The sequence below is a fragment of the Mesorhizobium sp. P160187 genome, from assembly GCF_057766425.1.
Map to the genome: position 1 here is coordinate 2,284,562 of NZ_JBYMDX010000003.1, position 112,825 is coordinate 2,397,386.

Sequence of the window (112,825 nt, forward strand, 5' to 3'; positions counted from 1 at the left end):
GCCTATTTCACCTTCTTTTTCGCCGCGGGCGTGCTCTATCTCATCTTGTCGCTGGTTTCCAACCTGCTCATCGGCCGCGTCGAGGCCTGGTCGCGGCGCGGTATGCCGTCGCTCAAGGATGCGCGCTGATGGCCGGAGAAGCGACCATCATCAACGCTGCCGCGCGGACGTCGCTGTGGCTGCAGCCGCATCGCATCGTGCTGATCCTGGTCGCAATCGCGCTGGTTTTCGGTGCCGCCTTTTTCATGCGCTGGGACTGGCTTCCGCAATATTATGAAATGGGACTGATCGGCATCTGGCGCTCGCTGTGGATCCTGGCCGTCACCTGCTTTCTCGGCTTCCTGCTCGCCGTGCCGCTCGGGCTCGCGCAGGCCGCCGGCTCTTTCTGGTTTTCCGCGCCCGCCAGGACATTCTGCACCGTCATCAGGGGCACGCCGCTGCTGATCCAGCTATGGCTGCTCTATTACGGGCTAGGCTCGCTGTTTCCGCAATTTCCCTGGATCCGCGAATCCTGGATGTGGCCGTATCTGAGGCAAGCCTGGCCTTATGGAGTGCTGGCACTGACCTTGTCCTTCGCCGGCTATGAGGGCGAAGTGATGCGCGGCGCCTTTGCCGGCGTGCCGAAGGGGCAGTTAGAGGCGGCCCGCGCTTTCGGCATGAGCCGCTGGAAGATTTTCCGCCGCATCTGGCTGCCGCAGGCCATCTACCGGGCGCTGCCGACGCTGACCGGCGAAACCGTGCTGCAGCTGAAGTCGACGCCGCTGGTGGCGACGATCAGCGTCATCGACATCTTCGCAGTCTCGTCCAAGGTCCGGCAGGACACCTACCTCACCTACGAACCCTTGCTGCTTTTGGCGCTGATCTACATGATCATCACCGGCCTCCTGGTGTTTGCATTCAGCAAGATCGAGGCGCGCATACCGAACAAGGTGGGCTAGGGAATAGTGAGTAGGCAGTAGTGAGTAGTCAGCATATGACCGGGAAACCGCTTGCTTTCGCTACTCCCTACTGACTACTCCCTACTCACTCACCACCAATCGGGTCCGCAACATGCAACTCTCTCTCGATCAGGCAACAGGGCTGTGCCGGATGGCGGCGCTCGGCGCCGGCGCCAATGAGGAGGCGGCGAGGTCGCTCACCGCCTCGATCATTGCCGCCGAGGCGGAAGGGCTTTCGACCGTCGGGCTGACCCATTTCATCGATTACCTCGAAGCGCTGGAAGCCGGCCGCATCGACGGCAATGCCGATCCCGTGATCACCAGGCCGGCGCTCGCCGTCTATCAATCCGATGCGCGTGGCGGCCTCGCCCATACCGGCTTCGACCGCACCATCGATGACCTTGCCAAGGCGGCAAAGCTGTTCGGCGTCGCCATCTTCTCGCAGAAGAACGCTTATACCTGCGGCGCACTAGGCTATTTCACCGGGCGTCTGGCGCAACTGGGATTGGTCTCCTTCGCCGCCACCAACGGGCCGGCGGTGCTGGCAGGCTCGGGCTCGGTCAAGCCGGTCTATTGCACCAACCCGATGTCGTTTGCGGCACCCGCCGCCGATGGCGCGCCGCTGGTCATCGACCAGTCGTCGAGCGCCACCGCCTTCGTCAACATCCGCAAGGCGGCCGAGGACGGCAAGAAGATCCCCGAAGGCTGGGCGCTGGACGCCAGCGGCAATCCGACCACCGATCCGGCCGCGGCCATGAAGGGCGCCATGCTGGCCTTCGGCGGCCAGCGTGGCGCCAACATCGCGCTGATGGTCGAAGTGCTGGCGGCTGGCTTGTCGGGCGCCAACTGGTCGCTCGACGCGCCCTGGTTCTCCGGCGGACCGGACAGCCCCGGAACCGGCCTGTTCGTGCTCGCCGTCGAGCCCAAGCTGCTCGACCCGGATTTCGAGCAGCGCATGAAGGACCAGCTCGACCGGCTGCGCCGGCGCTTTGGCGTGCACGTGCCGGGCCGGGCGCGGGCCGAAGCGGCCGAGAAGGCGCAGGCGCGCGGCATCAATGCCTCCAAAGCCGTGGTGCAGCGCATTTCCGAATTCGCCGAGCGCTATTCGGGCTGAAGCAGTCCTGCGACAACGAATTTTTACGCGACCTGGCTGAACCTTTCTACCGATCGCAACGACCAATAGCTGCCGGGTCGGGTTTGCCCGGTCGGTGTCTTCTGTCGGATGCGTTTAGGGCCCGGGCGGGCGTATGCCGTCTCAGGTTACCCGCCCCGTTGCGCTCTGTCTCGACCGTTGCGTCACGCGGAAAACGCCGCTTCGGCGGGGTTTTCTGCGTTCGTGCTCTGTGTGCTAAAACTTGATGGCGGAAGTTAACTTTTGTTAACTTGACTTGCCGGGAACCATCGGGCGTTTGCAAGGGATCGTCACAACAACAGGAGCTACGATGTCCGCAACCACCGACGCTTCCCGCGGCAAACTTATCGTTCCGGTGTTTGGCCGCCTGTATTCGTCGCTGCATGATGGCGCCGAAACCCTTCTGCGCGTCGTCGCCGGCGGGTTTCTCACCATTCACGGCTCGCAGAAGATCACCAACCCTTTCGGCGCCGCCGAGATGGTCGAAGGCCTCGGCTTCTATCCCGGCGCGTTCTGGTCGCTGCTTTTGTCCTGCACCGAATTCTTCGGCGGCATTCTGATCGCCATCGGCCTGTTGACTCGGCCCGCCGCCTTTGCCGGCATGATCGTGCTGCTGGTCACCGTCTGGTTCCACTGGATCACTGTCGGCCAGGGCTTTTCCGGCGCTGAAAAGTCGCTTCTATGGGCGGCGATCCTGCTGTTCTTCGTTATCCGCGGCGGCAACCGCCAGTCGGTCGACGCGCGCCTCGGCAAGGCGTTCTGAAGGGTCCATAAGAGGGTGGCAGCGACGACGCGTCACCCTTTGCCTTTGGCCCAAAACGGACTATGAAACGGCTTCAGCCAAGCTTTCGAGCGCCGGAGCCAGCCATGACCGAAATCCTGCAGATCCCCAAGCTCGTGGTCGTCTTCGGCGGCTCCGGCTTCGTCGGCCGCCACATCGTGCGAGCGCTGGCCAAGCGCGGCTACCGCATCAGGGTGGGGGTGCGCCGGCCCGATCTCGCGGGACATCTGCAGCCGCTCGGCAATGTCGGCCAGATCCAGCCGGTGCAGGCCAATGTGCGCGTGCGCTGGTCCGTCGACCGCGCCGTGCAGGGCGCCGACCATGTCATCAATCTGGTCGCCATCCGGCATGAAAGCGGCCGGCAGAAATTCAACACCGTGCACGAATTCGGCGCCCGCGCCGTCGCCGAAGCCGCGCGCTCGGTCGGCGCAGGACTGACCCATATTTCGGCGCTTGGCGCCGACCTCAACGCCGAGTCCGACTATGCCCGCACCAAGGCGCTCGGCGAAAAGGCCGTCCTGGAGACGATCCCGGACGCCGTCATCTTCCGACCGTCGATCAATTTCGGACCCGAGGACAGTTTCTTCAACCGCTTCGCCGACATGGCGCGCTATTCGCCGGTGCTGCCGCTGATCGGCGGCGGCCAGACCAAGTTCCAGCCGGTCTATGTCGGCGATGTCGCCGAAGCGGTGGCGCGTTCGGTCGAGGGCAAGATCAAGGGCGGCCAGATCTATGAACTCGGCGGGCCGCAAGTGCTCACCTTCAAGCAGTGCATGGAAGAGCTGCTCACCGTCATCGAGCGCAAGCGGCTCCTGGTGCCGGTGCCGTGGTGGATGGCCAATCTGCAGGCCTCGATCCTCGGCCTGCTGCCCAACCCGTTGCTGACCAAGGACCAGGTGCTGCTGCTGCGCCAGCCCAACATTGTGTCGGAGGAGGCCAACAAGGCCAACCGGAACCTTGCCGGCCTCGACATCCAGCCGCAGTCTATCGGCACAATCCTGCCCAGCTATCTCTGGCGCTTCCGCGCCGCAGGCCAGTTCCAGCGCAAGCCCGCCGGCATCGCGTAACAAGGCGTTGCGCCGTTAAACGCGCCGCGTCACCTGCATCGGCAGGCCGCCTTGCGGCTGTGTCGTCAGTTTCTGCACCGGCCACGGCTTGGTCTCGGCCGTCACGTCGAAGCGGAAGCGCGACAGCATGATGGCCAGCGCAATGATCGCCTCCTGCATGGCGAAGCTGGCGCCGATGCAGATGCGCGGACCGGCGCCGAACGGCAGATACTGGAAGCGGTCGATCTTCTCGCGGTTTCCCGGATGGAAGCGTTCGGGCATGAAGGCGTCGGGCATGTCCCACAGTTTTCTGTGGCGGTGTACGACCCAAGGCATCACCAGTACGGCCGCGCGCTTGGGGAGCACCAGATCGTTCCAGGTCTCCGTCTCGATCGGCTCGCGGTTGATGGACGGCGCCGGCGGATAAAGCCGCAGCGCCTCCTCGAAGGCGGCGCGGGTGAACGGCATTGCCTCGAGCCATTTCGTCGGGTCGGGTTCGCGCGCCAGCACGGCATCGATCTCGCGCTCGACCTTTTCGCGCTCCCACGGCGCTTCGGCGAGGCAGTAGATCGTCCAGCCCAGCGCCCGCGCGGTGGTCTCGTGGCCGGCGCCGATGAAGGTGATGATGTTGTCCTCGACTTCCGCCCGCGTCAGCCCGTCGGGGCCTTCGGCGCGCAGCAGAAGCGTCAGGAAATCCTGCGGCGCGGTGTCGGGGTCGCGCTTCAGCCGCTCCTCGCGCATCTTGACTGTATCGGTGACGATCTTGCGGAAATACGCCATGGTCTTGCGGCCGCGGATGCGGGTCAGCCGCGGCAGCCATTCGGGCGCGCGCAACAGGTCGAGCGGATCGACGCGGCCCATGGTTTCGAACAGGCGGTCGATTTCCTGCGCGAAACTGCCGGGCTCGCCCGCAATCTCGCCCGAAAACAGCGTTTCGGCCAGGATATCGTAGGTGAGCAGCGTCATGTCGTGGGCGACATCGGTCATCCCGCCCTCCTCGTAGCGGGCGACGAACTGCATCGTGCGGCGCAGCATCGGCTCGGCGAAGCCGAAGATATGCCGCGGCGTGAACACCGGCGCCATCGCCTTGCGCGACCGCTTCCACACCTCGCCTTCGGCGGTCAGCAGCCCGTCGCGCAGGATCGGCCGCAGGATCATCTGGCGCACCGTCGCCATCTTGTAGTTCTTGGCGTTGTCGATCAGCACGTGGCGGATAAGGCCGGGATCGTTGGCGACGATCAGATGCCCGCCGACGCCATTCGCCGAAATCCAGGGCTCGTTGTAGGTGTGCTCGCCCCACAGTTCGAGCGGATTGCGGTAGACGATCCGCATCATCTCCAGCGTCGAAGGCGGCGTCGTGCGCGGCCTGGGCGCCGGCGGCACGAAGGGGACGGGCTGCGTGTCCATGAGGTGCTCCGCTGATAGCTCAGATGTAGTGGCTGGCAATCCGGGCGTCCATGTGACCGAACGGCAAACTGAAACGCTGCAGCGCCCGGTGTGCCCGACAGACGGTGTGTTCATCGGATCGTGACCGCCGGTGAAACCGTTGCGGCTTGTCCGGTTGGACACTCTGCCATAGGTGACAGTTACCAACAGCTACTGCCAATCGCCCAGGAGAGCCCGCTTGAAGCATCAGCTGAACATCATCATCGGCAGCACGCGGCCGGGCCGCGCCGGGCCGGTCTTCGCCCACTGGCTGGAGGATTTTGCCCACGAGCACGGCAAATTCGAACCGGTGCTGACCGACATTGCCGCATTCCAGCTGCCGGTTCTGGACGAACCGCACCATCCGAAACTCGGCAAATACGAGAAGGACCATACGAAGGCCTGGTCGAAGGCAATCGACGCCGCCGACGCCTTTGTCTTCGTGGCGCCGGAATACAATTATTTCGTCGCTCCGGCGATCGTCAACGCGATCGATTATCTATCGCGCGAGTGGAAATACAAACCTGCCGCCATCTTCAGCTATGGCGGGGTTTCCGGAGGCCTGCGCGCCGCGCAGGCGCTGAAGCCGCTGCTGACCGCGGTGGGCGTCATGCCCATCTCGGAAGGCGTCGCGCTGCCGATGTATCAGAAACTGCTGGAGAGCGACGGCTCCTTCCAGGCTAGTGAGCAGGTAGAGGGTGGGACCAAGACCATGCTGGACGAGCTCTCGCGCTGGAGCGAGACGCTGAAGCCGATGCGGGCTGCGTAACGCAGCCGGCCCCGGCTTGCTCATGCCATAAAGAGGTGGAATGGTCGGCAGGTGACTGAGCCGGGGGCGGTTCGATTTGCGCCTGTTGTTTGCCTTGTTGTTGATGCTTGCGACCACCGCCACAGCGGTGGCGGAGCGGCGCGTGGCGTTGGTCATTGCCGAGGACGACTACCGGCTGGTGCGGAAGCTCTCCAATCCGGTCAATGACGGCGAGGCGATGGAAGCGGCGCTGAAGAAGCTCGGCTTCGAAGTCGTGCTTGAGACCAATCGTGATCTCAGGCGCATGCGCCGGGCTCTCGACGATTTTCGCGAGGACGCCATGGGCGCCGACGTGGCGCTGGTGTATTTCTCCGGCCATGGCGTCGAAATCTCCGGCGACAACCGTCTTCTGCCGGTCGATGCCGATGCCTCCTCGCTCGACCAGCTGGAGAAGACCAGCCTGCCGCTGGAGGAAGTGCGCGATGCGGTTGCCGCCACGGCGAAGGTCGGGCTGATCGTGCTCGACGCCTGCCGCAGCGATCCGTTCACAGGCGGCAACGGCGACGGGCGTGGCGCCACATCGCTGATCAAGGACCTGGTGGACAAGATCAAGCCGGGCCTCGGACGCGTCGGCAAGGCGGAAAACATCCTGTTCGCCTTTTCGGCGGCGCCCGGCGAGACGGCTGCCGACGGTACCGGTGCGAATTCGCCCTTTACAGCGGCGCTGATCAAATACCTCGGCACCGACGGGCTCGAAATCCGCTCGGTGCTGACGCTGGTGCAGCAGGAGGTCTACGACCTTTCGCGCGGAAAACAGCTGCCCTACGTCGAGAGCGGGCTGCCGAAGCTGTTCTTCGCCTCGGCGGCCAAGGAACAACTGCCGGAGCGCGAGCGGCTGTTGCTTGCCATGGCCGATGTGACGCCGGAAATGCGCGGCGCGGTCGAACGGGTCGCCAGCGATGCCGACATGCCGCTGGCGCCGCTCTATGGCGCGCTGATCAGTTCCGACACCAGCCATCTCTCCGGCGAAAGCCTGGACGCCAAGCTGCGCGAGGCGGCCGACGCCTTCGTTAAGGTGCGCGGCGAGATGAAGACGCTGGCCGCCGACGACCCGCAGGTGACCGAACTGCGCCGCCAGGCCGAGGAACAGTTGGCGCTCGGCGCTTTCGATGGTGCACGCGTGATCCTCGCCAAGGCCGCCGACGTGGACAATGTCTCGCGCCAGGCGTTGAAGGCCAATTTCGTCAGCCGCACCCTGTCCGAAGCCGCGACGCGATTTCTCTCGGGCGGCGCGGCGCGCGCCACCCTGGACTATGCCACCGCCATCAAGGACTATGAAACGGTGCTGGCGCTCTACGGCGAGGCCGGGCAGACCTCTCTCAGCCTGGAACAGGCCGACCGCCAAAGCCGCACGCTGGAAGAGCTCGGCATCCTCTACACGACGGTTGGCAACACCGACGCCGCCGGCCGCGCCTTTGCGGCGCTGGTCGCCAATCTTGAGCAGCGAGCGCGTCAAGAAACCGATCCGAGCGTCAAGCGCGACCTCGCCATCGGCCATATCAAGTTCGCCAACATCAAGATGGCGCAAGGCGATCTGCCGGCCTCCCTGCAAAACTATGAGGCGGCCAGGGACATGTTGCAGGGCCTGACCACAAACGTGCCGGACAAGAAGGACTGGCTCGGCGATCTCGCCATGGCGAATGACAAGATCGGCAACGTGCTGGCGACGCAGGGCGACGTGGGTGCGGCAGCCCAGGCCTACCAGCAAAGCCTGTCCATCAAGCAGCAATTGGCCCATGCCGAGCCGAACAGCGTCTATCTGCTGCGCGACCTGACCATTACCTACGACGAAATCGGCGGTCTTGCCCGTACCGCCGGCCAGCTGGATGGCGCCCAGACTGCATTCGAAGAGAGCCTGAGAATTCGGCTGGCGCTGGCGCAGAACAACCCCGACGACCCCAGGCATCAGCGCGCCGTCTCCGTGAGCTACACCAGGATCGGCGACGTCCTGCGCGAGCGTGGCGACGCTGCGGGCGCGCTCGACGCCTACAACAAGAGCCAAATAATCGCCGAAGCGCTGGTGCGCCGCGACTCAAACGACACCGATTTGAAGCGCGACCTGTCGGTCGGTTACGCCAAGATCGGCAATGCTTACGGCGACCAGAAGGACTGGCCACTCGCGTTGGAGGCCTACCAGCAAGCGCGGGCCACGGCGCGAGACCTTGCCGCCAGCGACCCAGGCAACACCGACTGGCAGCGCGACCTATCGGTCTGTTTGGAAAAAATTGCCGGCGTGTTTGATGCCCAGGGCAATATCGCCGGTGCTTTGCAGAACTATCAGGACAGTCTCGTCATTGCCAACCGATTGGCAAATCTCGACCCGGGCAATTCCGACTGGCAGCGCGACCTGTCGATCACGTTCGAGGAAATAGGCCTGCTGGAGACCAAGCAGCGCCACTATGATGGCTCGAAGAAGGCCTTCGAAGCCAGCCTGGCCATCCGCCAGCGGTTGGCCCTGTCCGATCCGGACAATGCGATCTGGCAATTCGATCTGGTACAGGCCTACATCAACTATGCCTATGTGGCGAAGAATCCGAAGGCTGTGTTGTCCCAGGCGCTAGACCTGACGCTGGAGCTTGACCGCACAGGCAAACTGGCGCCGAGGGACAAACCCACGATCAAATATCTGCGCCGTCTTCTGGCCAAATTGAAAGCCGCGAAAAAATAGCCGGCTGCCAGCTCGGGATTCAGCCCTGAAATGCCCGCAAACCTTGGAAAAACCGCCTTTTGCGCCTATATCTAGGACATCAAAGCGGCGTGATTCGAAGCCATTTTTTCGCGCTGAGCATGCGGCATCAATCAGACAGGTTTTCATGAGCGATCAAAGCGACAACGCCAACGGCGCTGAGGCCGAATACGGCGCCGATTCCATCAAGGTTTTGAAGGGGTTGGACGCTGTCCGCAAGCGGCCGGGCATGTATATCGGCGACACCGACGACGGCTCGGGCCTGCATCACATGGTCTATGAGGTGGTCGACAACGCCATCGACGAGGCGCTGGCCGGCCATGCCGATCTCGTCACGGTGACGCTCAATCCCGACGGTTCGGTCACCGTTATCGACAATGGCCGCGGGATTCCGACCGATATTCACACTGGCGAAGGCATTTCGGCGGCCGAAGTGATCATGACGCAGCTGCATGCCGGCGGCAAATTCGACCAGAATTCCTACAAGGTGTCTGGCGGCCTGCACGGCGTCGGCGTCTCGGTGGTCAACGCGTTGTCGGCCTGGCTGAAGCTGAAAATCCGCCGCAACGGCCAGATTTTCGAGATGAGCTTCACGCATGGCAATGCCGATGCGCCGCTCAAGGCGACCGGCAGCTATGAGCAGAACAAGCAGCCCGGCACCTATGAGGGCCGCAGCGGTTCCGAGATCACCTTCTTTCCGTCGTCCGAAACCTTCACCATGGTCGAGTTCGACTTCGGCACGCTGGAGCACCGGCTGCGCGAACTCGCCTTCCTGAATTCCGGCGTACGCATCATCTTGACCGATGCCCGCCATGCCGATCTCGTGCGCCACGAACTGCACTATGATGGCGGCCTGGAAGAGTTCGTCAAATATCTCGACCGGGTCAAGAAACCGCTGATCGACAAGCCGATCGCCATCAAGGCCGAGCGCGACGGCATTACCGTCGAAGTGGCGATGTGGTGGAACGACAGCTACCACGAGAACGTGCTGGCCTTCACCAACAACATCCCGCAGCGCGATGGCGGCACCCATCTGGCCGGCTTCCGCGGCGCGCTGACGCGCCAGATCACCGGCTATGGCGAGTCCTCGGGCCTGACCAAGAAGGAAAAGGTGGCGCTGATCGGCGACGATTGCCGCGAGGGCCTGACGGCGGTGCTGTCGGTCAAGGTTCCCGACCCGAAATTCTCCTCGCAGACCAAGGACAAGCTGGTCTCGTCCGAGGTGCGCCCGGTGGTCGAAGGCCTGGTCAACGAGGCGCTCGGCACCTGGCTGGAAGAACATCCCAGCGAAGGCAAGGTGGTCATCGACAAGGTGATCCAGGCGGCCGCGGCGCGGGAAGCCGCGCGCAAGGCGCGCGACATCACCCGCAAGAGCTCGCTCGGCGTCACCTCGCTGCCCGGCAAGCTCGCCGACTGCCAGGAACGCGACCCGGCGAAATCCGAAATCTTCATCGTCGAGGGTGATTCCGCCGGCGGCTCGGCCAAGGGTGGCCGTTCGCGCCAGAACCAGGCGATCCTGCCGCTGCGCGGCAAGATCCTCAATGTCGAGCGCGCCCGCTTCGACCGCATGCTCGGCTCCGAGATGATCGGCACGCTGATCACCGCGCTCGGCACCTCGATCGGCAAGGACGAGTTCAACGCCGACAAATTGCGCTACCACAAGATCATCCTGATGACCGACGCCGACGTCGACGGCGCCCATATCAGGACCTTGCTGTTGACCTTCTTCTTCCGGCAGATGCCGGAGTTGATCGAGCGCGGCCATCTCTACATCGCCCAGCCGCCGCTCTACAAAGTGACGCGCGGCAAGAGCTCGCAATACATCAAGGACGAGAGCGCCTTCGAGGAGTTCCTGATCGGCTCCGGGCTGGAAGAGGCGTCGCTGACGCTTGCCTCCGGCGAGGCGCGGGCCGGACAGGATCTGCGCGGCTCGATCGACGATGCACTGGCCGTGCGCCAGCTCATTAACGGGCTGCACACGCGCTACAACAGGGGCGTGGTCGAACAGGCGGCGATCGCCGGCGCGCTCAATGCCGACGTGTTGAACAACCTCGGCCGCGCCAACGCCATGGCCGAGCGCGTGGCCCAGCGCCTCGACATCATTGCCGAAGACACCGAGCGCGGCTGGACCGGCCGGCTGTCGACCTCCAATGAAGGCGTCGGCGGCTACGTGTTCGAACGCACGGTGCGCAGCGTCAAGGAATTCGCGCAGCTCGATGCCGGGCTGATAAATTCAGCCGACGCACGCCAGCTCGACCGCTATGCCCCGCGCCTCATGGAAGTCTATGGCGAGCCGCCGGTGCTGCGTCGCAAGGATGTCTCCGAAACCATTTCGGGGCCGCTGGCGCTGCTCAACGCGGTGTTTGCGACCGGCCGCAAGGGCCTGACCATGCAGCGCTACAAGGGTCTCGGCGAGATGAATGCCGAGCAGCTCTGGGAAACCACGCTCGACCCGAATGTGCGCTCGCTGCTGCAGGTCAAGGTCAATGACGCCACCGATGCGGATTCGCTGTTTTCGCGGCTGATGGGCGACGAGGTCGAACCGCGGCGCGAATTCATCCAGGACAACGCGCTGTCAGTTGCCAATCTGGACATTTGAGGGCTGGGGGCCTTGCCGCCGGAGCTCCACTCCGGGTCAGGCCTTTGGCTCCAGCTTCCGACCAAGGTCCACCGCGTCGCGCAGCACTTGCAGATGCGAGCGCGGCGCGGTGCCCGCCGGCAGGGCGATTTCGACGCCGTTTGCCGTCGATGACCAATAAAGCGTGTGGGTGAAGATACGGCCAAGTGAGCTGCGAAGCTCGATCTGGATGTTCTCCACACCGGGGCCGAAGTTTTCCGTCATCGGACCGGAAATCGGATCGCCTGTCGCCCAGCCATTGCCGCGGTCGTAGACGTTCGTCCAGCGCGTTGCCGCAAACACCGCGCCATGATGCACCGCGCGCTGCGCCTTGCCTTGGCTGTGTCCTTCCCGGTAAAGCACGGTGCCGCCGGGGCGCCCGTCATCGGCAATCGGCGGGCAAGCCGAGAACAGGCGCTCGGCAAGGCCACGCCTGAATTCGGCGAGATTGTAGGTCACCAGGAATTCGCTGTGGGAGAGCGGACTGCCAAGCGTGACGAAATCGCTGATCTTCCAGGGCAGCGGGTGGTCGGCGTCCTTGGCCCGAAGCTGCTGGTAGAGCGCCCATTGGCCGCGCCGGAACCCGGCGAGGTCTTCAAGGTTCTTTGGCCACGCTGACCCATCAGAGCCGAGCGTTGCCTTGTCGATGGCCTCGACCGCCGCCAGTTTGGCCTTGTCGCGGACCGCTTCCAGCCTTCGCGGCCGGAACTCGGCCCACAGGATCTGCAGCAAATCATAGGCGATGATCGACCCCAGGCTGTGCGAGACCAGCACGATGCGGTCGTAAGCATCGTCCTTCATCAGCGTCTTGAGCAACGTCAGGCCGCGGTCGCGGATCAGCGCACGCTTCTCGATCGTCGCCGCCTCGGCGCGCACATAAGCGGCGACGTCACCGAAATAGGGCAGGGCGAACTGATCCACCGCCCAGATGACAAAAGAAGCGAGGGTGGTGATCATCAGGCCGGTCGTCAAGGTAACGGCCTGTTGCCAGACCGATGTTGCCAGCACGAGTGCTGCGCCCAGAATGACGATAACGATCAGAAGTGTGGCGACGTAAAGCTTGCGGGCGTCGAGCGGAATGTCGGCGGGCTTGCGCCACAACAGGTTCGTAACCCAGGCGGCCAGCCGGCCGCGCGTCGTGCCTTGCGTGATGTCGGCCCAATAAAGCTCGTAGAAATCGGTACGGCGGCCATCGACGTCGTAGGGCGTGGTGATGCGGCGCAGCTCGTGTGACTTGGTCCGGCTGTCGGGCGTGATCCAGCTCTGGTTGATCGTGGCGCCGGAAACGGCCGGATCGGGAATCTGGGCGTAGGGTGGAGCACGGGTGGGATCGCTGCTCCAGACCGCCTGGACGAATCCCCTCAGCGTACCCATCGGCCGCTGCTCGCCCATGCCGTGCACGATCACCACCGCCTGGCCGGGCTGCGCCTTTTTGTAAGCCAGCGATGCGACAGTCTTGGGCATCAGCGTCTCCGTTGACGACATCCGACGGCGGGATCGCTCATGCTACCCCCGGCTCACCGAGCCAACAATACACGGCAGCCCATGTGGAACTCCGTGAACCAATCCACAGTTTCGCAGTCGTGCCTCGGGCCGCGCGGAAAATGGTTCCGTTCCCGGCAAGCAAATCATTTCATTGCCCTTCGGAACGGAAATCGCTCAGGAACATTGTGACGACATCGATCAATTTCTCGCAGGGAGGCTCTTTATGGGACGCGGTATTTTGCTCTGGTTGCTCGGTATTCCGATCCCGATCATCATTCTCATCATGCTGTTCGTACGGTAGGAGGCGTCGATGCAGTCCACCGTATCGGCTGTCGACGTATCCGCCTCAACAGAATCCTCCGCCCCGGCCGTCAGCTGGGGTCCGATCATCGCCGGCGCCTTCGCGGCCTCGACGCTGACCTTCATCCTCATGCTGCTCGGTTCGGGGCTGGGGCTGACCATGGTCTCGCCGTGGTCCGGCGCCAGTGCCTCGCTGACCACCTTCGCGGTGTCCGGCGCCATCTGGCTCATCATCGTGCAATGGCTGTCCTCCGGGGTCGGTGGCTATCTTGCCGGACGCCTGCGCACCAAATGGGTCGGCATCCACACCGACGAGGTCTATTTCCGTGACACCGCGCACGGCCTCCTCGCCTGGGCGCTGGCGACATTGCTGGTCGTCGGCATTCTCGGGTCGGCGCTGTCGGCAGTGCTTGGTTCAGGCGTGCAGGCGGCTTCTACTGTTGCCTCAGGCGCCGCCATGGGTGCTTCGGCCGGCGCGTCCGCCAATGCCGGCAGCGCACCGGCCGACAATGCAACGTCCTATCTTGTGGATACGCTGTTCCGTCCGGCTGATGCCGCCAGGCTCGCGGCGGCCAATCCGGACAGCGATGCGGCTGCGGCCGGGCAGGCTTCGCGCATCCTCATCGCCAGTGCGGCGGCAGGCGAAATTTCGGCTGACGACAAGACCTATCTGTCGCAGCTCGTCGCCGCCCGCACCGGGCTTTCCGAGGCTGACGCCAAGGCGCGTGTCGACGCCCTGGTGGCCAGGGTCGAGGACGCCAAGGTCAAGGCCAAGCAGGCCGCCGACGCCGCCCGGAAAGGCAGCGCCACCTTCGCACTGCTTGGCGCCCTGTCGCTGGTTATCGGCGCCTTCATCGCCAGCGCTGCGGCAGCACTGGGCGGCAGGCAGCGCGACGACGAGGAAGCGGTTTTCCTGACCAGCCGCTGAACCGGTCTTCAACATAGAAAAGCCCGGTCGAACCGGGCTTTTTTGTTTCCGATGATGGACCGACAACCTTCCAGTGGAAGGTTGCAGCGGGATCAGTGATCCATGGCCTTGACGATTTCCTCGGTCATCTTCTTGGCGTCGCCGAGCAGCATCATGGTGCCGTCCTTGTAGAACAGCGTGTTGTCGATGCCGGCATAGCCGGAGCCGAGCGAGCGCTTGACGAACAGGCAGGTGCGGGCCTTGTCGACGTCGAGGATCGGCATGCCGTAGATCGGCGACGACTTGTCGTCGCGGGCGGACGGATTGGTGACGTCGTTGGCGCCGATGACATAGGCGACATCGGCCTGCGCGAACTCGGAGTTGATGTCTTCCAGTTCGAACACTTCGTCATAGGGAACATTGGCTTCGGCGAGCAGCACGTTCATGTGGCCGGGCATGCGGCCGGCCACGGGGTGGATGGCGTATTTGACATCCACGCCATTGGCCTTGAGCTTGTCGGCCATTTCGCGCAGCGCGTGCTGGGCCTGAGCGACCGCCATGCCGTAGCCCGGCACGATGATGACCTTCTGTGCGTTCATCATCAGATAGGCAGCGTCGTCGGCCGAGCCCTGCTTGACCGTGCGTTCGATGCCGTCATCGGCAACCGCCGCGGTCTCGCCGCCGAAGCCGCCGAGGATGACCGAGATGAACGACCGGTTCATGCCCTTGCACATGATGTAGGACAGGATGGCGCCGGACGAGCCGACCAGCGCGCCGGTGATGATCAACGCCAGATTGCCAAGCGTGAAGCCGAGTGCCGCGGCGGCCCAGCCGGAATAAGAATTCAGCATCGAGACGACGACCGGCATGTCGGCGCCGCCGATCGGGATGATCAAGAGGACGCCGAGCGCCAGCGACGCCGCGACGATCAGCCAGAACACCAGCTTGGCCTCGGTGGTGACCAGAAGCACGATCAGCACGATCAGCGCGATGCCGAGGACCGCGTTGATGATGTGACGGCCGCCGATCATGATCGGCTTGCCCGACATGCGGCCATCGAGCTTGAGGAAGGCGATGACGGAGCCGGTGAAAGTGATGGCGCCGATGGCAACGCCAAGGCTCATCTCGATCAGCGCCTGGGCGTGGATGTCGCCATTGGTGCCGATGCCGAAACTTTCCGGCGCGTAGATGGCGGCTGCCGCTACCATGACGGCGGCAAGGCCGACCAGCGAGTGGAAGGCGGCGACCAGCTGCGGCATCGACGTCATGGCGATGCGGCGCGCTGTAACGGCGCCGACGCCGCCGCCGATGGCCAGACCAAGCACGATCAGGCCGAAGCGCCCGGCGGACGGAGTCGCCAGCGCCAGCGTGGTGGCAATGGCAATGCCCATGCCGATCATGCCGTAGAGATTGCCTTGGCGGCTGGTGGTCGGATGCGACAGGCCGCGCAGCGCCATGATGAACAGGACGCCGGAGACCAGGTAGAGGAAGGACGCGAAGTTGGCGTTCATGGCTCTCTACCGGTCCTTCTTCTTGTACATGGCCAGCATGCGCTGGGTGACCAGGAAGCCGCCAAAGATGTTGACTGAGACCAGCATCAGCGCGACGAAGCCGAAGCCGGTGGCAATGCCGGAGGCCGAGATGCCGACGGCCAGCAGCGCGCCGACGACGATGACCGAGGAGATGGCGTTGGTGACCGCCATCAGCGGCGTGTGCAGCGCCGGCGTCACCGACCAGACGACGTAGTATCCGACGAAGATCGCAAGTACGAAGATGGCGAAGCGGAAGACGAAGGGATCGATGGCGCCGCCGGACAGTGCGTGCGCGGCATCGCCCGCCGCATCGACGCCACCGGGCGCGTTGGCCAGGTTCTGCACAGCCAGCCGGACGGCGGCACTTGCCTGGTCGAGCTGATCGAGGGCTTTCTGCAAGGTCTGATCCATCACGCGATCCCCTTCGGCTTGGCGGCGGACTTGCCGGCAGTGGCTTTGTCGGACGCCTTTTTCGGTGCAGCCTTCTTCGGCGTGGCATCAGCCACCATGGTCTCGGCCGGAATGGCCGCCGGTTCGATATGGGGCTGTTCCGCCGCCTTGGCGAAGGCCGGATGCACCACGCGGCCAGCGTCGGTCAGCATCGTCGCCTTAACCAGATCGTCTTCGCGGTTGATGGCGAGCGTCTTGCTGGTCTTGTCGACCAGCGTCTCGAGGAAGGCGAACAGGTTCCTGGCGTAGAGCAGCGAGGCCGATGCGGCGACGCGGCCGGGCACGTTGAGGTGGCCGACGATCTTAACGTTGTTGGCCGTCGTCACCACCTGACCCGCAACCGCGCCTTCGACATTGCCGCCGCGCTCGACGGCGAGGTCGACGATCACCGAACCCGGCTTCATCGAGGCGACCATCGCCGCCGACACCAGCTTCGGCGCCGGCCGGCCGGGGATCAGCGCCGTGGTGATGACGATGTCCTGCTTGGCGATGTGCTCAGCGGTGAGCGCTGCCTGCTTCGCCTGGTACTCCTTCGACATTTCCTTGGCGTAGCCGCCGGCGGTCTCGGCCGCCTTGAACTCCTCGTCCTCGACGGCGAGGAACTTTGCGCCAAGCGACGCCACCTGTTCCTTGGCGGCGGGACGAACGTCCGTGGCGGTGACGACAGCGCCGAGACGGCGCGCCGTGGCGATCGCCTGCAGGCCGGCAACGCCGACGCCCATGATGAAGATCTTCGCCGCCGGCACGGTGCCGGCCGCAGTCATCATCATCGGCAGCGCGCGGTCATACTCCGATGCGCCGTCAATCACGGCCTGGTAGCCGGCGAGATTGGCCTGCGACGACAGCACATCCATCGACTGGGCGCGGGTGATGCGCGGCATGAATTCCATCGAGAAGGCGGTGACCCCAGCCTCGGCAAGCGCCGCGACCGCGGCATCATTGCCGTAGGGATCCATGATGGCGATGACCGCCGCACCCGATTTGTAGCCCTTCAGCTCGGCGTCGGTCGGCCGGCGCACCTTCAGCACCACATCCGCCCGGCTCGCATCCGAAGCCTTGCCGATCGCGGCACCCGCCTTGGCGAACTCCTCATCGGGAATGCGCGACCTGGTGCCGGCGCCCGTCTCGACGGTGACGTCGAAGCCCAGCGCCGCCAGCCGCTTCACGGTATCGGGCGAGGCCGCGACACGAGGCTCGCTGGCATCGAGCTCGCGAGGGATGAAAACCGTCTGTCCCACCGCATGATCCTTTCGGCTGGAACCTGTTTGCGCAAGAGTGCGGCCGGATATCCGGCTACGCCCTGGCAAGGGGTCTGTATAGACTATCGGAGAATGAAGGCGCCGAGGGCGAGGATCAGCACGAACAGGATGGTCGCGGAGAAGAAGCCGCCTGCGAAGAAGCCGAAAGCCATGGCCAGGAGCAGGGCGCCGCAGAACAGCGAGCCGTATTTGGCCAGCGCCAGAAAGCCATGATAGGTGCGGTCATGTTCGGCATAGTCCATCTTCGCGCCCAGTTCGACAGGACCGGTCGGCGTGTGATCAGCCATAGGAATACCCCTTCGAAGACATCTTTGAGGCACATAGCGAAAAGCCGGGCCAAGAGCAATGGCGCTATTGCCGCACGACCAGTGACAACAGCCTCAAAGGAATGTTGAAAGCCGGCGGTAGGGCTTGTCGCCGGCCTAACGTCGAACGTTGAGGGTTTTGCGTTTCAACCGGCCAGATGCGGAAACAGCCCGAGCAGCCCAATGACGATCAGATAGAGCGCGACGATGTAGTTGAGCAGCCGCGGCATCACCAGGATCAGCACGCCGGCAATCAGCGAGATCAGCGGGGTCAGTGCTAGCTCGGGAATATGCATGTCGGTTCCTTTCTATGGCCGCGTCGGGGTCGTGACGTCCAGAACGCCGAAGCGGCCGGAAAGCTCCTCGCACCGGGCGCTAAAGTGCGCCGGCTTTGCCGACATTACGCTGCTTCGCGAAAATATTTGGCGGTGGGCAGGATGGTCAGCGGCGCGAGCTCGCCGGCCGGCGCCTTGGCAAACAGCATACGCCGCTCCAGCGCCGTCGACTGGAAGAAGGGAAAGCGCTCCAGCGTCGGGGCCATGTTCTGCTCGCAGATCGATTCATAGAAGAAGATCGGCATGGTGAAGGGCGGGTAGAGGCGCGGCTCGCCGACCTGCACCGATCCGAAGATGCGATGGTAGAAGGCCGTGTGCTCCTCGCGGATCATCGAAATGCAGCTGGTGGCGTTGAAGAAGGTGTTGGCGATAACCGCGAGCCGCAGCGTGACATAGGGCAGGGCGCGGTTGGCCGACGACATTTGCGGATCGATCGCCAACCGGCTCGGGTCGATGAAGGTTTCACCGCGCGCCAGCCGCAGCAGCAGCCGGTCGCCGAAAACGGTCATGATCGGCGCTTCGGGGGTCTCACGGGTTAAATGGTGGAGCCTGACGGTGCTGACCAGCTCGCCATCCATGAAGACGCCGAAACAGTAGCAATTGCGCACTTCGTCAAGGTGATCGACGAGCTTCTGTTCGGTAATGGTATCAAGCAGGCCGTGTGTATGAAAGGCCTTGTAGCGCAGCCGGTAGACCGCTTCGAGATCCTCGCCGCTTTCGCAGCGCCGGTATTCGACACGCTCGAGGACGTCGAGGACGTTGCGGGCGAACAAGGAAGGCGGGCCAGATTTGACTGCCGCACCCGAAAGCACACCTGACTGATGCGTGTCCATTACTTCCCCTCGTACCGCCGCAGGAGAACAATACCGGACGACCGAAGGAACAAGAAGATGAAACTCTAATCGTCTATGTTTACCGATCATTAACCTTAACAATCAGTTAACGCCTAGACAATACCACGCTTTTTAGACGGGCTTTTCAAGCGCAATTTAATGACGGGTCAGGGCGTGGCGAGTTTTGCCGCCGGCCGCAGCTCGGCGGCGAAAGGCCAGGTCACGTTGGACATGGTCTCTATGCCCGAGGCACTGAGTGCTGCGCCAAACAGGAAGCCCTGGACGAGGTCCGGCTTGACCGAATGCACCAGGACCTTCAGCTGTTCGAAGGTTTCCACACCTTCGATGGTGACGGTCAGCCCGAGCACGCGAGTCAGGTCGACGATGCCCTTCAACAAGTCGAGCGAACGCTTGTTCTGGGTCACGTCTATCAGGAACGAACGGTCGATCTTGATCTTGTCGAGCGGCAGCTTGTGGAGGTAGCTCAGGCTTGAATAGCCGGTGCCGAAATCGTCGAGCGCAATGCGCACGCCAAGCTGCTTCAGTTCCTCGATATACTGGCGCGTTAGCGATTTGTCGTCGAGCAGCGCGGTTTCGGTGACTTCGATCTCGAGGCGGCCAGCGGCGAGCCCCGAAGTGGCAAGCGCGTCGCGAACCTTCTGGACAACGTCGCGGTTGCGGAAATCCTTGGCCGAAAGGTTGACCGAGACGCTGGTCTGGCCCGGCCATTTGGCGCATTCGGCGCAGGCAGCCGCGAGCACGAAGGTGCTGATCTCGGAGATGATGCCCATTTCTTCGGCCAGCGGAATGAAGATGCTGGGCGAAACCGGCCCGAGATCGGGATGATCCCAGCGGCACAGGGCCTCGCAGCTGGCGATGCGCATGGTGTTCATCGCCACGATTGGCTGATAGACCACCCGCAGCGCCTTGCCTTCGACCGCCGTGCGCAGGTCGGCCTTCATCAGCTGGCGGTTGCGGAACGCCGCATCCATCGCCGCCTCGAACAGCCGCCAGTTGTTCTTGCCGAGTTCCTTGGCCTTGTAGAGCGCCAGATCGGCCTTGACGATCATGGCGTCGACATCGGTGTCGTCGACCCTGGACAGCACGGCGCCCGCGCTTGCCTGGATGCGCAGACCGTGGCCTGCGACGTCGACCTCGCCCTGCAGATCGGCAAAGATCTGGTCGAGCAGGCCCGTCAGATGGCTTTCATCCTCGACGCGGTCGAAGAAGATCATGAACTCGTCGCCGCCGAAACGGCTGACATTGACGCCTTGCCCGGCGACGGCCGCCAGCCGCTCGGCAACGGCATAGATAAGTCCGTCGCCGACCGGATGGCCGAGGGTGTCGTTGACGCTCTTGAAATCGTCGAGATCGAGCACCGCCAGGGCGCACAGGCGGTCGCGGCTGCCCGACGCCATGGCTTCACCGACCAGCTCATGGAAATACGCGCGGTTCGGCAGGCCGGTAAGGCTGTCATAGCGCGCCATGAAGCGGATTTTTTCCTCAGCCTCGACGCGGGCGGTGACGTCCTCGAAGGTGATGACACCGAGATCCTGATTGCCTTCGCGGGCCGAGAACTCATAGTGCTGGCCATTGGAGAAGGAGACCAGCACCTTGCGGTCGCGGCCCTCGCGCAAGGCGCGCGTCAGCTGCGCTTCGACATAACGACAGTCTTTCGGCGCCAGCATGCCTCCGGCGACGCCGCGCAGGAGCAGCGAATGGATCGACCGCCCGAGCAGTTGGTCAGGCGAGCGCAGCGACATCAGATGCGCGGCTTCGGCATTGCCGACCACGACCTTGCCGTCGGGGCCGAGCATGACCAGGCCATGCGACATGGTGTTGAGCGCGCGGTTGAAGCGCTCGGCGAGCCTGGCGGCCGTCTTGCGCTCCGAAATGGCGTTGAACAGCACGGTGCGGACGTGGCTGGCCATCCGGGTGATGATGAAGATGAACGGCACTATGTAGAGGCCGAGGATGAAATCGCCGAGATGTCCCTTGAGCATCAGCCCGACCGCGATCGGCAGCACGACCGTGAAGGCCTGCACCGCAACCATGGTCTTGGAGCCGTAATTGCGGCCGACAATGGTCACCGTCGAGCCCATTATGACGGCGATGGCGGCACTTTCCCCGAAGACATCGGGAATGAGATAGATTGAGGTGAAGCAGAAAAGCCCCATGAAGAAAGCCTGGATGGTGCCGCCAACCAGGTAGTAGCGTTCCCACTTCTTGGCTTGTTCATAAGTTTCGAAACTGCCTATGCGCAGGCCTTTGCGGATGCCGTAATAACGGTAAAGGCCGGCCGCAAGCATAAGCGCGGCCAATGCAAGATAGGCCGGATGCCCCGAGGTAAAATAAACCAGAATGCCGATGAGGCCATGGCAAAATGCGCCAATCAGCAGGATCCCGGGATCGTTGAACAACGATCGCACGAACCCAGCATAGACGTCCTCACCTATCTCTGCGGCTTTGTTTTCTTGCATGGCCTGCGGTGTCGCACGAACCGCAGTCATGTCACATTCGCCTTAAGAAAGGTTTAGAGATGCCGTTCCGACGCCTGGCGTCAAGTCGGCTCCATCGGCGTAAACCGCGAAAATTCGTGTTCAGGTAAACAAGGCGTATCGATCACTCGGCGGCCTGAAGTTCAGGCCGCGCCGGCGTGTTGGCCAGCCGCTCGACAAGCCTTGTGCGCTCGCCCTCTGCCTTTTCGGCGCTGGCTTGCCTGACATGGCCGTAGCCGCGAATGAGCGCCGGCACCGAGACAAGGGCGATGGCGGCCTCGATCCTGCCTGGCGCAAGTGCTTTGGCGACAAGCTCCAGATCGGCCTCATAGCGGGCCAGAAGCTGCCGCTCCATGCGCCGCTCGGCGCTGTAGCCGAACACGTCGAAGGCCGTGCCGCGCAGGCTTTTCAGCGCCGCCAGCAGGCGAAAACCCTTCATCATCCACGGGCCGAAGCTCGATTTCCTCGGCTTGCCGTCATTGCTGCGCCTGCCCATGATCGGCGGCGCCAGATGAAATTCGAGCTTTTCGTAGCTCTGGAACTGTTTTGACAGCTCCATAGCGAAGGAGCCGTCAGTGTAGAGCCGCGCCACCTCATATTCGTCCTTGATCGCCATCAGCTTGAACAGATTGTTGGCGGCTGCCTCGGTCACCGCGGTCGAGCCGGGCACGGCCTTTGCCTCGGCGGCACGCAGGACCGCCAGCCGCTCGACATAGCGCCTGCCATAGGCGGCATTCTGATAGGCAGAGAGGAAAGCGACGCGGCGGGCGATGATATCGTCCAGCGTCTCGGCGATCTCAGTGGCCTTGCTCGGTTGCGCGATGAGGCCGCGCACAAACTCCGGCTGATGCGCGGCGCGCCGGCCCCAGCGGAAGGCGGCGATGTTCATCGCCACCGCCTCGCCATTCAATTCAATCGCTCTTTCAACGGCTTGCGCGGACAGCGGCAGCCCGCCATGCTGGAAAGCGAAGCCGAGCATGAACATGTTGGCACCGAGCGAATTGCCGAACAATTGGGTGGCGGTGCGCGTGGCGTCGAAGAAATGCGTCTTGTCTTCGCCTGCAGCAGCACGGATCGCCTTCTTCAGGCGCTCGATCGGCAGCGAGAAATCGGCCGAACGGGCGAATTCGCCGGGCATGATCTCGGCGGTGTTGGCGAGGAAGATGGTATGGCCTTCGCGCACCGCGCCAAGCACCTTCTTGGCGCCGGACACGACAAGGTCGCAGCCGAGTACCAGGTCGGCCTTGCCGGCCGAAACGCGGATCGCGTGGATGTCGTCCGGCGTGCGGGCGATGCGGACATGGGTGAACACCGAACCGCCCTTCTGGGCGAGGCCGGCCATGTCAATCATGCCGCAGCCCTTGTCCTCGAGATGGGCGGCCATACCGAGCACAGCACCTATGGTAACGACGCCGGTGCCGCCGACGCCGTCGATGATCGCCGCCCAACCCTCGCTACCGAGCGGGAATTCGGCTGGCACCGGCACGCCGTCAAGCGGGTCGGAGCGCCCGGCAATGCCTTCGGCCTTCCTGATCTTGGCGCCGTGCACGGTGACGAAGGACGGGCAGAAGCCGTTGACGCAGGAGAAGTCCTTGTTGCAGCTCGACTGGTCTATTCTGCGCTTGCGGCCGAACTCGGTTTCGACCGGCTGGATCGAGACGCAGTTCGATTGCACCCCGCAATCGCCGCAGCCCTCGCAGACCAGTTCGTTGATGAAGACCCGCTTGTCGGGATCCAGGAAGGTGCCGCGCTTGCGGCGGCGGCGCTTTTCGGCGGCGCAGGTCTGGTCGTAGAGCAGCACCGAGACGCCCTTGACGTCGCGCAGCTCGCGCTGGACGAGGTCGAGGTCGTCGCGGTGGTGGATGGTGGCGCCGGAGGGGAATTCGGCCTTCCCCGCATATTTGTCCGGCTCGTCGGTGACGATGGCGATGCGCTCGACGCCTTCGGCGCGCACCTGCCTGGCGATCATGTCGACAGTCAGGCCGCCCTCATGCGGCTGGCCGCCGGTCATGGCGACGGCGTCGTTGTAGAGGATCTTGTAGGTGATGTTGGCATCGGTCGACAGCGCGAAGCGGATCGCCAGCGTGCCGGAGTGATTGTAGGTCCCGTCGCCGAGATTCTGGAAAATGTGGCCGCGCTTGGAGAATGGCGCCTGGCCGACCCATTGTGCGCCCTCGCCGCCCATGGCGGTGAAGCCGACCGTGTTGCGGTCCATCCACAGCGCCATGAAATGGCAGCCGATACCGGCGGCGGCGATCGAGCCGTCCGGCACCTTGGTCGAGGAATTGTGCGGGCAGCCGGAGCAGAAGAACGGCGTGCGCGAACCGATATCGCTGGTGTCGGCAAGCATCGCCTGGAACTGGCGCAGCTTTGCCACCTTGGCAGTGATCTCTTCCGAAGGGCCGATTGTGCGCAGGATGCGCTCGCCCAGCGCAATGGCGATCTCGTTGGGGTCGAGCGCGCCCTTGGCCGGGAACAGCCAGTCGCCGCGCTCGTCCTTCTTGCCGACGATCGCCGGCTGGGTGGCGGTGCCGTAGAGGTTTTCGCGCAGCTGCACCTCGATCAGCGAGCGCTTCTCCTCGACGACGACAATGGTGTCGAGGCCACGGGCGAATTCGGCGATATGCTGCAGGTCGAGCGGCCAGGGGCAGCCGACCTTGAACAGGCGGATGCCGATGCGGTTGGCGGCGGCCTCGTCGATGCCGATGTCTTCCAGCGCCTGGCGGACATCGAGATAGCTCTTGCCGAGCGTGATGATACCGAGCTTCGGCGCGCGGCCGCCCGAATAGACGATGCGGTTCAGGCGGTTGGCATGGATGAAGGCGGACGCAGCGGCGCGCTTGTATTCATGCAGCCGCTCCTCCTGGCCGAGCATGTCGATCTCGTCGCGGATGTTGAGGCCGCCGGGCGGCATATCGAACTCCGGCACGACGATGTTCAGGCGCTCGAGCGCGGCATCGACGGAGGCCGTGGATTCGATGTTGTCCTTGACGCATTTGATAGCCGCCCAGGTGCCGGCGAAGCGCGACATGGCAAAGCCGTAGAGGCCGTAGTCGATGATCTCCTGAACGCCGGCCGGGTTGAGGATCGGCACCATGGTGTCGACGAACAGGAATTCGGTGGCGTGCGCATTGGTCGATGATTCGGCCATATGGTCGTCGCCCATCAGCGCAAGCACGCCGCCATACTTCGACGATCCCGCGAGGTTGGCGTGGCGGAAAACGTCGCCGGAGCGGTCGACGCCCGGTCCCTTGCCGTACCAGACCGAAAACACCCCGTCATGCTTGCCTTCGCCCATTAATTCCGTCTGCTGAGAGCCCCAGCAGGCGGTGGCGGCAAGCTCCTCGTTGAGGCCGGGCTGGAAGACGATGTCGGCCTGCGCCAGCTGCTTTTTCGCCCGCCACAGCTGCATATCGAGGCCGCCGAGCGGCGAGCCGCGATAACCGGACACGAAGCCGGCCGTGTTGAGGCCGGCCCGGCGGTCGCGCTCGCGTTGCATCAAAAGCATGCGGATGACCGCCTGTGCACCGGACAGGAAGATGCGCTCCTTACCAATATCGAACTTGTCGTCGAGCGCGACGTCGTGCAGCGTCATCAGGCATTTCCTCTGCGGAGACAGCACCGGGGGGCGCGCAGCCAACGTAGGAGTGAGATGGCGCAGTCTTTCTCCGCTTGCAAGGCAGGTCAAACGAAATCGAAAGTGCCAGGCAAAGCGCAACGAACGATCCGCTGCCGTCGCGTATCAGGCACGAAATCGGTCCGCGGCGGTTGTCCGGCGACCAAAAATTTCCACGCAATCGCGCCGGGCTAAGACGCGTCAGCCTTTCGAGCAATCCGGCTTCGGCTCACCCGGCAGCTTGCCGTCGGGATGGCCGGCAAGATCGGGATTGGCCGTATAGAGCTGGTCGACCACCAGCGGCCGGTCGGGAAGGATCGACTGGTCCTCGCTCGACATCAGCGTCGTGTCGATCTTCTGCAGGAACGTGCCGTCAGGACCCCTGATGCTGATCGAAATCGCATAGGGCTTGTCCTTGACGATACAGGTCAGCGCCGGGCTTTCCAGGCTGACCTTGTCGAGCTTCGGCCAGACCTTCTGCTCGATCACCAGGGGAGGACCGCCAGCCGGATTCTGGAAGCTGGCGACCGCAACCTGGCCTTCGCCCATCGGCTGCAGGGGCCGCAGCGTCACGACATAGGTCGCCCGGGCGAGGCGGTAATTGAAGACGACGACCTTGCCGGAAACCTCGAACAGCTTGCCGTCGCCGCCGGTGTCGCGGCAGGCGCCAAGCGCAACGGCTGCAATGAGCGCTGCGCCGACAAGGATCGAACGAAAAACAGCCCTAGGCATTGTTGACCCCATGGGCCACCGTGCGGCGGCGGCGATAGTGACGGCTTGCTTTCTGGCGGTTGCCGCACACAGCCATATCGCACCAAAGGCGGCTGGAATTGCGGCTCCTGTCGAGAAACAGCCAGCTGCAATTGGGACAGATCCTGAGCCTGGCGACCGCGTCGTCGCGCAGCAGCGACAAGGCCGAAACCGCCAGCGCCGCCTCGAACGCGATCGGCGTCGCCGGATCGCCGAACGGTCTGCCCGGGGCGCCGATTTCGGCCGGGCTCCGATCGAGGCCGTTGGCGCAGGCCTTGAGAAAAGCGGAGAGGTCGCCGGCGGCAAGCGCACCTTTCGACACCGCGCCGCGAAACAGGCAGTCGGTCGTCTCGCGGATCGCCAGCACCACCGGAACGATGCTGTCCGGCGAGGTCGCCTCCAGCGGTCTGCCGCCAAGCTCGGCACCGCGAAAGCCGGTTGCGGCGTTGGCGAAGCGCGCGATCTCGGCCGGATCGGCAAAACGGTCGAAAGTCTTTTCCGGATCGTTGCGCAACACCACGGTGTTGGCCGTATCGAGCGCAAGAATGCCGCCGGTGAAGCGATGCGGGGTCCAAGATACCGTCATATCAGAAATCTAACCGATAAACCGCATTTGACAAGTTAGATTCTACGATGCAAACATTGGCGCGGGCTCCAGCGCCCGGAAAGCTGTCTATGCTCTATTTCTTCCAGCAGGTGCTGAACGGGCTGCATTCCGGCGCGCTCTATGCGCTGCTTGCCTTCGGCTACGTGCTGACCAACGGCATCCTGCACCGGACCAATCTCGCCTATGGCGCGCTGTTCGCCTTTTGCGGCCAGACGATGATCCTGACCGTGGCCTTCGGCTATCAGGTATTGTGGCTGACCTTGCTGGCGGCAGTGGTGCTCGGCGTCGTCACGGCTTTCCTTTATGCCGCGCTGATCGGCCACGTGCTGTCGCGCAGCGTCTTCGAACCGCTGGCCGACCGCACGCCCAATGCCATTGTGGTGACGACGCTCGGCATCCTGCTGGTGCTGTCGGAAGCAAGCCGTATCGCCGCCGACACGCATGACTGGTGGCTGCCGCCTATGCTGGCGCAACCCATTGTCTTCGCTCAGGATGCCGGCTTCCAGGCGACGCTGACGCTGATCCAGCTCATCGATTGCGCGGTGGTTCTGGCGGCAATCATGCTCGCCGCATGGGCGTTCGCCAGCTCAGGCTTCGGCCGCCGCTGGCGAGCCGTCTCTGACGATCCCAAAGCGGCTGCCATGTGCGGCGTGGACGTGCGCGCAGTGTTCCGGCATGCGGTGTTGTTTGGCGGTTTCTGCGCCGCGCTGGCCGGAATCATGGCCGCCCTTTACTACGGCAATGTCAGCTTCGGCTCGGGCCTCGTTTACGGGCTGAAAATCCTGTTCGTGACGGCGGTGGGCGGCTATCTCTCGCCGCCTCGGGCCGCGCTCGGTGCGGCCGCCTTCGGCATGGCCGAATCGCTATGGGCCGGCTATTTCCCGATCGAATGGCGCGATGGCTGGATGTATCTGTTCCTGGTCGCGGCACTTGTGCTGATCGGTCCCGGCCGCGACCAGCAGAAGATCGCCTGATCGCCGCATCCGCTGTCAGACTTTGGTTGCATGACGCAGCAGCCGGTCGGCACTTATCCCCTGCCTCCCGTCACGACGGCGTTGATCGCGCCCATGCCATGTTGACCCGCCGAACCACGCACGGCATACCGTTGGGCCACAGCGGCGCGACGGAAAATAGGGGAGCCGGCGCGCCTTCGACCTCAGGGAGGAAATGCATGGCAGGGCTGCTCGCTCTATCCAGAACGATCGACCGTATGAACGAGTTCATCGGCCGGTGGATATCGTGGCTGATCCTGCTGGCAATCCTGGTCAGCGCCGCCAATGCCATCATCCGCAAGGTCTTCGACGTCTCGTCGAATGCCTGGCTGGAACTGCAGTGGTACCTGTTCGGCGCCGCCTTCATGCTGGCCGCCGCCTATACGCTGAAGCAGAATGACCATATCCGCATCGACATCGTCTACGGCATGTGGTCGCGCCGCGTGCAGCACTGGATCGACCTGCTCGGTCATGTCTTCTTCCTGATGCCGTTCGTGACGCTGATGGTGATCTATTTTGTCCCCTACGTGTCGCTGTCGTTCCGCAGCGGCGAAATGTCGAACAATTCCGGCGGCCTGATCATCTGGCCGGCCAAGGCAATCCTGCTCGTCGGCTTCTTCCTGCTGGCGCTGCAAGGCATCTCCGAGATCATCAAGAAGATCGCCATCATGCGCGGCGACATGGACGATCCCAATCCGTTCATCTCGGTGCACGAACAGGCCGAGCTCGAGGCTAAAGCCCTTGCTGAAGAGGCCAAGGCGCTCGCCCAGGAGGCGCGCCCATGATCGAGTTCATCGCCCAGAACATGGCGCCGATCATGTTCGCTTCGCTGATCATCTTCCTGCTGATCGGCTATCCCGTCGCTTTTTCACTCGCCGCAAACGGCCTGATGTTCTTCTTCATCGGCGTCGTGCTGTCGCCCTATTCGGGCGGCTCGATCAACCTGGCGTGGCCGCTGCTGCATGCGCTGCCCGACAATTTCTACGGCAGCCGGGTGATGTCGAACGACACGCTCTTGGCAATCCCGTTCTTCACCTTCATGGGCATCGTGCTGGAACGATCGGGCATGGCCGAGGACCTGCTCGACACGATCGGCCAGCTGTTCGGCCCGGTTCGCGGCGGCCTTGCCTATGCGGTGATCTTCGTCGGTGCGCTGCTTGCCGCGACCACGGGCGTGGTCGCGGCTTCGGTCATCGCCATGGGCCTGATCTCGCTGCCGATCATGCTGCGCTACGGCTATGACCGACGACTGGCGTCGGGCGTCATCGCGGCATCCGGCACACTCGCCCAGATCATCCCGCCGTCGCTGGTGCTGATCGTTCTGGCCGACCAGCTCGGCCGTTCGGTCGGCGACATGTATGCCGGCGCGCTGATCCCCGGCCTGGTGCTGACCGGCCTTTACACGCTCTACATCCTGATCATGTCGATCGTCCGGCCGAACTCGATGCCGGCGTTGCCGCTGGCGGCCCGCACGCTTGGCCACGGCGTGCTGTCGCTGCTCGCGGCACTGCTGGTGGCAGTCGCGGCTTCCTATGCGGCCTATCGCTACCTTGCGCCGGCGCATGGCGACAATGCCGATATCCTTGGCGCCAGCATCGGGGTGATCCTGATCTATATCGTGGCGATCGCCGACAAGGGCCTGAACATCAACATGATGTCCAGGTTGGCGCAGCAGGTGATCATCGTTTTGATCCCGCCTCTGGCGCTGATCTTCCTGGTGCTGGGCACCATCTTCCTCGGCATCGCCACCCCGACGGAGGGCGGCGCCATGGGCGCGGTTGGCGCCCTGGCGATGGCGGCAATGAAGGGGCGGTTGTCGCTGGATGTCATCAAACAGGCGCTCGCGTCGACCACGAGGCTTTCCTCCTTCGTGCTGTTCATCCTGATCGGCGCGCGGGTGTTCTCGCTGACCTTCTACGGCGTCAACGGCCACGTCTGGGTCGAGCATTTGTTGACGTCGCTGCCGGGCGGCGAAGTCGGCTTCCTGATCGGCGTCAACATCCTGGTCTTCGTGCTCGCCTTCTTCCTCGACTTCTTCGAGCTCGCCTTCATCATCGTACCGCTTTTGGCGCCGGCTGCCGATAAGCTCGGCATCGACCTGATCTGGTTCGGCGTGCTGCTCGGCGTCAACATGCAGACCTCCTTCATGCATCCGCCTTTCGGCTTTGCGCTGTTCTACCTGCGCTCAGTCGCCGCGCGCGTGCCCTATCTCGATCGCCTCACCGGCAAGCAGATCGCGCCGGTGACCACCGGCCAGATCTATTGGGGCGCCGTGCCCTTCGTCTGCATCCAGGTGATCATGATCGGGCTGACCATCGCCTTCCCGCAAATGGTCATGCGCTACAAGGGTGCGGCCGTCGATCCGGGTACGATCGAGATCAACTTGCCTGATATGCCAGGCCTTGCGCCTCTCGGCACACCACCACCAGCCAACGGTGGTCCATCACCTGCGGCGCCACCGTCGAACGATCTCTCGCAGCCGCCGAATTTCGGCGAGACGCCGCCCGCCAAGCCGGCGGCGCCGGCGACCGACCTGTCGCAGCCGCCGAACTTCAACTGATGTGTGAACACTGAGAACCTGAGTGAGGATGTTATGAGAGCCGTGCGCCTGGAAGCGGTGGGCAGCATTGCGCTACGGGAGGTCGACAAGCCTGTTGCGGGACCGCAGGACGTTCTGGTGCGCGTCGAAGCCTGCGGCGTTTGCGGCACCGACCGTCACCTCCTCCACGGCGAATTCCCTTCGAGCCCGCCGGTGACGCTTGGTCACGAATTCTGCGGCATTGTCGAGGCTGTCGGTGATGCGGTTTCCGGCATCGCCATCGGTGACCGTGTTACCGGCGATCCCAACATCTTCTGCGGACGCTGCAGTCATTGCCGAGCCGGCCGGGTCAATTTGTGCAGCAATCTCAGGGCCATCGGCATCCATCGCGACGGCGGCTTCGCCGACTACGTCGTGATGCCGCAGAGCCAGGCCTTTCTTCTGCCTGCGAACCTCAAGCCAACGCATGGCGCCTTCTGCGAGCCGCTGGCCTGCTGCCTGCACGCTGTCGACCTCGCCGGAATCAAACCCGGCGCTGCCGTGGTGGTGCTTGGTGGCGGCGTCATCGGCCTGCTTACCGTGCAATTGGCGAGGCTCGCAGGAGCGGCGACCATCATCCTGTCGACGCGGCAGGCCTCCCGCCGTGCGCTCGCCGAAGAGCTCGGTGCAACGGCGACGGTCGACCCAAGCGCGGTCGACCCGATCGAGGCGATCGCCGGCCCAACCGGCCTTGTGCCCGGCGGGGCCGACGTGGTGCTCGAATGCGCCGGTGTCCCCGATACCGTCGAACAATCGATGCGGCTGGCGAAGTCCGGCGGCACGGTGGTGATCGTCGGCGTGATGCCGCAAGGCGTGAAAGTGCCCTTCGAACCGTTCGACATCCTGTTTCGCGAACTGAAGGTTCTCGGCTCGTTCATCAACCCCTTTACCCACGGGCGAGCGGCGGACCTTGTCGCGTCCGGGGCAATCGAGATCGACAAGCTCATCTCCAGACAGGTCGGCCTGGACGGAGCCCCCTCGGTTATCTCCAACCCGGCAGCGCCCGGCGAGGTCAAGGTGTTGGTGGTGCCGGGCAGGGAATGAAGGGCAGCCTCAGTCCTGCGGTGTTGGCGATTGGCGAAACGGCGATGACCGCGCCCCTCTCCCCGTATAGTGACGGGGAGAAGGGACAAATCCCAGCCTACAGTTTGCCGTTGCGCTGCTGGACCATCATGAAGGTGTCGTAATTGTACTCGGCCACCTGCGCCCACAGATAGTGCTCCTTGCGGAAGCCCTTGATCGAGTCCCAGATCTTCTTGAACGGTGCGTTGGTGGCTTCCATTTCGGTGTAGACCTCATTGGCCTTCTCGAAACAGGCGGCCATGATGTCCTGGCTGAACGGGCGCAATTTCGCGCCGCCGGCCACCAGCCGCTTCACTGCTGCAGGATTGAGGTAGTCGTATTTCTGCAGCATGTTGGCGTCCGCCGCGTGCGCGGCCGTGTGCACCAGCGACTTGTAGGCCGGCGAAAGCTCCTCGTACTTGGCCTTGTTGAACAAGAGATGGACGGTCGGGCCGCCTTCCCACCAGCCGGGATAATAGTAGTAGGGCGCGACCTTGTAGAAGCCGAGCTTCTCGTCGTCATAGGGGCCGACCCATTCGGCGGCGTCGATCGTGCCTTTTTCCAGCGCCGGATAGATGTCGCCACCGGCGATCTGCTGCGGCACGACGCCGAGCTTCTGCACCACTTTGCCGGCAAAGCCGCCGATGCGCATCTTGAGGCCGGACAGGTCGGCGACGGTGTTGATCTCCTTGCGGAACCAGCCGCCCATCTGCACGCCGGTGTTGCCGCCGGGCAGGCCGAAAAGACCCTGCGTGGCAAGAAACTCGTTGAACAGGTCGATGCCGCCGCCATGATAGTGCCAGGCGTTCATGCCGCGCGCGTTGAGCGAGAACGGCACCGCCGCACCGAGCGCCCATGTCGGGTCCTTGCCCCAATAATAGTATGACACCGTGTGGCAGGCCTCGACGGTGCCGGCAGTGGTGGCGTCGGCGGCCTGCAGGCCGGGCACGAGTTCGCCGGAGGCGAAGACCTGGACCTGGAAATTGCCGTCCGTCGCCTCAGACAGCATCTTGGAGAAGACTTCGGCGCCGCCATAGATCGTATCGAGTGACTTGGGAAAGGATGACGCCAACCGCCACGTCACTTTCGGATTGGACTGGGCGATTGCCGGTGCGGCTAGCGTAGCGGCAGCCGCCGCTGCGCCCACGCCGGTGACCCCGGCCTTGCGGATGAATGAACGACGATCCATGCAGTTCCTCCCTATTGGACCAACAACCGATATCAGGGACATCTCCTCACGTCCGGTATCGATTTGCCCGAAACAATACACGGGCAAGGGGTCGAGTCCAGCATGGCAGCGGGATTTGACGGCGGCGCTGGCGACAAATCCGCCGGCCGGCCAGCCAGCCTGCAACTATAGTCTAACGGTCGCGCGTGGCCCATGCGAGATGGCGAAACTTGCCATGGAAAAGCGCCTTCGGATCGCCTATTTTGCAGGCACAATAGATTATTCGCTTCGCTCCAAATGGAATCCGGACCCAAAAATGCACCAGCCGCTCGTCGCCATATCGACCGACGTCCGTCAGTTCGACAACTACACCTGGCATGCCGTCCCGCAGCAATATATCGAGGCAGCACTTTCCGGCGCCGGCGTGTTCCCGCTTTTGGTGCCGTCCTTCGGCGACCGGCTCGATTTCGACGAGCTGTTGTCCTCGGTCGACGGTGTCATGGTCACCGGCTCGAAGTCCAACGTGCATCCATCGCTCTATGGCGGCGACGCCAGCGAAGCCAACGGCCCCTACGACCCGGCGCGCGATTCCACCACGCTGCCGCTGATCCGCAAGGCGATCGAGCGCGGCGTGCCGCTGCTTGCCATCTGCCGCGGCATCCAGGAGTTGAACGTTGCGCTGGGCGGCACGCTTGGCACCGAGATCCAGGAGCGCGAAGGCTCGCTCGACCATCGCGCGCCGGTGAGCGACAACCAGGACGAACGCTTCGCCATTCACCAGACCATTTCGATCAAGCCGGGCAGCTGCCTGGCCGGCGTGTTTGGCGCCGGCGACATCAAGGTCAACTCGCTGCACCGCCAAGGCATCGACCGGCTCGGCTCGAAGCTGCAGGTCGAGGCGGTTGCCGGCGACGGCACGGTGGAGGCAGTTTCGGTGAAGGACGCCCGCGCCTTCGCCGTCGGCGTGCAATGGCACCCCGAATACTGGGTCAAGTCGGACAACAACTCGGCCAAGATCTTCCGCGCCTTCGGCGATGCGGTGCGGCTGCATGCGACGGCGAAGGCCGGTGCACGGGCGGCGGCGGAATAAATCCCGGCGATCAATTGCCGGCGGATTGATCCCGTTCGCCGGTTGTCGCCAGCGACAGCAGTGGCGTGGCCGGAGCGTAGGATTCGTAGCCGTCGCCATCCGCAACCGAGAAGGTGACGATCGGGTCGGTGCCGTCGGCGCTGAACGCGATCGTGCCGTCCTCGCCCTCTCGCCAGAATTTTGCCCGCTCGATGCCGGGCAGCAGCCCGCGGCAATTCGGCGCCACGGTCAACAGCGACAGGCCATCGTCAATCGCGGCGCCGCGGCTAACCGCGCAGTCGCCTTCGTCGCCATTGGCGACCAGCCTGAAGGTGGTTGCCGGCCTTGCTTCATTGGCCGAACTTTCACTGCTGCCGCCGTGAAACAGCTGAAAGCCGGCGAAAAGTGCCGCTGCCGCAATCGATGCCGGAAGTTTCGTCATCTTGCACTCCGCGCCCCCCGGCGCAGATGCAGAATGATTTCAAAGCGTTAAGCCGACGTTAACGAGTGTGGCAGAGAGCCGCTCAGCTTCGTGGCTTGACTTGCGCCGTCTCCGGCACCGGGGTCAGTGGCCGGCGCTCGCTGAACCAGGATACCAGATTGTCGACGCACAGATCCGCCATGGCGCGGCGCGTGTGGTGCGAGGCCGAGCCGACATGGGGCAAAAACGAGGTGTTGGGCGCCTCCAGCAAAGCCTTGGGCACATTCGGTTCATCGGCGAAAACATCGAGCCCGGCGGCGGCAATGGTGCCGTTGGCAAGCGCTACGGCGAGGTCTGCCTCGTCGACCGTGCTGCCACGGCCGATGTTGACGAAAACGCCGTTGGCGCCAAGCGCCGCCAGGATTTCGGCATTGACCGCCTTCTCCGTGGAAGCGCCGCCCGGCACTACGGAAATCAGCGTATCGACCGCTTCGGCAAGGCCCTTCAGCGTCGGGTGGTGTTCATAAGCCAGACCTTCGACCCTGCGCCTGTTGTGGTAGGCCACCGGCAGCCCGAACGCTTCCAGCCGGCGCGCAATGGCAAGGCCGATGCGGCCCATGCCGAAAATGCCGACATGCCGACCGCGCAAGGTCAGCCGGCTCAGGGGATAGTTGCCCTTCTTCACCCAACTGCCGTCGCGCAGCCATTTCTCGGCCTTGTAAAGTTCACGCACGGTGTTGAGCAAAAGGCCGATCGTGGTGTCGGCGACCTCCTCGGTCAAAACATCGGGGGTGTTGGTGACCATGATGTTTTTCTTGGCCGCATGGCCGGCATCGACCGAATCATAGCCGACGCCGAAGGAGGCGATGAGTTCGAGGTTGGGCAATGCATCCATCAATGCCGCATTGACGCCGGCGAAGGACGCAATGGCGCGCACGTCATGGCGCATCTCGTCGGTGACCAGGGCGGGATCGGCGCGCTCTATCTTGATCCGCTTGAAGGTGCGGTCGATGCGCTCGACCGCATGGTCGTTGAAATGTCCTGGCACCAGAACGGCGACGGTCTGCAACGCATCAGTCTTGGTCATGCACGCTCCACCGGCTTGCCGGTCGACTGGCGCACATGCAGTTCCGGCTTGATCAGTTCCTGTGACGGCCGTACCGCCTGTCCGTTCAGCTTGTCGAGCAGCGCGCTGGCGGCACGGCGGCCGACCTCTCGCTGGCCATTCCAGACTGTGGTGAGCGCCGGTGTCGCGATTGCCGCCTCCTCGAGATCGTCATAGCCGGTCACCGAGATGTCGGCGCCCGGCACCAGGCCGGCGCGGGCAATGCCGTTCATCAGGCCGATGGCGACCAGATCATTCCAGCAGCAAGCGGCGGTTGGCTTGTCTTTAAGCGCCAGAAACTGTCCAGCCGCCTCGAATCCGCCCTGCTTGGTGCGCGGCCCGGCGATGCGCCAGGACGGCCTGACCTCAAGCCCGGCGGCCTCCATGGCGTTGAGATAGCCCTGGTAGCGGTCGCGCCCGGTCGAGGTCTGGTCGGTGCCGCCGATCATGGCGATGCGCTTGTGCCCGAGCGAGATCAGATGATTGGTGGCAAGTGCCGTGCCATAGGCATCGTCGCCGCGAAACACCGGCACGTCGGCGCCTTCCACGCTGCGTGCTATCAGCACCGCCGGCAGGCCGTTTTCCTCGGCCATGACGATGTCGGAGGCCGGCGTGCCGATGGCCGGGGACATGATGACGCCGTCGGCGCCGAGCTGCAGCAGCGTATCGATGAAGGTGCGTTGCTTTTCCAGCTGGTCGTAGTGATTGGACAGGATGAAGGTCTGCCGGCTGCGGTCGAGTTCGCTCTCGATCGAGCGCAGGATCTCGGCGAAGAACGGGTTCATGATGTCATGCACGACGACGCCGACAATGCCCGAGCGCGAGGTGCGCAGTGAGGCGGCGCGGCGATTGTAGATATAACCGATGGCCCGCGCGTGCTCCTTGATGCGGTCACGCGTGGCGCCTGCGACCAGCGGGCTGTCGCGCAAGGCGAGGGAGACGGTGGCCGTGGAGACGCCAAGCGCATCCGCGATCGTCGAAAGCTTGATCTTTTGTGCCAGCCCTTGGCTCCCCGAGTTTTTTAAATTTTTTAAATGCGGCGTTATGCCATCGGATTCGGAGCAAATCAAAGTTTTTTCGCCAGAGCCTCCGCCTCGACATCGACGGTCGTGCGATTGCGCAGCCGCAAACGGTGCTCGCGATGGATGATGTAAAGGCCGCTGGCGACGATGATGGCTGCACCCACCAGCGTCCAGCGGTCGGGGAACTGGTGGAAGATGATCCAGCCGGACAGGATCATCCAGACCATCTGCGAATAGGGGTACGGCGCCAGCGCCGTGGTGGTCGCCAGGCGGTAGGCCTGCACCAGCAGCCAGTGGCTGCCGGCGCCGAACACGCCCAGCATCACCAGTATGAACCAGTGCCAGCCATCCTGCGGCAGCCCATGCGAGAACGGCAGCATCGGCAGAAGCAGCACGGCCGGCGCCAGCGCCGAAAACAGGATCAGGCTTTCCGAGGTTTCGCTGGCTGACATCTGCCGCGTCATGATGACGTAAAAACTGTTCGACAGCATCGAGCCGAGCGCGAAAAGATGGCCGATGCCGAACACGCCGATGCCCGGCCTTGTAATGACGAGCACGCCGACAAAGCCCGACAGGATTGCCAGCCAGCGCCGCCAGCCGGCCCATTCACCAAGCAGCGGTCCGGCAAGGGCGGTGATCACCATCGGCCCGAAGAAGTAGATCGAGGTGGTCTCGGCCAGTTGAAGCGTTTTGAGCGCCATGACGTTGCACATCGTCGAGCCGAACAGCAGACCGCCGCGCAGGATGTGGGCCGGCAAATTGTTGGCGCGGAAGCGCGACGGCTCGCGCCAGCCGCGCAGGAAGACGCCGACAAGCAGGACATGGACGGTGAAGCGGGCCCAGGCGACGATCAGCGCCGAGACGCCGGCCAGCACCAGATATTTGCTCGATGTGTCGAGAAAGGTGAAAAAGACATAGGTCGAAAGCATGAACAGCATCGCCGCGGGCGGCGTTGCGCTTTCGTCTGATTTTGCGGGAACGTTCAATGTCAGGCCGGGCAGGGAGGAGCAACGCTTAACCTTTGCGGCAATCGCCTGCGCCCGGCAAGCCAAAAGCGACTGGCACAACAGGAGCCGCGCGCAGGCTCAGCGCGGGCCGATCCTATGCCGGCTAAAGCGCCTCGCCGGATGCCACTTGCGCCTGGAGATGAAGCCACAACGCCTGGGCGACGGGTCCGTGCGGTCGGTCGCGCCGGCGCACCGCCGCCAGGGTCTCCGTCCGGCCGGGCAGATGTGCACCAGCGATCGAGATCAGCCTCCTATCCCGCAGTTCGTCCTCGATCAGCCATGCCGGCAGATGGCCCCAGGCCAATCCGTGAAGGATCAGTTCCTTCTTCATCAGATGATCCGGCACCGAGCACTGATGCGCACCGTCGACGAGGAAATAGCTCTCCGGCGACGGCCGCCGCGCCGTGTCGCGGATCACGCACTGGGTGAAGGGCCGCATCTGCTCCGGCGCAATCTCGCGGCCAGGCGCGAACGGAAGGAACCCAGGCGCCACCACCGGCACGAGGGGCACCGCGCAGAGATGGATCCGCTCGAGATGCGGATCGGAAGGATCCGCGCGATGGAAGATGAGGTCAGCCTCGCCTTCCATCAACCGTTCGAGCGGACCGCCGACCGCCTCGTACTCCAGGTGCAGGCGTGTCCCGGTGCGTTCGGCAAAGAAGCCGCTGAGCATAGGCAGGATTTGCGGTCGCGGGCAGAGATCACCCACGACCACACGCAGGACCGTCTCCTCGCCACTCGCCAACTGGCCCGCGTAGGTTCGCAGATGGTCGAGCTCGCGCAATGTCAGCTGCGCTCGCGCGTGAAACTCGCGGCCCGCCTCCGTCAGCCCCACCCGATATCCGCTGCGGTCGAGAAGTGTGAGCCTGAGCAACTGCTCGAGGCGTGCGACAGCGGCGAAGACGGATGGATGCGATCGGTTCAAGGCAAGGGCGGCCGCCTGGAAGCTGCCCTCGCTTGCCACGGCGTCAAAGCACCGTAGGTCGTGGAGTTTCAGACCATTCATTATCGCCAAAACCTACTGAGATTGTCCAATCATAGTAATTTTCCTGGATAATTACGAGGCCTAGGGTGGCTCATTCAAAGGGCGGCGGGAGCATCGAACTCCTTTCGCCAGGGTGAGATGAGGACCAGATGACTGACACGCTTTATTTTACGACGGGCGACGGCTGCCGGATCGCCTATCAGCTGGCGGGGGCCGGCCCTGTACTTGTGCTCTCGAATTCCATTGCGACGAACCTGCATATGTGGGACCGGCAGCTTGCGGAATTTGCCGGATCTTTCCGGGTGCTGCGCTATGATCTGCGCGGCCACGGCAGTTCCGATGCTCCGGCCGGAGCCTATTCGCTCGATCGGCTGGGCCGCGACGTCCTTGAGCTGCTGGATGCGCTTCAGATCGCCCGCGTGCATTTCTGCGGGCTGTCGCTGGGCGGCTTCGTAGGGCAGTGGCTGGGTATCCATGCCCCGGACCGCATCGAGCGTCTCAGCCTTTCCAACACCTCGCCACATCTCGGGCCGGCTTCTTACTTTGACGGGCAGATCCGTACTGTCCTTGCTGCGAGCAACATGTCGGCCGCCGCGGACATGTTCATGCACAACTGGTTTCCCGCCTCGATGCTTGCCGGCCCAAACGAAACCGTCGACGCGTTCCGCGCGATGGTCCTGGCGACGCCGCCCCAAGGTCTCGCGGGATGCTTCGCCGCCGTACGCGATTGCGATCTGCGCCGGACTGTCTCCCTCATTACCGCCCCCACCCTGGTGATCGGTGGAGAAGACGACAAGGTAACGCTGGCAAGCCACAGCGAGGCGATCGCAGCCAGCATCCCCGGCGCCACGCTTACACTGCTTCCGGGCGTCCATATGCTGAACGTCGAGCGGCCGACTGAATTCATGAGCGCCGTTACACGCTTCCTGCTGAATTAGGCGTGCATGCGGGCGCCCTTGGTGATCTTGTCGACGAGTTTCTTGTCGGCACGCAGCGCGATGCCGACGATCTTGGCGTCCTCAGGGCCGAACTCGGCGAAGACGGCGCGGTTGGCCGCATCGAAGCCGGTGGCAAACATCTCCTCGACATAGGCTGACGCCGTCACGCCCCGCTCCAGCGCCTTCCGGTGGATGGAGTTGAGCGTCGGCCCATCGGCCGAAAGCACGATGACCGGCTGGATCGACAGAGGATTGTAAAGGTTGCCGGCGCGGTCGCGGTAGGGTTCGCCGATAATGTCGGGGAATTGCGCGACGACGCCGCTGGTCAGGAAGGCCGTGACGTTGAGCTTTTGCCAGACGGCGAGATCGTCCCGCAGCACGATTGCAAATTTCGTATCGAACACCAAAATGAGGACTCCGGAGCACGCCCATGAAGGGGCAGGGATAGGTGATGACGCACGATCTAGACGGTGAGGCGACGCAGGGTCTTGAACGTTCGTGCGCGGATGAGGACCGGATCGTGTCGGCGCCTGTTACCGCTGGCATCGAGCGCATCGAGGCGCATTTCCATGGCAACGCCTTCGACCTGCACCGTCATGATACACTTGCCGTCGGCGTGACGCTTTCCGGTGTGCAGCGCTTCCACTACAGGGGCACTGTCAACCACAGCCTGCCCGGCCAGGTTATCGTGCTGCATCCCGACGAAGTGCACGATGGCGGCGCCGGGACCGAGGATGGTCTGCGCTACCGGATCCTCTATCTGGAACCGTCTCTGCTGCTCGACTGCCTCGACGGCGCGCCGCTGCCTTTCGTCAGGGATGCTGTGGTCAGCGATCCCGCCTTGCGTGGCACGCTGCTTTCGGCCCTGTCGCCGCTCGATGAGGAACTGAACGAGCTGTTCGTCGCCGATTTCGTTGCGGAGCTGGCGCGGCATCTGGGGCGTCATGCGGGACAGAAGGCAAAGCCGATGGGGAAGTCGGCCTGGCGTGCGGCAGCGCTGGCGCGCGGCTATCTCGAGGAGAATGCCGAGCGGTCCGTTCGTTCCGATGAGCTGGAAGCCGTCACCGGGCTCGACCGCTATGCGCTGTCACGCCATTTTCGCGCGACCTATTCCACCAGCCCGCATCGTTTCCTGCTGATGCGCCGGCTGCAAAAGGCAAGACGGATGATCGAGATCGGCGAACCGCTGGCCGAGATTGCCGTCGGCGCCGGCTTCAGCGACCAGAGCCATTTCAACAGACATTTCAAGAAAGCATTCGGCCTGACGCCCGGCCGCTGGTCGGCGCTGGTGCGCGGCCCTTCGGTGGCGGCCTAGCTCAAGACACGCGGCCGCCGTGCCGGTCAGTCGTCGATGTCGGCGTCGTCGTCGACGAGCACCAGCTCCTCGTTCGACAAATTGGCCTCGATGCGGGCGAGCAGCTTGAACAGCGTCTTCTGTTCTTTCTTGTCGAGGCCCTTCAACGCCTGCTTCTCGGTCTTCTTAACCGACTTCTCGATGGCGTGGATGATCTCGCGGCCGGTGTCGGTGAGAAAGATATGCGCCTGGCGTGCATCCGCGGAAGAGGCGCGCTTTTCCAAAAAGCCCTGGGCCTGCAGCCGGTTTATGGTCTTGGTGATGGTCGGCGGGCGCACGCCGAGGCGGCCGGCGAGATTGCCGGGCGTCTGGCCGTCCTCGCGGTCGAGCGTCAGCATGATCTGGTCCTGGCCGGCATAGAAGCCATGCGCCAGAAGCCGCGCCGCCAGCGCGGTCCTTGCCAGCCTTGCCGCCGAATGCAGCCGGCTCATCGTTGCAGTCTTGTCCGCCTTGGCCATGGTGATCCCTCTTCGGCCGTACCGGTGCGTGCAGCATAGACGCAGCCGGCCGGTTGGCAATCGACGATCCAAAAGATTCCGGCTTTCGAAACAGCTTTGCCGGCAAGCATTTGTGGTGCTCGAAATGGTGATGCCAGATGTTTATTTCAGTTAGATGACAAACGAGTTTCCGCCAAGGCGATTGCAACGGTTTGACGCGGCGCGGCTCAGCACAGGTCAACGAAGAGGCGTTTCCGGCGACACGTTGATGGTCGGCATCCCTCGCACTCGGCCTCTCGGTCTACCCACCCGCTTCGTCAACCTGGGTCAAACACCCAGGCGGTTTGCCTCGTGCAAAAGGCCGGCACACATCCTATATCAGGCCAACAATCCCTTCTTGCGGCCCGCAATTCCGTGGCCCAGCCATTTCGAGGCAAGATATGAGCGAAGCACAGACGCAAATCCCCGTGACCGTTCTCACCGGCTATCTCGGCGCCGGCAAGACGACGCTGCTCAACCGCATCCTGTCGGAAAACCATGGCAAGCGTTATGCCGTCATCGTCAATGAATTCGGCGAGATCGGCATCGACAATGATTTGATCGTGGAATCCGACGAGGAAATCTACGAAATGAACAATGGCTGCGTCTGTTGCACGGTGCGCGGCGACCTGATCCGCGTCGTCGAAGGCCTGATGCGCCGCCCGGGCCGCTTCGACGCCATCGTCGTCGAGACCACCGGCCTTGCCGATCCGGTGCCGGTGGCGCAGACCTTCTTCATGGACGACGACGTGCGCTCCAAGACCAGGCTCGACGCTGTCGTGGCCCTGGTCGACGCCAAGCACCTGCCGCTCCGGTTGAAGGATTCCAAGGAAGCCGAGGACCAGATCGCCTTCGCCGATGTCGTCGTGCTCAACAAGACCGACCTGGTGACGCCCGAAGAGCTGGCCAAGGTCGAGGCCACCATCCGCGCCATCAACCCGGCGGCCAGGATCCACCGCACCACGCGCGCCGGCGTGGCGCTGTCCGAAGTGCTCGACCGCGGCGCCTTCGACCTGTCGCGCGCATTGGAGAACGACCCACATTTCCTCGAGGCGCACGATCATGATCACGACCACCATGACCATGACGGGCACGATCACCACGACCATGATCACGACCATCATCATCACGATCACGCGCATCCCTCCGACATCCATGACGTGACCGTGCAGTCGGTGTCGCTGCGCGGCGGCGAGATGGACCCGAAGAAATTCTTCCCGTGGATCGAGAAGATCACTCAGATGGAAGGTCCCAACATCCTGCGGCTGAAAGGCATCATCGCGCTCAAGGGCGACGACGAGCGCTATGTCATCCAGGGCGTGCACATGATCATCGAAGGCGACCACCAGCGCGCCTGGAAAGACGGCGAAAAGCATGAGAGCCGGCTGGTGTTCATCGGCCGCGAGCTTGACGCCGAACGGCTGAAGAAGAGCTTTGACGCCTGCCAGGCGGCTTGATTTCCGGACTCTATGGCGCTAGCGCTGCCCGCTCTTCCTTCTCCCCTTGTGGGAGAAGGTGGCCTCGCGAAGCGAGGTCGGATGAGGGGTGCTCCAGCTCGGCACCGACGGCGATCCGTTCAACACCCCTCATCCGTCTCGGCGCTGCGCGCCGATCCACCTTCTCCCACAAGGGGAGAAGGTTGACGCCAGGCCTGGCCGCCTCAGTGGCTTCCCGGGAGTGGTGACAGCTTCATTGGAATGGTCCTGATGCCCACAGTTGCCCCCCTCGACCTGGAAGGTCACTGCCTTGCCGCCGTCTTCCTCGACAACGTGCCGCATTTTGCGCTGGCCGATGGGACAGTTCATAGGCTCGACAACGGCCACAAGGCAATTCAGGCCAATGACGGCCTGCTCTCCACGTTCCATGACGCCGCCAACGACCGCCTGATCACCGGCGGCGAGGACGGCAAGATTTTTGCCGTTGCCGCCGGCGGCAATGTCAGCGAACTCGCCAGCGCCGGCAAGAAGTGGATCACCAGCGTTGCCGCCGGGCCGCAAGGCGCTATCGCCTATGCCACAGGCAAGACTGCGTTCGTGCGCTTTGCCGACGGCAAGACCAAAGAGTTTGCCCATCCACGTTCGGTCGAGGGGCTGGCCTTCTCCCCCAAGGGCATGCGCTTCGGCGTCGCCCGCTACAATGGCGCGACGCTGCATTTCCCGGCCGCCGAGGGCAGACCGGTGGAGCTGGAATGGGCCGGTGCCCATACCGGCGTCACCTTCTCGCCGGATGGCGCCTTCCTCGTCACCACCATGCAGGAAAACGCGCTGCATGGCTGGAAGCTCGCCGACGGCAAGCACATGCGCATGACCGGCTATCCCGGCAAGGTCAAAAGCCTGTCGTGGAGCGTGAAGGGCAAATGGCTGGCGAGTTCCGGCGCGCCGGCGGCGATCGTCTGGCCGTTTTCGGGCAAGGACGGCCCGATGGGCAAGGCGCCGCTGGAGCTCGGCACGCGCGGCAACGCCATGGTGACATCGGTTGCCTGCCATCCGAGCCAGGATGTCGTCGCCGTCGGCTATGATGACGGCATGGTCATGGCGGTGCGCTTTACCGATGCCAAAGAGGTGCTGTTGCGCCGCCCGGGCAAGGGCGCCATCACCGCGATGATGTGGGATAAGGAAGAGCGCCGGGTCGCCTTCGGCAGTGCCGCCGGCGACTGCGGCGTCATCGATATCTCGGCGTGACCTATTCGGCTCCGCACGACACCTTGCCGGTCAATTCTTTCGGCTTGCCGTCCTGTTCCGTGTCGGCGGCGTTGTCGTAGACGGCAAGCGTGTACCGGCCGTCATAGACGCCCTCGTCACTGGTCTTGGTCAGGATCGTCAGTTCGACAGAGTTGAATTTATCTCCGAGCTGATGCTCGTGGTAGACGTTCAGCCGCAACTCCTTGTCGTCCAGCCAGTACTGGGTGAGGTCGGAATCCTCGAAGACGGTCTTGCGCAGACTGTCGCCTTCCGGCCGGCCAAGTATCTCGAGATCGCCGCGAAAATTGAAGGTCGGGCCGCCCATACCTCTGGTGACCCCGGCGCCGACCTCGAATTGCACCGCTTTGTCATCGACGGAACACCAGACGCCGCCCGATGCGGAAGCCGCAGCGGCCGACAAGAGTAGCGCAATAGCGCAGATGATCGTCCGCATTTTTCTCCCCAAACCACAGACCCGATCGCATTGGCGCCCGACTGCGCCGGAAGGTCAAGTCTGCCGAACTTGCTGCTGACCCAATGCAGCGCACCAACACGGCCAATTGCGGTTGCCGTCGCCAATTGGGTAGTGTGCCGGCCGAGAGGGATTTCATGCACAGCACGAACAGTTATTCAAAGGCGTCCATCGGCGGTATCAGCCGTGACCGCATCGCTGCATTGCGGACAAGCGAGGCGAACACCTTCCGCAAGGCGCGGCCGAAATCGCAGGCCAAGGTCGGTAACGGCCTGCCAGGCTTCTTCGGCGGTGTGCCGATGCACTGGATGAACGACTGGCCGACGCCATTCCCGATCCTGGTCGAAAGCGCCAAGGGCGCCGCCATCACGGATATCGACGGCAACAGGCTGGACGATTTCTGCCTCGGTGACACCGGCTCGATGTTCGGCCATTCGCCGCCGCCGGTGGCGCGCGCCATCCGCCGCCAGGCCGGGCGCGGCCTGACCTATATGCTGCCTTCGGAAGATGCGCTGGCCATCGGGCCGCTGCTCACACAGCGTTTCGGTCTGCCGTTCTGGCAGATCGCCACCACCGCCACCGACGCCAACCGCTTCGCGCTGCGCGTCGCCCGCGCCGTCACCGGCCGCGAAAAGATACTGGTCTTCAACGGCTGCTATCACGGCTCGGTCGACGAGACGATGGTCCGGATGGTCGACGGCAAGCCCGTGAATCGGCCGGGGCTGGCGGGTGAGTTTCGCGACCTGACCAAGACGGCGAAGGTCATTGAATTCAACGATGTCGCCGCGCTGCAAGCAGCGCTCAAGGACAAGGATGTCGCCTGCGTCATTGCTGAGCCGGTGCTGACCAATTCCTGCATGGTGCTGCCCGATCCGGGTTTTCACGACGCCTTGCGCAAACTGACGCGCGCGGCCGGAACGCTGCTTCTGATAGACGAGACGCACACGATTTCGACTGGACCCGGCGGCTACACCAGGAAATTCGGGCTGCAGCCCGACCTGTTCGTGCTGGGCAAGCCGATCGCCGGCGGCGTGCCGGCAAGCGTGTGGGGCATGAGCGACGAGGTCGCCTCGCGCTATGCCGACTACAATCGAACCAAGGAGCCGGGCTATTCCGGCATGGGCACGACGCTGTCGGCGAACCCGCTGCAGTTCGCAGCCATGCGCGCAACGCTCGAAGAGGTGATGACGCAGGAGAATTATGCCCGGATGGATCGCCTCGCCCTGCGGCTCGATGCCGGGCTGACCGGCGTCATCGATCGCTACAATCTGCCCTGGCATGTCGCCCGCGTCGGCGCCCGCGTCGAGTTCATCTGCGCCCCTGGCCCGCTCAGGAACGGCGCCGAAGCCGAGACTGCCCATGCGCCGGAGCTTGAGGCGGCTATCCATGTCGCGCTGGTCAACCAGGGCGTGCTGATCGCGCCCTTTCACAACATGATGCTGATCTCACCGGCCACCACCGGCGCCCAGGTCAACCGGCTGATCACCGCCTTCGCCACGGTTGCGGCAAGGCTGACGCCATGAGACAAGCTGCCAAGCCAAACTCGAGTACACTAATCATGACTTCACCTTCGGGCTCGACGCCCGCCGAGGCGCAAGCCTTTCTCGACGCCCATCCCGAAATCGAAGCCTTCGATATCGTCTTGACCGACGCCAACGGGGTCGGCCGCGGCAAGATCGTGCGCCGGCATGAGCTGAAAAGCATCTTCGAGGGCGGCCGCCACATGCCGATCTCGATCCTCGGCCTCGACATCACCGGCGAGGATGTGCACGAAACCGGGCTGATCTGGACGACTGGAGACGGCGATCTCAGGGCATGGCCGATCCCCGGCACGCTGGTGCCGCTTTACGGCACGAACCCGCCGCGCGGCCAGTTGCTGATGGCGATGTACCATCTCGAGGGACAGCCTATGTCGTCGGACCCACGGCTGGCGCTGGCCAGGCAGGTCGACATCTTGGCGGCCAAGGGCCTCTATCCCGCCGGCGCCTTCGAACTCGAATTTTTCCTGCTTGCCAATGAGCGTGACGCCGACGGCAAGGTAAAACCGGCGGACGCCGTGCTCGACGGCCGCCGCTCGGCCAAGACGGAAGTCTATTCCGTCGACCATCTGCACGGCATGGAGCCGTTGTTTTCCGACATCTATGCCGCGGCTAAGGCGCAAGGCATTCCGGCCGAAACGGTGATTTCGGAATACGCGCCCGGCCAGTACGAGCTGACGCTGAATTACCGCAAGGATGTCATGCGGGCGGCCGACGACCTCGTCATGTTGAAGCGGCTGGTGCGGGCGCAGGCGCGCCGCCATGGTGTTACCGCCTGCTTCATGGCCAAGCCGATCGAAAAATATGCCGGCTCCGGCATGCATTTCCATGTTTCGCTGCAGGACAAGAACGGCCGCAACGTTTTTGCCGAAGCCGGCGGCGAAAGCTGGTCGCTGCCGCTGCTGCAGGGGCTCGGCGGGCTGATCCAGACCATGGCCGAATCGATGCTGGTGTTTGCGCCGCACGCCAATTCCTGGCGGCGCTTCGTCTCGCAGTCCTATGCGCCGGTGGCGCCGACCTGGGGCGTCAACAACCGTTCGGTGGCGCTGCGCGTGCCGGCCGGCGACGCCAAGAACCGGCGCATCGAGCACCGGCCGTCGGGCGTCGACGCCAATCCCTACCTGATCGCGGCAACGGTGCTGGCCGGCATCATCAAGGGTCTGGACGAAGGCCTCGACCCCGGCCCTGAAACCACTGGGAATGGCTATGAAGCCGCTGTCACGCGCACGACCATGCCGGTCGACTGGCGCGCCGCGATCGAGGCGGCGCGGGCCTCGAGCTTCCTGAAAGAGGCGCTTGGCGAGGATCTGCATCGCACCTTCGTGGCGATCAAGCAGTCGGAGTATCTGCGCGTCGCGCGTACGGTGAGCGAGCTGGACTACCACCTCTACCTGCACGAGGTCTGAGAGACCGTTTCGAAATTCTACTCCGGCGGCCATCGATGGTGGTTTCTGCGCTTCCGATGCTCACGGACCAAATGTCCGCTGCGCTTCGGTTCTCGAAACCACCACCATATGACTCGCCAGAGCGAATTTCGAAACGGTCTCTGATTGCCCTGACGGCGGGCGGCGATCACTTTTTCGCCGCCTGCATCAAATGAGGTGGCGCTGCAGCCTTCAAGAACATATCATGAACAGATGAGCGCGCCCACCGTCCGTGAAAAGCTGGCAATCCTGTCTGACGCCGCCAAATACGACGCCTCCTGTGCTTCGTCCGGCTCGGCGAAGAAGGATTCGCTCCAATCCGGCGGTATCGGCTCCACAGAAGGCATGGGCATCTGCCATTCCTACGCGCCGGATGGCCGCTGCATTTCGCTCCTGAAAATCCTGCTCACCAATTTCTGCATTTACGATTGCAGCTACTGCATCAACCGCTCGTCATCGAATGTGCGCCGCGCCCGCTTTAGCATCGACGAGGTTGTGAAGCTGACCATGGACTTTTATCGGCGCAACTACATCGAAGGCCTGTTCCTGTCCTCCGGCGTCATCCGTTCGCCCGACGAGACCATGGCCGAAATGGTGGAAGTGGCGCGGCGGCTGCGGCTGGACGAAAAATTCTCCGGCTATATTCATCTGAAGACCATTCCGGAAAGCTCGGCCGAACTGGTCGAGCAGGCCGGGCTCTACGCCGACCGGCTGTCTATCAATGTCGAACTGCCGACCGATGAGGGCGTGAAGAAACTAGCGCCGGAGAAGAAGCCGCAAACGATCCGGCTTTCCATGGCGAACCTGCGCCGGAAGATGGAGGAAAAGGCCGAGCCGACGTTGCGGACCAAGAAGCGCGAACGCTTTGCGCCCGGAGGTCAGTCGACGCAGATGATCGTCGGCGCCGACAAGACATCCGACGACGGTATCTTGCACTCCAGTGCGCGGCTCTATGGCAGCTACCATCTGCGGCGCGTCTATTACTCCGCCTTCAGCCCGATCCCGGATTAGTCATCGTCGCTGCCGCTCCAGAAACCGCCGCTGATGCGCGAGCACCGGCTCTATCAGGCCGACTGGCTGATGCGCTTCTACGGCTTTTCGCAGCCGGAAATCCTCGCCGGCAGCAGCGACGGCATGCTCGATCTCGCCATTGACCCCAAGCTCGCCTGGGCTTTGCGCAATCGGGCGAGGTTTCCCGTCGACATCAACCGCGCCGATCGGGAAGCGCTGCTGCGGGTTCCGGGTCTGGGCACCAAGGTGGTGGCGAAGATCCTTGAAACCCGCCGCCACCGACGCATGCGGCTGGAAGATGTCGGACGGATCTGCCATTCGATCGCCAAGCTGAGGCCCTTCATCATCGCCGAAGGCTGGTCGCCGGGCGGACTCACCGACAAGACAGGCCTGCGCGATACGATCGTAAAGTCCTGCGAACAACTGTCGCTGTTTTGACCATGCAGCCGGCCCAGCTCGACCTTGCCCGATACACTGTCCGGCTAGCGAGCCAGACCGATTTCGCCGGTTGGCGCGATGCGGCACGGCGTCTGACGCTGAATGAGGTCCGGCCTGAGGATATTAGTTGGGGTGTCGGGTCCGACGCCAATGATCCTCGAGATGCCTTGCCGGCGGTGCCAGAGGGCGCGCAGCTTACCGTCCCGCGCGAGTTCATCGCCCATGCCGAAACCGCCTTCTGCCACTCCGACCCCGGCCGGTTTGCCTTTCTCTACTGGATGCTTTGGCGCCTGCGCACCGAGCCGAAACTGCTGGCGATCGCATCCGATCCCGACACCAGGCGGCTCGAAGCCATGGAAAAGGCGGTGCGGCGCGACGGCCATAAGATGCATGCCTTCGTACGCTTCCGGAAGATCGGCTACGGCGAGGACGAGCGCTACGTCGCCTGGTTCGAGCCGGAGCATTTCATTGTCGAGCGCAACGCGGATTTCTTCGTCCGGCGGTTCACCGGCATGCGCTGGACCGTCCTGACGCCCTATGCCTCCGCCGACTGGAATGGCGAAAGGCTGGCGATCGGCCCGGGTGCGGCCAAGGGCGATGCACCCGATCAGGACGACACCGAGGCGTTGTGGCTGACCTATTTCCAGAACATCTTCAACCCGGCGCGGCTCAAGGTGAAGGCGATGCAGAAGGAGATGCCGAAGAAATATTGGCGGAACCTTCCCGAGGCCTCGCTCATTCCAGATCTGATCGCAGGAGCGGACGAGGCCGCTATAGCCATGATTGCCAGACAACCGACGACGCCGGCGCCGCACCACGCCAAGCTGCAGGCAAGACATTGGCCGAAGCCCGAGCCGGCCGAGGCGCCGGATGAAGACGATGCCAAGACGATTTCCGATTTGCGCGAGGCTGCAAAGGGTTGTCGTCGCTGCCCGCTCTGGCGCGACGCGACACAGACCGTGTTCGGCGAGGGGCCGGATGACGCCAAGGTGGTCTTCGTCGGCGAACAACCTGGCGATCAGGAAGATCTCGCCGGCAAACCTTTTGTCGGGCCAGCGGGCAAAGTGTTCGATGCAATTCTCGATGACGCAGGCGTCGACCGGCAAAAAGTCTACGTCACCAACGCCGTCAAGCACTTCAAGTTCGAGCCGCGCGGCAAGCGCCGCATCCACTCGAAGCCAAATACCGGCGAAGTCCAGGCCTGCCGCTGGTGGATCGGCCGGGAGCTTGAGCTGATCAAGCCGGACCTCGCCGTGGCGCTTGGGGCAACGGCGGCGTTGTCGCTGCTGGGCAAGGCCATTGCCGTGACGAAAATGCGCGGCCAGTTGATCGAACGCGAGGATGGCTTGCGCGTGTTCATCACCATCCACCCGTCCTTTATCCTGCGCATTCACGAGCCGACGGACAAGGAGGCTGAGCGCGAGCGGTTCCTAAAGGATATGAAAGAGGTGAAGCGGCTGATGGGGTCGTGAGATGAGCGAAAGCCTCAGCGACATCGTCATCCGCGGGCGGAACAAGGAGCTTCGCTCCTGCTTCGCCCAGGGATGACGAAGCTGAGTGGCTTCACGGTCGTGAATCCAACGTTGGAAACTTCGGCCGCCACGGCCGAATTAACTGATCAGGATTGCCCTCAGATCATTCACATTCGTACCCGTCGGCCCCGGCACGAACAGATCGCCGATCGCGTTGAACGCCGTCCAGGCATTGTTGCCGGCCAGCATCGCCTTGGCGCCGACGCCGGCGGCACGCATGCGCGAGACGGTCGAGCCATCGGCAAAGGCGCCGGCATTGTCTTCCGAGCCATCGATGCCGTCGGTATCGGCGGCCAGTGCATGAATACCTTCCGCGCCGCTGATGCCGATGGCAAAGGCGAGCAGGAATTCGGAGTTGCGGCCGCCCTTGCCCCTTTTTCCGTCAACAGGGGCCCGCAAGGTCACGGTCGTCTCGCCGCCGGACAGGATCAGCACCGGCTTTTTGAACGGCCGGTTGCGCGTCGCCACTTCGCGCGCAATGGCTGCATGCACGCCACCGACCTCGCGCGCCTCGCCCTCGATGGAATCGGAGAGGATGACGGCTTCGATGCCCTGCCGTTTTGCCTCAGCGGCTGCCGCTTCCAGCGACACGCCAGCCGAGGCGATCAGGTGCACTTCATTGCGTGAAAAGCGCTGGTCATCCGGATCTGGCGCATCGGCCTCTGGCGAGTTGATGTGCGCCATGACGGCGTCGGGCAGTTTCATGCCGTAGGCCGCTATCGAGGCCAGCGCATCGGCGCGGTTGCCGGAGTCGGGCACGGTCGGGCCGGAGGCCACCAGCGCCGGGTTGTCTCCGGGAATATCAGAGACAACCAGTGATACCAGTTTGGCCGGCCAGGCGGCAGCTGCCAGCCGGCCGCCCTTGATGGTCGAGAGATGCTTGCGGATTGTGTTCATCGCCGCAATCGGCGCGCCGGAGGCAAGCAGCGCCTCGTTGACGGCGATTTCGTCGGCGAGCGTCAGGCCGGGGGCAGGCGACGGCAGCAGCGCCGATCCTCCTCCCGATATCAGCGCCACTACCAGGTCGTCCGCAGTCAGCCCTTGCACCTTTTCGAGCAGGCGCCGCGACGCCTCAAGACCGGCAGCGTCCGGTACCGGATGGGCCGCCTCGATGATTTCGATGCGCTCGCATCTGGTGCCATAGCCGTAGCGGGTGACGACCAGCCCTTCGATCGGCCCGTCCCACACCTTCTCGAATGCCGCCGCCATCTGCGCCGATCCCTTGCCGGCGCCGATGACGATGGTGCGGCCACTGGGCCTCGCCGGCAGATGATTCCGGATGGTCCGTTCAGGATCGGCAGCGGCAACAGCGGCATTGAAGATCGAGATGAGAAAGGATTTTGGGTCGAGCACGGTTATCCTTGGCCGTAACTGGCGGTTTTCAAACTGAGCAAACGTTGGCGCTGCCCCTCTCCCTTATCCTTTCCCCGTGAAAGACGGGGAGAGCGGGCTTGTCCCTTCTCCCCGTCACTATAGGGGGAGAAGGTGCCGGCAGGCGGATGAGGGGCAGCGGTAGCGTCACGATTTATCTTCCGGCGGCAGCGCCAATTGTGTCCGATCGAGGCCGAGATGATCGCACAGTGCATCGACGACGACGCCGTGGTCCTGGCGTTCCGGCAGGCCGGAGACGGCGATGACGCCGATCACGCCAGCCCCCTTTACAGTCACCGGAAACCCGCCGCCGGCCAGTACGTAATCAGCAATATCCAGCCCCTCGCCGACCTTGAAGGTGCGGTCCGGTCGCTGCTGCTCCAGCACCAGGCGATAGGTGCTCCTGAGGTAGCGCTTGACCACATTGATCTTGCGTCGCGCCCAGTCGGGGTTGGAGGCGTTCGAACCCGGCAGCGCGGCATAGAACAGCGGCCGATCCCACAGCCTAATATCGACAATGATGGGCAGCTTTTCGGCCAGCGCCCGCTCTCGGATCGCCGCGCCGATCTTGAACGCGACGGCCTCGTCGAAGGCCGGGAAGACCAGTGTCTCTTCCTGTTTCTGGATCAGAGCGATGTCGTCGGCAGCGGCCATTTTGTTCTCCGAAATCGTCACAAATCGTGTGTACGACAAGCTCCGCCCGGTCAAGGTCTCGTCGCGGTGGTGGTCTTGCCCCGCCAGGGTCGCCCCCCACTCCGTCGAGCTTCTCTCGACACCTCTCCCCCGATCGACGGGGTAGAGGAAGGGCGCCATCCGCGCGGTGATGGGTCCTAGCCGGCGATTATATCACTCTTGGCCGGCCGCCCCGCGACATAGACCTCGCGCACCGCGCGGTCGTCGCCCAATGTCTGCAGCAGGAACAGCTCCTCCGCCAGCGTCTCCACAGTCTCCATCCTCAGCCGCATCGCCGGCGTGGCGCGGGCGTCGAGCACGGTGATATCGGCATCGGTGCCTTCATCCAGCGTGCCGACCTTGTCCGCCATAGACAGCGCCTCGGCATTGCCACGTGTTAATTGCCAGAAGGACTGGAACGGGTTCAGCTTTTCGCCAGTCAGCGCGATCACCTTGTAGCCCTCGTCCATGGTGCGCAGCATCGAATAGTTGGTGCCGCCGCCGACATCGCTGGCCGCGGCGATGCGCAGCGGCTTGTCGCGGCGCCGAAAGCGCTGGTAATCGAACAGGCCGGAGCCGAGGAACAGGTTCGAGGTCGGGCAGAACACCGCCACCGAGCCGCTGTCCGACAGCGCATCGGCCTCGCGTTCCAAGAGATGGATGCAGTGGCCGAACAGGCTCTTTGGCCCCAGCAGGCCATACTGCTCGTAGACATCGGTGTAGTCGCGCGCCTGCGGATAGAGTTTTTGCGTGAAGGCGATTTCGGCGTGGTTTTCCGACAGATGCGTCTGCATATGCAGATCGGGATGCTCGCGGCAGAGCGCGCCCGACATCTCCAACTGTTCGGGCGAAGAGGTGATGGCGAAGCGCGGCGTGATCGCATAAAGCTGGCGGCCCTTGCCGTGCCATTCCGCAATCAGTGCCTTCGTATCGTCATAGCCGGATTGCGGCGTGTCGAGCACGCCTGCCGGCGCGTTTCGATCCATCATCACCTTGCCGGCAATGTTGAGCATGCCGCGCGCATGCGATTCGGCAAAGAACGCTTCGGCAGACGCCTTGTGCACCGAGCAGTAGGCGGCGACCGTCGTCGTGCCGTGGCGCACCATCTCGTCCAGGAACAGCCGGGCGATGCGGCGGCCATGCTGAGCGTTGGCGAATTTGGTCTCTTCGGGAAAGGTGTAGGTGTTCAGCCAGTCGAGCAGTTCGGCGCCGTAGGAGGCAATGACCTGCATCTGCGGAAAATGCGCATGCGCATCGATGAAGCCGGGCAGCAGCAGATGCGGCCGATGATCGATCTTTTTCGCACCGTCGCCCGCTTGCTTTTCGACTTCCGTGTAGCTGCCTACGGCAACGATCCGGCCGTCGCGGATCAGCAGGCCGCCATCCTCCTCATAGCGCCAGGCGGCATGGTCGTCGATGGCTTCGGGCCAGCGCAAAAAACTTAGGGTGCGGCCGCGCAGAAGTGTGGAGGTCATCCCTATTTCCCTGCGCCTTCGAACCAGGCGACCAGCAGCGCCCGTTCCTTGTCGCTGATCTGGGTGACGTTGGCGGGCGGCATGGCGTGGCTGCGCCCGGCCTGCAAATAGATTTCACGCGCATGCTCGGCAATGCCGGCGTCGGTGTCGAGCATCACGCCCTTCGGCGCATGGTAGATGCCTTCATAGACCGGCTCGGCCGTATGGCACATCGAGCAGCGGCCAAGCACGGTGTCGCGCACCGCCGGGAAATGCGACGAGGCGATATAGACTTCGGCCGCGGCGGATGCCTTGAGCTCGCCGGTCAGTATTTTCGGCGCTGTCGACAGCCACATGATGATGACGAACAGCACCGCAGCCGCCATCCAGGTCCAGTGCGGGTTGCCGGCACGCTTATGCACGGTGTTGAAATAGTGCCGGATCAAGACGCCGATGATGAACACCAGCGAGGCGATGACCCAGTTGAACTCCGTCGCAAACGCCAGCGGATAGTGGTTCGACAGCATCAGGAACAGCACGGGCAGCGTCAGGTAATTGTTGTGCAGCGAGCGCTGCTTGGCGATCTTGCCGTATTTCGGGTCGGGCTTGCGGCCGGCAATCAGGTCGGCGACGACGATCTTCTGGTTTGGAATAATCACCATGAAGACATTGGCCGACATGATCGTGGCGGTGATGGCGCCCAGATGCAGGAAAGCGGCGCGGCCGGTGAACAGATGCGTCAGACCCCAGGCGATGAACACCAGCACGCCATAGAGCACCAGCATCAGTCCGGTGTCACTTTTGCCGAGCGGCGACCGGCAGAGCAGATCGTAGACTACCCAGCCGACGCCGATGGTGGCCATCGACAAAAGGATGCCGACCGGCACCGACATCGGCAGCACATTGGGGTCGATCAGGAACAAATCGGCGCCGGCATAGTAGACCACGCACAGCATGGCGAAGCCGGACAGCCAGGTGGCGTAGGATTCCCACTTGAACCAGGTCAGGTGTTCCGGCATTTCGGCCGGCGCCACCAGATATTTCTGGACGTGGTAGAAGCCGCCGCCATGCACCTGCCATTCCTCGCCGAATGCGCCGGCCGGCATGCCGGGGCGCTGGCGCAGCCCAAGGTCGAGCGCGACGAAATAGAAGGACGAGCCGATCCAGGCGATGCCGGTGACGACGTGCAGCCAGCGCACGGCGAAACTCAGCCAGTCCCAGAAAATCGCGAAATCCATCATGTGAAATCGTCCCTGCCGATCGGCTGACTTTACGGTGTGGGGCGCAAACGAAAAGAGGCGAGGTGTACGATGACTTTCAAAAAAAAATGGAAAATACTAGGCTGACCACGTACGCCGCCAAATAAAGAGCCACGAATGGCCTATCTCGACAACATCGCCGTCTTCGTCCGCGTCGTCGAGCTTGGCAATCTCTCGGCGGCGGGCCGCGACATGCGCATTTCGCCGGCGGTCGCCTCCAACCGCATCAAGGAGCTGGAAAAACACCTCGGCGTGCGGCTGTTCAACCGCACCACACGGCAATTGATGCCGACGGAGCATGGCACGGTGTTCTACTCCGGCGCCAAGCAGGTGCTGGAGGCGATCACCGAGGCGGAAGCCGCGGTCTCGGCTCTTTCCGGCCAGCCGCGCGGCACCATCAAGGTGACCGCACCGCTCGGCCTTGGACGGCGGCTCGTGGCGTCGGGCATTCCGGATTTCCACGACAAATACCCCGATATCGAGGTGCGGCTGAGGCTCTCCGACCACAATATCGACATCATGAAGGAAGGCATCGACGTCGCCTTCAAGCTCGGCATCATCGAGGATTCCAGCCTGCGGATGCGCGGCATCATGGAATGTGAACGCGTGCTGGTGGCGGCACCGAAATATCTCGAAGCGCGCGGCGAGCCGGTGGAGCCACAGGAACTGATCGGCAAGAAGCACGACTGCCTGATGCTGCGCTATTCCGGGGCGCGCGAATATGTCTGGACGCTGCAGACGCCGTCCGGCCCGCAGAAATTCGAGGTGCACGGCCCCTACGACACCGACGATGGCGATGTGCTGACCGGCTGGGCGCTGTCGGGCCGCGGCATCATCAACAAGCCGCGCTTCGAGGTCGAACCCTTCATCCGCGACCGGCGGCTGCAGGTCATCCTGGCCAGCACGCCGCCAACGCCGGTGCAGTTCGCCGCCGTCTATCCGCACAAGAAGCTGCAGGATCCAAAGGTGCGGCTGTTGCTCGACTTCATGGCCGAGCGTTGCCAGCGGCTGATCAAGGATTTGCTGGCCGGCAAGTGAGGGGCTGTTGGCCCAGTCGCCAGGGTTGTCTTACAAGCAGGTGACCTTAGGTTCGCATACGCCGCCCTATGATCGATGGTCCCATGCCGACTGACCAGCAAGCCACAATGCATCTTGCCGTTTCGCTCAACATTACTTCCGGGCAGCCGCTCGGGTTCAGCGACCTGGCCGGTTTTGCCAAGCAAGCGGAAGCGGCGGGGCTGGACATGATTGTCCTCGATGATTCCGCGCCGAACAGCGCCGGGTCGAGTTCTTTCGAAGCGACGACCTTGCTGGCGGCGCTGGCGACGGTGACAAGTCGGATCGGCCTTGTCGCTGCAGCCTCGACGGTGGCTCACCAGCCGTACAATCTGGCGCGCCGTTTTGCTTCGCTCGACATCATCAGCCATGGCCGCGCCGGCTGGCACGCGACCATGGCGCAGGCGCCACGGGAAGCCGCCAATTTCAGCCGGCCGGATGGATTTTCCGACGATGTGTTCCGCCGCCGCACGCAGGAATACATCGGCATCGTTCAGCGCCTGTGGCAGGGCTGGGATGCCGACGCGCTGCTGTTCGACAAGATCGGCGGCCGCTTCCACGATCCCGAAAAAATGCACCTGCTCGACCACAAGGGCGAATTTTTCTCCGTGCGCGGGCCGCTGAACGTCGCGCGCTCGCCGCAGGATACGCCGGTGCTGGTGCTGTCCGGCCTGTCCGAGGCCGACCTGGATATGGCCGCCCGCACCGCCGATGTCGTCCTGCTGGACAGACCCACAAAGGACCCCAAGGCGCGCCATGACGATCTCAAGCGCCGCGTTGTGGCCTGCGGACGCGATCCGGGTGCGGTCAAGCTGCTGCTGAACGTTGGCGCAGATGTCGCTGCCAACGCGCTCGAAACATGGTTCAGCTCGCAAAGCTGCGACGGGTTCAACATCGCAATACCGCCTGCGGCGATTGACGGTTTCATCGGCCGCGTGCTGCCGGAATTGCAGCGCCGCAGCCTCGTCCGCCCGGATTATCCCGGCACCACCTTGCGCTCTCATCTCAGACTTGCCGGAGGAGCGCAATGACCCGCCAGATGAAGCTTGGCGCCTTCCTGTGGGCGACGGGCCACCACATCGCCGCCTGGCGTCACCCCAAGGCGCATGTTACTGCAGGCATCGACATCGATCATTACATCCAGCTGGCGCGCACGGCGGAAGCGGCGAAGTTCGACATGGTGTTCTGCGAGGACGCCGCCGGTCTGCGCGAAGCCAATGTCGGCATCGCCAGCCAGACCTCACGCTCGATCGGCTTCGAGCCGATCAGCCTGCTGTCCGCGCTCGCCGTGCAGACCAGCCGCATCGGCCTCGTTTCGACGGCGTCGACCAGCTACAACGAGCCCTACGGCCTGGCGCGCACCTTTCTGTCGCTCGATCATCTGAGTGGTGGCCGGGCTGGCTGGAACCTGGTGACGTCGGCCAGCCCCATCGAAGCCGCCAATTTCGGCGCGACGGGCCTGAAACCGCATGCCGACCGCTACGAGCGGGCGCGCGAATTCGCCGAGGTGGTATCAGGACTTTGGCAAGGCAGTGGCTTTCACGGTCACAACGGGCAGAGCTTTTCGGTGCGCGACCCGCTCGACCTGCCGCGCTCGCCGCAGGGCGCGCCGGTGATGGTGCAGGCCGGCGCCTCGGATGTCGGCCGCGACCTTGCCGCCCGCACCGCCGACGTCGTGTTCACGGCGGCGCAGACCCTCGAGGAAGCCAAGGGCTTTTACGACAACCTCAAGGGCCGTATGGCTGCCTATGGGCGGGAACCCGACGACATCAAGATCATGCCCGGCGTCTCCCCGGTGGTGGCAGACACCGAGGCCGAAGCGCGGGAGAAACAGGAGGAATTGCAGGCGCTGATCCCCGACGATGTCGGCGTGGCGCTACTGTCCAGCTATCTCAGCATCTCCGATCTCGGGAGCTATCCGATCGACGGACCGATGCCCGAGCTGCCGGAGACCGAGGGAATGAAAAGCCGCCAGGCGCTGGTCATCGAACAATCGCGCCGCGACGGCCTGTCGATCCGCCAGCTTGCGCGCCATTTCGCCGGCGCACGTGGCCATTGGCGTATCGTCGGCACGCCGGCGCAGATCGCTGACGAATTGCAGGCGCGGTTCGAGGGCGGCGGCGCGGACGGCTTCAACGTCATGCCGTCATACTTCCCCGGCGAGCTCGATGCCTTTGCCACGCTGGCGGTGCCGGAACTGCAGCGGCGCGGACTGTTCCGTCGGGAATACGAAGGCAGCACCTTGCGAGATCATCTCGGCCTGAAGCGGCCTGCTTAGCCGCGCCGAAGCTTAGCCGGCCATCATCTTATGCTGGACTTGATGGTCGGCATTCGGCGCGGTGTTGTGAACGACCAGTGCCGTCATGATCTCGGCTGCCGCGAGCGCCGCGATCACCGGCGGGCGCTTGTCCCTGACGGCGTCGCCGCCGATCGGGGAGACGAGGCGGGCCAACTCAGCCTCCGTGCCATCCGCCGATTTCAGGAACCAGTTCCTGAACGTCGCTCTCTTGGTTTTCGAGCCGATCATGCCGACATAGGCCGCGTCGTCGCGCTTCAGCGCCTCGGCGACGATGAGGAAATCCAGCGCATGGTCGTGGGTGAGGATGGCGAAGGCGGTGCCGGCGGGGGCGTTTCGCACCTCGGCCTCGGGCATCGGCGTCAGCAGCGTCTCGACGGTTTCCGACATGCCTTCCAGCGCTTCGGCCCGCGTCTCGATGACGACACCACGCACGGGAAGAAGTGCAACGGTCGAGGCCAGCGCCTGGCCGACATGGCCGCCGCCGAAGATATAGACATGCGGCAGGTGGGCTTCCTCGGCTTCTGCGGCCGCGATCAGCTCGGCAGCAAGCGCGGCATCGACGATACGGATCAAGACTTCGACGCGCCCGCCGCAGCACTGGCCGATCTCGGGACCTAGCGGCACGTCAAGCGTGGCGCGGACTTCATCGACCGCGATGCGGGCTTCTTTACCCTCCCCCTTGTGGGGAGGGTCGGTGAGCGGACGCCGCGTGGCGGCGTCCGCGAAACGGGGTAGCTTGGCACGATCGTCCGCACCCCCACCCCGGCCGGCTTCGCCGGCCGACCCTCCCCACAAGGGGGAGGGTGAAGACCCCACCATCTGCCTCGCCTTGTCGATCGCCATGTACTCGAGCTGACCGCCGCCGATCGTGCCAAAAATCGCCGCCTGCGATACGAGCATGAAGGCGCCCTTCTCGCGCGGAGTCGAGCCTTTGGTGCCGGCCACTTCGACCAGAGCAAGCCGGCCGGCGCTGGCGAGAAAAGCTCTGAGGCTTTGCACTTTCGACTTCATATTTCGCATTCCCGTACGGGAAATATAGGGTTTTTCAGTCTGAATTGCACGTTTTGCCAGAATCCAGGTCAGAGTCAGGCGCTATTCTTGGCTTCACCCTTCAGCCGTTCGATCGCCATCAGCACCCGTTCTGGTGTTGCAGGAGCGTCGAGACGCGGACAGACCTTATGATCGGCCACACTTGCCACCGCGTCCGACAGCGCATGCAGCACAGACATGCCGAGCGGGAAGGGCGGTTCGCCGACCGCCTTGGAACGGTGCACCGTCGGCTCGTTGGCCTCCGGCCAGTCGGCCAGCGTGACGTTGAATATCTTCGGCCGGTCGGACGCGAGCGGGATCTTATAGGTCGACGGCGCATGCGTGCGCAGCCGGCCCTTGTCGTCCCACCACAGCTCCTCCGTCGTCAGCCAGCCCATGCCCTGGATGAAGCCGCCCTCGATCTGGCCGAGATCGATGGCGCGGTTCAGCGAGCGGCCGGTTTCATGCAATATGTCGGTGCGCTCGACGACATATTCGCCGGTCAGCGTGTCGACCGAGACTTCCGAGCACGAGGCGCCATAGGCGAAATAATAGAACGGACGGCCCTCGCCCTTGTCACGGTTCCAGTGGATTTTCGGCGTCTTGTAAAAACCCGCCGCCGACAGTTGGATGCGGGCCATATAGGCCTGCTTGACAAGGTCGGTGAAGGCGATCTCCTGGTTGCCGATGCGCACCCGGTTGGGCAGGAAAAGCACCTGCTCGCGCGGCACCTGGTATTTTTCGGCGGCGAAGTCGGTCAGCCGTTCCTTGATCTGGCGGGCGCCGTTCTGCGCCGCCATGCCGTTGAGGTCGGTGCCGGACGACGCCGCGGTGGCCGAAGTGTTGGGCACCTTGCCGGTGGTCGTCGCGGTGATCTTGACCTGGTCGAGGTCGATCTGGAACTCTTCCGCCACCACCTGCGCCACCTTGACGTAGAGGCCTTGCCCCATCTCGGTGCCGCCGTGATTCAGATGCACCGAACCGTCGGTGTAGACATGCACCAGCGCGCCGGCCTGGTTGTAGTGGGTGGCTGTGAAAGAGATGCCGAATTTGACCGGCGTCAGCGCCAGGCCGCGCTTGATGAAGCGGCTGTTGGCGTTGAAGGCCTGGATGATGCGGCGGCGCCCCGCATAGTCGGCGCTCGCCTCCAGCTCGGCGACGATGCGGTGGATGATGTTGTCCTCGACCGTCTGGTGATAAGGGGTGACGTTGCGGCCCCCGTCTTTATCACCACTGGTGCCATAAAAATTCTGCTTGCGGATTTCGAGCGGGTCCTTGCCGACGGCAAAGGCAACCTCGTCGATGACGCGTTCGGCGCCGACCATGCCCTGCGGGCCGCCGAAGCCGCGAAACGCCGTGTTCGACACGGTGTTGGTGTAAAGCGGCGCCGATTGCGCATGCACCGCCGGCCAGAAATAGGTGTTGTCGCAATGGAACAGCGCGCGGTCGGTGACCGGGCCGGACAGGTCCGAGGAAAAGCCGCAACGCGCCGCGAACATGAAGTCGACGCCAAGAATGTTGCCGGCGTCGTCGAAACCTACTTCGTAGTCGACGAGGAAGTCATGGCGCTTGCCGGTGGCAATCATGTCGTCGTCACGGTCGGGCCGGATCTTGACCGCGCGATGGTGTTTCTTGGCGGCGATCGCAGCCAATGCCGCAAACTGGTTGCCTTGCGTCTCCTTCCCGCCGAAGCCGCCACCCATGCGGCGGATTTCCACTGTGATGGCGTTGCTCGGCACGCCCAGCGCATGGCTGACCATATGCTGGACTTCGCTCGGATGCTGGGTCGAGGAATAGATGGTGACGTCCTGGTCCTCGCCAGGAATGGCCACTGCGATATGGCCTTCGAGATAGAAATGCTCTTGGCCGCCGATGCGCATCTTGCCCTTCAGCCGGCGGGGCGCCGCCTTGATCGCGGCAGCGGCATCGCCACGCTTCAGCGTGAGCGGCGGCGTGACCAGCTTGTCCTTGCGGGGGTCGAGATCGCCAATGTCGGTGACGAAAGGCAATGGACTGTATTCGACCTTGGCCAGCCGGGTGGCGCGGCGCGCCTGTTCGCGCGTCTTGGCAATAACGCAGAAGATCGGCTGACCATAAAACTGCACCTTGTCGTCGGCCAGCACCGGCTCGTCGTGTCGACCGGTCGGCGAAATGTCATTTTCGCCCGGAACGTCCTTGGCCGTCAGCACATCGACGACGCCCGGCGCCGCGCGCACCGCCGACAGATCCATTTTGCTGATCGTCGCATGCGTCGCCGTGGACAGGCCGAGGCAGCCATGCAGCATGCCCGCCGGTTCCGGCATATCGTCGATATAGACCGCGCTGCCGCTGACATGCTTGTGCGCGGAATCGTGGCGCTGGTCGGCGGCGACGCCACCGGAAATCTTCTGCGCCTTGAGATCTGGAGAGGCGTGCTTGTTCATCAGGCCGCCTCGTTGCGTGACACCTGGAACGGCGCCTTGCTGCCGCTGGTTTCGGCAAAAAAGCGCAGCAGCAGGTTCCTGGCCGCCAGCGCCCGGTACTCGGCCGATGCCCGCATATCGGTCAGCGGGGTGAAATCGCCGGCATATTCAGCCATGGCCGCTTCCACCGTTGTCTCCGTCCACGGCTTGCCGAGCAGCGCTTTTTCGACACCGAAAGCCCGCTTCGGGGTGGCCGCCATGCCGCCATAGGCGATGCATATATCGGCCACGGTTCCGTCCTTGGCCAAGTCGAGGAAAAAGGCGCCAAGGGCTGCGGTGATGTCCTCGTCGCGGCGCTTGGTGATCTTGTAGACGGCAAACTTCGTGCCCTTGGCCGGCACGGGAACGTGCACGGCCTCGACGAATTCGCCTGGCTGCCGGTCCTGCTTGCCATAGGCGATGAAGAAATCCTCGAGCGCGATGGTGCGCCGCTTCTTGCCGCGGCGCAGCGTCAGTTGCGCACCAAGCGCGATCAGGGGCGGCGGCGTGTCGCCGATCGGCGAGCCATTGGCGATGTTGCCGCCAATGGTGCCCATGTTTCGTACCTGTTCGCCGCCGATGCGGTCGAACAATGGCCCGAGCGCGGGGATGCGCTTGGCCAGTGTCGCGAAGGCGTCGGTGTAGGTAACGCCGGCGCCGATGGTGATGACGTCATTGTCTTCGGAGATCGCGCACAGCCCCTCGAGATTGCCGATGAAGACTACCGGTGAGATGTCGCGCATGTGCTTGGTGACCCACAGGCCGACGTCGGTCGAGCCGGCGACAACAGTGGCGTCGGGTTCCTTATCCAGTACAGCGGCGAAATCATCGGCGTTGGCCGGGACGATCAACCTCAGCTTGCCGGCGCCGATTTCGACGCGGGCACCGTCATGCATAGCCTCGAGCCTGGCGGTGATCGCCTTGCGCTCGGCCGCCAGCGGATCCTTCGCCGCCTTGCCGTAGCTGGAGATGGCACGCGCGGCGCGCATGATTGCCTCATAGCCGGTGCAGCGGCAAAGATTGCCTTGCAAGGCCTTCTCGATCGCCGCATTCGACGGGTCCGGCGACTTCATCCACAAGCCGTAGAGCGACATGACGAAGCCCGGCGTGCAGAAGCCGCATTGCGAAGCGTGGAAATCAACCATCGCCTGCTGCACCGGATGCAATTGGCCAGGCGCGCCGCGCAGATGCTCGACGGTGACGACATGGGTGCCGTCGAGCGAACCGAGGAAACGGATGCAGGCGTTGACGCTTTCATAAACCAGCTTGCCGGCGGACAATTTTCCGACCAGGACCGTGCAGGCGCCGCAATCGCCCTCGGCGCAGCCTTCCTTGGTGCCGCGCAGCGAGCGGTCGAGCCGCAGCCAGTCGAGCAAGGTCGCGTCGGGCGCCACCGACGACAGCGCGACATCCCTGCCATTGAGGATGAAGCGGATCTCGTTGCGTATGGTGATCTTGGCCATGCGTCAGCTCCCCCTGTAGGTCGAGTAGCCATAAGGAGAGATAAGCAACGGCACGTGATAATGCACGGATTCCGCCATGCCGAAGCGGATCGGCACACTGTCGAGGAAGGCCGGTTCCGGCAGTTTGGTGCCCTGGCCGCGTAGATAGTCACCGGCGGCGAACACCAGTTCGTATTCTCCAAGGCGGAATTCCGCTCCTGCCAGCAGCGGCGCATCGCAGCGGCCGTCGGCATTTGTGACGACGGTCTTCAAATGTATCCGCGCGTCGCTCTCAAGATGATAAAGCGCGATCGACAGGCCCGCCGCCGGCTTGCCGGTCGCGGTGTCGAGCACATGCGTCGTCAGACGTCCGCCATCGGCTTTCGACGTTTCTGCCACTGGCGCCTCCCATTTCCGATACAGCCGAACAAAGCAGTGAATTGTGCGCCAATTAAAGGCGATGCATAAGTCCCGGTCGAGCGGAGTGGCACAAAAACACTTTCAAAAATTTCGGGGGAATGCGCGAGCAACCCTTTCGACTATCCTGATCATAACTTCCGGCAGCGTCCGGCGGGGAGGGGCAATGCGTTACTCTAGAGACATGCGCGGCTACGGAGCCAATCCGCCGGATCCGAAATGGCCGGGCGGTGCGCATGTGGCCGTCCAATTCGTCGTCAACTACGAGGAAGGCGGCGAGAACTGCGTGCTGCACGGCGACAAGGCCTCGGAAGCCTTTCTGTCGGAAATCGTCGGCGCCGCGCCCTGGGTCGGCCAGCGCCACTGGAACATGGAATCGATCTACGAATATGGCGCGCGGGCAGGCTTCTGGCGGCTGCTGCGCCTGTTCAGCGAGGCGCAAGTGCCGGTGACCTGCTACGGGGTCGCCTCAGCATTAGCCCGGTCGCCCGACCAGGTGGCGGCGATGCAGGAGGCCGGCTGGGAAATGGCCTCGCACGGGCTGAAATGGATCGACTACCGCGACCACAGCGCCGAGGACGAGCGCCGCGACCTCGAAGCGGCGATCAAGCTGCACTACGAGGTGACAGGCCAACGGCCGACCGGCTGGTACACCGGCCGCACCTCGGTCAATACGGTGCGGTTGGTGGCCGAAGAGGGCGGCTTCGACTATGTGTCGGACACTTATGACGACGAACTGCCCTACTGGTTCGAGCACGGCGGCGGCGCGCAACTCGTCATCCCCTACACGCTCGATGCCAACGACATGCGTTTCGCCACGCCGCAGGGATTCAATTCCGGCGACCAGTTCTTCGCCTATTTGAAGGACAGTTTCGACACGCTCTATGCCGAGGGCAAAGCGGGCCGGCCGCGGATGATGAATATCGGCCTGCATTGCCGCCTCGTCGGACGTCCCGGGCGGGTGGCGGCGCTGAAGCGCTTCGTCGACTATGTCAGATCGCACGACAAGGTCTGGCTGGCACGGCGCATCGATATCGCCAGGCACTGGCAGGAGAACCACCCCTACCAGCCGGCGGCGCTCAAGCCGTCGAAGATGGCGTTCGAGACCTTCGTCGACACTTTCGGCGGCGTGTTCGAACATTCGCCCTGGATCGCCGAACGTGCCTATGAGCTGGAGCTTGGGCCGGCGCATGACAGCGCCGGCGGCCTGCACAATGCGCTCTGCCGCGTCTTCCGCGCCGCCAGCGAAACCGAGCGGATCGGTGTCCTCAACGCCCATCCCGATCTCGCTGGCAAACTGGCCGAAGCGAGACGCCTCACTGCGGAATCCACACGCGAGCAGGCCTCCGCCGGCCTCGACGCGCTGACCGACAAGGAGCGCGAGCTGTTTTCCAAGCTCAACGCCGCTTACGTCACCACCTTCGGCTTTCCCTTCATCATCGCGGTGCGGGGCAAGACCAAGGAGGAGATCCTCGCCGAGTTCGAGGCGCGCATCGGCAACAGCCGTGGCGTAGAACTCGATACCGCCTGCAAACAGGTCGAGCGCATCGCGCTGCTCCGCCTGAAAGACATGCTCCCGCTCTAATGAAATGACTGAGGGGTCAGGACCCAATGGATATGATCAAGACTGACCAGAAAACCTATTATGCACCGCATGGCGGCCATCCCGGCCAAAATGAGCTTTTGACCGGCCGCGCCGTCTTCACCGAAGCGTATGCCGTCATCCCCAAGGGGGTGATGCAGGACATCGTCACAAGCCCCCTGCCGTTCTGGGACGAGACCAGGGCCTGGATCATCGCCAGGCCGCTGTCGGGTTTCGCCGAGACATTTTCGCAGTACATCGTCGAGGTCCTGCCCGGCGGCGGCAGCGACCGGCCCGAGCCGGACGCCGGCGCCGAGGGCGTGCTGTTCGTGGTCGAGGGCGAGTTGACCGTTTCGCTGGCCGGCAAGAAGCACGTGCTGCAAGCCGGCGGTTTTGCCTTCCTGCCGCCGGACAGCGGCTGGACGGTGCGCAACGAAGGTCGCGACGCCGTACGCTTCCACTGGATCAGGAAGGCCTATGAGGCCGTCCACGGCATCGACGCGCCGGAAGTCCTGTTCAGCAGTGACCAGCAAACGGCGCCGACGCCGATGCCCGGCACCGAGGGTCGCTGGGCGACGACCCGTTTCGTCGATCCGGCCGACATGCGCCACGACATGCATGTCACCATCGTCACGCTCGAGCCCGGCGCCGTCATCCCGTTTGCCGAGACGCATGTCATGGAGCACGGGCTCTATGTCTTGGAAGGCAAGGCGGTCTACCGCCTCAACCAGGACTGGGTCGAGGTCGAGGCCGGCGACTTCATGTGGCTGCGCGCCTTCTGCCCGCAGGCCTGCTACGCGGGCGGCCCAGGCAAATTCCGCTATCTCCTTTACAAGGACGTCAACCGGCACGCCAAGCTCGGCGGGGCGGGCATTGGCGGTCGCGCGCGGTGACCCGCATCACAGCGCGGCCGCTGACCCGCGAAAGCTTTGCCGGCTTCGGCGATGTCATCGACATGGGCGGCGGCAATCACTACCCGATCAATGGCGGCAAGACCGAGCGCTACCACAATCTCGCCACCGCTGAAGCCGCGGGACCGAATGCCTGCGTGCTGATCTCGATGGCGCGCGGCACGCCTTACGACCTGCCGCTGAAGCTGACCATGGTCGAGCGCCATCCCTTAGGCAGCCAGGCGTTCATCCCGCTGTCACCGCGGCCTTTCCTGGTCGTCGTCTGCCATGACGGCAAGGACGGTCCGGGCGAGCCGCACGCCTTCATCACCGCACCCGGGCAAGGCGTCAACTATCCGCGCAATCTCTGGCACGGCGTGCTGACGCCGCTCGGCGAAGCGCAGGATTTCGTCATCGTCGACCGCGGCGGTGACGGCTCCAACCTCGAAGAGTTCCATTTCTCGCACACCTACGAAATCCATCTCCCCAACGAGACCTGAGAAATGACCGACATATCGCTGATCGACCGCCTGCTCGATGTCATCGAGCACGACATCGTGCCGAAAACGGCAGAGGGCGTGGCCCATGGGAACAAGCTGTTCGGCGCCGCCATCCTGCGGAAGGGCGACCGCTCGCTGGTGCTGGCCGAAACCAACAACGAGATGGAAAATCCGCTCTGGCATGGCGAGGTGCACTGCCTGAAGCGTTTCTATGAAATGCCGAAAGCCGAGCGCGTCGACACCAAGGACGCCATCTTCATCGCCACGCATGAGCCCTGCTCGCTCTGCCTGTCGGCGATCACCTGGACCGGCTTCGACAATTTCTACTACCTCTTCAGCCACGAGGATTCACGCGACAGCTTTGCGATCCCGCACGATCTGAAAATCCTGAAAGAGGTCTTCACTCTTGATCCCGGCGGCTACAATGCCGAGAACACTTATTGGAAGAGTTTTTCCATTCGCAGGCTGGTGCGGGCGCTGCCCGAGGCCGAGCGCGGCCGGCTTGAGGCAAGGATCGGCAATATTTCCGCCCGCTACGACGAACTGTCCGGCGCTTATCAGGCGCGCAAGGCCGAAAACGACATTCCGCTGAACTGACGCGGATTGCCTAGCCTACCTTCGCGTTTTTCAGCACCTCGTTGATCCTGGCCTGCCAGCCCTTGCCGGTCGCCTTGAATTTACTGATGACATCCTGATCCAGACGGATGGACACGACTTGCTTAGGCTTCTCCACGGCTGGCCGGCCACGAGCACGCCTTATGCTCTCGAAAAGTTCTGGAAACACTTCCGCGAAAGGCCTGGCTTGCGCCAACTGTTCGTCTGTCGTCTCCGCATCGTCGGGATCATCAACAATTTGTCTTTGAATTTCCACTTCCTCCGCATCGGTAAGCGGTCGAACACGCGATTTAGGATTGTTCATATACTGACCTTTCCTTTCGGCTGGCACGGCGCATCGAGATCACCGAAATCGCCTCCGAACCAAGCGGCTTGAAAATCACGGCCAGGATGATCTCTCCGAATTCGCCAATCGCCTTGAACCGGTCGGCCTTGGCTGGAAGGACGGTTGAAGTCGCAAAAAACTCAATATCGAGTTCGGCAAAATCGAGACCCCGGCTGTCCAGGTTCGTCACGCGCTTTGGCTCATCCCAAACGATTTTCAGGCGAAACCATCCTCATCACGTTGGGTTCAGTTAATAGATGTAATACATTAATTATAATCCTGCAACATCAGGGCAAAACAATCGGGCTACATATCGTGGCGTCGTCGCGGCGACACCGGCCGTCGCCCGTTTGACTTCATGACATGCCCGCTTCATGCGTCACTGACATCCTGGAGCATCGCATGAAAACCATCACCGAATTTCCCCGCAAGGTCGTCGAATTCCCCGATATGGGCATCGTCATGCCGGATGGTTGCCGGCTGTCGGCGCGGGTTTGGATGCCGGAGGACGCCAGCAGCGATCCGGTGCCGGCGATCCTCGAGCACCTGCCCTACCGCAAGCGCGACGGCACCATCTTTCGCGATCAGCTGACGCATCCCTATTTCGCCGGCCACGGCTACGCCTCGATCCGCGTCGACATGCGCGGCAATGGCGATTCCGAAGGGCTGATGGACGACGAATATTCCGAACAGGAATTGCAGGACGCCTGTGATGTGATTGCCTGGGCGGCAGCACAGCCCTGGTGCAATGGCAGCGTCGGCATGATGGGCATTTCCTGGGGCGGCTTCAACTGCCTGCAGGTAGCGGCCAAGCAGCCGCCGGCGCTGAAGGCGGTGATCAGCCTGTGCTCGACCGTCGACCGCTACGCCGACGACATCCACTACAAGGGCGGCTGCCTTTTGACGGAAAATTTCGGCTGGGCCTCGACTATGTTGTCCTATTCGTCGCGACCGCCGGATCCGCTGATTGCGGGCGACAATCGCTGGCGCGACCTCTGGCTGACGCGGCTGGAGAACCAGTCTTTCCTTCTGCCGCTCTGGCTCAGCCATCAGCATCGCGACGCCTATTGGAAACGCGGTTCGATCTGCGAGGATTTCTCCGCGGTCAAAGCCGCCGTGCTGTCGATCGGCGGCTGGCATGACGGCTACCGCAACACGATCTCGCATCTGGTCACCAACATCCAGGCGCCGGTGAAGGGCATTGTCGGGCCATGGATCCACAAATACCCGCATTATGCCGAACCCAAACCCGCCATCGGCTTCCTGCAGGAGGCGTTGCGCTGGTGGGACAACTGGTTGAAGGGCGTCGACACCGGCGTCGAGGCCGACCCGGACTACCGCGCCTATGTCATGGACAGTGTGCGGCCGGCGCGCTGGCACACGGAGCGGCCGGGCCGTTGGGTGGCCGAACAGGAATGGCCGTCTCCCAACATCAAGGTCGGGGCGATCGAACTCATTGCTGACGGCGTCAGGCCGGCGATCGTGGCGACCCCGCAAAGCTGCGGGCTCGCCGGCGGCGAATATTTTCCCTTCACCTTTGGCCCGGAACTGCCCGGCGACCAGCGCCCGGACGATGCGCTGTCCGTCTGCTTCGATCAGCCTGTGCTTGCCGAGGCACTCGACATCGTCGGCGCGCCGGAGCTTCTCATCCGGGTGTCGTCCGATCGCCCGCAGGCGAACATCGCGGTGCGGCTGTGCGACGTGCACCCCGACGGCGCCTCGGAACTGATCTCCTACGGCGTGCTCAACCTGACGCATCGCGCTTCGCACGAACAGCCGCAAGCGCTGGTGCCGGGCGAAACGGTTTCGGCGCGCGTTATTCTCGACCAGTGCGCCTACCGCGTGCCGGCCGGACACCGCCTGCGCATCGCTGTTTCCAACGCTTACTGGCCGATGATCTGGCCGTCGCCGGAGCCGGTGCGGCTCGACCTTTCAGCGGCGACGCTGAGGCTGCCGCTGCGCCCGCTCGCAAAAAGCGACGAGACTTCATTCCAGTCTCCCGAAGGCGCAACACCCTGGGCAACCGAGACAGTTCGTACAGCGAATTCCGAGCGTCACGTCGATCGCGATGAGAAGACCGGCATCGTCACGCTGTCGATCACGGATGATTTCGGAGAAGTGCGCGATCTCGCGCATGGACTGGCCAATGGCAGCATTGCCCGCGAGAGCTGGACGATCCACCCCGACGACCCGCTGTCTGCCTCGGGCCGCACGCACTGGACGCAGACCTTGTCGCGAAACGGATGGTCGGTGCGCACCGAGACGTCGGCTGAAATCCGCTGCGATGCGCAAAACTTCATCGTCAGCGCCAGAATCGCAGCCTATGAGGGCGAAACGCTGGTTTTCGAACGCGATTTCGAAGAGACGATCCCGCGCGACCTGCTCTGAGCGTCCACCCGACTGGTCCAGTTGCGACGCACGATTTACGCCACGGCATGTCGCATTCCGTCTTGCTTACGGCTTTGCCTTCCGGTCAATATCCCTTTGGTAACAACAAGCAAAAAACGACCATAAGGTCGAACCAACAGAGTGAGGAACTCAAATGTCCAACGAACTCGAATATCTGAGCCGGCGCGTTGCGTCCGGCAAGCTGAGCCGTCGTGATTTCCTCGGCCGCGCCGCCGCACTCGGCGTCACAGCGCCCTTCGCCAATATGCTGCTTTCCAGTGCGGCTCGTGCGGAAGGCCCGGTCAAGGGCGGCACGCTGAAGGCCGGCCTCGTCGGCGGCGAATCCACGAACAGCCTGGACCCGGCTTTGTTCATGACGCAAGTGCCGTTCGCTTTTGGCAAGATGTGGGGCGAACTGATCGTCGAGCTGTCCCCGGAAGGCAAGCTCGAGAACCGCATCGCCGAAGAGATCGGCTCGTCGGACGACGCCAAGGTGTGGACGCTGAAAATCCGCGACGGCGTCGAATTCCACAACGGCAAGACGGTGACCGCTGAGGATGTGGCGGCAACGCTCGAGCGCCATTCCGATGAAAAGTCGAAGTCCGGCGCGCTGGGCTACATGAAGGGCATCGACAGCATCAAAGCCAGTGGCAAGGAAGTCGTCCTGACGCTGAAGGAGGCCAACGCCGACCTTCCGTATCTCCTCAGCGACTACCACCTCATCGTCCAGCCCAACGGCGGCAAGGACAAGGCGGATGCCGGCATCTCGGCAGGACCCTACAAGGTCACCACCAACGAGCCCGGCGTGCGCCATGGCGGCGAGCGCTTCGCCAATTACTGGCAGGCCGACAAGATGGGCCATGCCGACCAGATCGAGATCATCGTCATCAACGACGCGACCGCGCGCACGGCGGCCCTGCAGGGCGGCCAGGTCAACATGATCAACCGCGTCGAGCCGAAGATCGTCGACCTGATCAAGCGCGTACCGGGCGTCACCATCCGCAACCATGCCGGCCCCGGCCACTATGTCTTCATCATGCATTGCAACACCGCGCCCTTCGACAACAGCGACCTGCGCATGGCGCTGAAGCTCGCGATCGACCGTGAGGAGATGCTGAACAAGGTGCTGCGCGGCTACGGCTCGCTCGGCAACGACTTCCCGATCAATTCGTCCTATCCGCTGTTTTCCGAGATCGAGCAGCGCAAATATGATCCCGACAAGGCCAAGTTCCACTACAAGAAGTCGGGCCATGACGGCACCGTGCTGCTGCGCACCTCCGACGTCGCCTTCCCGGGCGCGGTCGACGCCTCGCAGCTCTTCCAGCAGAGCGCGGCCAAGGCCGGCATCAAGATCGAGCTCAAGCGCGAGCCCGGCGACGGCTACTGGAACGAGGTCTGGAACAAGCAGCCCTTCTGCGCCTCCTATTGGGGCGGCCGCTCGACCCAGGACCAGATGTACTCGACCGCCTATCTGTCGACCGCCGACTGGAACGACACCCGTTTCAAGCGTCCGGACTTCGACAAGCTGGTGCTGGCTGCACGCGCCGAACTCGACGAGACCAAGCGCAAGCAGATGTACCACGACATGGCCGTGCTGGTGCGCGACGAGGGCGGCCTGATCCTGCCGATGTTCAATCAGTTCATCGATGCGACAGGCGCCAAGGTCGGCGGCTGGGTCGACGATCCGCATCAGGAGCTGATGAACGGCTACGCGCTGGCGAAGTGCTGGCTCGAAGCCTGAGCCCGGCTTTGCGGATATGTCCTCACCCGTCGTGAAACTTGTGGCCCAGCGCGTTGCGCTGGGCATCGTCCTCTTGCTGGCCGTTTCGGTCCTGATCTTCGCCGGCACCCAGATCCTGCCCGGCGACGTCGCGCAAGCCATTCTCGGACAGTCGGCGACGCCGGAATCGCTCGCCAATCTGCGCGAGCAGCTCGGCCTGAATCAGCCGGCTTACATCAGGTATTTCCATTGGCTAGGCGGTGTGCTCACCGGCGATCTCGGCACGGCGATGTCGAGCGGCCAGGATATTGCCACGTCGATCAAGGGGCGGCTGTGGAACACGCTGTTCCTCGCCTTCTGGGCTGCGATCGTGGCCGTGCCGCTGGCCATCATCCTCGGCCTGATCGCCGTGCGTTACCGCAATGGCTGGGTCGACAAGCTGATCTCCGGCCTGGCGCTCGCCTCGACATCTTTCCCGGAATTCTTCATCGGCTATGTGCTCGTCTATTTCTTTGCCGTGAAGTATCAATGGTTCCCGGCCATTTCCACGGTCTATGACGGCATGCCGTTCGGTGAGCGCATGCAGGCGATCGCGCTGCCGGCCACCGCGCTGACGCTGGTTGTGCTGGCGCATATGATGCGCATGACCCGCGCGGCCATCCTCAACGTCATGCAGTCGGCCTATGTCGAGACGGCGGAACTGAAAGGCCTGTCGGCCTTCAACGTCATCCGCAAGCATGCTTTCCCCAATGCCATAGCGCCGATCATCAACGTGGTCATGCTCAACCTCGCCTACCTCATCGTCGGCGTCGTCGTGGTCGAGGTGATCTTCGTCTATCCCGGCATGGGACAATATCTGGTCGACCACGTCACCAAGCGCGACGTGCCGGTGGTGCAGGCGGTCGGCCTGGTCTTCGCCGCCGTCTATATCAGCCTCAACATCATTGCGGACATCGGGGCGATTGTCGCCAATCCGCGCCTCAGACATCCGAAATAGGCGGCGGGCATGCTCGACATCAAACGCATCCCCATCCCCGCACTGATCGGCATCGTGCTGACAGCTATGTTCGTGCTGGCGGCAGTTTTCGCACCGTTGATCGCACCGTACGGCAATGCCGAAATCGTCGGCGATGTCTGGGAACCGATGACGGCGGCACATTTGCTGGGCACCGACAATCTCGGTCGCGATCTTCTGTCGCGCATGATCTACGGCGCTCGCATCACGCTGTTCATTGCGGTGCTGGCCACCGCGCTGTCATTCTCGCTCGGCGCCATCCTCGGCTTTTCGGCGGCGGTGTTCGGCGGCTGGTTCGACACGCTGCTGTCGCGCCTTGTCGATCTGCTGATGTCGATCCCGACCTTGATCATGGCGCTCGTCGTGCTTTCGGTGCTGCCGACCAACCTGGTGACGCTGATCCTGGTGATGGGCGTCCTCGACTCGACCCGCGTCTACCGGCTGTCGCGCGCGGTGGCCGTCGACATCAACGTCATGGATTATGTCGAGGCCGCCAAGCTGCGGGGCGAAGGCAGCGGCTGGATCATCTTCCGCGAGATCCTGCCCAACGCGCTTTCGCCGCTGGTCTCGGAACTTGGTCTGCGCTTCATCTACGCGGTGCTGTTCTTGTCGACGCTCTCCTTTCTCGGGCTTGGCGTGCAACCGCCGGATGCCGACTGGGGCGGCATGGTCAAGGAGAACAAGGACGGCATCGTCTTCGGTATCGGGGCGGCACTCATTCCCGCCGCGGCGATCGCAGCACTGGCGATTTCGGTCAATCTGGTCGCCGACTGGGTGCTCAACCGCACGACAAGCCTGAAGGGAGGACGCGGGTGATGGCTGACACAAAAGCAAAGCCCGGCCTGCTGCTCGATATCCGCAATCTGCGCATCGAAGCGACAGTGTTTCCGCCCGGCGAGGCGCCGAAGAACATCGTTTTGGTCCACGATGTCTCGCTGACGCTGGAAAAGGGCAAGGTGCTCGGCCTGATCGGCGAGTCCGGCGCCGGCAAGTCGACCATCGGCCTGTCGTCGATGGGCTATGGCCGTGGCGGCGTGCGCATCACCGGCGGAGAGGTGCTGCTCAACGGCCGCGATATTCTCAAGGGCGGCAAGGAAGGTTTCCGCAAATTGCGCGGCCGCGAGGTCTGCTATGTCGCGCAGTCGGCGGCCGCGGCCTTCAATCCGGCGCACAAGCTGATGGACCAGGTGGTGGAAGCAACGCTGCTGCACGGCACGGCGACACGCGCCGAGGCAGAGAAACGTGCCGTGGCGTTGTTCAAGAAGCTCAGCCTGCCGAACCCCGAAACCATCGGCGAACGCTTCCCGCACCAGGTCTCCGGCGGCCAGTTGCAGCGCGTGATGACGGCGATGGCGCTGTGTTCGGAACCCGACCTGATCGTCTTCGACGAGCCGACCACGGCGCTCGACGTGACGACGCAGATCGACGTGCTGGCGGCGATCAAGGACGCCATCCGCGACACCCATGTCGCGGCGCTCTACATCACCCACGATCTTGCCGTCGTCGCCCAGGTCTCGGACGAGATCATGGTGCTGCGCCATGGCAGGTTGGTCGAATGGGGCGGCACCCGCCAGATCATCAAGGAGCCGCGCCAGGAATACACCAATGCGCTGGTCTCGGTGCATGAGATCGAGCATGCCGAGCAGAAGCCCGGCGCCGCGCCGTTCCTGTCGGTCAAGAACGTCACCGCCGCTTACGGCGGCAGCCACGTCAAGGTGCTGAAGAACGTCTCGGTCGACATCTATCCGGGACAGACGCTGGCCGTCGTCGGTGAATCCGGCTCCGGCAAGTCGACGCTGGCGCGCGCCATCACCGGGCTGTTGCCGCCGGAAGAAGGCACCGTCACCTTCGACGGCAGGCCGCTCGCCAACAGGCTTGCCGACCGGCCGAAGGAGGATCTGCGGCAATTGCAGATGATCTACCAGATGGCCGACGTGGCGATGAACCCGCGCCAGACCGTCGGCACCATTATCGGCCGGCCGCTGGAGTTCTATTTCGGCATTCGCGGCCGCGAGCGCGACAAACGTGTCGCCGAACTGCTCGATGAGATAGAGATGGGCAAGGGCTTTCTCGACCGCTATCCGGCCGAACTCTCCGGCGGCCAGAAACAGCGCGTCTGTATCGCCCGCTCGCTCGCCGCCAAGCCCAAGCTGATCATCTGCGACGAGGTGACATCGGCGCTCGACCCGCTGGTGGCCAACGGCATTCTCAAGCTGCTGCTCAACCTGCAGCAGCACGAGAAGGTCGCCTACCTCTTCATCACCCACGATCTGGCGACGGTGAAGTCGATCGCCGATTCGATCGCGGTGATGTATCGCGGCGAGGTGGTGCGCTACGGCGCCAAGAGCAAGGTGCTGACGCCGCCCTTCGACGCCTATACCGACCTGCTGCTGTCGTCCGTTCCCGAGATGGAGATCGGCTGGCTGGAAAAGGCGATCAAGGGACGGCGCATGGCGAGCGCGGGGAACTAGTAGGGAATTCGCGGCCTTTGTCGCGAAAACTTCCTTCAACGGCAAAAGCTTTCCGGAGCCGCCCATGGCGCTCAAGACCAAACTGCTGCTCATCATTCTCGACGGCGTGCCCTACCGGAACTGGCGCCGGCTGATGGGCAATCTCGAGGGCTGGGTGCAGTCGGGCGAGGCGCAGGTGTGGAAGATGCGCTCGGTGCTGCCGTCGACCTCGGCCTGCTGCTATGCCTCGATCCACACCGGGGTTTCGCCGCAGGAGCACGGCATCCTATCCAACGAGAACCGTTTTCTCGTCAACAAGCCGGATATTTTCTCCGAGGTCAGCAAGGCCGGCGGCAAGACCGGCGCAGTGACGCATTCCTACTGGTCGGAATTCTTTCGTTCCTATCCGTTCGATCTGGTCGAGGACATGGAGTATGACGAGCCCAGCGGACCGATCGCGCATGGCCGCTTCCACACCATGACCGGCTACAATTTGCGCAACCAGATGACGCCGAGCGATGTCGATTTGTTTGCCACACTGACCCAGCTGACCCGGCGCCACGCCATCGACTACGGGATCCTGCACACCTGCACGCTGGATTCGATGGGCCATCGCTTCGGCCATGACTGCCACGAAATGGACCATGCCTGCTATGCGATGGACGGCATGCTGGCAGCCTTTCTGCCGGGATGGCGGCAGGCCGGTTACGAGGTGATCGTCACCGCCGACCACGGCCAGACAGACCGCGGCCATCATGGCGGCCATGACGACGAAATGCAGGATTTCGCGCTGTATTATTTTGGGGAAGGCAATGGGCCGGATCCGGACACGCTGCTCGATCAGCTGCAGCTGGCGCCGACGGTGCTGAAGCGGCTGGGTGTGCCGGTGCCGGAGACCATGAAGGCTAAGCCGTTTTTGGGGTGACGGAGGTCGTCGCTGAGCCGCCGTTCGCTACCCCCTCTCCCCGTCACTATACGGGGAGAGGGTAAGGGTGAGGGGCAGCGCTAACATCAAAATAAATACCCCAACGCCGGCGCCGCCCCTCATCCGCCTGCCGGCACCTTCTCCCGTATAGTGACGGGGAGAAGGGAGACGTGTCCGAACCGGATAGATAGGTAACAGAATGGACCGATAGCATGGGTGACAGTTTTCTTGTCCGCCGGAGGACCGGCGATGGTTTGGCGAGAGACTGGCATCATGGACGAGCGGCTACGGTTTGTTGTGGAGTGTCTTTCTGGGGATGAGACGATGGTTGCGCTTTGTGCGGCCTACGGGATCTCACGCAAGAACGGCTACAAATGGCTAGGACGCTATCGGACGTTTGGGCCTGAGGGTTTGCACGACCTGCCGCGAGCCCCGCTCAATCATGGCCGGGCGACAGCTCAGGATCTGGTTGAGCGGATTGTGGCGGCCAAGGAGCTGCATCCGCTTTGGGGTCCAAAGAAGATCGTGGCACGGCTCAGGCGCACGGCTCGCGAGTTCATGTGGCCTTCAGCCTCGACGGTCGGCGCGATCCTTGCGCGGCATGGGCTTGTCCGCGCCCGCAAGCGACCCCGCCTGCGGGCCTGCGGCAATGGACCCTGGCCACAGCCGCTGGAGCCGAACGCGGTGTGGACTGGCGATCACAAGGGCTGGTTCCGGACCCGCGACGGCTGGCGTTGCGAACCCTTGACGGTGATGGATGCGTCGAGCCGCTATCTTCTGGCGCTCGAAGCGACGGGGTCGACGGCCGATAGCGAAGCCTGGCCGGTGTTTGAGCGGCTGTTTGAAGAGCATGGCCTGCCGGATCGCTTCAGAAGCGACAATGGCCCGCCCTTCGCATCGGCCGGCGTCACCGGGCTGACGCCGCTTGTCGTGCGCTTCATCAAGCTCGGCATCACCTTGGAGCGGATCGCACCCGGCAGGCCACAGCAGAACGGACGTCACGAGCGCTTTCACCTGACCATGCTGCCGATGGCCGAGGCACCGGAAGCCGACCGAACGGCACAGGGCCAGGCCTTCGAGACCTTCCGCCACAGCTACAATGAGGAACGTCCCCATGAGGCGCTGGGCATGGATACGCCCGCCCAGCACTACCGGTCCTCACAGCGCGCCATGCCCAGGACACCACCCGAGCCCGTCTATCCGGCCGAGGCCTCGGTCCGCCGCGTGCGCCACAATGGCGAGATCCGATGGAATGGCGGCTTCATATATGTCTCGCAAGCGCTGGCGGGCGAACCGGTCGCTGCGTTGGAGACCGAAGACGGACAATGGACACTCTCATTCCATGCCCACCCGCTCGGCATCATCGACACACGGCACATGAAGCTTGTCCGCCGCAGCGCCGCGCCAACCAATCCGCTTGGCGCTGCGGCGGACGCATAGGGGGAGAGAAGTGTCACCTACGTATCCGGTTCAAAGTGTTACCCATCTATCGGCTGGACAGACGCTCTGGCAACACTCCCTCTCTTCGGTTAGCTTCGCCAAAATTCCTTGGCGGAAGGATGAACCTTTTTGAACCTATCGGCGACAGAGCAGACAGGAGCCAGGCGGCTCGACCGGCCATGACGGCAGCGACCGAGACTGATCGCGCGCTTGTCGACCGGGTCGCGAAGGGCGACCGTGCCGCTGTTCGGCTGCTGTTCATGCGTCACCACGCGCGGGTCTACCGCTTCGTGGTGCGCCAGACGGGATCGGAAATGATGGCCGACGATATCGCAAACGAGGTCTTTCTCGAGCTGTGGCGCCAGGCGCCCGGTTTCGAAGGGCGCTCGGAAGTCTCGACATGGCTGCTCGGCATCGCCCGGTTCAAGGCGCTGTCGATGCTGCGCAAGAAAAAAGAAGACTGGATCGATGACGATGATGCGGCGCAGGTTCCCGATGGCGCCGACACGCCGGAAGTCGCCACCATGAAGGAAGACAAGGGCGCCGCCTTGCGGCGCTTCGTCGATGCCTTGCCGGAGGAACACCGCTCGGTGATCGACCTTGCCTATTACCATGGACAGTCGGTGACGGAGATCGGCGAGGTACTCGGCATCCCGGTCGCCACTGTCAAGACCCGAATGTTCTACGCCCGCAAGAAACTCGGCGAAGCCCTCAAGGCCGCCGGTTACGACAGGGGGTGGCCATGAGCAATCCTGAAGACATGAGCGCCGCTGAAAAAATGTCGCGCCGTGACGAAATGGAAACGCTGCTGCCGTTCTACCTGAACGGCTCGCTGGAAGGCTCGGACCTCGAAGCCGTCGAGGAATGGCTGGCGTCCGATCCGGCGGCGATGGCGGCGCTTGGCGAGGCTGAGGCGGAATTCTCCGGCGCCACCGCCGCCAACGAGGCGATCCGGCCACCGGCCGATGCGCTCAGCCGCTTTGCCAGGGCGCTCGACGCCGAAGCCGGACCGGTCCGCGCTCCCGCGGGCCGTTCCTGGCTGGCGCAGGCACTCGGCCGTTTCATGGCGGTGCCGGTCGGTGTCGCCTGGGCGGCAGCGGCGGTGCTGCTGGCGTTGGTCGTGGTGCAGTCCTACGTGCAGACCGGCGGCAAGAGCCATGATTTCGAGATTGCCGGCGCCGAGGATGATCTGGCCAAACTGCCGTTCGCGCTGGTCAAGTTCAAGCCGGATGCGAAGATGTCCGACATCGCTGTTTTCCTCGACCAGAACGCGCTGAAGATCGCCGGCGGGCCGGCCGCCTCGGGCGTCTTCCGCATTGCCATCCCGGTCAAGACCGGAGCAGACTACACCAGGCTCGTCGGCCTTATTGCCGCCCAGCCGTTCGCGGAGACTGTGATCGAGGGAAGGAAACCGGTTGATGGCAGCTAGGGCGGTCATTCGATTTGCGGCGATCCTGGCGGCGACGACAATCGTCGCCGTGCCGGCGTCGGCGCAGACCAATGATCCCAATGCCGGCCGGGCCGACTGCACCGACGCGGCCGGAGCGGCGGCTGCCGACTGCCCGAAAGACGGCAATGAGGCCAACGTCGGCGGCGAACCAGGCGCAGTTACCCTTCCGGCCCTGATCGTCGACCTGTTTCCCAACCCACCGGCTCCCGTAGCGCCCGTGCCGACGCCGCGGCCGTCAGCGCCGCCTGCCGACACGCAGGCCGGGCCACCCGCCGGCGGGGCGATCGTTTCGCCGACCGATCTTGTCGCGACCGCGCCGCGCCGTGCCATCGCCGGCGAGTTCGTGCCCGACGAGGTGCTGGTGACCGTCGACGGCGATGCCGGCGCCGTCCAGCAGATCGCCGCCTCCTTCGGCCTTGAAGTGCGCTCGCAGCGCCAGTCGCGGCTGCTCGGCACCACGCTGGTGCGCTTCGGCATTCCCGACGGCCGCCCGGTCGGCGCCGTGCTGGCGCAGCTGGCCGCCGATGGCCGCACCCTGCGGCGCGAGCCAAACCATATCTATTCGCTGCAGCAGGCGGCCGGCATCGTCAACTATGCCTTCGAGCGCATTCAGCTCGACAACAAGCAAGCCAGTGGCGAAAACGTGCGCATCGCCGTCATCGACACCGGCATAGACGACACCAATCCGGCGCTGACCGGCGTCATTGCCGACCAGTTCGACGCCATGCCCAACGTGCCGGTCGAAAAGCGTGACCACGGTACCTCGGTCGACGGGCTGATCGCCGGCGTCGGCGCGCTCGAAGGCATGGCGCCCGGCGCCAGGATCTATCACGCCCGCGCCTTCGAGGACGGCAGGTCGACCATGGATGTCATCCTGTCGGCGCTCGACTGGGCGGCGGACCAGAATGTCAGCATCATCAATATGAGTTTCGTCGGCCCCAAGAACGATCTGCTCGCCACCGCCTGCCGCAATGCGCGCGGGCTCGGCATCATCCTGGTCGCTGCTGCCGGCAACAACGGGCCGAAAGCGCCCTATGGCTACCCCGCCGCCTATGACGGCGTGATCGCGGTCACCGCCACCGACGCCAAGGACGGGCTGATGCAGCAGGCCAATCGCGGCGCTTATGTCTTCATCTCGGCGCCCGGCGTCGAGATGGTGGCGCCGAGCGGCGCCGGCTCTGACGTCGTCACCGGCACCTCGTTTGCCGCCGCGATCGTGTCCGGCGCTATCGCCAATTTGATCCACGCTTCACCCGAGCGCTCCGCCGACGACATCGAAAAGGCGCTGGCCGCCACCGCCAGGGATCTCGGTCCGAAGGGACGGGACAATGATTTCGGTTATGGGCTGCTGGATACGAAGGCGGCGGCGAACAAGTAAACCGGGCGAAATTCGCGCCACCAATTCAGAGCGCCGGGCCCAGCCGGACAGGGCTGCCATCATGGAAGCGTGACAGCCGGAAGCGGCTGAGGTCGTGCCCCGTCTGGTTTCCCTGGATCAGGTCGGCAACGACACGGCCTATGCCAGGCCCGATACCGAAGCCGTGACCACTCATTCCCGTCGCGACGAACAGACCGCCGACGGCCTCAACCCGATCCACGACGGGGACGACGTCGGGCATGGCGTCGATCATGCCGCCCCAGCCGGCTTTGAGGCGAATCGTCCCGAACTGCGGAAAAAGCTGTTTGAAATTGCGTTCTATCGACCGCAATTTGGCGGGTTCAGGCGCCGGGTTGAGCACCCGCATTCTCTCGAACGGGCTCTTCCAATCCGGCGCCCAATCGCGCGGCGTCGACCAGGCATCGGGGTAACCTGACGGCGCGAACGGAAAGTAGCGTGTCCCCAGCGGATTGTCCCTCAGCGCAGGAAGATATTTGGTGGCGTGCCGGAAGGCGTCAGGTCCCAGGTAATGCAGATGGCTGCCGCCCGCGGCGAGCGTATACCCGCCATCCTGCCGGCGCCTGAAAGCGATGTGTTCGTCAGTCGCCGCACCTGCATAGATTTCAGCCAAGGGGTCCGTTGCGGCTGCGGTTACCCTGACGCTGAGCTGGGGGATGGAGACGCCGTGTCTTCTCAGGAACAAGGATGACCAGGCACCTCCCGCGACCAGCACGCTGGAGGCCTCGATATACCCCGTCTCGGTCCACACGCCCTTGACCTTGCCGCCTGAGATTTCGAGGGTTCGCGCCGCACAATTCTCGACGATTTTGACGCCTTTTCGCGCGGCGAGCCGGGCAAGTGCGGGCACCGCCAGCCAAGGCTCCGCCCGCATGTCGGAGGGCGTCGTCATCGCGCCCTTGAATTTGCGCGACATGCCTTTGATGAGTGCCGCGGTTTCGTCTGCATCCAGGAGACGGGTGTCGAGCGCATGCGTCGCAGCGATCTTCATGAATGCTTCGAAGCCGGCCATGTCCTTGTCGGTGTTCGCCAGGTAGGTCACACCTGTCTGGGTCAGGCCGATGTCCTCGCCGCATTCCTCAGCCAGTTGCCGCCACAGGCGAATAGCCTCGATGACGATGGGCAACTCGTCGGCGTCGCGTCCCTGCTTTCGAATCCAGCCCCAGTTTCGGGACGACTGTTCGGCCGCAATGCGTCCCTTTTCCAGCAGCGTCACCGGGATATTCCGCTCTGCCAGGAAAAGCGCTGTCGTTACGCCGATGATGCCGCCACCGGCAATGACCACCTCCGACGTTTTCGGCGGCGGGCCAGGATGCCGGATTGGATCCGTTTCGGAGAACGGGAATATGGGCAAGTGGCGCACCCTGAGGACTGGTTGATGGCTCTGGCTTACTGGTTGCCACCCACTCGAAGCCAAATCAAGGACAGGTCCAGGCAGACCGTTGTCCCAACGAAGTCAATCTATCTGCGGGCAACATCCACATGGGTGAACTTGCCCAGCGGAGCAATTGGATTAATCCCTAAACCGGCGCGCCGGCGACCGAGCCTCTCACCACCAGGTCGACAGGCCAGACCTCGCCCCGCGCCCCTTCTTCCAAGCCGGAAATGCGCGCTGCCAGGCGTTCGGCGATGCGGGCGCCGGCGAGGCGGATCGACGAGCGCGTCGTCGACAGCGGCACGGAAAAATTCTCCGGCTTCAGCCATGGAAAGACGTCGTCATGGGCAATCAACGACAGGTCGCCGGGAATGGTCAGGCCAAGGTCGCGCACCGCGCGCACGACGCCGAGCGACATGATCAGGCTGGAGCAGGCGATCGCCGTCGGCCGCTCGCTCTGTTCGAGCAGGCGCCTGGCGGCGCGGTAGCCGTTCTCCTCGGTCATGGTGAGTGAACAGACATGGCGCTCGCCGAGCGTCAGGCCGCTCGCGGCCAGCGCCCTGCGCATGCCGCGCTCGCGGTGGATGGCGAAGGTCTCGCGGTCGTCGCCATTGATCAGCGCCAGCCGGCGGTGGCCGAGCTGAACCAGCAGCCGGGCGGCGTCGTGGAAGCCGCCCTCATTGTCGATGTCGGTGAAGGGGTAGTCGAAATCGGAGCCTTCGCTGCGGCCATGGACGATGAAGGGAATGCCGAGCGTGTTGACCAGCGCCACCCGCCGGTCGGCCGGGCGCGGCGAGGAGATGTAGACGGCGTCGACCTGGCGGTTGGCGACGATGCGGCGATAGGTGGTTTCCTGGTCGTCGGCATCGGCCGGCGACAGCACCAGGTCGAGCTCGTGCGAGCGGGCATAGTCGCCGAGGCCGGAGAGGAATTCGACGAAATGCGGGTCGATGTCGACGGAGGCGCCCGTCGGCTGGACATAGCCGATCATGCCCGTCTTGCCGGTCGCCAATCGGCGCGCGCTCGGATTGGGCCGGTAGCCGTGGCGCTTGGCGGCATCCACCACGCGCCGGCGGGTTTCCTCGTTGACCTCCGGATAGCCGTTGAGCGCACGGCTTACCGTTGTCTGCGACAGGGCCAGCATATGAGAGAGCTGCTTCAGGTTCACTGGGAGGCCTCCAAGCCTCAAAGCGCTTTTAATTTTGAAGCCACGCGGCGCCACAACGGGCGCGGCCGAGCTGGTCGACCATACGCACTGGTCCGGCCAGTTTGAAGCTTAATACGCTGCTGCACCGCCGTAAAACTATGCTGCAGTGCACTTTGCCAAGTCTTCCAGCTCGAAATTAAATCGATTAGCCCACCGCCCTCTTGACTTCCAGCCGATTCAATGGCGAGATCAAAAAGACCAAAGCGCTTTGGAAGACTCTTCGAAAGGTTGCGGTTCCTTTCTGAACGAGTCACAGTCCTGCAGCGTCGGCGGGCGGAATGGAGGTTCCGTCCGGGTGTATGTGTCCACACTGGGAGGAATACCGATGAAGAAGATGCTTCTGCTTGGCGCAGCGTTTGCCACGCTCGCCTTGTCCCTGCCGGCGCAAGCCGAACTGAAGTTCAAGCCCGGGGAAGACAAGCGCTTCAACTGGGCCAATTACGAAGAGCTGAAGAAGGTCGATCTCAAGGGCGAGACGCTGACCATCTTCGGGCCCTGGCGCGGCGAGGACGAAGGCCTCATCCGCACTGTTCTCGAATATTTTCAGGAAGCCACCGGCGCCGAGATCAAGTACTCCTCGTCGGAAAATTACGAACAGCAGATCGTCATCGATACCCAGGCCGGCAGCCCGCCCAATATCGCCGTACTGCCGCAGCCGGGCCTGATCCAGGATCTGGCGTCCAAGGGCCTTTTGACGCCGCTGGGCGACGACACCGCCAAATGGATCAAGGACAATTACGGCGCCGGCCAGTCATGGGTCGATCTCGGCACCTTCAAGGACAAGGACGGCAAGCCGGGCTTCTTCGCCTTCCCCTACAAGGCCGACGTGAAATCGCTGGTCTGGTATTCGCCCGACAATTTCGAGGAAGCCGGCTACAAGGTTCCCAAGACCCAGGAAGAGCTCGCCGACCTCGAGAAGAAGATCATCGCCGACGGCGGCACGCCGTGGTGCATCGGCCTCGGCTCAGGCGGCGCTACCGGCTGGCCGGCGACCGACTGGGTCGAAGACATCATGCTGCGCACCCAGACGCCCGACGTGTATGACAAGTGGGTAAAGAACGAGATCCCGTTCAACGATCCGGCGGTGGTCAACGCCATCGACATTTTCGGCAAGATCGCGACCGACGACAAGATGGTCGACGGTGGGGCCAAGGCGGTTGCCGCGACCGACTTCCGCGACAGCCCGAAGGGCCTCTTCTCGGTGCCGCCGAAATGCTACCTGCACCATCAGGCATCGTTCATCCCGACCTTCTTCCCGGAAGGCACAAAGGTTGGACAGGACGCCGACTTCTTCTACTTCCCGCCCTATGCATCCAAGCCCGAGCTCGGCACGCCTGTGCTCGGCGCCGGCACGCTGGCCATGATCACCAAGGACTCGAAGGGTGCACGCGCGTTCATCGAATTCCTGAAAATGCCGCTGGCGCATGAAATCTGGATGGCCCAGGGCGGCTTCGTCACGCCGCTCAAGTCGGTCAACAAGGATGCCTATGCCAGCGACGCGCTGAAGAAGCAGGGCGATATCCTCGCCAATGCCTCGACCTTCCGCTTCGACGGTTCGGACCTGATGCCGGGCAAGATCGGCGCCGGCGCCTTCTGGACCGGCATGATCGATCTGGTCGGCGGCAAGTCGGCGCAGGATGTCGCCACCGACATCCAGAAGAGCTGGGACGCTATCAAGTAGTCAGCTGGCAAGCAGTCAGCTGGCAAGTAACCACTGCCAAATAATCAGCCGCTTTGGCGGCAAATTCAGGACTTCCTCCACAGACTGGATCCGGGCCGCTATGGCCCGGATCCGACCGGCGCCTTACGCCGGACCGATTTGCGTTCGTTCGTTTCAGAATAACTTAAATCGGCGCAGAGCCACATCGCCAGGGCTGTTCAAGGCCCGGCCGATCATGCGCAGGGAAGAGGGACCCATGGCTGCTCAGATCTTATCGGCCATTTTTGTCATCATCATCGGCGTCGGCGGCTGCGTCGCCTATTTCTGGGGCGCCAACAAGCTGGTCGACCTGATATTCCCGTCGCGCGGCGTGGCCGGGGCTGCGGCCATCGACAATCTGCGCCGGCAAGGACTGGTCCGTCCGTGGCTGTTCGTCGGCCCGGCGATGATCATCCTCACCGTCTACCTGATCTATCCGGTGGTGGCGACGCTCTGGCTGTCCTTCCTCGACCGCGGCGGCCAGCATTTTGTCGGCTTCGCCAATTATGAATGGGCGTTCGGCGACCGCGAGTTCCGCAACTCGATCCTGAACAACATCATCTGGCTGGCGGTGGTGCCCGCCGCCTGCACCTTTCTAGGGTTGATAATCGCCGTGCTCACGGACAAGATCTGGTGGGGCACAATCGCCAAGAGCCTGATCTTCCTGCCGCTGGCGATCTCCTTCGTCGGCGCCAGCGTGATCTGGAAATTCATCTACGAATATCGCGGCGAGGGCCAGACGCAGATCGGCCTGCTCAACGCCATCATCCAGTATTTCGGCGGCCAGCCGCAGGTCTGGATATCGCTGCCGTTCTGGAACAATTTCTTCCTGATGATCATCCTGATCTGGATCCAGACCGGCTTTGCCATGGTCATCCTGTCTTCGGCGTTGCGCGGCATCCCCGAAGAGACGCTTGAAGCCGCGGTCATCGACGGCGCCAATCCGTTCCAGATCTTCTGGAAGATCATGGTGCCGCAGATCTGGGGCACCATCGCCGTGGTCTGGACGACGATCACCATCCTGGTGCTGAAAGTGTTCGACATCGTGCTGACCATGACCAACGGCCAATGGAACAGCCAGGTGCTGGCCAATCTGATGTTCGATTGGATGTTCCGCGGCGGCGGCGATTTCGGCCGCGGCGCCACCATCGCCATCATCATCATGATCGCGGTCATCCCGATCATGGTCTGGAACATCCGCCAGGCGAACAAAGAGACGGGAGGACATTGAGATGGCCGTCGCGACCGGAAAGTCCTTTGCCAGCCGCTTCGGCGTCCACATCGCCGTGCTTGTCTTCGTCGCCGTCTGGACCGTGCCGACGCTCGGCATCCTGGTCTCGTCGCTGCGCGACAAGGACCAGATCATCGCCTCGGGCTGGTGGAACTCGTTCTCCAGCTCTAGCCAGACTGAAGCCGGCCGCCTGCCGCCGGCCTCGGCGCAGGTCGAGAAGGACGGCAAGTTCGTGCTTGCCGGCAATATCTTCGGCGACGGTGCTGCGCGCAACATCAGCGCCTTCGGCGTCAAGTCGGCGGCACCGACGCAATATCCGGCCGGCACCACTGCCGATCTCGGCGACGGCGTGACCTTGCAGCTCAATGCCGACGGAACGTTCGTCATGAGTTCGCCCAAGGCTTTCGAAGGCGACCGTGGCCAGCGCGTCTATTACGCCTCGTCGGCGCCACCGAAATTCACCACCGACAATTACAAGACCGTGCTGTTTTCGGAGGGCATCGGCCGCTCGTTCATAAACTCGCTGACCGTCACCATCCCGGCGACGGTCATCCCGATCCTGATCGCCGCCTTCGCCGCCTATGCATTGGCGTGGATGCGTTTTCCCGGCCGCGCCTTGCTGATCGCCACAATCATCGGCCTGCTGGTCGTGCCGCTGCAGATGTCCTTGATCCCGCTTTTGAAGATCTACAACGGCGTCGGCATCTTCTTCGGTGTGCCGTCGAAAACCTATCTCGGCATCTGGCTGGCGCATACCGGCTTCGGCCTGCCCTTCGCCATCTATCTCCTGCGCAGCTATATTGCCGGCCTGCCGCGCGAGATCATGGAATCGGCGCGCATAGACGGCGCCAGCGATTTCGAAATCTTCGTCAAGATCGTGCTGCCGCTGTCCTTCCCGGTGCTGGCGTCCTTTGCAATCTTCCAGTTCCTGTGGGTGTGGAACGATTTGTTGGTGGCAATGGTTTTCCTCGGTACCGAAGGGGACCAGATCGTGCTGACCGCGAAGCTCAACGCGCTGCTCGGCTCGCGCGGCGGCGACTGGGAAATCCTGACGACATCGGCCTTCGTCACCATTATCGTGCCGCTGATCGTGTTCTTCTCGCTGCAGCGCTATTTCGTCCGCGGGCTGCTGGCCGGCTCGGTCAAAGGAGGTTGAGACTTATGCAAGCCGCTTTGAAGGCGACCTCGAAGCCCGATCTCGCCGTCGATCGCGACTGGTGGCGGGGCGCGGTGATCTACCAGATCTATCCGCGCTCCTATCAGGACTCCAATGGCGACGGCATCGGCGACCTCAAGGGCATCATCCGCAGGCTGCCCTACATCGCCTCGCTCGGCGTCGACGCCATCTGGATTTCGCCCTTCTTCAAGTCGCCGATGAAGGATTTCGGCTACGACGTCTCGGACTATTGCGACGTCGACCCGATGTTCGGGACGCTCGCCGATTTCGACGCGCTGGTTGCGGAAGCCCATCACCTCGGCCTCAAGGTGATGATCGACGAGGTGCTGTCGCACACCGCCGACAACCATCCATGGTTCAAGGAGAGCCGCGCCAGCCGTAGCAATCCCAAGGCCGACTGGTATGTCTGGGCCGACGCCAGGCCGGACGGCACGCCGCCCAACAACTGGCTGTCGATCTTCGGCGGCTCGGCCTGGCAGTGGGACACCAGCCGCCAGCAATATTATCTGCATAATTTCCTGTCCGAGCAGCCGGACCTCAACTTCCACAATCTGGAAGTCCAGGACGCGCTGCTCGACGTCACCCGCTTCTGGCTGGAGCGCGGCGTCGACGGCTTCCGCCTCGACACCATCAATTTCTACTTCCACAGCCAGGGGCTGGAGAACAATCCGCCGCTGCCGCCCGAAGAGCGCAACGACCAGACAGCACCTGCGGTCAATCCCTACAACTACCAGGACCATATCTACGACAAGAGCCGGCCGGAAAACCTTGCCTTCCTCGAACGGTTCCGGGCGCTGCTCGACGAATATCCGGCGGCCGCCGCAGTCGGCGAAGTCGGCGATTCGCAGCGTGGGCTGGAAGTGGTCGCCGCCTACACCGCCGGCGGCAAACGCGTCCACATGTGCTATTCCTTCGATTTCCTGGCGCCGGAAAAGATCAGCGCCGCCAAGGTGCGCCAGGTGCTGGAAGCCTTCGGCAAGGTCGCCAGCGACGGCTGGTCGTGCTGGGCCTTTTCCAACCACGACGTGATGCGTCCGGCCTCGCGCTGGGCCGCCGACGAGGCCGACCCGGCCGCCTATCTGAAGGTTATCTCGGCGCTGCTGATGTCGCTGCGCGGTTCGGTCTGCCTCTATCAGGGAGAGGAGCTTGGGCTGGGCGAAGCCGAGTTGCAGTTCGAGGATCTGCAGGACCCCTACGGCATTCGCTTCTGGCCCGAATTCAAGGGCCGCGACGGCTGCCGCACGCCGATGGTGTGGGATGCAACCGCCAGCAATGCCGGCTTTTCGACGGCCAAGCCCTGGCTGCCGGTGCCGGGCAAGCACTTGTCGCAAGCGGTCAATGTTCAGCAGGGCGACGCGGCCTCGCTGCTCGAGCACTACCGGCGCTTTCTCGGTTTCCGCCGCCAGCATCCGGCCCTGGCCAAAGGCGACATCGAGTTCATCGAAAGCGAGGGCGACACCGTCGCCTTCACTCGCCGTGAGGGCAATGAGCAGATCGTCTGCGTCTTCAATCTGGCCAGCAAGCCGGCCGAGGTCGATCTCGGTGGTCAGGCGCTGCTGCCATTGGCCGGGCACGGTTTTTCGGGACAATCCGGCACAGGTTCCATCCGCCTCGGCGGCTACGGCGCCTGGTTCGGGCGCATCGACTGAGTTTTTGACGAAACTGGATTTTTTGAGGAAATCCAAGTTCTCTAGGGAAATCACTGGGAGGAAATTATGGCCGATGTCACGCTGAGACAGGTGAAGAAATCATACGGCAATCTGCACATTCTCCACGGCATCGACCTCGACATAAAGTCGGGCGAGTTCATCGTCTTCGTCGGCCCGTCGGGTTGCGGCAAGTCGACCTTGCTGCGGTCCATCGCCGGGCTTGAGGAGATCACCTCCGGCGAGCTGAAGATCGCCGGCGAGGTGGTGAACGACGTGCCGCCTTCCAAGCGCGGCATTGCCATGGTGTTCCAGTCCTATGCGCTCTATCCGCACATGACCGTCTACGACAACATGGCCTTCTCGATGAAGATCGGCAAGGAAAGCAAGGCCGAGATCGACAAGCGGGTGCGGCAGGCCGCCGAAATCCTGCAGCTGACCAAATATCTCGACCGCCTGCCCAAGGCGATGTCGGGCGGCCAGCGCCAGCGTGTCGCCATCGGTCGCGCCATCGTGCGCAATCCGAAAGTGTTCCTGTTCGACGAGCCGCTGTCGAATCTCGACGCGGCGCTCCGCGTCGCGACCCGCATCGAGATCGCCAAGCTCAAGGAATCGATGCCTGCCACGACCATGATCTACGTCACCCACGATCAGGTCGAAGCGATGACGCTGGCTGACCGCATCGTCGTGCTGAAGGATGGCCACATCGAGCAGGTCGGCACGCCGATGGACCTCTACAAGAAGCCCGGCAATCTGTTCGTTGCTCAGTTCATCGGCTCGCCGGCCATGAACATCCTGCCGGCAACGATCGACAGGACGGGCAACCCGACAATCGTCAGCCATGTCGGCGGCCGCAAGGCCACGGTGCCGATTGCAACGCCGGCGTCAGCCAAGGGTGCGGCAGTCAGCTTCGGCGTGCGGCCGGAGGATCTGTCGGTCGCCACCGGCACGGAATATCTTTTCGAGGGCGTGGTGGACTATGTCGAGCAGCTCGGCGAGGTGCAGCTGGTCTATATCGATATCGGTCGCGCCGACCTGCCGTTGGTGACCAAGCTGCCCGGCAATGTCGAGGTCAAGCGCGGGGCAAAGCTGCGACTGACCGCGGATGCCGGGGACCTGCACATCTTCGACGCCGATGGGCACTCCTTCTCGCTCAAGCCGGTGGAAGTGAAGGCGGCTTGAGATAGCTGCGTCGTACAGGCATGAAAAAAGAGCGGCGGGCCAGGCCCGCCGCTCTTTTTTCAAGCTTCGGCTGTTAGTTGTTGCCGAACCGATCCCTGTCGCTGCTCTGAGGAACGAACTTCTGTTGGTCGTTCGACGAGTTCAGCAGCTTGTAGACCGCCGAGTTGGTGCCGGTCGACGAAGTGCGGGTGGTGTCGACGGCAGCGGCCGGCTGGTTGGCGCCATTGGAGCCATAATTGTCGCTGCCGGCAAAGGCAGCGCTCGAAACAGCCAGAACGGCTGCGGCGGCAAGAACGATCTTCTTCATTTTAGTCTCCTGAATTTTTCTGATGCCGCCAGCTGCAGCGGATAAGCCCGCCACGTGCTGGAAACCGGCTTTTAGCGGCCGAAAAGGTTACGGTCGGCACCGTGGGCAGGCGCCTGCTCGGCTGGAGCCGACTTCTCAACCGAAGCCGTATGGCCACTATCGGTCGACGTAATCGCAGGCTGGTTGGCGCCGTTCGAACCGTAGTTGTCGCTGCCGGCGAAAGCGCTGCCGGAGATGGCCAAAATGGCGGCGGCAGCAAGGATGATCTTTTTCATTTCAAATACTCCTGAATTTTTTGGGATCCCGAGAGCGACGGGTTAGCCGCCCTTCTTTGGTCGGGATCAGCGATTGCCGTAGAGGTCGCGGTCGGCGCCCTGAACGACAGGCTGCTTGTCAGCGTGCGCCGGCTTCTGAATGGAAGCCGTATACGAGCTGTCGACCGAGACGGCTGGCTGGTTCGCACCATTGGAACCGTAATTGTCGCTACCGGCGAAGGCGCTGCCGGTGATCGCCAAAACGGCTGCGGCAGTGAGGATGATCTTTTTCATTTTTAGTACTCCAGTTTGTCTGTCCGTCTAGCGGCGTGTCTTGGGAGGAATTCGCGTCGTTCGGACAGCCCCGATGTGGGAAAGCCATAGGCTGGTTTCCAATCACGAAGTTGTTCCGTGTGGACCACGCTCCTGCACCTTGAAATTGTACCAGGAAGTTCCTTCATGGCTGTTTATTGTATTGTTTTCAGTTGCTTATGTCGAACCGAGTGGTTCGCTCCGGTGTCGGTTTCCGGGCCGTCGTTCACACCGTCCTGCACGCATTGTCAACAGAAACGAACCGTTCGGTTCGATTAGAGATTGCTAATAGTAACTTTTCGATACCGTTGAGCCCTTTTTGCCCCCGATCGAACTGGATCCGCAGCGATTCGAAACGGCGATGATGGCGTCGCAAGAAACGTCTCAGCTCTTTGACCGGCGGCGGGGAGCGTATGCCGCGCGTGTCGCGCCGCATGGATACGATGTCGCTTTCATGCCGACGTCGCGATCGCTGCCGTGATTAGATGATCGCATCTCAGGTGCCGCTTCGTGACGACGCAGCGGAGAATTGGGAAGCCGGTCAGAATCCGGCGCTGCCCCCGCAACGGTGGTGGAGTTGAAGTCGCAACGGGAGACCACTGGGCAAGAGCCTGGGAAGGTGTCGCGATGGTCCGCAAGGACAACTCCAGAGCCCGGAAACCAGCCCGAGATGCATAGACTCGACTGATCGCGGTGGGCGGTCAAGAGGTGGATAGTGCATGTCCGGCGCCGCGCCGGCCTGCGTCCGATCCTTCCTCCATCACCACCAAGTTCAGTCCTTAAACCACGAGGACAGAACTATGGATACGCGCAACGACATGCTGAGGCTCCTGAACGGCCGCAAGCAAGGCTTTTCGCTGGAACAGCCCTTCTACACCGACCCGGACTATTTCAAGCTCGACATGGAGCTTATCTGGTATCGCGACTGGCTGTTCATCGGCCATGATTGCGAACTGCCGAAGCCCGGCAGCTATATCACCGTGCAGATCGGCGATTATCCGGTGGTGCTGGTCCGCGACCAGAAGGGCACCATCAACGCCTTTCACAATTCCTGCCGCCATCGCGGCAGCCGTGTCTGCAACACTGAGAAGGGCATGGCGGCAAAGCTTGTCTGCCCTTATCACCAGTGGACCTACGAGCTTGACGGCCGGCTGCTGTTTGCCCGCCAGATGGCCGACGGTTTCGACAAGAGCCAGTTCGGCCTGAAGCCCGTCGCCTGCGAGAGCGTCGGCGGCTACATCTTCATCTGCCTGGCGAAAGAACCTGCCGACTTTGCGCCGATGCGCGCCATGATAGAGCCCTACCTCAAGCCGCACCGGCTGAATGAAGCCAAGGTCGCCTTCGAGAGCACCATCATAGAGAAGGGCAACTGGAAGCTGGTCTGGGAAAACAACCGCGAATGCTATCACTGCGCCGGCAATCATCCGGAGCTGTGCAAGACATTCCCCGAAGCGCCGACGGTGACCGGCGTGCAGGGCGCCGACAGCGATCCGGAGATGCTGGCGCACTGGGCGAAATGCGAGGCGGCGGGCCTGCCGAGCAAGTTCCGCATCGATCCGGCCGGGCAATACCGCGCCACCCGCGCGCCGCTGCTGCGCGATGCCGTCAGCTACACGATGTCGGGAAAGCGCGCGGTGACGAAGAACCTGTCCGACACTGTTGCCGCCGACCGCATCGGCACCTTGATGCACTACCACTATCCGACGACCTGGAACCACATCCTGATCGACCATGCGGTCACCTTCCGGGTGCTGCCGATCAGCGCCACGCAAACCGCGGTGACGACCAAGTGGCTGGTGCACAAGGATGCGGTCGAGGGCGTCGACTACAACCTTGAAGAGCTCACCCACGTCTGGACCGAGACCAACGACCAGGACCGCCGCATCGTCGAGGAAAACGCCTTCGGCATCCTGTCGCCGGCCTATGAGCCCGGCCCCTATTCGGAGCTGCACGAGGGCGGCGTGATCCAGTTCGTCGAATGGTACGCGGCCTTCATCGGCCCGCGCCTTGCCGAAGGCGGCCGGCCGGCGCTGCGCAGCGTCGCGTGAGCTGGAGCAGGCGAGGAAGGACCGGAGGATGAATGCGATGACGGATCTTGGGCTCTATCGCCATCTTGACCAGATGGCGCCGTGGAACGATAGGCTGCAGGTGCTGGAAGTGATCGGCGTCAGCGACGAGGCGCCTGACGTCAAGACCTTCACCTTCCGCTCCGACAACCAGACCTGGTTCCGCTACAAGCCGGGCCAGTTCCTGACGCTGGAACTGCCGACACCGGACGGGCCGCTGATGCGCACCTATACGCTGTCGTCGTCGCCATCGCGGCCGTTTTCGATCGCGGTGACGGTCAAGGCGCAGGCCGGCAGCATCGGCACGCGCTGGATGTTCGACCATCTGGTGCCCGGTTCGCATGTCAAGGCCTACGGACCGGCCGGCGACTTCTCGTTGCACAGCCACCCGGCGGCCAAATACCTGTTCATTTCCGCCGGCTCCGGCGTGACGCCGATGATGTCGATGCTGCGCTGGCTGAACGACTGCGCGCCATGGACCGATGTCGGTTTCGTCAACTGCGCGCGGCGTGCCGAAGAGATCATCTTCCGCAAGGAACTCGAACTGCTCGGCGGCCATATGCCCGGCCTGTCGCTCGGCTTCATGATCGAGGAACGTTCCAGCCGCGAGGGCTGGTACGGTCACATGGGGCGCATCGACGCGATCCGGCTGCCCTTGCTGGCTCCGGATTTCCGCGAGCGCGAAATCTTCTGCTGCGGCCCCGATCCGTTCATGCGCGCCGTGCGCGGCATGCTGGATGCCGCCGGCTTCGACATGACGAAATACCATCAGGAGAGCTTTGCCGCGCCTGTGATGGAGGAAATTCCGGCGCCGTTTGCCTCCCCGGTCGAGGACGGCATCGCTGCACCTGTCGAAGCCGTGACGCCGATCCGCTTCTCGCTTTCGGAGGTCGATGCCGGCTGCGTCGCCGGCCAGACCGTGCTGCAGACCGCGCGCAGCTCGGGCGTGCGGATTCCCGCCGCCTGCGAGTTCGGCCTGTGCGGCACCTGCAAGGTGAAGAAGGTCTCCGGCGAAGTCGAGATGAGCCACAATGGCGGCATCCTCGACCACGAGATCGATGACGGTTTCATCCTTGCCTGCTGCTCGAAACCGTTGTCGGCGCTCGAAATCGAGGCTTGAGCCGGTCGACTTCGCCGCAACGGTCGCCGACGCAGGCGTTGTGTTCGCGGGTCTTTGTCTTGCCAAGCATAGGCCGAGTGATTTAGACGCACTTAGGAAGGGCTGGGCAGACCGTGAAGCCGGCGCATCCCTTCAGGGCGCATGGGACGGGGGACAGAGCGATGCAACAGCGGGTCTACGCGGTCGCAAGCAAGGACATCGTTTTCGAATCATTCGATGGCGAAGCCGTCGTTCTCGATCTTTCGAACGGCAAGTATTTCGGCTTTTCCGATTCCGGCAGCCGGGTCTGGCAGGCTTTGTCGTCCGGCGTCGCCACTGAAGCGCTGGTCGGAGCTGCCGCGGGCGCCGCAAAAATAAGCCTGGCCGACCTCGAAAGCTTCGTTGCCCGACTGCTCGATTTCGGGTTGCTTGCGCCAGCCGAAACACCGGCACAACCGCTTTCGGGCGAGCTGTCGTCTGCGCTTGCTGCCAGCAATGAGCCGCTCAAGGTCGATGTCCATGACGACCTTGCCGATCTCATCATTGTCGACCCGATCCATGAGGTCGAGGAACCTCTCGGCTGGCCGGCGGTGAAACAGGCATAATTGTTTCCCTAAAGCGCGTCGCGTTTGAACGGACTCAGGCGACGCGGTTTAGATCTTTGATTTTATGCATGTCGTCGTCTCAAAACCGGGGCCACCCCGAGCGACATGCATCAGGCGACCCGGCGCAATTCTGGACGCTGAACAACCAACACATGCCTTTGATCACGCTGCAAACCCTGCCGGATTATGCCCGCCATGTGCTGGCGGCCGCGGAAAGCGCCGCCGCCTTCTATCCCGTTGCCGCCAGCGTGCGGTTGCTGGGACTGGACCTGAGTGTCCACCTCGACCATGGCACGCTGGCGGAAGCCATGAGCCATGCCTTCATACCGGCCCCGGAAAATCCGTCTGCATCTGACGGCTGCCGCATTTTCGTCGCCCACCCGGGCATCGATGGCGTCCTCGCCCCGGCCACCTGGGGCCGAGGCGATTACAACCATCATGCCTTTGCCAACCGGCTGGAAGAGGCCGGATTGCGCGGCAGCTACTATCATGACCTCGATTTCTGGCAGTTCCATGATCCGCAACGCCATGTCGGGGCGCAGCTGATGATGGCGGCCGAGGCCTTTCCGCCATGGGAACAGGCGGCGCCGCTGCGCGCCTTCCTGCATTGGGAATATGCGGCGCGCGGCATGCGGCTTACCCATGCCGGCACGCTGGGCATCGATGGCAAGGGCGTGTTGCTGGCGGGCTCCGGGGGAGCCGGAAAATCGGGAACAGTCGTCGCCGGCCTGCTCAATGGGCTCGATAGCGTCGGCGACGACTATGTGCTGATCGACCGGACCGGGGGGGTGACGGCCTATCCGCTGTTTGCCACGCTCAAGCAGGATCCGGAGGGCTTCAAGCGGCTGAAGCTGGAGGAGCGGCTAAAGTCGTACCAACCGCTGAACTGGCAAGGCAAGCATGCCTTTCACATCAACGAGATCGCGCCTCGACCAACTCCTCCAAGTCTGGACATTATTGCTTTGATAGTGCCCCATATCAGGGGAGGTGCGAGAAGCTCGGTCATGCCCATATCGCGCAAGGATGCCATGATCGCCCTGGCGCCGTCAGGAATCGTGCAGATGCCGGGCGAGCGGGAAGCGGGCTTTCGCTTTTTCAGCGAGCTTACCCGCGATCTGCCATGCTACCGGCTGTCGCTGGGGACCGAGCCGCGCGAGATCGCCGGCACGATTGCGGATTTCGTCCTTCGGGGCTCCGCATGAAGTTGAGCGTCATCGTGCCGGTCTGCAATCGGGAGATCTATGTCGTTTCGACGTTGCGGTCCCTGCTCAGGCAACGCGACGATGCCGATCTCGATATCATCGTTGTCGACGATGGCTCGACGGACAGCTCCGTTGAAGCAGTCCGCGCCATCATGCGGGAAGCGTCGTGCATCCGCCTGTTCCAGCAGGCAAACCAGGGCGTGGCCAACGCGCGCAACACAGGGCTGAGGCAGTTGCTGCCGCAAACCGAACTGGTGTCGTTCCTGGATTCGGACGACGTCTCGCCGGCTGGACGATTCAAGGCTGGCCTACCCCTGTTCGCGGCCGACCCTGCGCTCGAGCTGACCTACTCGCTGATGACGCGCGTCGATCTCATGGACGACGAAGCCCTTCAGCCGGCACCGGGCGGCGCAGGTCCCACCGTGCGCGGCGTCAGCCTTAGCGCCGGGATATTCCGCAGGGCACTCATCGACCGTACAGGTGCTTTCGACGAGGAGTTCCGGCAGGGCGAAGACGCCGACTATCTGCTGCGCATTTTCGAAACCAGCCCAAAGCACATTTTTCCCGACACCGTCGCGGTATACTACCGGCGCCACCCCGGCAATTTGACCAAGCAAAGGGATGTGGCGGTGCGCGAATACCTACGTGTAATTCAGAAATCCTTGCGGCGGCGCAAGGCCGATCCGTCGCGGCGCCCGGTCGAGGGGCTTTTCGAGATCAAGCGCCCGGCAGAGTGGTGAAAGAATGAATAGATCACAGTCTGGAATGCGTGCGTGAAGCTGAGCGTGATCATGCCGGTCTACAACCGCGAACGCCATGTCGGCTCGGCGCTGCGCTCGCTGCTGAGGCAGCGCGATGCCGCCGATCTCGACATCATCGTTATCGATGACGGTTCGACCGACAGTTCGGTGGCGGTCGTGCGCTCGCTGATCGCGGAGGCGCCGTGCATTCGCCTTTTCCAGCAGCAGAATGCCGGGGTGACGCGGGCACGCAACGCGGGCTTGCGGCAATTGCTGCCGCAGACCGGGCTGGTATCGTTTCTCGATTCCGACGACATTTCCCCGCCGGGCCGCTTCAAGGCCGATCTGACCTGTTTCGACGCAGACCCCACCCTCGAGCTCACCTATTCGCGCATGACGCTGGTCGACGACATAGATGACGATACGCTGGAGCCGACAGCCGACAGCCACTCGGTGACGGTTCGCGGCATTCACCTGTCTCCCGCTATCTTCGTCCGGCGATTGGTCGAACGCATCGGCAGCTTCGACGAGGATTTCCACCAGGCCGAGGACACCGACTATCTGCTGCGCACTTTCGAAAGCGGGCCGAAATTCACGATGCCCGACACTGTTGCGCTCTATTACCGGCGCCATCCCGGCAACATGACCAGGCAGGCCGATGTTCCTTTTCGCGAATTCATGCGCGCCGTCTACAAGTCGATGAAACGGCGCGAGGCCGACCGCTCCTTGCACCCTGTCGACGGCATCTTCGATTTCAAGGAACTTGCGAATTGGCGTTTCCTGTGATGGCCAGCTACGGCGTCGTCATTCCGGCCTTCAACGCGACCGCCACCATCGCCGAGACGCTGCGATCGGTCGCGGCCCAGACGGTCCAGCCCGACGCCATAATCGTCGTCGATGACGGCTCGACCGACGATACGGTCGCGGTGGTCAATGCGCTGGGCATGCCGGTGCAGGTGTTGCGCCAGGACAATGCCGGACCAGGCAGCGCCACCACCAGGGGCATCGCCGCGCTGGCGACGCCCTTCGTCGCCACGCTCGATGCGGACGATCTGTGGCTGCCGACCAAGATCGAAAGGCAGCTGGAGCATTTCGAGCGGTTTCCCGCGACGGCAGGAGTCTTTGCCCACTGGCGGACGTTTCGCGATGACAAGCCCGATGTGCAACAGGACGTGGCCGTGGCGGGCTGGTCGCGCACGACGATGATGATCCGCCGGGAGGTAGCCGAGGCCGTCGGTCCGATCATCGACCCGCAAGGCGGTCGCGGCGACATGGTCGACTGGATCGCCCGTGTCCGCGAGGCGGGCTTTGCGCTTGCCATGCTCGACGATGTCCTAACCTTGCGCCGCATCCGGCCCGACAGCATGTCCTATGGACGCGACCCCGTGCGCGACCGCGGTTATGTCGAAGTCGTAAGGCTGGCCATGCAAAGGCGAGCAGCGAAAAAGGCGAGCGCCGACTGATGGCCAATGCCATGCGCCGTATCGGCCGTCGGTTTCCGGACTATGGTTGGTCATGGCCCACTGGCGGCCTCGACCAGTTGCTGAAGGCCGCATTGCTCCCCGATGAAGAGGCGGCCGGGGGCTATGCGGCGCGCTGGCTCGACGAGAACGATATCGACCATGCTGCTTTCCGCGAGCATCGGCTGCTGGCCGCGATCTCCGACAGGTTCGGCCGCAAGCTCGCTGGGCATCCGGCCTATCCACGTCTTGTCGGCCTGCAAAAGATGCTGTGGACCAAATCGCGACTGGCTGCGCGCGAGGCCGAGCCGGCGCTACAGGCCATGATCGACGCCGGCTGCGCGGTGATGCTTATCAAAGGCGCCAGCCGCATCGCCGTCAACGCGTCGGCGCAGCGCGGCCGGGTGGCGCATGACATCGACATACTGGTGCGCTCGCAGGCCATGATTGCCGCCTTCGATGTGCTTAGCGAACGCGACTGGCAGATCGCCACCGGCGTCAGTCCGCAATATCTGCGCACCAGGCTGGCGTCCTTGCGTTCGATGAATTTTTTCAAGGGCAGTTTCGGCGACATCGACCTGCACCAGCTCGCTTATGACGGGTCGCAGCAGAGCACCGAAGACGATCTGGCGGTCTGGCGGCGGGCGCTGTCAGCCGAATTCAATGGCGTCCGCGTGCTTGTGCCCTCGCCGGCCGACCGCATGGCGCTTGCCATCGCACATGGCGGCCTCGATGCCCACACCCACAGCGACTGGCTGGTCGACTGTGCGGTCACCATCGAGAGTGGCGCAGTCAACTGGGGCGTGTTCGCCGACATCATCGCCAAGCGGGGCCTCGCCGTCGCCGCGGCGGTGGCGCTCTCCTATCTCTGCCTGGAGATCGGCATTGCGGTGCCGGAGGCCGAACTTGCAAAGACGATTGAGTTGGCCGACCGCGCCGGCCTGTCGCGCTGGTCCTCGGTGCTGCAGGCAAAGCCGCGCACCGATTTCGGCGGCCTCGTTTGGCTGTCGCGCGGCTTTGCCAAGCAGTTGCGCCTCAAACGCAAAAAGGGCCGCCTGCAGCAGCCGACGCCCGCCGTCTGGCGCGGCAGGCCGACATTGCGCAAGGCAAGAGCGACGTCGGCGCCGTTTGCACTTTCCCAGCCCCTGCCGCGTCCGGACAGGACTGGAGCGATGGTGCTGGACGTCACCGTCAGGATCGTCGTTCCACCAATCCGGCGCCGCATCGAGATGGAAATCAATGCCGGCGGCGGCCATGTCGCCCGCCTGCGTTCCATGGTGATCAGCCGCGCCGGCGGCGGACGTGTGCTGCGCTTTCGCGGCAAGGTAACGGTGGACGACACCGGCCGGCCTCTGGTGATCGAGGCACGGCCATCGCGCCAGTTCCGCAACTGGGACAATGAGGCCGAAGTCGCCGCCTATGGCGCGCTGCCGTTCCAATTGCTGTCGGCAAGGTTTTCACCCGCCTGAGAGCGGGTGGCTGTTTCCATGAAACGGTGAACCACTGTGGCCCTCTCAGACGCCATAGCGCTCGGTGCGGATGATTTCCGCTGATATGCCGGCGTCGATCAGCGCCTGGGCAGCCGCCGAGACGAAGGCGTTCGACCCGCAGACGAAGGCGAGCGCCGGCGGCCGCGGCAGCCGCGTGAGCGCCTGCATGACCATTGCCGTGTCGATGCGCCTCGAATAGTCGGACGGGCGCCGTGCCGCCTCGCGCGTCAGCGTCAGCACCAGTTCGAACCCGTCGCCGCGGTCGCCGAGGCCGATCAGCTCGTCGCGGAAGATCACCTCGTCCCAGACCCGCACCGAAAACATCAGCGCGACCGGCACCGCCGATTTGCGCAAGGTTCGATGCCGCACCATCGCCATCAGCGGCACCACGCCGGAGCCGCCGCCGACCAGAAGCAGCGGCCCGCCATCCCCATCGGACCAGACGAAATGGCCGCCGAGCGGCCCGCGCAGTTCGATCTCGTCACCGACCGCGGCGATGTCGTGGAAGAAGGGCGAGACTTCACCGTCGTCGAGCTTCTCGATCGCCAGCTCGATCGTGGCGCCGCTCTCCGGCGCCGAGGCGATGGAATAGGAGCGGCGCGCCTGGTAGCCGTCAGGCGCCGTCAGCCTGACGTCGACATGCTGTCCGGCGCGATAGGCGAATGGCCGTGACAGCGCGAAAAAGAAACTGGTGACGCGTGGCGTCCGCTTTTCGATCCGGGTGATTTTCGCCGTCTGCCAGGGAGATTGCGGCGCTTCGCTCATGGATCGCCGCTATAGCGCTGCTCGCGCCACGGGTCGCCATAGATGTGATAGCCGCGCAATTCCCAGAAGCCCGGCTCGTCGCGCTCGGTGAACTGCAGCCCGTTCAGCCATTTGGCCGATTTCCAGAAATAGAGATGCGGCACCAGGAGCCGCGCCGGGCCGCCATGGTCGGCAGTGATCGGCTTGCCTTCATAAAGCAGCGCCACCATCGCCTTCCCCGCGGTGAGATCCTTGGCCGGCACGTTGGTGGTATAGCCGTCACAGCCATGCGCCAGCAGGAAGCCGGTCGGCGCTTCGATGCCTGCATCGGCAAGAATGTCGTCGACCAGCACGCCTTGCCAGGCGGTATCGAACTTGGTCCAGGCGGTAACGCAATGGATGTCGCGCGTCATCTTGGTCAAGGGCAGCGCGTTGAACTCGGCCCAGTTCCATTTCTTGATCGGGCGCGGCCCGTGCTTGAGCGTGAACGACCAGTCCTCGGTGCGCACCCGCGGCGTCGGCCCCGCCGACAGCACCGGAAAGCCCTGTTCGAGATACTGACCGGGCGGAATGCGCGCATCGGTCTCCGTCGGAGGCTTTCGACCGGAGGAAAAACCGCGAGTGACCATCGGACTGTCCGTTTTTAGCAGGCCATTGCCGGCCTGCCGTAATGTTCTCGAAGATGTCGCGGCGGGCAACAGGAATTTTGGCGGGGCCGTGCGGCAGGCCTGCCGATCGTTCAGCGAGCCCGCCGCATCATGTCTCAACCGGCGGCGAAGGGTACGGCGACGAAGATTTGCGCGTCGCCCCGGTCGACCAAAAGCAGCACCGACTTCCGGCCCGATCTGCCGGCCTTGGCGATCGCCTGGTTGGCTTGCCGCGCATCCCGCACGGGCGACCGGTCGACGGCGACGATGACGTCGCCCGGCTGCAGGCCGGCATTGGCAGCTGCCTTGTCCGGATTGACGCGCTCGACCACGGCGCCACGCTGGTTCCAATCACAATGTCGTCAGAGGCCTCCGGTGCGCCTGAGATAGGCTGTGGCGATCTCGCGCATCCGGTTGCCGTCGAAGCTCGGCCCATGGCCGCCATGGCCGAGGCGAACAGGCAGGTCAAGGAGCCGCTGCATGGTACGGCGATAATCAGGCCGGGAGGAATCCGGCAGGTCGTCGATCAGCGTGGAATCGTAGATGGCGTCGCCGGCAAAGAACAGGCCGTCTGCCTCGTCGAACAAAGCGACCGAATCCGGCGAATGTCCGGGCAGATGCAGGACGCGGAACTGCCGGTCGCCGAGGTCGACGATGTCGCCCTCGTCCAGCGTGCGCGTCAGCGGCGCCGGCGGGATCTTGTAGTCGGCCGCCGTCCAGCCCGGCGCCGGCAATTTCGAAACGGCGCCGTCGAGATTGTTGAACATGTAGGCGTAGGTCACCTGATCGTTCATGGTCTCGAAATGCTCGGCACTGTGCCGCGGCCCGGCGCGCAGCGGAAACTCGTGCAGCGAGCCGACATGGTCGAGATGGATGTGGGTGGCGACAACGATGAGCGGCTTGCCCTCGGGCGTGTCGATCTCAGGCGCCAGCGGGCAGATGCCCATGCCGGTGTCGACCAGCAGGTCGGCGTAGCGTCCCCTGAAATGCCAGATGTTGGCGCGCACGAAATCATGCACGAACGGCTCGGTCAGCATCGTCGTGCGGTCGTCGATGATCGTCTTGCCGAACCAGTCGCCGACAACGCGCTCGCCACCAAAACGGGTGCCGCCAAAACGGCCGCCCATCAGACGAAGGGCTTTCCCACCTTGTATTTTTCCGGCACCAGCCGCTTCAGGTAAGCCATGCCCGCTTCCGACAGCTGGTTGACATCGGGCTTCATGAAATCGTCGGGCATATGGCGCGTCTTGCCGGCGACGTTCTTCAGCGGCACCTTCTTCAGCACGGTTTTCGTGCCGTCATATTGCAGCGCCACCGAGCCACCGCCTTCGCTGGCAACGGCAACCGCGAAGGCGCCGGCGTCGAAAGCCTCCTGCGCGTCGACGGCGCTGATCGCGCCGACATAGCCGCGCGGCATGTAGCCAAGCGCATCGACGCGGGCGCGCTTGCCCGGGAGGCCTTCGGCGAGCGCACGTTCCAGAGCTGACGGCAGGTCGCTGCCCGACAGTTTGACGTTGCCATGCGCGTCGCGCTCGAGCTTGTCCGGCGGCACCAGGCTTTCGACCAGCGCCTTGCCGTCGGCGGTGCTGACTCCTTCGGAGACGGCGACGATGCAACGCTTGTGGCGGTCGAGCGTGGCGCGCACGTCGTCGATGAAACCGGCGGCGGAGAATGGCCGTTCCGGCACGTAGATCAGATGCGGGCCGCTGTCGGGATCGAGCTGCCAGGCTGCAGCCGCCGCGGTTAGGAAGCCGGCATGCCGGCCCATGACGATGCCGACATAGATGCCGGGCAATGCGCGGAAATCGAGATCGACGGACAGGAAGGCGCCGGCGACGAACTCGGCCGCCGAGATGAAGCCCGGCGTGTGGTCGTTTTCCTCGAGGTCGTTGTCGATGGTTTTTGGCGCATGGACGAAAGCGATGCTGCCGCCGGCTGCGTCGGTCAGGATCTGCTGCGTGCCCGACGTGTCGTTGCCGCCGATATAGATGAAGGCGTCGGCGCCGGCCTTCTTCAGGCCCTTGAGGATGACCTCGCAATAGGCAGCGTCGGGCTTGTCGCGTGTCGAGCCGAGCGCGGCACTCGGCGTGCCGGCGATCAGCCGCAGCCGGTCCTCTGGGATGGCGGAGAGGTCGACATAGTTGCCGTCACGAATGCCGCGCACGCCGTGGAGCGAGCCCAGCACCTTGGCGCCGGGATGGCGCTTGCGGACTTCCAGCGTGGCCCCGACAACCGTCTGGTTGATGACGGCGGTCGGGCCGCCGCCCTGTGCGATGACAAACGTTCCAGCCATGCTCGATCTCTCCCGGCGCTGTGGTTTTCAAGGCACCTTGGCCTAGCTTGCCGCATCGCGCAACGGGAGTTTCCAGCGGCGCCAAACCGCCGCACAGGATCAGACGACGACGACCGGGTTCTTCTTGGAAACGCGGCTGTAGAGGTCGATGATATCCTGGTTGATCAGGCGCACGCAGCCCGACGACATCGCCTGGCCGATGCTCGCCCATTCCGGCGAACCGTGTATGCGGTAGCCGGTGTCCTTGCCGTCCTGGTAGATGTAAAGAGCGCGTGCGCCGAGCGGGTTGGTGAGGCCACCGGGCTGGCCGTTTTGCCATTTCACCAGTTCCGGCTTGCGCTGGATCATCTCCGGCGGCGGCGTCCAGGTCGGCCATTCCTTGCCGTACTGGATGTTGGCGCGGCCGGACCAGCGGAAGCCGTCCTTGCCGATGCCGACGCCGTAGCGGATGGCGTCGCCGCCCTCCTGCACCAGATAGAGCTTTCGCTCCTGCAGATGGACGACAATGGTGCCGGGCGCCTCGCCGGTCTCGTTGACGACGATCTGGCGGCGGAACTCCGGCTTGACCTTCTGATAGGGCACCGCCGGCACTTCGAAGCCGCCATCGTTGAGCGAAGCGTACATGACATCGGGGCCGGTGACGTTCTTGTCGACGCTGATCGCCGGACGGATCGGCCGCACCGAGCCGGTGACCGTGTCATCCAGCTGGAATTGCGGCAGCTCGAGCGTCGAAGTGCTGCAGCCGGCCATGCCGAGTAGCGTCATGGCGCCGGCCCCTGACAGGACGAAGCGGCGGGAATAGAGATGTTCGGTCTCGTTTGCGTCGCCATTTGCTGGCGGCGTCACATTCTGCGGCAACTCACGCATGCACCCAACCCTACGCTGTCGGCGGGAAACACGGTCCGGCCGGATAGCAGGCAGTTTCGCCAAACATGGTTGAAAAAGGGTGAAGGCCCAACGACCGGCATTAAACTTGTGCCGCCAATAGCCGCAGCGGTCGGGCGAAATGGTCCGCAGTGCATTTTTGGGAGAGGGCTCTTTACATTCCTCCGCACACGAGGATTTATCCTTTTCTTTGCGCTCAAGGAGACAAAGATGTCGTTCGAAAACTGGGCCGCCTTCGCCGCCGCCTCGGCCGTGCTGCTCATCATTCCGGGCCCGACCATTCTTCTGGTCGTGTCCTATGCGCTGGGCCAGGGCTGGCGCACTGCCTTGCCGATGGCCGTCGGCGTGGCGCTGGGCGACTTCACCGCCATGACCCTGTCGATGCTGGGCATCGGCGCGCTGCTGGCCGCGTCGGCGACCGTGTTCACCATTCTGAAGCTGATCGGCGCCTGCTATCTGATCTATCTCGGGGTAAAACTGTTTCGCGCCGGCGGCGCGCTCAAAGCCGAACCACGCACAGATGCCGTCTCGGCCGCCAAGATGATGGCGCACGCCTGGCTGGTCACCGCACTCAACCCGAAGAGCATCACGTTCTTTGTCGCCTTCCTGCCGCAGTTCCTCAATCGGGAAGCCGATTTCTGGACACAGATGCTGATCTTCGAAACGACCTTCCTGGCGCTCGCCTTCGCCAATGCCTTCGGCTACGCGCTGATTGCGGCGCGCGCCCGCAACGTCGTACGCAACCCCAAGGCGATCCGCATCTTCAACCGCACCGGCGGCACGCTGCTGGTCGGCGCCGGGATCGCCACGGTGGCGATGCGCTCGGGCCATTAGGAACTGCGGAGCATCAGGGCCGATATGGCAGTAAGAGATCCATTCGGCCTAATGTTTTCGGGCGCGACCGAGGCCGGGTTTTCACCCTACAGCCAGGCCGTTCATGAATTGCAATGCTTCGTCGGCGACCCGGTCGGCTCCGTTGACCGCGCCATATCGGCGGATCCCGGTTTCGTCATGGCGCATGTCTTCAAGGGGTATCTGTTCGGCCTCGCCACCGAACGCGAGGCAACGGCGGTCGCCCAGGCATGCCATGCTGCGGCACTGCCGCTTGCCGCGACGCCGCGCGAACAGGCGCATGTGGCGGCCCTTGGCCACCTTGCCGAGGGACGCTGGCATGACGCCGCGCGCCTGCTCGAAGATATCGCCATCGACAACCCGCTCGACGCGGTGGCGTTGCAGGTCGGCCACCAGATCGACTTCTTCACCGGCAATGCCCGCATGCTGCGCGACCGTATCGGCCGCGCGCTACCGTCCTGGCAGAGCGGCATGCCAGGTTATCACGCCATTCTCGGTATGCAGGCCTTCGGTCTCGAGGAGATGGGCGACTATATCAGAGCCGAAAGTTTCGGCCGACAGGCGATCGAGATCGAGCCGCGAGACGGCTGGGCGCAGCACGCGGTCGCCCATGTCATGGAGATGCAGAGCCGGCAACGGGACGGCATCGCCTGGATGCGCGCCAATCCCGAGGCGTGGACCAAAGAGAGCTTCCTGCAGGTGCATAATTGGTGGCATCTGGCGCTGTTCCACTACGATCTCGGCGAGACCGACGAGGTGCTCAAACTCTATGACGGGCCGATCTATGGCGAGCGTTCGACGCTGGCGCTGAACATGGTCGATGCATCCGCGATCCTGTGGCGGCTTTATCTCGGCGGTGTCGATGTCGGCGACCGCTGGGCAGCGCTCGCCGCCAACTGGGCGCCAAAGGCTGGAGCCGGCAATTACGCCTTCAACGATGCGCATGCGATGATGGCATTCGTCGGCGCCGGGCTCGAAGCGTCGGCCAAGATCTTGCTCGAAGCCCAGCACGAGGCGATGCGCGGCAGCGACGACAATGCCGCCTTTACCCGGGATGTCGGCCAGCCACTGACGGAAGGCATCAAGGCATTCGGCGAGGGCAATTACAGCGAAGCGGTGCGCCTGATCCGACCGATCCGCGCCATTGCCCATCGCTTTGGCGGCAGCCACGCCCAGCGCGATGTGATTGATCTCACGCTGATCGAGGCGGCGTTGCGCGCCGGCGACACGGCGCTTGCCTGGGCGTTGACCGCCGAGCGCGCACTGGTCCGGCCGGACAGTCCGCTGTCGGCGCTGTTTTCGCAACGCGCCGCCAATTTGTCAGAGAATTGACCCGCGGCGGATCTTGTTTTAAAAACTGGCAAGCCAGATTTTTTCGAGACCCGAAAAAATTAATGGCAATGGGAGGAATGCATGTATCTCGGCCTCGATCTCGGCACGTCGGGCGTCAAGGCGCTGTTGATCGATGCCGGGCAGAAGATCATCGGCTCCGGCCATGCTTCGCTTGACGTATCGCGGCCGCATCCCGGCTGGTCCGAACAAAACCCCGCCGACTGGATCCGCGCCTGCGAGACGGCCATTGCCGAGCTGAAAGCCTCGCACCCGAAAGAGCTTGCCGCGGTCAAGGGCATCGGCCTTTCCGGCCATATGCATGGCGCCACCTTGCTCGATGCCGGCGACCAGGTGCTGCGCCCCTGCATTCTGTGGAACGATACGCGCAGCCACGCTGAGGCCGCGGCGCTCGATGCCGACCCGCGCTTTCGCCAACTCACCGGGAATATCGTCTTCCCCGGCTTCACGGCGCCGAAACTCGCCTGGGTGAAGAACAATGAGCCCGCGGTTTTCGCCGAGGTTGCAAAAGTGCTTTTGCCGAAGGATTTCCTGCGGCTGTGGCTGACCGGCGAGCATATCTCAGAAATGTCCGACTCGGCCGGCACCTCCTGGCTCGATGTCGGCAAACGGCGCTGGTCCCCCGAGTTGCTTGCGGCGACATCGCTCGACGAAAGGCAGATGCCGTCGCTGGTCGAAGGCACGGAGAAGGCTGGAGCCTTGCGCGCCGAACTGGCCGCCAGCTGGGGCATAGCATCGGGCACCCCGGTTGCCGGCGGCGCCGGCGACAATGCGGCTTCAGCCTGCGGCATGGGCACGGTCGGCGCCGGCCACGCTTTTGTGTCGCTGGGCACATCTGGCGTGCTGTTTGCTGCCAACGCTTCCTACCTGCCCAATCCGGCAAGCGCGGTGCACACCTTCTGCCATGCCCTGCCCAACACCTGGCACCAGATGGGGGTCATCCTGTCTGCGACCGATTCGCTGAACTGGCTTTCGGAGATTTCAGGCAAGAAGGCCGGCGAATTGACCGCCGAACTTGGCGATGTGCTGAAAGCGCCGAGCGGGGTGTCGTTCCTGCCCTATCTCTCGGGCGAGCGCACGCCGCACAATGATTCCGCCATTCGTGGGTCCTTCACCGGACTGGCGCATGAGTCGAGCCGCGCGGTGCTGACGCAGGCCGTGCTTGAAGGCGTCGCCTTCGCATTCCGCGACAGTCTCGAAGCCTTGAAGACCGCCGGCACGGATTTGACGCGGGTGACGGCAATCGGCGGCGGCTCGCGCTCGCGCTACTGGCTGAAGGCGATCGCTACGGCGCTGCAGGTGCCCGTGGACATTCCGGCCGACGGCGATTTCGGTGCTGCCTTTGGCGCGGCGAGGCTTGGTCTGATCGCGGCGACAGGGGCTGATCCGCTGGCGGTGTGCACGGCGCCGAGGACGGATGCGACGATCGAGCCGGATGCTGCGCTTGGCGGGGCGTATGCCGATGCGTACCAGCGCTACCGGGCGCTATACCCGGCGATAAAAGGCATGACCGCGTGAGTCGGCGCGAGGCACCCCCCTCTGCCCTGCCGGGCATCTCCCCCGCAAGGGGGGAGATCGGCAGCGTCGGCGGGTATGCCAGTCTTGTAAGGTGGGTGATTAGCGAAGGCGTGGATGCCAGCCAATCTCCCCCCTTGCGGGGGAGATGCCCGGCAGGGCAGAGGGGGGTGTCTCGCGCCACCCTTAATCGATCACTGCGCCGGCACCTTGTCCAGAAACCCGGTGACGCTCTTCAGGCGCCCATTTTCGATAACACCGATATCGGTGCCTTCGATAACCGACGGCACGCCTTCCGGCCCAAGATTCCACGAGAAGCGGATGCGGTCGCCAAACCCGTCCGGCGTACCCTTCAGCGAGAACCGGAAGCCGGCGAAGCGCTGCTGTACGCCGTCGATCAGCCCAGCAACGCCGGCGTGGCCGTCGCCCTGCATGAGCGGATCGCGGTAGCTGACGTCTTCGGTGAAGGTGGCCTTGAGCAGTTCGGCACGGCGATCCGCATCGGCCTCGTTCCAGGCGGTGATGTAGTTCTGGGCGATCGTATTGAGGTCGGTCATGGTCTGTCTCCTTCGTTGAGTGGCTTTGACACGAGGCTTTTCACCCCAAGCGAGAGCGAAACCAATTACGCCTGAGGTAATCAGGGTGAACTATTCGAGAGAGGACAGAAATCATGAGCAGCGGATTTTTCGGCGACATCAAAGCGATCAAGTATGAGGGGCCGGATTCCACCAATCCGCTGGCCTACCGCTTCTACAATCCCGACGAGGTGGTGGCCGGCAAACGGCTGGAAGACCATCTGCGCTTCGCCGTCGCCTACTGGCATTCTTTCGCCTGGCCGGGCGGCGATCCCTTTGGCGGCCAGACCTTCGACCGGCCCTGGTTTCCCAAGGCTGGCGGCGTCGACACGATGGAACTGGCCAAGCTGAAAGCCGACGTCGCCTTCGAGATGTTCTCGCTGCTCGGCGCGCCCTATTTCTGCTTCCACGACGCCGACGTGCGGCCGGAAGGCAAGGATTTCTCCGAAAGTGCCGCGCGGCTCGACGAGATCGCCGACTATTTTGCCGCCAAGATGAAGAAGACCGGCGTCAAACTGCTCTGGGGCACGGCCAACCTGTTCTCCAACCGCCGCTTCATGTCGGGCGCCGCCACCAATCCCGATCCGGATGTCTTCGCCTATGCGGCGGCGACGGTGAAAAGCTGCATCGACGTCACGAAGCGGCTGAAGGGCGAGAATTATGTACTGTGGGGCGGGCGCGAGGGCTATGAAACGCTGCTCAACACTGATCTTGCTCGCGAGCAGGAGCAGGCCGGGCGCTTCCTCAGTCTCGTCGTCGACTACAAGCACAAGATCGGCTTCAAAGGCACGATCCTGATCGAGCCGAAGCCGCAGGAGCCGACCAAGCATCAGTACGACTACGACGTTGCCACGGTCTACGGTTTCCTCAAGCGCTTCGGGCTGGAGAAGGAAGTGAAGCTGAACATCGAGCAGGGCCACGCGATTCTTGCCGGCCATTCCTTTGAGCACGAGCTGGCGCTGGCCAATGCGCTCGGCGTCTTCGGCTCGATCGACATGAACCGCAACGACTACCAGTCGGGCTGGGACACCGACCAGTTCCCCAACAATGTGCCGGAGATGGCGCTGGCCTATTACCAGGTGTTGCAGGCCGGCGGCTTCAAGACCGGCGGCACCAATTTCGACGCCAAGCTGCGCCGCCAGTCGCTCGACCCGCAGGACCTGCTGATCGGCCATATCGGCGGCATGGATTCCTGCGCACGAGGTCTCAAGGCAGCCGCCAAGATGGTCGAGGACAAGGCGCTGTCGGGTCCGCTGGCCGAGCGCTATGCCGGTTGGAACACGGCCGAGGGCAAGGCGATGCTGTCGGGCAAGCGCTCGCTGGAAGACATCGCCGAGCGCGTGGTGAAGAAGAAGATCGAGCCGCAGCCACGCTCCGGCCGCCAGGAGTTGCTGGAAAACATCGTCAACCGCTACGTCTGAGGGCGGAAAGCCGATTCGTTGTGCTCAAGGGTGGCTGGATAACATTCCGGCCGCCCCGGAATGGGGTTTGCGCAAGACCCTATCCGACGACAAGGGTTTGCCCTTTGGCGCCCCTCAATGACCTCGCTCTTGCCTTCAAACTGCCGTCACGTATCTCGTATAAGGATGCGGTTGTGGCGGGTGAAAAGGAAGGAGGCGAACCGATATGCAGCATGAACGCGAAATCGACGCCCTGCTCTCATCCGGCGAGACCGGATCGATCATCGACCGGCTGATGGCGCTGCCGCGGCCGACCGACAGCGTGAAAAACGAATGGGATCGTGCTGTCAGCAGCCGATTTGAAGTCCGTCTGGCGAGGCAGATGCGCTCGCAGATGGACGCCGGCAGCGATCGACAGAACGCAGCCTGATCTCCCTTTGTCCGTGCATGTCGTAATCCCAAAACCGCGACACACTTTTGGGCGACATGCATCAACCTCGGCGCAGCCTGACCGGGGCTTCGCCGAACGCTCTTGAAAACGCTCTGGAAAATGCCGCGGCGGACGAGAACCCCGTCCGCCCGGCAATATCCGCCATGGCGATCCGCGTGTCGACCACCAGCCGCCGCGCCGCGCCCAGCCGCAGCCTGAGATAATATGCGCCCGGCGTCTCGCCGATCGACTTGCGAAAAATGCTCTCCAATGTCCGCGCCGTCACCCCGGCGCGTTTTGCCACCGCGTCGATGGTCAGCGGCTGGTCGACATGCGATTCCATCAGCCGGATAGCCTGCGCCAGACGCGGGTCGTAGCCGTCGAGCCGGCCGAGCGAGACCAGCGGCTGCGCGTCGGTCGCGGCGCGCGCCTGGTCGTAGATGAAGACGCTGGCGACATCGAGCGCGACGGCCATGCCGAGCCGGGTGCGGATCAGATGCAGCATCAGGTCGAAGGTCGGCGACGCCCCGCCCGAGGTGAACACCGGTCCGTCGATGACGTAGCGGTCCGGACGCACGTCGACGCCGGGAAAGGCGGAGGAAAAATCCTCCATGTCTTCCCAATGGGTGGTGGCGCTGCGGCCTTCGAGGAGGCCGGCGCGCGCCACCAGCCATGTGCCGGCCTCGACGCCGCCGCAGGCGCGAGCCGCGCGGGCCGCTCGCCGTAATCCGGAAAGCAGAGCCGATGTCGCGTAATTCTGGGTGCCGAAGCCGGCGACGACGACAAGCACGTCGGTCGGCTCGGCCGCATCGAAGCGGCCCCTGACCGCCACCGGCAGGCCGCATGTGGTGACCGGCGCCTCGCCGGTGACCGAGACCAGTTTGAAATCGAACAGCGTCTCGCCTGAGATGCGGTTGGCGGCGCGCAGCGGGTCGACGGTCGACGCCACGCACATGATGGACGAGCCTGAAAACACCAGCAACGTCACCTTGAGCGGCGATCGCTCAGCGCGAAAGATGGTCGGTTTTTCGCTTTTGATCACGAGAGCTTCGTAAATTGCAAAACAGTTTCCGGCAAGTCGGTCATTGTTAGGGTCTGTTTCTATGGGGAGGAGATGTCCATGCCGCTCGCGATGAACCGTGAGGTTTTCATTACCTGTGCCGTGACCGGGTCCGGCGGCTCGCAGGACCGCTCCCCGCATGTGCCACGCTCGCCCAAGCAGATCGCCGATTCGGCGATCGATGCGGCCAAGGCCGGTGCCGCCATCGTCCACTGCCATGTCCGCGACCCCGAGACCGGCAAGCCGCGCCGCGATGTCCATCTCTACCGCGAAGTGACGGACCGCATCCGCGCGGCAGAAGTCGATGTGATCCTGAACCTGACCGCCGGGATGGGCGGCGACATGGTGTTCGGCTCACCGGAAGCGCCCCTGCCGCTCAATGAAAAAGGCACCGACATGGGCGGCGCCACCAACCGCATGGAACATGTGCGCCAGTGCCTGCCGGAAATCTGCACGCTGGATTGCGGCACCATGAACTTCGCCGAGGCCGATTATGTCATGACCAACACGCCCGGCATGCTGCGCGCAATGGGCGGCATGATGACGGCGCTCGGCGTCAAGCCGGAGATCGAAGCCTTCGATACCGGCCACCTCTGGTTCGCCAAGCAGCTGGTCGAAGAAAAGGTCTTGAATCCCGACGCGCTGGTGCAGCTCTGCATGGGTGTGCCGTGGGGGGCGCCGGACGACCTCAACACCTTCATGGCCATGGTTAACAACGTGCCGTCGACCTGGAACTGGTCGGCCTTCGCCATCGGCCGCAACCAGATGGCCTATGCAGCCGCTGCAGTGCTCGCCGGCGGCAATGTCCGCGTCGGTCTCGAAGACAATCTCTGGCTCGACAAGGGCGTGCTGGCCACCAATGCGCAGCTGGTCGAGCGCGCCGCCAGCATCGTCACCAATCTCGGCGCCAGGATTTTGGGGCCGGAGGAAGTGCGCAGGAAGCTCAACCTCACCAAGCGGGCGCCGATCGCAGCGGCTGCTTAAGACGGGAGCGGATCATGGCTACCGTCAAATTCACTGCGATGAAGGATGGCGACAGGCAAGACTACGAGTTCCTGACCGCCCATGAGATCGACTATGCCGCCAAGACCGGCGAGCGGCTGCTCGACGCTTTGGTGCAGCTCGACGAAGGCCTGTCCGGCTACAAGATCACCCGGCTCGGCCATTCGCTGCAGGCGGCGACTCGTGCCTGGCGCGACGGCGCCGACACCGACTGGATCGCCTGCGCGCTGCTGCACGACATCGGCGACATCGACGCACCGTACAATCACGACGAATACGCCGCCTCGATCCTGAAACCTTTCGTGCGCGAGCAATGCACCTGGGTGGTGGAAAAGCATGGCGACTTCCAGCGGCTCTATTACGCGCATCATCTCGGCGGCAACCGCCATGCTCGCGACCGCTTCGCCAGCCATGCCTATTTCGACGATTGCGACCAGTTTTGCGAACGCTGGGACCAGTCGAGCTTCGACCCGGACTTCGACACGCTGCCGATCGAATTCTTCCGGCCCTTCGTGCTCGAAGTCTTCGCCCGCAAGGCCTACGACCCCTCCGTGATCCGCTCCGGCGAGCGCGTGCCTCTCATCGACCCTCAAACCGCCAAGACAAAAACCGGAGCCTGACCATGAGCATCATCAACAAGGCAGCCGCCATTGGCGGCGGTGTCATTGGCGCCGGCTGGGTGGCGCGGCTGCTGCTCAACGGCATCGACGTGTCGATCTTCGATCCGGACCCGGAAGCGTCGCGCAAGGTCTCGGAAGTGATGAAGGGCGCGCGCCGCGCCTACAAGCAGATGGTTCCCGGCGGCCTGCCCAGGGAAGGCAGACTGACCTTTGCCAAGACCATCGCCGAGGCGGTGGCCGACGCCGATTTCATCCAGGAGAGCGTGCCGGAGCGGCTCGACCTCAAACACCGCGTACTGGCCGAGATCGATCTCTACGCGCCGGCCAACGCCATTGTCGGCTCGTCCACCTCGGGCATCAAGCCGACCGACATGCAGGTGGCGATGAAGAAGCATCCGGAGCGTCTGGTTGTCGGACATCCCTTCAACCCGGTCTATCTGCTGCCGCTGGTCGAGATCGTCGGCGGCGAACAGACCTTTCCAGAGGCGATCGAGGTCGCAAAGGAGATCTATGCATCGATCGGCATGAAGCCGGTGGTGATCCGCAAGGAGATCGAGGCCTTTGTCGGCGACCGCCTGCTCGAAGCGGCCTGGCGCGAGGCGCTGTGGCTGATCAAGGACGGTATCTGCACGGTCGAGGAACTCGACGACATCATGCGCTATGGCTTCGGCCTGCGCTGGG

General features: G+C 63.5%; 102 protein-coding genes, 2 pseudogenes and 1 riboswitch (2 of these 105 cut by a window edge). Of the genes and pseudogenes, 60 read left to right on the plus strand and 44 right to left on the minus strand.

Annotated features, from left to right (window positions below; all coding sequences use genetic code 11):
• From AC3CCE_RS14570 to AC3CCE_RS14590, 5 genes are all read left to right on the plus strand, one after another.
• A protein-coding gene (locus AC3CCE_RS14570; RefSeq protein WP_031253443.1) for an ABC transporter permease crosses the window boundary here: on the plus strand, positions 1 to 129 show its 3' portion. Its footprint begins 537 nt before the window's first position; the window shows 129 of its 666 coding nt (coding positions 538–666); the start codon falls outside the window, past its left edge; it ends in the stop codon at positions 127 to 129.
• Positions 129 to 938, plus strand: coding sequence for an ABC transporter permease (locus AC3CCE_RS14575; RefSeq protein ID WP_023703668.1), 810 nt, complete (start codon positions 129 to 131; stop codon positions 936 to 938). The genes AC3CCE_RS14570 and AC3CCE_RS14575 overlap by 1 nt, the downstream gene beginning before the upstream one ends.
• Before the next feature lie 112 nt (positions 939 to 1,050).
• Positions 1,051 to 2,052 carry an Ldh family oxidoreductase gene (locus tag AC3CCE_RS14580; RefSeq protein WP_023752473.1) on the plus strand — a complete coding sequence of 334 codons (1,002 nt, stop codon included), beginning with the start codon at positions 1,051 to 1,053 and terminating at the stop codon, positions 2,050 to 2,052.
• Between the two features lie 328 nt (positions 2,053 to 2,380).
• Positions 2,381 to 2,833: a DoxX family protein gene (locus tag AC3CCE_RS14585; protein ID WP_023700422.1), complete on the plus strand. Its 453-nt coding sequence runs from the start codon at positions 2,381 to 2,383 to the stop codon at positions 2,831 to 2,833.
• A 104-nt stretch (positions 2,834 to 2,937) separates the two neighbouring features.
• Positions 2,938 to 3,918: a complex I NDUFA9 subunit family protein gene (locus tag AC3CCE_RS14590; RefSeq protein ID WP_352626381.1), complete on the plus strand. Its 981-nt coding sequence runs from the start codon at positions 2,938 to 2,940 to the stop codon at positions 3,916 to 3,918.
• Positions 3,919 to 3,933: 15 nt separating this feature from the next.
• Here AC3CCE_RS14590 and AC3CCE_RS14595 read toward each other — a convergent pair whose 3' ends face one another.
• Positions 3,934 to 5,304: a cytochrome P450 gene (locus AC3CCE_RS14595; RefSeq protein WP_352626380.1), complete on the minus strand. Its 1,371-nt coding sequence runs from the start codon at positions 5,302 to 5,304 to the stop codon at positions 3,934 to 3,936.
• Positions 5,305 to 5,521: 217 nt separating this feature from the next.
• Here AC3CCE_RS14595 and AC3CCE_RS14600 point away from each other — a divergent pair, with 217 nt between their 5' ends.
• The 3 genes from AC3CCE_RS14600 (at position 5,522) to gyrB (ending at position 11,415) form a co-directional block, all read left to right on the plus strand.
• Positions 5,522 to 6,091: an NADPH-dependent FMN reductase gene (locus AC3CCE_RS14600; RefSeq protein WP_023752471.1), complete on the plus strand. Its 570-nt coding sequence runs from the start codon at positions 5,522 to 5,524 to the stop codon at positions 6,089 to 6,091.
• Between the two features lie 103 nt (positions 6,092 to 6,194).
• A complete protein-coding gene (locus tag AC3CCE_RS14605; protein WP_488377150.1) occupies positions 6,195 to 8,798 on the plus strand; it encodes a caspase family protein in 2,604 nt (867 codons plus the stop codon).
• 145 nt (positions 8,799 to 8,943) lie between these two features.
• Positions 8,944 to 11,415 (plus strand): DNA topoisomerase (ATP-hydrolyzing) subunit B, encoded by a 2,472-nt coding sequence (gyrB, locus tag AC3CCE_RS14610; RefSeq protein WP_352626378.1) that lies wholly within the window; start codon positions 8,944 to 8,946, stop codon positions 11,413 to 11,415.
• A 36-nt stretch (positions 11,416 to 11,451) separates the two neighbouring features.
• Here gyrB and AC3CCE_RS14615 read toward each other — a convergent pair whose 3' ends face one another.
• On the minus strand, positions 11,452 to 12,897 hold the full coding sequence (locus tag AC3CCE_RS14615; RefSeq protein ID WP_352626377.1) for a hypothetical protein: 1,446 nt from the start codon (positions 12,895 to 12,897) through the stop codon (positions 11,452 to 11,454).
• A gap of 331 nt (positions 12,898 to 13,228) precedes the next feature.
• Here AC3CCE_RS14615 and AC3CCE_RS14620 point away from each other — a divergent pair, with 331 nt between their 5' ends.
• Positions 13,229 to 14,146, plus strand: coding sequence for a membrane protein (locus tag AC3CCE_RS14620; protein ID WP_023695930.1), 918 nt, complete (start codon positions 13,229 to 13,231; stop codon positions 14,144 to 14,146).
• Between the two features lie 92 nt (positions 14,147 to 14,238).
• On the opposite strand, the gene AC3CCE_RS14625 is transcribed toward AC3CCE_RS14620, so the two are convergent.
• The 10 genes from AC3CCE_RS14625 to AC3CCE_RS14670 all read right to left on the minus strand — a co-directional run bounded on the left by AC3CCE_RS14625 (position 14,239) and on the right by AC3CCE_RS14670 (position 26,289).
• Positions 14,239 to 15,636 (minus strand): NAD(P)(+) transhydrogenase (Re/Si-specific) subunit beta, encoded by a 1,398-nt coding sequence (locus AC3CCE_RS14625; RefSeq protein ID WP_023671337.1) that lies wholly within the window; start codon positions 15,634 to 15,636, stop codon positions 14,239 to 14,241.
• A gap of 6 nt (positions 15,637 to 15,642) precedes the next feature.
• Positions 15,643 to 16,068 (minus strand): NAD(P) transhydrogenase subunit alpha part 2, encoded by a 426-nt coding sequence (locus AC3CCE_RS14630; RefSeq protein ID WP_032891560.1) that lies wholly within the window; start codon positions 16,066 to 16,068, stop codon positions 15,643 to 15,645.
• Positions 16,068 to 17,345, minus strand: a complete 1,278-nt coding sequence (locus AC3CCE_RS14635) for a Re/Si-specific NAD(P)(+) transhydrogenase subunit alpha (protein WP_023742601.1) — start codon at positions 17,343 to 17,345, stop codon at positions 16,068 to 16,070. Before AC3CCE_RS14635 ends, AC3CCE_RS14630 begins: the two co-directional genes overlap by 1 nt.
• An 83-nt stretch (positions 17,346 to 17,428) precedes the next feature.
• Positions 17,429 to 17,653: an aa3-type cytochrome c oxidase subunit IV gene (locus AC3CCE_RS14640; RefSeq protein ID WP_023671340.1), complete on the minus strand. Its 225-nt coding sequence runs from the start codon at positions 17,651 to 17,653 to the stop codon at positions 17,429 to 17,431.
• 164 nt (positions 17,654 to 17,817) lie between these two features.
• On the minus strand, positions 17,818 to 17,967 hold the full coding sequence (locus tag AC3CCE_RS14645; protein WP_023671341.1) for a DUF3096 domain-containing protein: 150 nt from the start codon (positions 17,965 to 17,967) through the stop codon (positions 17,818 to 17,820).
• 104 nt (positions 17,968 to 18,071) lie between these two features.
• Complete coding sequence (locus AC3CCE_RS14650) at positions 18,072 to 18,839, minus strand: N-acyl amino acid synthase FeeM domain-containing protein (protein ID WP_023671342.1); 768 nt, start codon at positions 18,837 to 18,839, stop codon at positions 18,072 to 18,074.
• Positions 18,840 to 19,006: 167 nt separating this feature from the next.
• Positions 19,007 to 21,349 (minus strand): putative bifunctional diguanylate cyclase/phosphodiesterase, encoded by a 2,343-nt coding sequence (locus AC3CCE_RS14655; protein WP_488377151.1) that lies wholly within the window; start codon positions 21,347 to 21,349, stop codon positions 19,007 to 19,009.
• Between the two features lie 112 nt (positions 21,350 to 21,461).
• Positions 21,462 to 24,932 carry an indolepyruvate ferredoxin oxidoreductase family protein gene (locus AC3CCE_RS14660; RefSeq protein WP_352626376.1) on the minus strand — a complete coding sequence of 1,157 codons (3,471 nt, stop codon included), beginning with the start codon at positions 24,930 to 24,932 and terminating at the stop codon, positions 21,462 to 21,464.
• Positions 24,933 to 25,154: 222 nt separating this feature from the next.
• A complete protein-coding gene (locus tag AC3CCE_RS14665) occupies positions 25,155 to 25,685 on the minus strand; it encodes a hypothetical protein (protein WP_352626375.1) in 531 nt (176 codons plus the stop codon).
• Positions 25,678 to 26,289 (minus strand): CGNR zinc finger domain-containing protein, encoded by a 612-nt coding sequence (locus AC3CCE_RS14670; protein ID WP_352626374.1) that lies wholly within the window; start codon positions 26,287 to 26,289, stop codon positions 25,678 to 25,680. Before AC3CCE_RS14670 ends, AC3CCE_RS14665 begins: the two co-directional genes overlap by 8 nt.
• An 89-nt stretch (positions 26,290 to 26,378) precedes the next feature.
• Between AC3CCE_RS14670 and AC3CCE_RS14675 the strand changes: the two genes are divergently transcribed.
• The 4 genes from AC3CCE_RS14675 to AC3CCE_RS14690 all read left to right on the plus strand — a co-directional run bounded on the left by AC3CCE_RS14675 (position 26,379) and on the right by AC3CCE_RS14690 (position 30,924).
• Positions 26,379 to 27,284 carry a branched-chain amino acid ABC transporter permease gene (locus AC3CCE_RS14675; RefSeq protein ID WP_023732628.1) on the plus strand — a complete coding sequence of 302 codons (906 nt, stop codon included), beginning with the start codon at positions 26,379 to 26,381 and terminating at the stop codon, positions 27,282 to 27,284.
• A 197-nt stretch (positions 27,285 to 27,481) separates the two neighbouring features.
• Positions 27,482 to 28,087: a TRAP transporter small permease subunit gene (locus tag AC3CCE_RS14680; protein WP_023683517.1), complete on the plus strand. Its 606-nt coding sequence runs from the start codon at positions 27,482 to 27,484 to the stop codon at positions 28,085 to 28,087.
• A complete protein-coding gene (locus AC3CCE_RS14685) occupies positions 28,084 to 29,862 on the plus strand; it encodes a TRAP transporter large permease (RefSeq protein WP_023683516.1) in 1,779 nt (592 codons plus the stop codon). Before AC3CCE_RS14680 ends, AC3CCE_RS14685 begins: the two co-directional genes overlap by 4 nt.
• A gap of 33 nt (positions 29,863 to 29,895) precedes the next feature.
• A complete protein-coding gene (locus AC3CCE_RS14690) occupies positions 29,896 to 30,924 on the plus strand; it encodes a zinc-dependent alcohol dehydrogenase family protein (RefSeq protein WP_488377152.1) in 1,029 nt (342 codons plus the stop codon).
• A gap of 97 nt (positions 30,925 to 31,021) precedes the next feature.
• On the opposite strand, the gene AC3CCE_RS14695 is transcribed toward AC3CCE_RS14690, so the two are convergent.
• Positions 31,022 to 32,131: a TRAP transporter substrate-binding protein gene (locus AC3CCE_RS14695; protein ID WP_023695940.1), complete on the minus strand. Its 1,110-nt coding sequence runs from the start codon at positions 32,129 to 32,131 to the stop codon at positions 31,022 to 31,024.
• Positions 32,132 to 32,426: 295 nt separating this feature from the next.
• Here AC3CCE_RS14695 and AC3CCE_RS14700 point away from each other — a divergent pair, with 295 nt between their 5' ends.
• Positions 32,427 to 33,200, plus strand: coding sequence for a gamma-glutamyl-gamma-aminobutyrate hydrolase family protein (locus AC3CCE_RS14700; RefSeq protein WP_023834802.1), 774 nt, complete (start codon positions 32,427 to 32,429; stop codon positions 33,198 to 33,200).
• A gap of 10 nt (positions 33,201 to 33,210) precedes the next feature.
• Here AC3CCE_RS14700 and AC3CCE_RS14705 read toward each other — a convergent pair whose 3' ends face one another.
• The 5 genes from AC3CCE_RS14705 to AC3CCE_RS14725 all read right to left on the minus strand — a co-directional run bounded on the left by AC3CCE_RS14705 (position 33,211) and on the right by AC3CCE_RS14725 (position 37,740).
• Positions 33,211 to 33,621, minus strand: a complete 411-nt coding sequence (locus tag AC3CCE_RS14705; protein ID WP_023671353.1) for a hypothetical protein — start codon at positions 33,619 to 33,621, stop codon at positions 33,211 to 33,213.
• 82 nt (positions 33,622 to 33,703) lie between these two features.
• On the minus strand, positions 33,704 to 34,687 hold the full coding sequence (locus AC3CCE_RS14710; RefSeq protein WP_352626372.1) for a 2-hydroxyacid dehydrogenase: 984 nt from the start codon (positions 34,685 to 34,687) through the stop codon (positions 33,704 to 33,706).
• Entirely contained in the window at positions 34,684 to 35,706 is a 1,023-nt protein-coding gene (locus AC3CCE_RS14715; RefSeq protein ID WP_023671355.1) for a LacI family DNA-binding transcriptional regulator, read from the minus strand. Before AC3CCE_RS14715 ends, AC3CCE_RS14710 begins: the two co-directional genes overlap by 4 nt.
• A 65-nt stretch (positions 35,707 to 35,771) precedes the next feature.
• The gene (locus tag AC3CCE_RS14720; protein ID WP_352626371.1) at positions 35,772 to 36,656 is read right to left on the minus strand and encodes a DMT family transporter; all 885 of its coding nucleotides are present in this window, start codon (positions 36,654 to 36,656) and stop codon (positions 35,772 to 35,774) included.
• A gap of 181 nt (positions 36,657 to 36,837) precedes the next feature.
• Positions 36,838 to 37,740: a LysR family transcriptional regulator gene (locus AC3CCE_RS14725; RefSeq protein ID WP_023826666.1), complete on the minus strand. Its 903-nt coding sequence runs from the start codon at positions 37,738 to 37,740 to the stop codon at positions 36,838 to 36,840.
• A 128-nt stretch (positions 37,741 to 37,868) separates the two neighbouring features.
• On the opposite strand from AC3CCE_RS14725, the gene AC3CCE_RS14730 reads away from it, so the two are divergent.
• Positions 37,869 to 38,657 (plus strand): alpha/beta fold hydrolase, encoded by a 789-nt coding sequence (locus AC3CCE_RS14730; protein ID WP_023694714.1) that lies wholly within the window; start codon positions 37,869 to 37,871, stop codon positions 38,655 to 38,657.
• Here AC3CCE_RS14730 and AC3CCE_RS14735 read toward each other — a convergent pair.
• On the minus strand, positions 38,654 to 39,061 hold the full coding sequence (locus tag AC3CCE_RS14735) for a DUF2000 family protein (RefSeq protein WP_023694715.1): 408 nt from the start codon (positions 39,059 to 39,061) through the stop codon (positions 38,654 to 38,656). The genes AC3CCE_RS14730 and AC3CCE_RS14735 overlap by 4 nt on opposite strands.
• A gap of 47 nt (positions 39,062 to 39,108) precedes the next feature.
• Between AC3CCE_RS14735 and AC3CCE_RS14740 the strand changes: the two genes are divergently transcribed.
• On the plus strand, positions 39,109 to 39,972 hold the full coding sequence (locus AC3CCE_RS14740; RefSeq protein ID WP_352626370.1) for an AraC family transcriptional regulator: 864 nt from the start codon (positions 39,109 to 39,111) through the stop codon (positions 39,970 to 39,972).
• Positions 39,973 to 39,998: 26 nt separating this feature from the next.
• On the opposite strand, the gene AC3CCE_RS14745 is transcribed toward AC3CCE_RS14740, so the two are convergent.
• On the minus strand, positions 39,999 to 40,469 hold the full coding sequence (locus AC3CCE_RS14745) for a MarR family winged helix-turn-helix transcriptional regulator (RefSeq protein WP_023694717.1): 471 nt from the start codon (positions 40,467 to 40,469) through the stop codon (positions 39,999 to 40,001).
• Positions 40,470 to 40,888: 419 nt separating this feature from the next.
• Here AC3CCE_RS14745 and AC3CCE_RS14750 point away from each other — a divergent pair, with 419 nt between their 5' ends.
• Together AC3CCE_RS14750 and AC3CCE_RS14755 are read left to right on the plus strand one after the other, a co-directional pair.
• Complete coding sequence (locus tag AC3CCE_RS14750) at positions 40,889 to 41,944, plus strand: CobW family GTP-binding protein (protein WP_023694718.1); 1,056 nt, start codon at positions 40,889 to 40,891, stop codon at positions 41,942 to 41,944.
• 249 nt (positions 41,945 to 42,193) lie between these two features.
• Positions 42,194 to 43,168: a WD40 repeat domain-containing protein gene (locus AC3CCE_RS14755; protein ID WP_352626369.1), complete on the plus strand. Its 975-nt coding sequence runs from the start codon at positions 42,194 to 42,196 to the stop codon at positions 43,166 to 43,168.
• Between the two features lies 1 nt (position 43,169).
• Here the strand turns inward: AC3CCE_RS14755 and AC3CCE_RS14760 are convergent, their stop codons facing one another.
• Complete coding sequence (locus AC3CCE_RS14760) at positions 43,170 to 43,622, minus strand: hypothetical protein (protein ID WP_023683507.1); 453 nt, start codon at positions 43,620 to 43,622, stop codon at positions 43,170 to 43,172.
• Positions 43,623 to 43,777: 155 nt separating this feature from the next.
• Between AC3CCE_RS14760 and AC3CCE_RS14765 the strand changes: the two genes are divergently transcribed.
• From AC3CCE_RS14765 to AC3CCE_RS14780, 4 genes and pseudogenes are all read left to right on the plus strand, one after another.
• Positions 43,778 to 45,163: an aspartate aminotransferase family protein gene (locus AC3CCE_RS14765; RefSeq protein WP_352626368.1), complete on the plus strand. Its 1,386-nt coding sequence runs from the start codon at positions 43,778 to 43,780 to the stop codon at positions 45,161 to 45,163.
• A gap of 35 nt (positions 45,164 to 45,198) precedes the next feature.
• Positions 45,199 to 46,584, plus strand: coding sequence for a glutamine synthetase family protein (locus AC3CCE_RS14770; RefSeq protein ID WP_023683505.1), 1,386 nt, complete (start codon positions 45,199 to 45,201; stop codon positions 46,582 to 46,584).
• A gap of 231 nt (positions 46,585 to 46,815) precedes the next feature.
• Positions 46,816 to 48,051 (plus strand): annotated as a pseudogene (locus AC3CCE_RS14775) (putative DNA modification/repair radical SAM protein).
• 2 nt (positions 48,052 to 48,053) lie between these two features.
• Positions 48,054 to 49,523, plus strand: coding sequence for a UdgX family uracil-DNA binding protein (locus AC3CCE_RS14780; protein WP_352626367.1), 1,470 nt, complete (start codon positions 48,054 to 48,056; stop codon positions 49,521 to 49,523).
• A gap of 138 nt (positions 49,524 to 49,661) precedes the next feature.
• Here the strand turns inward: AC3CCE_RS14780 and AC3CCE_RS14785 are convergent, their stop codons facing one another.
• From AC3CCE_RS14785 to AC3CCE_RS14800, 4 genes are all read right to left on the minus strand, one after another.
• On the minus strand, positions 49,662 to 50,942 hold the full coding sequence (locus AC3CCE_RS14785; RefSeq protein WP_031209106.1) for a glycerate kinase type-2 family protein: 1,281 nt from the start codon (positions 50,940 to 50,942) through the stop codon (positions 49,662 to 49,664).
• A gap of 159 nt (positions 50,943 to 51,101) precedes the next feature.
• Positions 51,102 to 51,608: a heme-degrading domain-containing protein gene (locus tag AC3CCE_RS14790; protein ID WP_352594976.1), complete on the minus strand. Its 507-nt coding sequence runs from the start codon at positions 51,606 to 51,608 to the stop codon at positions 51,102 to 51,104.
• Positions 51,609 to 51,784: 176 nt separating this feature from the next.
• Positions 51,785 to 53,101, minus strand: coding sequence for a guanine deaminase (gene guaD, locus AC3CCE_RS14795; RefSeq protein WP_352626366.1), 1,317 nt, complete (start codon positions 53,099 to 53,101; stop codon positions 51,785 to 51,787).
• 2 nt (positions 53,102 to 53,103) lie between these two features.
• On the minus strand, positions 53,104 to 54,321 hold the full coding sequence (locus AC3CCE_RS14800) for a urate hydroxylase PuuD (RefSeq protein ID WP_352626365.1): 1,218 nt from the start codon (positions 54,319 to 54,321) through the stop codon (positions 53,104 to 53,106).
• Between the two features lie 135 nt (positions 54,322 to 54,456).
• Between AC3CCE_RS14800 and AC3CCE_RS14805 the strand changes: the two genes are divergently transcribed.
• The 3 genes from AC3CCE_RS14805 (at position 54,457) to AC3CCE_RS14815 (ending at position 57,673) form a co-directional block, all read left to right on the plus strand.
• Positions 54,457 to 55,377, plus strand: a complete 921-nt coding sequence (locus AC3CCE_RS14805; protein ID WP_023671373.1) for a LysR family transcriptional regulator — start codon at positions 54,457 to 54,459, stop codon at positions 55,375 to 55,377.
• Between the two features lie 107 nt (positions 55,378 to 55,484).
• Positions 55,485 to 56,426, plus strand: a complete 942-nt coding sequence (locus tag AC3CCE_RS14810; RefSeq protein ID WP_352626364.1) for an LLM class flavin-dependent oxidoreductase — start codon at positions 55,485 to 55,487, stop codon at positions 56,424 to 56,426.
• Positions 56,423 to 57,673 (plus strand): LLM class flavin-dependent oxidoreductase, encoded by a 1,251-nt coding sequence (locus AC3CCE_RS14815; RefSeq protein WP_352626363.1) that lies wholly within the window; start codon positions 56,423 to 56,425, stop codon positions 57,671 to 57,673. Before AC3CCE_RS14810 ends, AC3CCE_RS14815 begins: the two co-directional genes overlap by 4 nt.
• Before the next feature lie 12 nt (positions 57,674 to 57,685).
• Here the strand turns inward: AC3CCE_RS14815 and xdhC are convergent, their stop codons facing one another.
• The 4 genes from xdhC to uraH form a co-directional block, all read right to left on the minus strand.
• A complete protein-coding gene (gene xdhC, locus AC3CCE_RS14820) occupies positions 57,686 to 58,705 on the minus strand; it encodes a xanthine dehydrogenase accessory protein XdhC (protein ID WP_488377153.1) in 1,020 nt (339 codons plus the stop codon).
• 74 nt (positions 58,706 to 58,779) lie between these two features.
• A complete protein-coding gene (xdhB, locus tag AC3CCE_RS14825; RefSeq protein ID WP_023671377.1) occupies positions 58,780 to 61,146 on the minus strand; it encodes a xanthine dehydrogenase molybdopterin binding subunit in 2,367 nt (788 codons plus the stop codon).
• On the minus strand, positions 61,146 to 62,627 hold the full coding sequence (gene xdhA, locus AC3CCE_RS14830) for a xanthine dehydrogenase small subunit (RefSeq protein WP_023746345.1): 1,482 nt from the start codon (positions 62,625 to 62,627) through the stop codon (positions 61,146 to 61,148). The genes xdhB and xdhA overlap by 1 nt, the downstream gene beginning before the upstream one ends.
• Before the next feature lie 3 nt (positions 62,628 to 62,630).
• A complete protein-coding gene (gene uraH, locus AC3CCE_RS14835) occupies positions 62,631 to 63,005 on the minus strand; it encodes a hydroxyisourate hydrolase (RefSeq protein WP_023694734.1) in 375 nt (124 codons plus the stop codon).
• A 184-nt stretch (positions 63,006 to 63,189) separates the two neighbouring features.
• On the opposite strand from uraH, the gene puuE reads away from it, so the two are divergent.
• Genes puuE through AC3CCE_RS14855 form a run of 4 tightly spaced genes read left to right on the plus strand, consistent with a single transcriptional unit; the run spans position 63,190 to position 66,592 of the window.
• The gene (gene puuE, locus AC3CCE_RS14840) at positions 63,190 to 64,608 is read left to right on the plus strand and encodes an allantoinase PuuE (RefSeq protein WP_352627384.1); all 1,419 of its coding nucleotides are present in this window, start codon (positions 63,190 to 63,192) and stop codon (positions 64,606 to 64,608) included.
• Between the two features lie 32 nt (positions 64,609 to 64,640).
• A complete protein-coding gene (locus AC3CCE_RS14845) occupies positions 64,641 to 65,498 on the plus strand; it encodes a bifunctional allantoicase/(S)-ureidoglycine aminohydrolase (RefSeq protein WP_488377154.1) in 858 nt (285 codons plus the stop codon).
• Complete coding sequence (locus AC3CCE_RS14850; RefSeq protein ID WP_023700406.1) at positions 65,495 to 65,995, plus strand: ureidoglycolate lyase; 501 nt, start codon at positions 65,495 to 65,497, stop codon at positions 65,993 to 65,995. The genes AC3CCE_RS14845 and AC3CCE_RS14850 overlap by 4 nt, the downstream gene beginning before the upstream one ends.
• A 3-nt stretch (positions 65,996 to 65,998) precedes the next feature.
• A complete protein-coding gene (locus AC3CCE_RS14855) occupies positions 65,999 to 66,592 on the plus strand; it encodes a nucleoside deaminase (protein ID WP_023700405.1) in 594 nt (197 codons plus the stop codon).
• Positions 66,593 to 66,602: 10 nt separating this feature from the next.
• Here AC3CCE_RS14855 and AC3CCE_RS14860 read toward each other — a convergent pair whose 3' ends face one another.
• Entirely contained in the window at positions 66,603 to 66,914 is a 312-nt protein-coding gene (locus AC3CCE_RS14860) for a BrnA antitoxin family protein (protein WP_023671384.1), read from the minus strand.
• Positions 66,901 to 67,155, minus strand: a complete 255-nt coding sequence (locus tag AC3CCE_RS14865; RefSeq protein WP_023700404.1) for a BrnT family toxin — start codon at positions 67,153 to 67,155, stop codon at positions 66,901 to 66,903. The genes AC3CCE_RS14860 and AC3CCE_RS14865 overlap by 14 nt, the downstream gene beginning before the upstream one ends.
• A gap of 182 nt (positions 67,156 to 67,337) precedes the next feature.
• On the opposite strand from AC3CCE_RS14865, the gene AC3CCE_RS14870 reads away from it, so the two are divergent.
• The 10 genes from AC3CCE_RS14870 (at position 67,338) to AC3CCE_RS14915 (ending at position 79,701) form a co-directional block, all read left to right on the plus strand.
• Positions 67,338 to 69,323 (plus strand): CocE/NonD family hydrolase, encoded by a 1,986-nt coding sequence (locus AC3CCE_RS14870; RefSeq protein ID WP_352627387.1) that lies wholly within the window; start codon positions 67,338 to 67,340, stop codon positions 69,321 to 69,323.
• Between the two features lie 154 nt (positions 69,324 to 69,477).
• The gene (locus AC3CCE_RS14875) at positions 69,478 to 71,064 is read left to right on the plus strand and encodes an ABC transporter substrate-binding protein (protein WP_023671387.1); all 1,587 of its coding nucleotides are present in this window, start codon (positions 69,478 to 69,480) and stop codon (positions 71,062 to 71,064) included.
• A 16-nt stretch (positions 71,065 to 71,080) separates the two neighbouring features.
• Complete coding sequence (locus tag AC3CCE_RS14880; RefSeq protein ID WP_023671388.1) at positions 71,081 to 72,040, plus strand: ABC transporter permease; 960 nt, start codon at positions 71,081 to 71,083, stop codon at positions 72,038 to 72,040.
• Between the two features lie 9 nt (positions 72,041 to 72,049).
• On the plus strand, positions 72,050 to 72,874 hold the full coding sequence (locus tag AC3CCE_RS14885) for an ABC transporter permease (RefSeq protein WP_023671389.1): 825 nt from the start codon (positions 72,050 to 72,052) through the stop codon (positions 72,872 to 72,874).
• Positions 72,874 to 74,529, plus strand: coding sequence for an ABC transporter ATP-binding protein (locus AC3CCE_RS14890; protein ID WP_023695964.1), 1,656 nt, complete (start codon positions 72,874 to 72,876; stop codon positions 74,527 to 74,529). Before AC3CCE_RS14885 ends, AC3CCE_RS14890 begins: the two co-directional genes overlap by 1 nt.
• 64 nt (positions 74,530 to 74,593) lie before the next feature.
• Positions 74,594 to 75,433, plus strand: coding sequence for an alkaline phosphatase family protein (locus AC3CCE_RS14895; protein WP_023822089.1), 840 nt, complete (start codon positions 74,594 to 74,596; stop codon positions 75,431 to 75,433).
• Between the two features lie 249 nt (positions 75,434 to 75,682).
• A complete protein-coding gene (locus AC3CCE_RS14900; RefSeq protein ID WP_488377155.1) occupies positions 75,683 to 76,873 on the plus strand; it encodes an integrase core domain-containing protein in 1,191 nt (396 codons plus the stop codon).
• Between the two features lie 179 nt (positions 76,874 to 77,052).
• Complete coding sequence (locus AC3CCE_RS14905; RefSeq protein WP_023683483.1) at positions 77,053 to 77,619, plus strand: sigma-70 family RNA polymerase sigma factor; 567 nt, start codon at positions 77,053 to 77,055, stop codon at positions 77,617 to 77,619.
• Between the two features lie 14 nt (positions 77,620 to 77,633).
• Positions 77,634 to 78,302: a hypothetical protein gene (locus tag AC3CCE_RS14910; RefSeq protein ID WP_023703636.1), complete on the plus strand. Its 669-nt coding sequence runs from the start codon at positions 77,634 to 77,636 to the stop codon at positions 78,300 to 78,302.
• Positions 78,292 to 79,701 (plus strand): S8 family serine peptidase, encoded by a 1,410-nt coding sequence (locus AC3CCE_RS14915; protein ID WP_352624112.1) that lies wholly within the window; start codon positions 78,292 to 78,294, stop codon positions 79,699 to 79,701. Before AC3CCE_RS14910 ends, AC3CCE_RS14915 begins: the two co-directional genes overlap by 11 nt.
• Before the next feature lie 25 nt (positions 79,702 to 79,726).
• Here AC3CCE_RS14915 and AC3CCE_RS14920 read toward each other — a convergent pair whose 3' ends face one another.
• Complete coding sequence (locus AC3CCE_RS14920; protein ID WP_352624110.1) at positions 79,727 to 81,073, minus strand: NAD(P)/FAD-dependent oxidoreductase; 1,347 nt, start codon at positions 81,071 to 81,073, stop codon at positions 79,727 to 79,729.
• A gap of 166 nt (positions 81,074 to 81,239) precedes the next feature.
• The gene (locus AC3CCE_RS14925) at positions 81,240 to 82,262 is read right to left on the minus strand and encodes a substrate-binding domain-containing protein (RefSeq protein WP_352624108.1); all 1,023 of its coding nucleotides are present in this window, start codon (positions 82,260 to 82,262) and stop codon (positions 81,240 to 81,242) included.
• 364 nt (positions 82,263 to 82,626) lie between these two features.
• Here AC3CCE_RS14925 and AC3CCE_RS14930 point away from each other — a divergent pair, with 364 nt between their 5' ends.
• The 5 genes from AC3CCE_RS14930 to AC3CCE_RS14950 all read left to right on the plus strand — a co-directional run bounded on the left by AC3CCE_RS14930 (position 82,627) and on the right by AC3CCE_RS14950 (position 89,236).
• Positions 82,627 to 83,982 (plus strand): ABC transporter substrate-binding protein, encoded by a 1,356-nt coding sequence (locus AC3CCE_RS14930; protein ID WP_023690253.1) that lies wholly within the window; start codon positions 82,627 to 82,629, stop codon positions 83,980 to 83,982.
• A 235-nt stretch (positions 83,983 to 84,217) separates the two neighbouring features.
• A complete protein-coding gene (locus AC3CCE_RS14935; protein ID WP_023668891.1) occupies positions 84,218 to 85,231 on the plus strand; it encodes a carbohydrate ABC transporter permease in 1,014 nt (337 codons plus the stop codon).
• 1 nt (position 85,232) lies between these two features.
• Entirely contained in the window at positions 85,233 to 86,387 is a 1,155-nt protein-coding gene (locus AC3CCE_RS14940; protein WP_023668890.1) for a carbohydrate ABC transporter permease, read from the plus strand.
• A gap of 5 nt (positions 86,388 to 86,392) precedes the next feature.
• Positions 86,393 to 88,057: a beta-galactosidase BglA gene (gene bglA / locus AC3CCE_RS14945; RefSeq protein ID WP_031198273.1), complete on the plus strand. Its 1,665-nt coding sequence runs from the start codon at positions 86,393 to 86,395 to the stop codon at positions 88,055 to 88,057.
• A gap of 66 nt (positions 88,058 to 88,123) precedes the next feature.
• Entirely contained in the window at positions 88,124 to 89,236 is a 1,113-nt protein-coding gene (locus tag AC3CCE_RS14950; protein WP_352511116.1) for an ABC transporter ATP-binding protein, read from the plus strand.
• A 73-nt stretch (positions 89,237 to 89,309) separates the two neighbouring features.
• Here the strand turns inward: AC3CCE_RS14950 and AC3CCE_RS14955 are convergent, their stop codons facing one another.
• The 3 genes from AC3CCE_RS14955 to AC3CCE_RS14965 form a co-directional block, all read right to left on the minus strand.
• Positions 89,310 to 89,543, minus strand: coding sequence for a DUF680 domain-containing protein (locus tag AC3CCE_RS14955; RefSeq protein WP_023819466.1), 234 nt, complete (start codon positions 89,541 to 89,543; stop codon positions 89,310 to 89,312).
• Positions 89,544 to 89,614: 71 nt separating this feature from the next.
• Positions 89,615 to 89,818, minus strand: coding sequence for a DUF680 domain-containing protein (locus tag AC3CCE_RS14960; protein ID WP_352537183.1), 204 nt, complete (start codon positions 89,816 to 89,818; stop codon positions 89,615 to 89,617).
• A 66-nt stretch (positions 89,819 to 89,884) separates the two neighbouring features.
• The gene (locus tag AC3CCE_RS14965) at positions 89,885 to 90,091 is read right to left on the minus strand and encodes a DUF680 domain-containing protein (protein ID WP_023668885.1); all 207 of its coding nucleotides are present in this window, start codon (positions 90,089 to 90,091) and stop codon (positions 89,885 to 89,887) included.
• A gap of 499 nt (positions 90,092 to 90,590) precedes the next feature.
• Positions 90,591 to 90,792, plus strand: a riboswitch (cobalamin riboswitch).
• Between the two features lie 117 nt (positions 90,793 to 90,909).
• On the opposite strand from AC3CCE_RS14965, the gene AC3CCE_RS14970 reads away from it, so the two are divergent.
• The 8 genes from AC3CCE_RS14970 (at position 90,910) to AC3CCE_RS15005 (ending at position 98,750) form a co-directional block, all read left to right on the plus strand.
• On the plus strand, positions 90,910 to 92,157 hold the full coding sequence (locus AC3CCE_RS14970) for an aromatic ring-hydroxylating oxygenase subunit alpha (RefSeq protein WP_352624104.1): 1,248 nt from the start codon (positions 90,910 to 90,912) through the stop codon (positions 92,155 to 92,157).
• 37 nt (positions 92,158 to 92,194) lie between these two features.
• Complete coding sequence (locus AC3CCE_RS14975; protein WP_023755571.1) at positions 92,195 to 93,295, plus strand: FAD-binding oxidoreductase; 1,101 nt, start codon at positions 92,195 to 92,197, stop codon at positions 93,293 to 93,295.
• Positions 93,296 to 93,456: 161 nt separating this feature from the next.
• Positions 93,457 to 93,879 carry a PqqD family protein gene (locus AC3CCE_RS14980; protein WP_023696905.1) on the plus strand — a complete coding sequence of 141 codons (423 nt, stop codon included), beginning with the start codon at positions 93,457 to 93,459 and terminating at the stop codon, positions 93,877 to 93,879.
• A gap of 152 nt (positions 93,880 to 94,031) precedes the next feature.
• Positions 94,032 to 95,081 (plus strand): hypothetical protein, encoded by a 1,050-nt coding sequence (locus AC3CCE_RS14985; RefSeq protein WP_023755572.1) that lies wholly within the window; start codon positions 94,032 to 94,034, stop codon positions 95,079 to 95,081.
• Positions 95,078 to 95,821 (plus strand): glycosyltransferase family 2 protein, encoded by a 744-nt coding sequence (locus AC3CCE_RS14990; RefSeq protein WP_023755573.1) that lies wholly within the window; start codon positions 95,078 to 95,080, stop codon positions 95,819 to 95,821. Before AC3CCE_RS14985 ends, AC3CCE_RS14990 begins: the two co-directional genes overlap by 4 nt.
• A 33-nt stretch (positions 95,822 to 95,854) precedes the next feature.
• Positions 95,855 to 96,607, plus strand: a complete 753-nt coding sequence (locus AC3CCE_RS14995) for a glycosyltransferase family 2 protein (RefSeq protein ID WP_023755574.1) — start codon at positions 95,855 to 95,857, stop codon at positions 96,605 to 96,607.
• On the plus strand, positions 96,592 to 97,284 hold the full coding sequence (locus tag AC3CCE_RS15000) for a glycosyltransferase family 2 protein (protein WP_245260052.1): 693 nt from the start codon (positions 96,592 to 96,594) through the stop codon (positions 97,282 to 97,284). The genes AC3CCE_RS14995 and AC3CCE_RS15000 overlap by 16 nt, the downstream gene beginning before the upstream one ends.
• Entirely contained in the window at positions 97,284 to 98,750 is a 1,467-nt protein-coding gene (locus AC3CCE_RS15005) for a nucleotidyltransferase family protein (protein WP_352624101.1), read from the plus strand. Before AC3CCE_RS15000 ends, AC3CCE_RS15005 begins: the two co-directional genes overlap by 1 nt.
• Before the next feature lie 45 nt (positions 98,751 to 98,795).
• On the opposite strand, the gene AC3CCE_RS15010 is transcribed toward AC3CCE_RS15005, so the two are convergent.
• The 6 genes and pseudogenes from AC3CCE_RS15010 to AC3CCE_RS15035 all read right to left on the minus strand — a co-directional run bounded on the left by AC3CCE_RS15010 (position 98,796) and on the right by AC3CCE_RS15035 (position 103,322).
• Positions 98,796 to 99,536 (minus strand): FAD-binding oxidoreductase, encoded by a 741-nt coding sequence (locus AC3CCE_RS15010; protein ID WP_352624099.1) that lies wholly within the window; start codon positions 99,534 to 99,536, stop codon positions 98,796 to 98,798.
• Positions 99,533 to 100,144 carry a molybdopterin-dependent oxidoreductase gene (locus tag AC3CCE_RS15015; protein WP_352624097.1) on the minus strand — a complete coding sequence of 204 codons (612 nt, stop codon included), beginning with the start codon at positions 100,142 to 100,144 and terminating at the stop codon, positions 99,533 to 99,535. Before AC3CCE_RS15015 ends, AC3CCE_RS15010 begins: the two co-directional genes overlap by 4 nt.
• Before the next feature lie 134 nt (positions 100,145 to 100,278).
• Positions 100,279 to 100,503 (minus strand): annotated as a pseudogene (locus AC3CCE_RS15020) (PDZ domain-containing protein); the annotation flags it as partial.
• 21 nt (positions 100,504 to 100,524) lie between these two features.
• Entirely contained in the window at positions 100,525 to 101,289 is a 765-nt protein-coding gene (locus AC3CCE_RS15025) for an MBL fold metallo-hydrolase (RefSeq protein ID WP_352624095.1), read from the minus strand.
• Entirely contained in the window at positions 101,289 to 102,455 is a 1,167-nt protein-coding gene (locus AC3CCE_RS15030; protein WP_023694252.1) for a diphosphate--fructose-6-phosphate 1-phosphotransferase, read from the minus strand. The genes AC3CCE_RS15025 and AC3CCE_RS15030 overlap by 1 nt, the downstream gene beginning before the upstream one ends.
• Before the next feature lie 99 nt (positions 102,456 to 102,554).
• Positions 102,555 to 103,322, minus strand: a complete 768-nt coding sequence (locus tag AC3CCE_RS15035) for a L,D-transpeptidase (RefSeq protein WP_023668871.1) — start codon at positions 103,320 to 103,322, stop codon at positions 102,555 to 102,557.
• 228 nt (positions 103,323 to 103,550) lie between these two features.
• On the opposite strand from AC3CCE_RS15035, the gene AC3CCE_RS15040 reads away from it, so the two are divergent.
• The 3 genes from AC3CCE_RS15040 to xylB all read left to right on the plus strand — a co-directional run bounded on the left by AC3CCE_RS15040 (position 103,551) and on the right by xylB (position 107,060).
• Positions 103,551 to 104,174: a LysE family translocator gene (locus AC3CCE_RS15040; protein ID WP_023694251.1), complete on the plus strand. Its 624-nt coding sequence runs from the start codon at positions 103,551 to 103,553 to the stop codon at positions 104,172 to 104,174.
• Between the two features lie 24 nt (positions 104,175 to 104,198).
• On the plus strand, positions 104,199 to 105,524 hold the full coding sequence (locus tag AC3CCE_RS15045) for a tetratricopeptide repeat protein (RefSeq protein ID WP_023694250.1): 1,326 nt from the start codon (positions 104,199 to 104,201) through the stop codon (positions 105,522 to 105,524).
• A gap of 81 nt (positions 105,525 to 105,605) precedes the next feature.
• Entirely contained in the window at positions 105,606 to 107,060 is a 1,455-nt protein-coding gene (xylB, locus tag AC3CCE_RS15050) for a xylulokinase (protein ID WP_023711297.1), read from the plus strand.
• Between the two features lie 191 nt (positions 107,061 to 107,251).
• Here the strand turns inward: xylB and AC3CCE_RS15055 are convergent, their stop codons facing one another.
• Complete coding sequence (locus tag AC3CCE_RS15055; RefSeq protein ID WP_023689938.1) at positions 107,252 to 107,614, minus strand: nuclear transport factor 2 family protein; 363 nt, start codon at positions 107,612 to 107,614, stop codon at positions 107,252 to 107,254.
• Between the two features lie 113 nt (positions 107,615 to 107,727).
• Between AC3CCE_RS15055 and xylA the strand changes: the two genes are divergently transcribed.
• Both xylA and AC3CCE_RS15065 read left to right on the plus strand, forming a co-directional pair.
• Complete coding sequence (xylA, locus tag AC3CCE_RS15060; RefSeq protein ID WP_023684279.1) at positions 107,728 to 109,053, plus strand: xylose isomerase; 1,326 nt, start codon at positions 107,728 to 107,730, stop codon at positions 109,051 to 109,053.
• A gap of 205 nt (positions 109,054 to 109,258) precedes the next feature.
• Positions 109,259 to 109,462 carry a hypothetical protein gene (locus AC3CCE_RS15065; RefSeq protein ID WP_023668865.1) on the plus strand — a complete coding sequence of 68 codons (204 nt, stop codon included), beginning with the start codon at positions 109,259 to 109,261 and terminating at the stop codon, positions 109,460 to 109,462.
• A 61-nt stretch (positions 109,463 to 109,523) separates the two neighbouring features.
• Here the strand turns inward: AC3CCE_RS15065 and AC3CCE_RS15070 are convergent, their stop codons facing one another.
• Positions 109,524 to 110,504, minus strand: coding sequence for a GlxA family transcriptional regulator (locus tag AC3CCE_RS15070; protein ID WP_023668864.1), 981 nt, complete (start codon positions 110,502 to 110,504; stop codon positions 109,524 to 109,526).
• Positions 110,505 to 110,582: 78 nt separating this feature from the next.
• Between AC3CCE_RS15070 and bcoG the strand changes: the two genes are divergently transcribed.
• The 3 genes in view from bcoG to AC3CCE_RS15085 are tightly spaced (at most 14 nt apart) and all read left to right on the plus strand, a layout consistent with a single transcriptional unit that may run on beyond the window.
• Positions 110,583 to 111,506: a 3-dehydrocarnitine:acetyl-CoA trimethylamine transferase BcoG gene (gene bcoG / locus AC3CCE_RS15075; RefSeq protein ID WP_023668863.1), complete on the plus strand. Its 924-nt coding sequence runs from the start codon at positions 110,583 to 110,585 to the stop codon at positions 111,504 to 111,506.
• 14 nt (positions 111,507 to 111,520) lie between these two features.
• The gene (locus AC3CCE_RS15080; RefSeq protein ID WP_352624090.1) at positions 111,521 to 112,144 is read left to right on the plus strand and encodes an HD domain-containing protein; all 624 of its coding nucleotides are present in this window, start codon (positions 111,521 to 111,523) and stop codon (positions 112,142 to 112,144) included.
• Positions 112,145 to 112,146: 2 nt separating this feature from the next.
• Positions 112,147 to 112,825 carry the 5' portion of a carnitine 3-dehydrogenase gene (locus AC3CCE_RS15085; protein ID WP_023831232.1) on the plus strand. It continues 416 nt past the right edge of the window, so only the first 679 of its 1,095 coding nucleotides appear in the window; its start codon is at positions 112,147 to 112,149; its stop codon lies beyond the right edge, outside the window.

What these genes read in the sequence shown, in the direction of transcription:
- AC3CCE_RS14575 (WP_023703668.1), top strand. Translation starts at nt 129, where the DNA reads ATGGCCGGAGAAGCGACCATCATCAACGCTGCCGCGCGGACGTCGCTG.
- AC3CCE_RS14580 (WP_023752473.1), top strand. Translation starts at nt 1,051, where the DNA reads ATGCAACTCTCTCTCGATCAGGCAACAGGGCTGTGCCGGATGGCGGCG.
- AC3CCE_RS14585 (WP_023700422.1), top strand. Translation starts at nt 2,381, where the DNA reads ATGTCCGCAACCACCGACGCTTCCCGCGGCAAACTTATCGTTCCGGTG.
- AC3CCE_RS14590 (WP_352626381.1), top strand. Translation starts at nt 2,938, where the DNA reads ATGACCGAAATCCTGCAGATCCCCAAGCTCGTGGTCGTCTTCGGCGGC.
- AC3CCE_RS14595 (WP_352626380.1), bottom strand. Translation starts at nt 5,304, where the DNA reads ATGGACACGCAGCCCGTCCCCTTCGTGCCGCCGGCGCCCAGGCCGCGC.
- AC3CCE_RS14605 (WP_488377150.1), top strand. Translation starts at nt 6,195, where the DNA reads ATGCTTGCGACCACCGCCACAGCGGTGGCGGAGCGGCGCGTGGCGTTG.
- gyrB (WP_352626378.1), top strand. Translation starts at nt 8,944, where the DNA reads ATGAGCGATCAAAGCGACAACGCCAACGGCGCTGAGGCCGAATACGGC.
- AC3CCE_RS14615 (WP_352626377.1), bottom strand. Translation starts at nt 12,897, where the DNA reads ATGCCCAAGACTGTCGCATCGCTGGCTTACAAAAAGGCGCAGCCCGGC.
- AC3CCE_RS14620 (WP_023695930.1), top strand. Translation starts at nt 13,229, where the DNA reads ATGCAGTCCACCGTATCGGCTGTCGACGTATCCGCCTCAACAGAATCC.
- AC3CCE_RS14625 (WP_023671337.1), bottom strand. Translation starts at nt 15,636, where the DNA reads ATGAACGCCAACTTCGCGTCCTTCCTCTACCTGGTCTCCGGCGTCCTG.
- AC3CCE_RS14630 (WP_032891560.1), bottom strand. Translation starts at nt 16,068, where the DNA reads ATGGATCAGACCTTGCAGAAAGCCCTCGATCAGCTCGACCAGGCAAGT.
- AC3CCE_RS14640 (WP_023671340.1), bottom strand. Translation starts at nt 17,653, where the DNA reads ATGGCTGATCACACGCCGACCGGTCCTGTCGAACTGGGCGCGAAGATG.
- AC3CCE_RS14645 (WP_023671341.1), bottom strand. Translation starts at nt 17,967, where the DNA reads ATGCATATTCCCGAGCTAGCACTGACCCCGCTGATCTCGCTGATTGCC.
- AC3CCE_RS14650 (WP_023671342.1), bottom strand. Translation starts at nt 18,839, where the DNA reads ATGGACACGCATCAGTCAGGTGTGCTTTCGGGTGCGGCAGTCAAATCT.
- AC3CCE_RS14655 (WP_488377151.1), bottom strand. Translation starts at nt 21,349, where the DNA reads ATGACTGCGGTTCGTGCGACACCGCAGGCCATGCAAGAAAACAAAGCC.
- AC3CCE_RS14660 (WP_352626376.1), bottom strand. Translation starts at nt 24,932, where the DNA reads ATGACGCTGCACGACGTCGCGCTCGACGACAAGTTCGATATTGGTAAG.
- AC3CCE_RS14665 (WP_352626375.1), bottom strand. Translation starts at nt 25,685, where the DNA reads ATGCCTAGGGCTGTTTTTCGTTCGATCCTTGTCGGCGCAGCGCTCATT.
- AC3CCE_RS14670 (WP_352626374.1), bottom strand. Translation starts at nt 26,289, where the DNA reads ATGACGGTATCTTGGACCCCGCATCGCTTCACCGGCGGCATTCTTGCG.
- AC3CCE_RS14675 (WP_023732628.1), top strand. Translation starts at nt 26,379, where the DNA reads ATGCTCTATTTCTTCCAGCAGGTGCTGAACGGGCTGCATTCCGGCGCG.
- AC3CCE_RS14680 (WP_023683517.1), top strand. Translation starts at nt 27,482, where the DNA reads ATGGCAGGGCTGCTCGCTCTATCCAGAACGATCGACCGTATGAACGAG.
- AC3CCE_RS14685 (WP_023683516.1), top strand. Translation starts at nt 28,084, where the DNA reads ATGATCGAGTTCATCGCCCAGAACATGGCGCCGATCATGTTCGCTTCG.
- AC3CCE_RS14690 (WP_488377152.1), top strand. Translation starts at nt 29,896, where the DNA reads ATGAGAGCCGTGCGCCTGGAAGCGGTGGGCAGCATTGCGCTACGGGAG.
- AC3CCE_RS14695 (WP_023695940.1), bottom strand. Translation starts at nt 32,131, where the DNA reads ATGGATCGTCGTTCATTCATCCGCAAGGCCGGGGTCACCGGCGTGGGC.
- AC3CCE_RS14700 (WP_023834802.1), top strand. Translation starts at nt 32,427, where the DNA reads ATGCACCAGCCGCTCGTCGCCATATCGACCGACGTCCGTCAGTTCGAC.
- AC3CCE_RS14705 (WP_023671353.1), bottom strand. Translation starts at nt 33,621, where the DNA reads ATGACGAAACTTCCGGCATCGATTGCGGCAGCGGCACTTTTCGCCGGC.
- AC3CCE_RS14710 (WP_352626372.1), bottom strand. Translation starts at nt 34,687, where the DNA reads ATGACCAAGACTGATGCGTTGCAGACCGTCGCCGTTCTGGTGCCAGGA.
- AC3CCE_RS14720 (WP_352626371.1), bottom strand. Translation starts at nt 36,656, where the DNA reads ATGCTTTCGACCTATGTCTTTTTCACCTTTCTCGACACATCGAGCAAA.
- AC3CCE_RS14725 (WP_023826666.1), bottom strand. Translation starts at nt 37,740, where the DNA reads ATGAATGGTCTGAAACTCCACGACCTACGGTGCTTTGACGCCGTGGCA.
- AC3CCE_RS14730 (WP_023694714.1), top strand. Translation starts at nt 37,869, where the DNA reads ATGACTGACACGCTTTATTTTACGACGGGCGACGGCTGCCGGATCGCC.
- AC3CCE_RS14740 (WP_352626370.1), top strand. Translation starts at nt 39,109, where the DNA reads ATGACGCACGATCTAGACGGTGAGGCGACGCAGGGTCTTGAACGTTCG.
- AC3CCE_RS14745 (WP_023694717.1), bottom strand. Translation starts at nt 40,469, where the DNA reads ATGGCCAAGGCGGACAAGACTGCAACGATGAGCCGGCTGCATTCGGCG.
- AC3CCE_RS14750 (WP_023694718.1), top strand. Translation starts at nt 40,889, where the DNA reads ATGAGCGAAGCACAGACGCAAATCCCCGTGACCGTTCTCACCGGCTAT.
- AC3CCE_RS14755 (WP_352626369.1), top strand. Translation starts at nt 42,194, where the DNA reads ATGCCCACAGTTGCCCCCCTCGACCTGGAAGGTCACTGCCTTGCCGCC.
- AC3CCE_RS14760 (WP_023683507.1), bottom strand. Translation starts at nt 43,622, where the DNA reads ATGCGGACGATCATCTGCGCTATTGCGCTACTCTTGTCGGCCGCTGCG.
- AC3CCE_RS14765 (WP_352626368.1), top strand. Translation starts at nt 43,778, where the DNA reads ATGCACAGCACGAACAGTTATTCAAAGGCGTCCATCGGCGGTATCAGC.
- AC3CCE_RS14770 (WP_023683505.1), top strand. Translation starts at nt 45,199, where the DNA reads ATGACTTCACCTTCGGGCTCGACGCCCGCCGAGGCGCAAGCCTTTCTC.
- AC3CCE_RS14780 (WP_352626367.1), top strand. Translation starts at nt 48,054, where the DNA reads ATGCAGCCGGCCCAGCTCGACCTTGCCCGATACACTGTCCGGCTAGCG.
- AC3CCE_RS14790 (WP_352594976.1), bottom strand. Translation starts at nt 51,608, where the DNA reads ATGGCCGCTGCCGACGACATCGCTCTGATCCAGAAACAGGAAGAGACA.
- guaD (WP_352626366.1), bottom strand. Translation starts at nt 53,101, where the DNA reads ATGACCTCCACACTTCTGCGCGGCCGCACCCTAAGTTTTTTGCGCTGG.
- AC3CCE_RS14800 (WP_352626365.1), bottom strand. Translation starts at nt 54,321, where the DNA reads ATGATGGATTTCGCGATTTTCTGGGACTGGCTGAGTTTCGCCGTGCGC.
- AC3CCE_RS14805 (WP_023671373.1), top strand. Translation starts at nt 54,457, where the DNA reads ATGGCCTATCTCGACAACATCGCCGTCTTCGTCCGCGTCGTCGAGCTT.
- AC3CCE_RS14810 (WP_352626364.1), top strand. Translation starts at nt 55,485, where the DNA reads ATGCATCTTGCCGTTTCGCTCAACATTACTTCCGGGCAGCCGCTCGGG.
- AC3CCE_RS14815 (WP_352626363.1), top strand. Translation starts at nt 56,423, where the DNA reads ATGACCCGCCAGATGAAGCTTGGCGCCTTCCTGTGGGCGACGGGCCAC.
- xdhC (WP_488377153.1), bottom strand. Translation starts at nt 58,705, where the DNA reads ATGAAGTCGAAAGTGCAAAGCCTCAGAGCTTTTCTCGCCAGCGCCGGC.
- xdhB (WP_023671377.1), bottom strand. Translation starts at nt 61,146, where the DNA reads ATGAACAAGCACGCCTCTCCAGATCTCAAGGCGCAGAAGATTTCCGGT.
- xdhA (WP_023746345.1), bottom strand. Translation starts at nt 62,627, where the DNA reads ATGGCCAAGATCACCATACGCAACGAGATCCGCTTCATCCTCAATGGC.
- puuE (WP_352627384.1), top strand. Translation starts at nt 63,190, where the DNA reads ATGCGTTACTCTAGAGACATGCGCGGCTACGGAGCCAATCCGCCGGAT.
- AC3CCE_RS14845 (WP_488377154.1), top strand. Translation starts at nt 64,641, where the DNA reads ATGATCAAGACTGACCAGAAAACCTATTATGCACCGCATGGCGGCCAT.
- AC3CCE_RS14855 (WP_023700405.1), top strand. Translation starts at nt 65,999, where the DNA reads ATGACCGACATATCGCTGATCGACCGCCTGCTCGATGTCATCGAGCAC.
- AC3CCE_RS14860 (WP_023671384.1), bottom strand. Translation starts at nt 66,914, where the DNA reads ATGAACAATCCTAAATCGCGTGTTCGACCGCTTACCGATGCGGAGGAA.
- AC3CCE_RS14870 (WP_352627387.1), top strand. Translation starts at nt 67,338, where the DNA reads ATGAAAACCATCACCGAATTTCCCCGCAAGGTCGTCGAATTCCCCGAT.
- AC3CCE_RS14875 (WP_023671387.1), top strand. Translation starts at nt 69,478, where the DNA reads ATGTCCAACGAACTCGAATATCTGAGCCGGCGCGTTGCGTCCGGCAAG.
- AC3CCE_RS14880 (WP_023671388.1), top strand. Translation starts at nt 71,081, where the DNA reads ATGTCCTCACCCGTCGTGAAACTTGTGGCCCAGCGCGTTGCGCTGGGC.
- AC3CCE_RS14885 (WP_023671389.1), top strand. Translation starts at nt 72,050, where the DNA reads ATGCTCGACATCAAACGCATCCCCATCCCCGCACTGATCGGCATCGTG.
- AC3CCE_RS14890 (WP_023695964.1), top strand. Translation starts at nt 72,874, where the DNA reads ATGGCTGACACAAAAGCAAAGCCCGGCCTGCTGCTCGATATCCGCAAT.
- AC3CCE_RS14895 (WP_023822089.1), top strand. Translation starts at nt 74,594, where the DNA reads ATGGCGCTCAAGACCAAACTGCTGCTCATCATTCTCGACGGCGTGCCC.
- AC3CCE_RS14900 (WP_488377155.1), top strand. Translation starts at nt 75,683, where the DNA reads ATGGTTTGGCGAGAGACTGGCATCATGGACGAGCGGCTACGGTTTGTT.
- AC3CCE_RS14905 (WP_023683483.1), top strand. Translation starts at nt 77,053, where the DNA reads ATGACGGCAGCGACCGAGACTGATCGCGCGCTTGTCGACCGGGTCGCG.
- AC3CCE_RS14910 (WP_023703636.1), top strand. Translation starts at nt 77,634, where the DNA reads ATGAGCGCCGCTGAAAAAATGTCGCGCCGTGACGAAATGGAAACGCTG.
- AC3CCE_RS14915 (WP_352624112.1), top strand. Translation starts at nt 78,292, where the DNA reads ATGGCAGCTAGGGCGGTCATTCGATTTGCGGCGATCCTGGCGGCGACG.
- AC3CCE_RS14930 (WP_023690253.1), top strand. Translation starts at nt 82,627, where the DNA reads ATGAAGAAGATGCTTCTGCTTGGCGCAGCGTTTGCCACGCTCGCCTTG.
- AC3CCE_RS14935 (WP_023668891.1), top strand. Translation starts at nt 84,218, where the DNA reads ATGGCTGCTCAGATCTTATCGGCCATTTTTGTCATCATCATCGGCGTC.
- AC3CCE_RS14940 (WP_023668890.1), top strand. Translation starts at nt 85,233, where the DNA reads ATGGCCGTCGCGACCGGAAAGTCCTTTGCCAGCCGCTTCGGCGTCCAC.
- bglA (WP_031198273.1), top strand. Translation starts at nt 86,393, where the DNA reads ATGCAAGCCGCTTTGAAGGCGACCTCGAAGCCCGATCTCGCCGTCGAT.
- AC3CCE_RS14950 (WP_352511116.1), top strand. Translation starts at nt 88,124, where the DNA reads ATGGCCGATGTCACGCTGAGACAGGTGAAGAAATCATACGGCAATCTG.
- AC3CCE_RS14955 (WP_023819466.1), bottom strand. Translation starts at nt 89,543, where the DNA reads ATGAAGAAGATCGTTCTTGCCGCCGCAGCCGTTCTGGCTGTTTCGAGC.
- AC3CCE_RS14960 (WP_352537183.1), bottom strand. Translation starts at nt 89,818, where the DNA reads ATGAAAAAGATCATCCTTGCTGCCGCCGCCATTTTGGCCATCTCCGGC.
- AC3CCE_RS14965 (WP_023668885.1), bottom strand. Translation starts at nt 90,091, where the DNA reads ATGAAAAAGATCATCCTCACTGCCGCAGCCGTTTTGGCGATCACCGGC.
- AC3CCE_RS14970 (WP_352624104.1), top strand. Translation starts at nt 90,910, where the DNA reads ATGGATACGCGCAACGACATGCTGAGGCTCCTGAACGGCCGCAAGCAA.
- AC3CCE_RS14975 (WP_023755571.1), top strand. Translation starts at nt 92,195, where the DNA reads ATGACGGATCTTGGGCTCTATCGCCATCTTGACCAGATGGCGCCGTGG.
- AC3CCE_RS14980 (WP_023696905.1), top strand. Translation starts at nt 93,457, where the DNA reads ATGCAACAGCGGGTCTACGCGGTCGCAAGCAAGGACATCGTTTTCGAA.
- AC3CCE_RS14985 (WP_023755572.1), top strand. Translation starts at nt 94,032, where the DNA reads ATGCCTTTGATCACGCTGCAAACCCTGCCGGATTATGCCCGCCATGTG.
- AC3CCE_RS14990 (WP_023755573.1), top strand. Translation starts at nt 95,078, where the DNA reads ATGAAGTTGAGCGTCATCGTGCCGGTCTGCAATCGGGAGATCTATGTC.
- AC3CCE_RS15005 (WP_352624101.1), top strand. Translation starts at nt 97,284, where the DNA reads ATGGCCAATGCCATGCGCCGTATCGGCCGTCGGTTTCCGGACTATGGT.
- AC3CCE_RS15010 (WP_352624099.1), bottom strand. Translation starts at nt 99,536, where the DNA reads ATGAGCGAAGCGCCGCAATCTCCCTGGCAGACGGCGAAAATCACCCGG.
- AC3CCE_RS15015 (WP_352624097.1), bottom strand. Translation starts at nt 100,144, where the DNA reads ATGGTCACTCGCGGTTTTTCCTCCGGTCGAAAGCCTCCGACGGAGACC.
- AC3CCE_RS15025 (WP_352624095.1), bottom strand. Translation starts at nt 101,289, where the DNA reads ATGGGCGGCCGTTTTGGCGGCACCCGTTTTGGTGGCGAGCGCGTTGTC.
- AC3CCE_RS15030 (WP_023694252.1), bottom strand. Translation starts at nt 102,455, where the DNA reads ATGGCTGGAACGTTTGTCATCGCACAGGGCGGCGGCCCGACCGCCGTC.
- AC3CCE_RS15035 (WP_023668871.1), bottom strand. Translation starts at nt 103,322, where the DNA reads ATGCGTGAGTTGCCGCAGAATGTGACGCCGCCAGCAAATGGCGACGCA.
- AC3CCE_RS15040 (WP_023694251.1), top strand. Translation starts at nt 103,551, where the DNA reads ATGTCGTTCGAAAACTGGGCCGCCTTCGCCGCCGCCTCGGCCGTGCTG.
- AC3CCE_RS15045 (WP_023694250.1), top strand. Translation starts at nt 104,199, where the DNA reads ATGGCAGTAAGAGATCCATTCGGCCTAATGTTTTCGGGCGCGACCGAG.
- xylB (WP_023711297.1), top strand. Translation starts at nt 105,606, where the DNA reads ATGTATCTCGGCCTCGATCTCGGCACGTCGGGCGTCAAGGCGCTGTTG.
- AC3CCE_RS15055 (WP_023689938.1), bottom strand. Translation starts at nt 107,614, where the DNA reads ATGACCGACCTCAATACGATCGCCCAGAACTACATCACCGCCTGGAAC.
- xylA (WP_023684279.1), top strand. Translation starts at nt 107,728, where the DNA reads ATGAGCAGCGGATTTTTCGGCGACATCAAAGCGATCAAGTATGAGGGG.
- AC3CCE_RS15065 (WP_023668865.1), top strand. Translation starts at nt 109,259, where the DNA reads ATGCAGCATGAACGCGAAATCGACGCCCTGCTCTCATCCGGCGAGACC.
- bcoG (WP_023668863.1), top strand. Translation starts at nt 110,583, where the DNA reads ATGCCGCTCGCGATGAACCGTGAGGTTTTCATTACCTGTGCCGTGACC.
- AC3CCE_RS15080 (WP_352624090.1), top strand. Translation starts at nt 111,521, where the DNA reads ATGGCTACCGTCAAATTCACTGCGATGAAGGATGGCGACAGGCAAGAC.